Raw genomic sequence first — 114083 nt, 5'->3', positions numbered from 1 at the left:
ACCAATTGATATATATTAATAAAATTACAAAAGCAAAGGTTTGACAGTACTCGATGTGTTGAAAAATCAGACTAAAAAATGTTAAAAAAACAACACATGAATTTTTTTTAAGAATTTTCCTAGCAATTTAAAATTTCATTTCGTGACATGATGCGCAGATTCAATCATAACGATGCCCACAGGCACGCAGCTCAAGCATAAGTTAGCGTTCTAGACTGGCTATTTGTCGGTTAGCAGATTATTCTGACTTAAGCTAAACTTATAGGTTCATGCAATTAATTAGTTTAGAAAGAAAATATCGTTGAGTGCCGTCGTGTTTATTGATAGAACACTGGCTATACGTGAAATTTTGTTCCATTTTTTGCCTTTAGGCTTCAGGCTTTTTCTTTTTGTTACCGCGGTAAAACGGATTTAAGTGGGGGTGCGATATGCCAACGATCATTATGGATTCATGCAGCTATACCAGATTGGGTTTAACAGACTACCTGACAACACATGGAGTAAAAAAACGCCAAATTAATGCCATCAACGATATCGACGATCTGCATGAAAAATGTAGCAAGTTGAAACCCAGCCTGGTGTTTATTAACGAAGATTGCTTTATACACGAAGCCGACGCGACAGAACGCATAAAGCGGGTGATCTCACTGCACCCGGACACCTTATTCTTCATCTTTATGGCTATCACCAACGTACATTTTGACGATTATTTATATGTTCGTAAAAATGTCATCATCTCGTCAAAATCCATCAAGCCAGAGACTATGAATCAGCTACTTAGTCACTATCTTGAGAAAAAAGCCACTCGTACGGAAAAGACCTCATTTGACCAAACGCCCGTTACGCTGAGTCAAACAGAATCAAACATGTTGCGCATGTGGATGTCGGGTCAGGGAACCATCCAGATATCCGACCAGATGCAAATTAAAGCCAAGACCGTCTCTTCCCACAAGGGAAATATCAAAAGAAAAATTAAAACGCACAACAAGCAAATTATTTATCATGTTGTCCGTTTAACCGACACCTTAACCAGTGGGATATTTGTCAATAGCCGCTAGGTAAAGAGATTTACCGTGTATTCTGCTCAGCCTTGGTTTTAAATGTCTTACAACCAGTCATCCTGGATATAAAACATTTAAATAACCTCATACCTGCTCGCGACGACATTTTCGGCCGCGGCGGGTATTCCCGCAGCAAAAATAGCCCCTGCCCTCCGAAATAGTAACCTTGCGAAAAACTTGCTGATTAAATTAATTCGTTGGAGAGAGATTGGCTCTTTGCCGAGCGCCTACCGGGTTCCGCCCTGTCTCAGCTCGACGAAAGTGCCGTCCCGGCTGTCAATCTCGTTGAAAAACCAGACGCCGGCAGGATAGTCATCCAACGCGACCAGGTACATTATCCCTTCATTGAATTCTTCTACCGCCAGTATCACCCCTTCACGCCTCAGTTCACCGTCAGTTTTAACCGTTACCAGATCGTTAACTTTCATACTGTGCCCCATCATTTATCATTGATGTCAGTGTATTACAGAATAAGGTGCGAAAAACACTGTGCCGTGCCGGTAAACCCGCAGCTCGCCCGTTTTAGTGCTTTTCTAAAGCGTAGCAGGCCGCCGCACCAACCTGTTTTTTCACTTTCTTAACGTTTTGACCGCAGAATCTTAAGACCGTAAAGGATAGGCTGTTCACAGGTGCTTCCCCCCAGAGAGGTGCCTGCAAATGAAGAAGTAACAAGGAACTTTTGCCCGCAGACTTGCGGGCTTTTTTTTGCCTTCGGCAAATTGCAGGCACAAAAAAACCCGCCTTGGCGGGTTTTTGTTAATCAGCAGAAGCCGATTAGATAGCGGTAACGTTAGCCGCTGACGGACCTTTAGCACCGTTCTCGATAGAGAACTGTACGTTCTGGCCTTCAGCCAGGGTCTTGAAGCCTTGATCCTGGATAGCAGAGAAGTGTACGAACACATCTTTGCTGCCGTCTGCTGGAGTGATGAAACCAAAACCTTTAGACTCGTTGAACCACTTCACTTGACCTTTGATCATGTTAGACATGTCTAATTCCTTCAATATTAAATGTAAGCCACCATGGGCATATGATATAGCCGGTCATCAGTTACTTATGGAGGCACTAGAAAGGAAATTCGTCAGAGAAGAGCTATCTAGGATAACGCTTTAAATTTGAACTACTTTACTCAAAATGTCGTGCATAAATAGGTCTGTACCACAGGCCGAGAAGCATTAACTCATGACAGGACTTTAATAGCAACTCTTTTTATCAGCCCCTCTGTAGAAACGGGGTTAAACGCACAGAATTTAACCCAATTTGTTTAATTTATCAGCGTTATCTGCCGTATTTGCCCGATAATGACGGCCAGGCACAGCCAAAAATTTTTTTTAATTTCACCCAAGCCAAGTAGCCACCTTGTTGAGATTGAACACAATTTCGCCTTTCAGGCTGTCAACGAATCTGGTCCGATGCCTGATAAAGAGAAATTGTTTATGGCGCAGCCTCAAAAGAAGACTCCCGCCTCCATAAATGATAGTCATTCTCGTTGAGCTGTTTTATAGTTGCGCCGCGTAATGATGAAGGGAGATCGACCATGCTTAGAAAGCGTACGCTGGCAGCATCCTGCTGCACTGCCCTGTTGATGCTGAGCGCCTACTCAGCCCAGGCGCTCGATTTATCTTATACCGCGCCGGAGCCGAGCCTCACTCCTGCGCCCGTGCCGCAAAGCGCGCTTGGCCCGGCAGCTAAAACGGCCAAGCCACCGGTATTCTGGTCTGAGTCCGAAGACAAAACCGGTTTTCGCGTTGAAATGGAATGCGATCATCCCGGTTGCAGCCGTCCGCTGACCAAACCCTATTCGGCACTTAACGGCCCGGTGAAAAAAACCGATCGTCTCCGCCAGTCCGATCCTTACTCCACCAATCAGGATCCCGATTACAGCCTGAATATGGGCTATCAGTGGTAGCTGAGCTTTAAGAGTTATCCCTATATCTGCCGCTGCGGGGAGTTCATACAATGGCGCCGTGTTCACCACTCCTCCTGGTGCTGGGCATGACAAGCTGTGTTGTAAATTTTATGCGCCTTCCTATAGGCGCTTTTTTTATGTCTAAATATCAACACCCTGCTGTGTTACAGAATGGTCTCATTGCGCGATAACGTGATAACTGTCACAAATAGCGGCTCCTTAGCCACTCTTTATCGGAGGTTAGTCTCATGGCGACAGAATATATGTCTTTACTGGCGGTTTTGGCCGGCATTGCAGGATATGCGCTGTACAAACACTTTAAATCACAGAAGAAAAGCACGCTGATTCGTCCGCACGATCGTTGACAGAACAGAGGGGAGCATAACCCCCGTGTTATGCTCCAGGCCACACAACCGTTCACTGTCATGCTTCCATCACAAAATTGTCACAATTCAGCCATATGATGGTCCACGATTATCCGCACTGGCTTACACCAAGGATTTCGTTATGACCACCATTAAAGCAACAAACCACCAGGAAGCAGAAAAGCTGATCCGTTATGGAACAGCCAAGAAAATCGAACTGGCTTATGACATCGACAGCGACGACTTTTTCCAGCTCGCCAGTCTGTGGTGTGATAAAGGCGCCAAGATCTCCAAAGGGAAAGAGCACTTCATCGTCTCACTCAAAGGTTTCCGCATTCCGCCAAACGACTGATACCATGCCGCCCCCGCGGCGGCTCCCCTCTTCTGCCCCCCTAAAAACCGCCCTATGATCCACATTCTCCCATCGGCATTTCTGTAAGATAAAATATGAATTACAGCAGGTGCTTATCTACACTGTTCACTGTGCCTGAACGCCAATCGGAGGAGAATGACCATGTCAGTAAACCCGCCACTGCCCAACACCATGAAAGCGATCGAAATCAGCCAGCCGGGCGAACCGGAGGTGCTGGTTGTCGCCGAGCGGCCATTGCCGACGCTGCAACAAGGTGAGATTTTGGTGAAGGTCGCCGCCGCCGGGGTTAACCGGCCCGACGTTATGCAACGCCGTGGCCAATACGCGCCGCCAGCCGGTGCGTCGGATATTCCCGGCCTCGAAATAGCCGGTGAAGTGGTTGCCATCGGCGTTGGGGTGAAAAATTACGCCATCGGCGATCGCGTGTGCGCCCTGATTGCCGGCGGCGGCTACGCCGAATACTGCAAAGTGCATGAGAGTAATGCGCTGCCGGTGCCTCAGGGCATGAGCCTGACGGAGGCGGCAGCCATCCCTGAGACCTTCTTTACCGTCTGGGTCAACGTGTTCCAGCGCGGGCATCTAAAAGCCGGTGAAACCGTGTTGATCCACGGTGGTACGTCAGGCATTGGTACCGTCGCCACCCTGCTGGCGAAAGCGTTCTGCGCCCGCGTGATCACCACCGTCGGCTCCGAGGAAAAACGTCAGGCCAGCCTGGCGCTGGGCGCCGACGTAGCGATTAACTACCGTAACGAAGACTTCGTCGAGCAGACCAAACACGCGACCAACGGCAAGGGCGCAGACGTGATTGTCGATCTGATCGCCGGGGATTACGTGGCGAAGAACTACCAGGCGGCGGCGATGGATGGGCGCATTGTGCAAATCGGCACCCAGAACGGCGTGGTCAAAGAATTGAACCTGATGCCGCTGCTGCTCAAACGTCTGACTCACACCGGCTCTACCCTGCGCGCGCGCAGCGTGGAAGATAAAGCGCAAATTGCCGCCGATTTGCAGCAGAAGGTGTGGCCGCTGCTGGAGCGCGGCGCGTTAAAACCGCAGATATTCAAAACGTTCCCGCTGGAACAAGCGGCCGCAGCGCATGCATTGATGGAGTCCAGCATGCATATCGGCAAGATTATGCTGACCCTCTAAAGAGAGACACCCCGCAACCGATGCCGCGGGGTGATGTTTCAAGCGCCCGGCGTATGCACGTCCTCTGGCGAAGAACCGGTGTTGGCCAGTTTTTCTTGCGCCAACGCCTCATCTTCGCCGCCTTTCTCCAGGCTTTCCTGTTCAGCCCCCTGCTTGGGCGCGTACACCAGTTCCACCAGAATCGGGAAGTGATCCGAACCGACGTGGGTTAAACGACGCAGCGAGCCGAGCACAAAATCATCGCTGTGGAACACATGATCCAGCGGCCAGCGCAGGAACGGATAGCCGGCATGAAAGGTGCTGAACATGCCGCGACCGCGACGCGGATCCAACAGACCGCTGACTTTAAGGAACAAGCGGGTAGTGGTCGACCAAGCCACATCGTTCAGATCACCGGTCACAATCGCCGGGAACGCCGATTTGGCAACACTTTTTCCCACCATGACCAGCTCGGCGTCACGATCTTCCGACTCGTCATTCTCGGTGGGGCTTGGCGGCATCGGATGCACGCAGTGCAAGCGCACCTGCTGCCCTTGCGGCAAATGCACCATCATGTGCATCGACGGAATCTCTTTATCCACCAGGTACTGAATTTCCGCATCGCTGAGTTTCAGCCGCGAATAAACATGCATGCCGTAAAGATTATCCTGCGGGCATTTCAAACTGTAAGGATAATCTTGTTCCAGCGGCGCCAGCCGCTGCTCCCACCAACTGTCGGTTTCCACCACCACCAGCACGTCCGGCCGCTCGGTCGCCACCAGCGCCAGCAGTTTATCCGCCTGCCGATTGGGGGTTAACACATTGCACACCAGAAGGCGCAAACGCGGCTTGTACTGGTAGCCGGTAAAGTCCACTACCTGGGGCTTGCTCAGTCGGGTATAAGGGAAGATCCATACCCCCTGATACGCTACGCAGGCCAGATTCACCGCTATTATGCCCCACACCAGCGGCGAGGACAGAGGCAGAAAAAGCAGGTTAAGCAGTAACACCGATAATGACAGCGCCAGTATTTGCAGGCGTGGAAAATCCCACACCCGAATCCACCAGGCTGTATGCTTTGAGAGTGGCGCAATGGTCACCAGCGCCAGCAAAAGCGTCAGTATGGCGGTAATCCCCGTCACGTTTATTTCCTCATCATCCTCCAGGCCGGTCAGGCTGACGGCCTCTCTGGCCGCCCGACCGGGCGGCAGCCAAAGAGTGCCATAAAAAGCGCCCGCCCCGCCAGCAGGCGCTAGGGAATAATCCTTCTGCGCCGGAACTCGTCAAACAGCGTGAAGAACATCGCCTCGGTTTCGACAAATTGGGTGAAACCAAAACGCCTCGCCTTGCTGCCGTCGGCAAACATGTCGTAATCCCACGAGAAAACAAAATCGGCAAAGCGCCAGCCGGTCACCGCATGGTAATCAGTCACCGCCAAATCATGCTGCTGCGCGAGGGTCGCCCACAACGCGGTTTTATCCGCCATCATCTGTTCCAGCGACATCGGCAGCGGCGGCGCCGTATCCAGGCCAAAATAATCGGCAATTTTCGGCCACATCTCGCTCCAACGGAACAGATCGCCATTATTGATGTTAAACGCCTGATTGGCCGCTGCAGGCTCGGTCGCCGCCCACAGCGTAGCCCGCGCCAGCAGGCCGGCATCGGTCATTTCCAACAGGCTGTGGTAAGCCCCCGGTTTGCCGGGAAAACGCAGCGGCAGCCCCAGCGCCTTGCTGATTGAGGCATAAACGGCAACGGTCAGCGCCAGGTTCATTGGATTGCCGAGCGAAAACCCGCCGACCACGCTGGGGCGAATCGCGCTCCAGCGCCAGCGTTTGCCCTGCTGTCGCCGCTCAAGGTAGTGCTGCTGATCCACGTTGAACTCCGGTGGCATATGTCCGGCGTCACTTTCACGCGCCGGGGTTTTAAATGGCCCCAGATGCGCGCCATAAACCTTGTAGCCCTGCATCAGGCTGATGTGCTCCAACCCTTGCGCCACCGGCTCGACCGCGTCTACCACGTTCGTCAACATCGCCAGATTCGGTACCACCAGCCCCGCCCAGTCCGGCGCGTCCTGATAAGCGGCATAGAAAATATGGCTAACCTGCGTCAGAGGTTGCAGCGCGTCGCGCGTCGCCTGTGCATCCAGCAGATCAACCGCCAGATAACGCACTTGCGGCCGGTCCACGCCACCGCGCCGCGACAGACCGACCACTTGCCAACCCTGTACGACCAGTTCCTCAATCAGTTTATGGCCGATGACACCATTAGCGCCGACCACCAGCGCCAGTTTGCCGTTTTGCATGTTCTCTCTCCTGCCAGGTATGGATGCACCCACTGTTATCGATTAGCAAAGCTTGCGGTAGACGCCATTTTTAACTAACACTTATAAGAAAAACCTATAAATGGAGCATCGATGGACAAACTGAACGCCATGAAGACTTTTGTCCGCATAGCGGAACTGGGCAGCCTCTCAGCGGCGGCCCGCGATCTGGGGTTGACGCAACCTGCGGTCAGCCAGCAGATCGCCGGGCTGGAGCAGCAATTGGGCACGCAGTTGCTGTTTCGCAGCACCCGCGCCGTCTCCCTGACCGATGCCGGCGGTGGTTATTACCGGCAAATCAAACCGATTCTAGCGGCGGTAGACGAAGCGGAAGAGGCGCTGCACGGCCTGAACCAGCGGTTGCAAGGAAACTTACGCATTCATGCACCCACGGGGTTCGGCCAGCAGCATCTGACGCCGCTGGCGATCGCCTTTCAACAGCGCCATCCGGAGCTGAATATTGAGTTACTGCTGGACGATCGTCGAGCGGATGTCATCGGCGAGGGCATTGACATAGCGATTCGCTTTGGCGAACTGAGCGCGCCGGGCACAGTGGCGCGGCGGTTGGGGGAATTGCAGCGTATTCTCGTGGCCTCGCCGGCTTATCTGGCGGCGCATGGCATGCCGCAAACGCCGGCCGCATTGACGGCCCATGCACATATTCGTTACAGCGGCCTTAGCGACGGCGATGCGCTGACGTTAATCGGCCCTCAGGGCGCCGAGACGGTGACTGTGCGGCCGGTATTCCGCGCCAACAACACCTTCTCGCTGCTGGCCGCCATCGAGTCTGGTTTGGGCATCGGCGGTGCGCAACGGCCGCTGATTGGCCGGCAATTGGCGGCAGGTACGCTGGTACAGGTATTGCCTGCCTGGCACTATCCGCCGATGGCGCTGCATGCCGTTTACCCCGCCGCGCGGTTTATTCCTGGCAAAGTACGAGCGTGGGTAGATTATTTGCTGGGAGCGTTGGAGGGCATTGAAGGCATTAGATTAAACAAGGCCCCCGACCAGGCGCCGGGGGCCTAAGCGTTATTTGAACAGCTTACCGACCATATCGCCCAGTTCGTTGCTGTCCTGCTGCACTTCGCCATTTGGCGATGCGGCGTCAGTCACCGACGGCAGGAACTGCGCGATGGTGCTGGAAGCCTGAGCAGGATCGATCCCCAGCTTTTCGGCCAACTGGTTGATGGCATCGCTGCCCAGCGCCTGCTGAACGTGATCGCCGCTGATCGGCTGGTTTTCACCGTTGCCCAACCATGAGCCGACCACATCGCCGAATTGCCCCTGGCGGAACTTGTCCAAAATCGCCTGCAGGCCGCCTTGCTGCTCGACCCATTGCATGATAGCGACGTAATCCAGGCCTTTGCCGCCGTTAGCGCCGCCACCCAGAATACTGCCCAATACGTTATCAAACAGACCCATGCTCATCCCCTTCTGGCCGCCGGCCCAGGCCGCGCGACCGCTATGATTTAACGAAAAAGGGTCGCCGCAGCGACCCTGTTGATCAGCATCTGACTAGCTTCTGACCTTTCTGTAGACAAAAAGTACCACCAGGGCACCGATTATTGCGACAACGAAGCTGCCCAGGTTAAAGCCATCTACGCGACCCATACCGAAGAAGGTACTGATATAGCCGCCAACTACCGCACCGATGACCCCGAGGATAACAGTCACGATAAAGCCACCGCCGTCCTTGCCCGGCATGATCCATTTAGCCAGGATACCGGCGATTAAACCAAAAATGATCCAGGAAATGATGCCCATTTTTACTCTCCCTATTTACTTTTTGCCTAAAAGAAAACCTACCACCAGGCCCACAACGGCACCGGCGCCAACCCCAGCCCAGGGGTTGTCCTTAATGTAAGAACAGGAGTGACCGGCAACCTCTTTCAAACCGGCCCGCACTTCGCATGCAGCAGATTTTGCACTGCCGCACAGCTGTTCCACATTGTCTTTAACGTCATTTTTAACTGACATTTCATATCCTTAAGTTAACATAGCCGAAAAGTTCACACCTATGTTTCCCTATGCTTGCCGTCACCGGCAGCGCGATACAGGGTGATTCGCGACAAACACGCAGCTTCACACTGTTACTATAGTCAAATATCAGCAGTTTACACATTTCCGTCTGTCTGAATTTGTCTGTACAAAAAACGATCTAATTCATCTGACTGTCATTTCCGCGGGCTATACTTGAAGTGAATATTTCCGCTGGAGATAGGCAATGAACAATATGCCATTCATGCTGATACTGGCCGTCATCTATACCTTTGCCGCCCTCTGGGATGGGTCTGCCGCGCAGTTGTTGATGTAATCTCGCGCCCCGCTCAGCTTTCGCAAAAAGGTTTGATTAAACGGCCGAACCACTCAGCAAACGCCGTGAAACGCGCCGAACGCTGTCGCCGGTGGGGATAAAGCAGCGCAATGCTCATCGCCGATGGCCGGGCCTGCGGCAGTATCTCTCGCAGGCTGCCGTCATCCAGATGATGCTGGAGATCGAATCGCGGGTTCTGAATCATTCCCAGCCCTTCCAGACAGCAGCCGATATAATTCTCCGCATTGTTGACCGTCACCCGGCTACGCAGCGTTTTTTCAACCGATTGCCCTTCCTGCTCCCACTGCCAGGTCTCCGCGCCCGCCAGATTAGGCTGCGCGTACCCCACCACCCAGTGCTCGTCCAGTTGATCGGTATGCTCCGGCATCCCGTAGCGCCGCAAATAATCCGGGCTGGCGCAATTGACCATGCTCAAACGGCCAAGCGGCTGGCTGACCAGGCTACTGTCGCTGAGGCTGCCGACACGCACCACGCAGTCTACCCCCTCCTGAATCAAATCGATCGAGCGGTCGCTGGCGCTAAGGAAGAGTTGAATATCGGGGTATTGCAGGAAAAAATCAGGCAGCGCCGGCACGATGATTCGCCGGGCAATGCGGCTGGGCACATCGACCGTCAAGCGACCGCCTATCGGCCCGTTTTTCTGCTGAAACAGCGTGTCCAGCGCGTTCACGTCGAACAGCAGGCTGCGCGCTTTGTCGAGCAGCAGCTCGCCGTCGCTGGTCAACTGTACCTTGCGGGTAGTGCGATGAAACAGGCGCGCGCCCATTTCATGTTCCAACTGTTGGATCGCCGCCGACACCGTGGTTTTTGGCATCAGCAGGATGTGTGAAGCGCGGATAAAACTGCCCACCTCGGCAACCTGGATAAAAACCCGTAATCTCCCTATCTTGTCCACCGGCTGTGCATCCTGAAAAAAGCTGCGGCGGTTTGCCGCAGCAAATTGATATTAACGGGTAGTATAGCCACCGTTGGCGAACAACGTCTGCCCGGTGATCCACCAACCGTCGGTGACCAAAAACTTGACGATAGGCGCGATGTCCTCAATATCGGTCAGGCCGGTTTTCGAGAACTTGCTCAACGCGGCGGCACTGCTATGGTATTCCACCGCGTCCTTGCTTTCCTGCCCATAGAAGAACGGCGTATCCATCGGGCCGGGGCCGATGGCGTTCACGCTGATGCCACGCTCGCCAAACTCCTTGGAAGCCGCGCGGGTAAAGTGTTCCACCGGAGCCTTGCTGCCGGGGTACACCGCATAAAACGGCGTATAGGCCGCCAGCAGCGAACTGACGATGGTCACGATACGGCCATTGTCCGCCAGGTGTTTGCCTGCTTGCTGAATGAAAAAGAATGCCGCTTTGGCATTGACGTCAAAACTGGTGTCGTAATCCGCCTCAGTCACCTCGGCGATCGGCTTTTTGATCACCAGACCGGCGGTATTGATCGCAATATCCACCTTACCGAACGCCTTAATCCCTTCCTCAAACAGATGCGCCACGTTGGCCGGCCGGGTCAGATCGCCCTGCACCGCTATCGCCTGCGCCCCCGTCGCTTTCACCGCGGCCAGGGTTTCTTCCGCCGCCGCACGGGTCGCGTCGCTGTTGTAATGCACCACTATGGCCGCCGCGCCGTTGGCCGCCAAATCGCGTGCTACCAGGCCGCCCAGGTTCTTCGCGCCGCCGGCGATCAACACCACTTTTCCATTCAAAGATTGCTTACTCATGACCATGACTCCGTTAGTGAAAGTTGCAATGAGTATAGGAACCCTGACCGCTCAGATAATCTGTCCAAATCGGGATGAACCGTCCCACTTTTTCGCTCAATTCGTTTGGCCGCGTACCAAAGCGCCAGAGCGTGATCGTCCACCGGGCATTCACCGCGAATCGCACTACACTTGTAAGTCACCTGCGGCAATAGTTGCCCAGAGAAATTATTTATCCCCGCCCTCGGGCCGGTTTACAGCCTGACGGGCCATAACCGAGGTCAATGTCATGTTGATTCAACCTTATTTATTTTTTAACGGTAATTGCGAGCAAGCGGTGAATTTCTACGCCCAGCAACTGGGCGGTAAAATTGAAATGATCATGCGTTACAAGGAAATGCCCGAGGAAGCAAAACAAGGTGGCCCACAGGATGCCGATCCGGAATCCATCATGCATGCAAGGTTGCTGATTGGTGAAAGCGCGCTGATGGCCTCCGACGGCTGCCCGCAGGATGGCGCCGACGCGTCACATAAAGGATTTTCCCTGTCGCTCAACCCAAAAGACGTGGAACAAGGGCGTGAACTGTTTGAAAAGCTGTCGCAGGGCGGACAGGTAACCCTGCCTTATGGGCCCACTTTTTGGGCCAAGGGGTTTGGCATGCTGACCGACCAATTTGGCGTCAATTGGATGATTAACGTTGAATAATGCCACCTCATCGCGGTGCCCACGGCCTCTGACGGACACCGCGCCTTCGGCAATCAGCTATAGTGATGCCAGTCGTAGGCTGCCATGGCGAACAGTGCAAACAGCCCCGCCAGCAGCACCAGTCCCAAGCGCCAGTAAGGCGATTTACGTCGCCGCCAGGCAAAAAACATCATCACCGCCAGCACGCCCAACGTGACCGGGTAATACACCGCCAGCGTCAGTAAAGTAATAATGATGGTGTCAGACACACTCGCGATCCTCTGGTTTTCGGGCGGTTTTGAACGAATCGTAACATCTGCCGAGGGTAACTTGTTTAAGGGAGTAGTGGTCAGCAGAATTAACGAATAAGATGTAAGATAGTTCTTAACTTTATTTAAAAATCACACAGTAGAAAGGGTTACATGACACAGCAGCAACCGCAGGATGCCGATCTGCCGCGCAACGGTAAAAATTCCCCGTTATTATTTCAGGCTGGCGTGTTTGTCATCATCGTTGCCGCCACGCTGATTCTGTTTAACGTTTGGCAAATTTGGAATGCGCATCAGCGCGAGCTGAAAAGCGCCGAATATGAATCCGCCAATCTGGCACGCTCGCTGGCGCAACATGCCGATGACACTTTCTTGCAAGTGGACAGTACGCTGTCCGATCTGACCGAACGCATTCAAACCGACGGTCTGGGCCAGCCGCAGCAATTGAGGCTGCAAAAGTTGATGCAAGGAGAGGTCGGCAATCTGCCTCAGTTGCATGGCCTGTTTATTTATGATTCGCACGGCAGTTGGATAGTCACCTCTTCAGGCAGGTTCGTGCAGGGCGCCAACAATGCCGATCGCGAGTATTTTAAATACCACCTCGAGCACAACAGCAACGCGATTTATATCGGCAAGGTGGTGCGCAGCCGTTCAACCGGCGATTTGATCATTCCGGTGTCACGCCGTTTAAATCACCCGGACGGTAGCTTTGCCGGCGTGGTGCTGGCGACACTATACGTCGATTATTTCCGCCAATTTTACGACACCTTTGCGCTTAACAGCGACGCCGCGCTCAGCCTGCTGCTGGCGGATGGCACCATTCTCTACCGCCGCCCTTATTCCGCCGCGTCGATCGGCAAAAATATCTCTCAGGGTGTGCTGTTCCGCGAAATCCTGCCGCATTCCGAATTCGGTAATGCCACCATCACCTCGCTGTACGACAAGGTGGAAAGGATTTATGGCTATTCAAGGGTCAGCCGCTATCCGTTGGTGATCACCGCCGGGCTGTCGAAGGAAGACGCGCTGGCCGACTGGCGCAACGATTCCGGCCTGTTTGTAGCCGGAGGCGCCACACTGCTGGCCATTTTGTTGGCGTTGGGGCTGGTGTTGATGCGGCAGATAAACCACAGCGTGCGCACCGAAGCCGAACTGATGCGCACCCGCGATCAGCTCACCAGCATCAACCTGCGGCTTGAAGAGCTGGCGTTGCTGGACGGCCTGACCGGGCTGGCCAATCGCCGCCAGTTTGATATCGCCTTAAAGAACGAACTGGCGCGCGCGGCGCGAAACTACCGCAGTGTGGCGCTGCTGATGCTGGATATCGACTATTTCAAACAGTACAACGATATCTACGGCCACGTCGCCGGCGACCAATGCTTGCAGCAGATCGGACAAATGCTCAAGGGGCTGGCCAGCCGCAGCAATGACATCATGGCCCGCTACGGCGGCGAAGAAATGAGCATCATACTGCCGGACACCGACGCCCAGGGGGCGCTGATTTTCGCCGAACGCGTGATGCAGGCGGTGCGTGAACTGAAGATACCGCATCAGGGAAATCCACACGGCGTTATCACCCTCAGCATTGGCATCTGCGCCAAAGTGCCGCATATGTACAACGACACGCCAATTGGTTTTATCAATATGGCGGACAGCGCGTTGTATCAGGCCAAAAAAGAGGGTAAAAACCGCATCGTCTGCAACAGCGCGGCGGTTTAACCCAGCCCCATAGTGATACATGACCGGCAATCTGTTGCCGGTCAGCTTACCGCCCCAACGTCGCCTTCCTGGCGCGCCACCAGCGTCAAAATGCTGTACAGCGCCACCGCCTGCTGATGCTGATTCAGCACCTGAACATCCCACACCACGACCCCATGCGGGCGATCCTCTGCGGTTTTCTGCGGCTTGCGGATTTTCTTTTTGCAGGTCAGGCGCACCTGGAGCGTATCGCCGATTTTCACCGGCTCGATAAAGCGCAGGTTTTCCATGCCATAGTTGGCGATCACCGGCCCCACGCCAGGGTCGACAAACAGCCCGGCGGCGGCTGAAACCACAAAATAGCCGTGCGCCACCCGCTCGCCAAACAGCGACTCGGCGGCACCGATCTTGTCCATGTGGGCGTAGAAATGATCGCCGCTCAGGCAGGCAAAATTCACGATATCGGCTTCGGTCACGGTGCGGCGGGCGGTCAGCAGACTTTCGCCCAGTTGCAGTTGTTCAAAGTATTTACGGAACGGATGAACCGGATCCTCTATCACCGGCGCTCCGCGCACCCACTCGCGGCCAATCGCCGCCAGCATCGCCGGGCTACCCTGGAGGGCGGTGCGTTGCATATAGTGTTTCACCGCACGCAACCCGCCCAACTCCTCGCCCCCACCGGCACGCCCCGGCCCGCCGTGCATCAGCATCGGCAGCGGTGAGCCGTGGCCGGTGGATTCCACGGCCGCGTGGCGATCCAGGATCAGCATACGGCCGTGGGCACAGGCGGTGGCACGGATAAAGCGCGTTGCCAACGCCTCATCGGCAGTCACCAATGATCCCACCAGGCTACCCTGGCCCAGCAGCGCCAGCTCAATCGCCTGCTCGGTCTGTTGATACGGCATCAGCGTCGCCACCGGCCCGAAAGCTTCGGTGCCATGTACCGCCTGGTGCGAAAACGGATCGGGGCAATACAGCAGCGTGGCCGGATAAAACGCGCCGTTCTGCACGCCCTCACCGACCAAATCCAGTTTATCGAGCGCCGCACCGCACAGCGGTTCGCAGCCGTGGTGCAGCAGGAACTCCACCTTTTGCTGCACATCATTGCGCTGCTCGCGGCTGACCAGCGCCCCCATTCGCACCTGTTCCAGCTTGGGATCGCCCAACGTTACCCCGGCCAGCCGTTGCAGTAGCGCCTGTTGCACCTCAACCACCCGCTTCGCCGGCACGATAATCCGCCGGATGGCGGTGCATTTCTGCCCGGCCTTGGCGGTCATTTCACGGCACACCTCCTTGATGAACAGCGCGAACTCCGGCATTTGCGGCGTGACGTCCTCCCCCAACACGCAGCAGTTGAGCGAGTCGGCCTCCATCGTGAAAGCGATAGATTTTGCCAGCAGGCGCGGGTGCGCGCGCAGGTGTTGGCCGGTCTGCGCCGAGCCGGTGAAGGTCACAGCGTCCTGATAATCCAGGTGATCGAACATGTCGCCGATACCGCCGCACACCAGTTGCAAAGCCCCCTCCGGCACCAGCCCGCTGTCGATAATCAACCTGACCATCGCCTGCGTCAGCTGCGCGGTGGCCGTCGCCGGTTTAATGATGGCCGGCATGCCCGCCAGCCAGGTCGGCGCCAGTTTTTCCAGCATCCCCCAGCAGGGGAAGTTAAAGGCGTTGATATGCAGCGCCACGCCCGGCCGCGAGGTCAACACGTGGCGAGCGGCGAACTGCGCCTGTTTGGATAATGGAATCGGCTCGTCCTCCGGCCACAGGGTATCGTCCGGCAGTTCACGTCCCGCCATGCCGGCATAGGCGAACAGCGTCGCAATGCCGCCTTCGATGTCCACCCAGCCGTCGCTGCGCGTGGCACCGGTCTGGTATGAAATCTCATACAACGCCTCTTTGTGCGCCAGCAGGTGTTTAGCCACTGCCTTCATCATTTGCGCGCGCTGCTGGAATGTCATCTGCGCCAGCGCCCTGCCGCCTTTATGGCGCGCATAGTCCAGGCTGGCGGCCAGCGGCAGGCCGTCGGAGCAAACCTGATACAGCGGTTCGCCGGTAATGGCGTGATGGATTTCGCGGGCTTGCCCCTGGCCGAACACCCAGCCGCCAGAAAGGTAACTGTGTAACTGCTGCATGTGCATCTCCGGAATTCATAAATTTACACTAAATAGCTTAATTACGTATCACATATTGTCCAGTTTACACCCGATCAAAATTTAACAAAAATCAAACAACATGACCGCAGCTCGAGCCAAACACATCGAAAATACGCCCGAACTTATTTTATAAAAAACATATAAAACAAATAATTAAAAAACATCTTTGTGAGTGACATCGCAAAACCACATAAAGGCCCTTTGATCTTTTTGTTATCAGTTTGTAGCCTTAAGGTGAATTAAAGTGATTCACATTTTTATATTTAATGTGAAAAATACGAATCACCATGAGGCAAGCATGACCACTGACGCGCAATATCAGCAGCACTTCGACGCCAAGATTGCGGCGGATACCGCCATCGAAGCCAAAGACTGGATGCCGGACGCCTATCGCCAAAATCTGATCCGCCAGATTGGCCAACACGCCCATTCCGAAGTAGTCGGCATGCTGCCGGAAGCCAACTGGCTGACGCGGGCACCAACCCTGCGCCGCAAGGCGGTGCTGCTGGCCAAGGTGCAGGACGAAGCCGGACACGGTCTGTACCTGTACAGCGCCGCCGAAACCCTGGGCTGCTCGCGCCAGGAGATCTACCGAAAAATGCTCGACGGCAAGATGAAGTATTCCTCCATCTTCAACTACCCGACGCTCAACTGGGCGGATATCGGGGTGATTGGCTGGCTGGTCGACGGCGCAGCCATCGTCAATCAGGTGGCGCTGTGCCGTGCCTCTTACGGCCCCTATGCGCGGGCGATGGTGAAAATCTGCAAAGAAGAAAGTTTCCACCAGCGCCAGGGTTACGAAGCGGTGATGGCGATGGCTAACGGCAGCGAGCAACAAAAAGCCATGCTACAGGACGCCATTAACCGATTTTGGTGGCCAGTGCTGATGATGTTCGGCCCGAGCGACACCGACTCACCGCACAGCGCGCAAAGCATGGCGTGGAAGATCAAACGCCACAGCAATGACGAGCTGCGGCAGAAATTTGTCGACAACACCGTGCCGCAATTGGAAGCGCTGGGCATGACCGCACCCGATGCCGAGTTGGCCTGGGACGAGGCTGCCGGTCACTACCGCTTCGGCGCTATCGACTGGAGCGAGTTGCATGAGGTGATCAAGGGGCGCGGGCAATGCAACCACGAACGTCTGCAGGCCAAGCGTCGCGCTTGGGACGACGGCGCCTGGGTGCGTGAAGGCGCGCTGGCCCACGCGACGAAAAACGCCGCCACCGCCGCATAGATGAAGGAATCGAAAATGACTCACGCTGAATGGCCGCTGTATGAAGTGTTTATTCGCAGCAAACAAGGGTTGGCGCACCGCCATGTCGGCAGCCTGCACGCCGCCGATGACCAAATGGCGCTGGAAAACGCCCGCGATGCCTATACCCGGCGCAGCGAAGGTTGCTCAATCTGGGTGGTGCAATCGAGCCATCTGATCGCTTCGCAGCCGGAAGATCGCGGGGCGTTCTTCGATCCGTCCGATGACAAGATCTACCGTCATCCGACGTTCTACACCATTCCCGACGGCATCAAGAACATGTAGAGGCGGCCATGACCTTTAACGATCCGCGAATCACCTATGTACTGCGTCAGAGCGATACGCCGCTGATCCTCGCCCAGCGGCTGTGTGCCTGGTGCGGCCACGCGCCGGAGCTGGAAATCGATCTGGCGCTGGCGAATATCGGCCTGGATCTGCTCGGGCAGGCGCGTCACTTTCTCGGCTATGCCACCGAACTGGCCGGGCCGCAATACGGAGAAGATCGCCTGGCCTTTGGCCGCGACGAGCGTGAGTTCCACAACCTGCTGCTGGCGGAACAGCCGAACGGCGGTTTCAACGACACCCTGGTGCGGCAGTTTTTGCTCGACGCTTACCACGTGCAGTTGCACCAGGCGCTGAGCCGCAGCCGTGACCCACAGCTGGCCGCCATCGCCGCCAAATCGCTGAAGGAGGCGGATTATCACCTGCGCTTCAGCCGCGGCTGGATGATTCGCCTGGGCGATGGCAACGCGGTCAGTCATCAAAAAATTCAGCAGGCGCTGGATAACCTGTGGCGCTTTACCGCTGAACTGTTCCATGCCGATGACCTCGAGCTGGCGTTGGCGGAACAAGGCATCGCTGCCGATCCGCGTCAGCTTGAGGCACCCTGGCGGGCGCTGGTGGACGACACCCTGCGCCTGGCCACCCTGACGTTGCCGGAGGAACAGGCGTTCCGTCACGGCGGCAAACAGGGGCGACACAGCGAACATCTCGGCCCGCTGCTGGCAGAAATGCAGTTTCTGCAGCGCGCCTATCCCAACAGCAACTGGTAAAGAGGCCGCCATGAACATCACCCGGCTGCAAGCCGCCGAGATCCCGCAAATCTGGCACTGTCTGCAACAGATCAGCGATCCGGAACTGCCGGTACTGTCGATCACCGATCTGGGTATGGTGCGCGACGTAGAGCCGGACGGCGCAGGCTGGCGCATTACCTTTACGCCGACCTACTCCGGCTGCCCCGCTACCGAATATCTGCTCAACGCCATCGAGCAGCGGCTGGCGGAAGCCGGTTTCAGCCCGGTGAAGGTGGCAATCCGCCTCAGCCCGGCCTGGACCACCGACTGGATGAATGCGGCTGCGCGTGCGCGGTTGCGGGACTACGGCGTCGCGCCGCCGCAGGGCCACACCTGCGATAAACCCGAAGCCCACGGCCCGGTGCCCTGCCCGCGCTGCGGCAGCACCCACAGCGAAAAAATCAGCGAGTTCGGCTCCACCGCCTGCAAGGCACTTTACCGCTGCTGCGAGTGCCGGGAACCGTTCGACTATTTCAAATGTATATAGGCCGCGCCCTGCAATAGGAGAACACCATGACGCTCTTCCATCGCCTTAACGTCGCCGCCATCGAGCGCGAAACGCCGGACGCCGTGGCCATTACGCTGCGCGTGCCCGATGAGCTGAAAAGCCATTACCGCTACACCCCCGGCCAGCATCTGACGTTAAAGGCGTGGGTCAACGGCGAAGAGCTGCGCCGCTGCTATTCCATTTGCAGCGCCCCGCAGGAAGGGCTGCTGCAGATCGGCGTCAAAGCGATTCATCAGGGGCGTTTCTCCTCGTTCGTCAATCAAATGCTACAGGTCGGCGACGCGCTGGAGGTGATGGTGCCGCAGGGGCGTTTCGGCTATCAGCCGCTGGCGGAAAACTGCGGCAACTATCTGGCGATTGCCGCCGGTTCCGGCATCACGCCGATGCTGTCGATCATCAAGGCCACGCTGCAACTGGAAGCCAACAGCCGCTTCACGCTGATCTACGGCAACCGCAGCAGCCGTTCGGTGATGTTCAAAGAGGCATTGTGCGACCTGAAAAACCGCTATCCGCAGCGCTTTCAGCCGCTGTACCTGTTCAGCCAGGAGAGCCTGGACAGCCCGCTGCTCAGCGGTCGCATCGATCGCGAACGCCTGACGGCTATCGGGAGTGCGTTGCTGGATTACCGCGACTACGACCACGCCTTTATCTGCGGGCCGGAGGCGATGATGGACGACGCGCAAACCGTGCTGGAACAAGCCGGCGTACCGGCTGCCCATATCCACAGCGAACGTTTTAACACCAGCGGCATTGCCGCCCGCCCGCTCAACGACGGCAGCCGCAACGCCACCCAGGTAGAGATCCTGCTCGATGGCCGCCGCTTGAATATCGAGGTTGGCGCACAAGACGACAGCATTCTGGACGCGGCGCTGCGCCAGGGCGCGGACCTGCCCTACGCCTGCAAAGGCGGGGTATGCGCTACCTGCAAATGCCGGCTGAAGGCCGGCCAGGTGGAGATGGCCGTCAACTACAGCCTGGAGCCGGATCAACTGGCCGCCGGCTACGTATTGAGTTGCCAGTCGTGGCCGCGCGGCGACGGCGTGGTGTTGGACTTTGACGTCTAGGAGACGGTAATGGAAACCCCTTTGATCTTGCAACAACAGCAGCGACGCGTGGTCACCCTGACGCTGCATCGCCCGGAGGCGCGTAACGCCCTGAGCACCCCGTGCCTGGAACAGTTGGTGTATCAGCTGGAACAAGCCGATGCCGACGCAGGCGTGGGCGCGGTGGTGATAGCCGGTGCCGCGCGCTTCTTTGCTGCGGGTGCCGATCTGCGGGAGCTGCAACAGCAGGACCTGCCCGCGGCACTGGCAGATCGCCGACCGTTGCTGTGGCAGCGGCTGGCGCAGTTCAGTAAGCCGCTGCTGGCGGCGGTAAACGGCTACGCGCTCGGTGCCGGCTGCGAGCTGGCGCTGGCCTGCGACCTCATTATCTGCGGCGAAAGCGCCCGCTTTGGTTTGCCGGAAATCACCCTTGGCCTGATACCGGGAGCGGGTGGCACCCAGCGTTTAATTCGCTGCGTCGGGAAATCCCTGGCCGGCCAGATGGTGTTGACCGGTGAGGCCATCAACGCCACTCGCGCGCTGCAAGCCGGGCTGGTCAGTGAAGTGTGCGTCGACGCGCTGACGCTGGAACGCGCTCAGCAGATCGCCGAACGCATCAGCTTACAGGCCCCGCTGGCGCTGCGTGCCGCCAAGCAGGCGCTGAAACAGGCGGAAGAAGTCGGCCTCAGCCAGGGGCTGGCCTTTGAGCGCCAGCAGTTTGTCGCGCTGGCCGCCACCGACGATCGCCGTGAAGGCATCGCCGCCTTCTTCGAAAAACGTACGCCAAACTATCAGGGGCGCTGATTTATGGATAACGCATTGATTCTCACCCACCTCGACGCCGGGGTTCTGACCCTGACCCTCAACCGGCCGGACCGGCTGAACAGCTTTAACGACGAGATGCACCACCAGCTCAGCGAGGCGCTGACCCGCGCCGAACGTGACGACGAGGTGCGCTGCTTGCTGATCACCGGGGCCGGACGCGGTTTTTGCGCCGGGCAAGACCTGAGCGATCGTAACGTCAGCGTTGAGCAACAGGCGCCGGATCTCGGCCTGTCGGTCGAACGTTTCTATAACCCGCTGATCCGCCGCCTGACCGCCTTGCCCAAACCTGTGGTGTGCGCCGTCAACGGCGTGGCGGCGGGTGCCGGAGCCGCGTTGGCATTGGCCTGCGATATCGTGATCGCCGCCGACAACGCCAGCTTTATCCAGTCGTTTTGCCGCCTGGGGCTAGTGCCGGACTCCGGCGGCAGCTGGTTCCTGCCGCGTCTGGCGGGCCATGCCCGCGCCATGGGCATGGCGCTGCTCGGCGACAAAGTCAGCGCACAGCAGGCGTTGGAATGGGGCATGATCTGGCAGGTAGTGGCCGCAGACGAATTGACCGACCACACCCAAACGCTGGCGCGGCATCTGGCTACCCAGCCGACCTACGGGCTGGGGCTGATAAAAAAAGCCCTCTACAGTTCGGCGACCAACAGCCTCGATCAACAGCTTGAGCTGGAGCGCGATCTTCAGCGCCTCGGCGGCCGCAGCGACGATTATCGCGAAGGCGTCAGCGCCTTCTTCGCCAAACGCACGCCCCATTTCAGCGGGAAATAACCATGAACCTGCCGGACTTCAACGGAACCGTGGCGGTGATTGGCGCGGGCACCATGGGCATCGGCATTGCCCAGGTGGCGGCCCATGCCGGGCATCAGGTGAAACTGTTTGATATCGCCGCAACCGCTGCCCAAAACGCGCTGGACGCCTTAAGCCTGCGATTGCGCCGGCGTGTGGCGGCCGGCAAGGCCGATGCGAAAACCACCGAGGCATTGCTGGCGCGCATCCAGCCGGTGGATACGCTTGAACAACTGGCCGACAGCGCACTGATCATAGAGGCGGTAGCCGAAAAACTGGCGATCAAACAAAGCCTGTTTCGGGAGCTGGAAACCCTGTGCTCGCCCGCCGCGCTGTTCGCCAGCAACACCTCGTCGCTGTCGATTACCGCCATCGGGGGGGCGCTGCGGCATCCGCAACGCCTGGCCGGGCTGCACTTCTTTAACCCGGCCCCGCTAATGAAGCTGGTGGAGATCGTCAGTGGGCTGGACACCAGCGCCAACACCGTCGCCACCCTGCAAACGCTGGCCCGGCAATGGGGCAAACAGAGCGTGCTGTGCCGTTCCACGCCGGGGTTTATCGTTAACCGCGTGGCGAGGCCTTTTTACGCCGAAACCCTGCGCGCGCTCGAAGAACGGGTGGCCGACGTCGCCACGCTCGATACGGTGATGCGCGATGCCGGCGGTTTCGCCATGGGGCCGCTGCAACTGACCGATCTGATTGGCCAGGATATTAACTATGCCGTCACCGAGTCGGTATTTCAGGCCTTTTTCCAGGATCCGCGATTTACGCCGTCGCTGGTACAGCAAGAGCTGGTGGCCGCCGGGCGTCTGGGCCGCAAAAGCGGCTGCGGCTTTTATCGTTATGACGGCGAACCAGCGTCGTCGACCGCCGTCTGCCTGCCCCTCTCGCAGGCGGAGCCGCCACGCAGCATCCAACTGCACGGCAACGAAGCGGGCGTGGCGTTTTTGGCCGGATTGCTGACGGGAAATGCGGAGGCGATCATACAACCTGGCCAGACCAGCGCCTTTGCCCGGATCGACGAAGTTACATTTATGTTAACCAATGGTAAAACAGCCAGCCAGATTGCCGAGGAAACCAGAACCCCCGTGGTGCTGTTTGATCTGTCCGCCAACTATTCGCAAGCCCCCTGCGTCGCCATCAGCTGCGCAATGCAAAACGACGCACGGCACAACGATAAGGTAGTACGCCTGCTGCAATCGCTCGGTAAGCAGGTGATTTTACTGCCGGATTACCCTGGCCTGCTGGTGATGCGAACCCTCGCCATGCTGAGCAACGAGGCGCTGGACGCGGTAAATAAAGGCGTCGCCAGCGCCGAAGATATCGATAGCGCCCTGCGTTGCGGCGTCAACTACCCGCACGGCCCGCTGGAATGGGGGGCTGTGCTCGGCTGGCGGCAAATCCTCGCTACGCTGGAAAACCTGTATCGCTACTACGGCGAACCGCGCTATCGGCCAATGCCGTTGCTGCGCCACTACGCTTTCCTCTCTTCAGGAGCCGAATGATGAACGCCAATACGCCCCATGCGCTGGCGCAGCGCTGCGCCGAACGGATGTTTCAACAAGATACCTGCGCGCAGGCGATGGGTATGCAGGTAGAAGATGTCGACGCCGGTTTCGCCAGGGTCAGCATGACCGTTGGCCCGCAGATGCTTAACGGCCACCGGACCTGCCACGGCGGCCAGCTGTTCAGCCTGGCCGATACCGCTTTCGCCTATGCCTGCAACAGCCAGGGGTTGGCTGCGGTGGCATCCGGTTGCAGCATCGATTTTATCCGCCCGGCGCTGGCGGGCGATCGCCTCACCGCCAGCGCCGAGCTGCGTCATCAGGGCAAAACCACCGGGCTGTATGACGTAGAGATAGTCAACCAACGGGGCAAAACCGTCGCCTGGTTCCGCGGCCGCGCACACCGCCTCGGCTACCCTGTGTTAGGGGAGCAGCCATGAGTCAGGCATTTATTTGCGACGGCGTCCGCACGCCGATGAGCCGCGACGCGCTCTACCCCCAGCGTATCGACGCCGGTCAGGGTATTGCTATGATCATTGAACGGGCATGACACTCCGAGGCTAACTATGACAACCCTTCCACGGCCACTCGACACCATTGAGTTCGCCTCGCGCGATGAAATAGAAGCGCTGCAGCTGGAACGTCTGAAATGGACGCTGCATCACGCCTACAACAACGTGCCGATGTATAAACGCAAGTTCGATCAGGCAGGCGTACACCCCGACGATCTCAAACAGCTGAGCGATTTGGCGCGCTTCCCCTACACCACCAAGCAGGATCTGCGCGACAACTACCCGTTTGACACCTTCGCCGTTCCGATGGAACAGGTGGTGCGCATTCACGCCTCGTCGGGCACCACCGGGCGACCGACGGTGGTCGGCTATACCCAACGGGATATCGATAACTGGGCCGATATCGTCGCCCGCAGCCTGCGCGCCGCGGGCGCCACCGCCAAAGACAAGGTACATGTGGCCTACGGCTATGGCCTGTTTACCGGCGGCCTGGGCGCCCATTACGGCGCAGAGCGGCTCGGGGCGACGGTGATCCCGGTGTCCGGCGGGCAAACCGAAAGGCAGGCACAGCTGATCCTCGACTTCAAACCCGATGTCATCATGGTGACGCCGTCTTATTGCCTGACGCTGATCGACGAACTGGAACGCAAAATGGGCGGCGATGCCCGCAGCTGTTCGCTGCGCCTCGGGGTGTTCGGCGCCGAGCCCTGGACCGAGGCATTGCGCCACGAGATTGAGTCCCGTCTGGGCATCAGGGCGCTGGATATTTATGGCCTGTCCGAAGTGATGGGGCCGGGCGTTGCGATGGAGTGCGCCGAAAGCGGCGGCGGTTCGACCATCTGGGAAGACCACTTCCTGCCGGAGATCATCTGCCCGCAGAGCGGCGAAGTCCTGCCGGACGGCCAGCACGGCGAACTGGTGTTCACCACCCTGACCAAAGAGGCGCTGCCGGTGATCCGCTACCGCACCCGCGACCTCACCCGCCTGCTGCCGGGCGATGCGCGCCAGATGCGGCGCATGGGGAAAATCACCGGCCGTTCGGACGACATGCTGATCATTCGCGGCGTCAACGTGTTCCCGTCGCAGGTGGAAGAGCAAATTATGCAGTTCGAACAGCTGTCGCCGCACTACCAGTTGCAGGTCAGCCGCAGCGGGCATCTGGATACCCTGGCGGTACGCGTTGAGCTGAAAGAGTCGGCGCTCAGCCTCAGTCACCAGCAGCGCTGCGAGATCTGCCACCAGTTGCGTCACCATATCAAATCGATTATCGGCGTCAGCACCGACGTCAGCATCGCCAACTGCGGCGATATCCCGCGTTCGGAAGGCAAGGCCCAGCGCGTGGTCGATCTGCGGCCGCGCTAATTCAGCCGGCGTCACGGATGACGCCTTAATGAATTGTGTTAATGTTGTGTCTCATCGACGGCTAACCCATGGAAAAATATGGAACATAAATTGGATGAGTTTATCCGCCATGCTGTAGACGCCCAGCCGATCAGCGGCACTTCACTGATTATCTCCCTGTATGGCGATGCGCTCAGCCATCGCGGCGGCGAGGTGTGGCTCGGCAGTCTGAGCGCGCTGCTGGAGGCGTTGGGTTTCGGCGATCGCTTCGTTCGCACCTCGGTGTTCCGTCTGCAAAAAGAGGGTTGGTTGGCGGTGGAGAAAATAGGCCGACGCAGTTTTTATCGGGTGACCGATCAGGGCATGCGCCAGTTCCGCCACGCAGAGTCGAAAATTTATCTCAGCGAACCACCGGCCTGGGACGGCAAATGGGATTTATTGCTGCTGGAAAGCGCGGAAAAAAGCGAGCGGGCACGGCTGAAAAAAGAGCTGGGGTGGCTGGGTTTCGGCCAGATCGCCAATAACCTGATGGCGGCGCCCACCCATGCGCAAACCGACGTGACGGCACTGCTCGGCGAGCTTAACGCCAGCGAGCAGGTGATCTATTTCCGCGCCGACTACCCGTACAACCGCTCCGAACCTACCCTGCAACAGTTGGTGGCTACCTGCTGGTCTTTGGCAGACGTGGCTGCCGGTTATCACGAGTTTATCGTCTCCTTCCGCCCGCTGATGCAACTGCTGCGCGAAGCCGACGACGCCCTGCTGACGCCCCAGCGTTGCTTCCAGATTAAGCTATTATTGATCCACTTCTTTCGCCGCGTGGCGCTGAAAGATCCGCTGTTGCCGGACGCCCTGTTACCGGCGCAGTGGGAGGGGCAAATCGCCCGCAATTTGTGCATCAACATTTATCAGCGGGTAGACCGCGCCGCGACCGACTATGTCAGCGCGCTGGCGGAAACCACTATCGGTTCCCTGCCCGCCCCGGCGGCAAGTTATTATCGGCGCTTTGGCGGCCTGCCACGCGATACTCTCAAGGAGATTTAACTATGCCTGTGTATCAGATTGACGGCCTGACGCCGGTGGTAGATCCGAGCAGCTATGTGCATCCGACGGCGGTGCTGATTGGCGACGTGATTATCGGCAAGCAGGTCTATATTGGCCCGAACGCCAGCCTGCGCGGCGATTTTGGCCGGCTGGTTATCTGCGACGGTGCCAACATTCAGGACAATTGCGTGATGCACGGCTTTCCGCAACAAGACACCGTAGTCGAGGAAGACGGCCACATCGGCCACGGCGCAATCCTGCACGGTTGCCGCATCCGCCGCAACGCCATGGTCGGCATGAACGCGGTGATCATGGACGGCGCAGAGATTGGCGAGAACAGCATCGTCGGCGCCATGGCTTTCGTGAAGGCGGCAGCGGTGATTGAGGCCAACAAACTGGTGGTCGGCAGCCCGGCGCGAGTACTGCGCGACCTGACCCAACAGGAGCTGGCGTGGAAAGTGACCGGCACGCGTGAATATCATGATCTGGTGCTGCGCTGCAAATCCACGCTGAACGAGGTCGAACCGCTGGCCGAAATGGAGCCCGGTCGTCAGCGCCTGAGCTTTGGCGATCACCTGCTCCCGAAAAGCCAACTTTAAACGGGACGGGCTACCGCATTCCGTTCAAAAGTGGTTTACAGTTAATACCCTGTATCGCCACTGACTCCTGGACCGGAATCCATGCCAAGAACCGCCAAAACCGTTGAAATCCCCGCCATCGGCGAACTTGATCGAAACGCGGGGCAGCTCAGCCTCCAGCTTGCCCAGGCGTTGCGGGCCGCCATTCATAAAGGCGAGCTGAAAGCAGGCGATCTGCTGCCCTCGACGCGGGTGCTGTCGGGCGCCTTGCAGCTCGCCAGAGGAACGGTGCTGGCCGCCTTTGAGCAGCTAACCGCCGAAGGATTTCTGGAAGCGCTGCCCGGTTCGGGTACCCGCGTGGCCCTGTCGCTCAATCGCAAAACCCCGCCACCGGCCAAAAAACCGCAGACCTGCGACATTCCCCTGACCGCCCAGGCGCAGGCGCTGGCACAATTCTCCGCCCAACGGGCGCCCTTGCCACCGGTCCCTTTCACCGTCTCGGTACCGATCAATGATACTGCCCCCGATGACGTCTGGCGCCGGCTCGGCAACCGGATCCGCGCCCGGGGGCCTGGCGCCCCATCAGGCTACGGTGACCCTCTTGGCGAGTTGCCGCTGCGCAAAGCAGTCTGTGAATATGTGCGAAAATCGCGTTCGGTGCTCTGTACGCCAGAACAGGTGATCATCACCTCCGGCACCCAGCAGGGACTTTATCTCGCCACGCAAATCCTGCTGGACGCCGGCGACGCCGCCTGGGTTGAGGACCCCGCCTATCGCGGTATTACCGCTATCTTTGACAACCTGCTCAGGGACCGGCAGATGGCACGGGTGCCGGTCGATGACCAAGGTATAGACGTGGCGGCGGGCCGAAGAATAGCGCCACGGGCCAGGGCCGCTTTTGTCACCCCGTCTCACCAGTATCCGCTGTGCATGCCGATGAGCATGTCGCGCAGGCTTGAGCTGCTGGCCTGGGCGAAAGAGCAAAAAGCCTGGATTGTCGAAGACGATTACGACAGTGAAATGCGCTACGCCGGTCACCCTTTTCCCTCTCTGCAAGGGTTGGATCCCGCCAGAGTCATTTACCTCGGTACCTTCAGCAAAATCCTGTTCCCGTCATTGCGGCTGGGTTACGCCATCGTCCCGGAACCGCTGCTGGCTGCCTTCTGCGGTGCGAGAGTGCTGATGGACCGCCACCCGCCCACCGCCGACCAGCACGTACTGGCCAGCTTTATGGCGCAGGGGCATCTGGATCGCCATATCCGCAGAATGCGCGGCGTCTACGCGGAAAAGCGGCGCGTGCTGACTGACGCCGTCAACGCGCATATTTCGCCGCATCTAGCTGCCTTGCTCCCTAGCGACCAGGGGATGCACCGGGTATTGTGGTTGAAAGCGGGACTGGATGACCGACGGGTGGCCGCCGGTGCCGCCGAGGCCGGAGTGGCGGTCAGTGCGCTGTCGCCGATGTACGCACCTGACAGCGGAAAAAGCGGGTTGATCCTGGGGCTGGGAGGTTACGACGACAAGGCTATTCACCGCGCCGCCCAAAAACTGAATCAGGTACTGGTGTCGATAGCGGCCTCCTGAGCATCAGGTTTAAAAGGGCTGCATTGAATGCAACCCTGCCACTGACTCATTTCTCTTTTCGTGTACCGCGAAATGCCCGGCGCCATTCGCTGGGGCTAATATCGAACCGCGACCGAAAGCGCTGGCGGAAGGAAACCGGGGACTGAAAACCCGACAATTCCGCCACGGTCTCTACGCTGTGATCGGTACTTTCAAGCAGTTCCTGACTGCGCTGCAACCGTTCGGCATTTAACCACTCACCGACGGGGACACCGGTGGCTTTGATAAAATGGCGGGTAAAGGTACGCCGGCTCATATTGACAAATCCCGCCAGCGAATCGAGGTCGTGGGGTTTATCGAGATTGCGACGCAAATAATCCAGCAGTTCGTTGATTTTGTTATCGCGCGTGGTTTCCGGTACCGGACGTTCAATATATTGCGCCTGCCCCCCTTCGCGATAAGGAGGCGTTACCATGCGTCTGGCCACCCGGTTAGCCAGCGTGCTGCCGTAATGTTTACGAACAATGTACAGGCAACAGTCTATTCCCGCCGCGGTTCCGGCCGAGGTAATAAGACGATTGTCATGGGTATAAAGCGCATTGCTATCCAGATGCACTGCGGGAAAACGGCGGGTAAAGTCCCGTTCAAATTCCCAGTGGGTTGCCGCACGACGATGATCCAGCAACCCCGCGTAGGCCAGTACGTAGGTGCCCAGACACAGACCCACAACGTCTGCGCCGCGTCGCCACGCGGCTACCAGAGAGGCAAGCAAGGCTTCGGAAGGTTTGCTTTCTGGGTGGTTCCAGAACGGAACAACGACAATATCCGCCGAATCAAGCGCCTCCAGCCCTTCACCAACGTTGATTGATACCCCAATAGCAGAATGCACTACGCCAGGATGCTCCGCACAAATATGCAGATCAAACAGCCCCGGTTCCGGCATTGCCTGACCAAAAATGATGCAGGGTACCGAAAAATGGAACGGGCTAAAACCATGGGTGGCAATGACAGCGACGGAAAGTACAGACATAGATTTGGTTCTCGTTTCTCGTCGGCCTATTTTTGTTTACCGGCACACCGCGCCCCCTTTTCAGCACCAAAGGGCGTTGCGCGGTTACTGGGCCGAGAATGTTATCAGAACGTACAGGTTTCACCGTCTGCCGGGATCAGCACGCTGTCCTGAATACCTTTTTCAATGGCATACTCGCGCAGTTCATCACGGCTAAGGATACAGTGGTTAACGGCTTCCATGTGGGAGGCCACGATCATAGCCTGCGGCATAAGCTCATGCGTATGCAGCACATCGTCTTTACCCATAATAATCGCGCCGATCCCGTCAACCTGAGCAAAACCGGTATTTAACACCACCACATCAGGCTTCCAGGCGCTCAGGCTGTCCACGTAAGGCTTAACCCAGACGGTATCGCCTGCAATATATAACGTTTTTTCATCGGCGTGCTTGAATACCAGACCACAGGCATCACCCAGCCGAGCAGCGAGATCGGGATTAGCATAAGCCTCATCGCTTCCGTGCTGGCCGCCAGTTTTGATGATGGTCATGCCCGCAAACTCATTGCTGTCTTCAAGAGCGCGCACATTACTGAAACCCTGAGCGCGGATCAATTCGGCATCGCTGTCGTTTTGAGTCAGGATGAGGCTATCTTTTGCCACTTTATCCTGCGCGGCCTCATCCCAGTGATCTCTATGAGTATGGGTAACAATGATGGCATCGACATTCAGCAGTGCATCAATCGATAGCGGCAGCGCCACCAGAGGATTACGCAGATGGGAACGCGCCGTACCGGCAAAACCGTCCCAAGCCTCTTTGTCAGACAGCATAGGGTCAATCAGAAATTTAGTGCCTGCGTATTCAAGCAACAGCGTGGCATTGCGAATTTGGGTCAGTTTCATGCTTTCGGCTCCGAATAGGGGTCGTCTCAACAGGTCGAATGCAGGTTGCTCGGCAATCAAGCGCTCTGCTGTAGGTAGAGAAGCCAGTATAGGGAGCCCCTGAAAAGAAGGTGAGTAGCCCGAAGGTCAAATAGCGGTGAAATCGGGTCACCCTTCTCGTCCGACATGGGACATGACCTGGCCGGATTTAACGCGAAAAACGCTTGGCGCCGAACACGCAAATCACGACGCCGGCCATCACTGCAATCATCGTCGGTTGGACGGTTTCATGCAGTACCAGCCCCGCCAACGCCAGGCCAAAGAACGGCTGCAGCAATTGCAGTTGCCCCACCGCGGCAATACCGCCCTGCGCCAGGCCGCGATACCAGAAAATAAAACCTATCCACATGCTGAACAGCGAAATATAACCCAGCGAGAACCAGGCCCCGGCGCTCACCCCTGTCCAGGCTGCCGGGGCCGTCCAGGCCGCGACCGCCGCCGCCAGCGGCAACGCGATCACCAGCGCCCAGGAGATCACCTGCCAGCCGCCAAGCCGGCGGGACAGCACCGCCCCTTCGGCATAGCCCAATCCGCAAAGCAGCACCGCGACCACCATCAGCGCATCACCTGCCCAGGAACCACCAGACCCCTGGCTCAGTGCGAAAGCGCCAACCAACAGGCCGCCTACCAGCGAAAAGCCCCAGAAGGCCGCCCTCGGGCGCTCCCCGCCGCGCAAAACACCGAAACAGGCCGTCGCGAGCGGCAGCAGGCCGATGTAAACCATTGAATGCGCCGAGGTGGTGTGTTGCAAGGCTAATGCCGTCAGCAGCGGAAAACCGATCACCACCCCGACGGCGACAAAAATCAGCGGCGCGATATCAGCGCGCCGAGGCCAACGCTGGCGCATCAACAACAGCGCGCTCAGGGCCAGCAGCGCGGCAATCGTCGCCCTCATCGCCGTCAGGAATACCGGATCAAACTCCAGCACCGCCACCCGGGTGGCGGGCAAGGAGCCGCTGAAAATCAACATCCCCATAAAACCGTTGACCCAACCCTGCGCCGAACGCGTGGCGCCCGCATGCACCCCGCCAACGTTAACCCCGGTTTTTGCTGTCTGACTTGTCATTCCAATAAGGCTCCACTCGCTTCAAAGAGGGGTCATTCTCCGGATAAAGTGGTTTATTGCCAGAGCCACATAGACACATTTTCAGCAGACCGGTTTACTCTGCGCCCGTCGTTTCCACCCGAACAGGCACGGGCTGGTGACGGCTATAGAAGAAATAGACCGCCGCCAGCAGCAGGGTGAACGGAATGCCAAACCACAGCGTCATTTTGAAAAATTCGGTGAACGCCGTCGAGATCAGCAACGCAGCCATCAAACCGGCTCCCGCCAGCGTAGTGTAGGGGAAGCCCCACATGCGGAATTTCAGGTGGGTTTTGCGGTGCTGACGGCGGAAAAACAGATGAGTGACAAAGATCATCAACCAGGTAAAGCAGGCGCCATACACCGAGATCGACATCATGGCAGCGAACGATTTTTCCGGATAAACCAGGCTCAGCACGATCGACACCACAATGCCGATACAGGACATGGCCAACGCGCTCACCGGTATGCCGCGTTGGCTGACGCGGCCCAGCGCAGCGGGAGCCTGCCCGGCGCGGGAAAGTGAAAACATCATGCGGGTGGTGATGTACAGTTGGCTGTTCATCGCCGACAGCGCGGCCACCAGTACGATGAAGTTGAAGATACCGGCGGCGGCGGGCAGATGGATCACGTTCATCGCCACCAGGAACGGGCTTTCGCCGGTACCGGACTGCCGCCAGGGTACGATCGCCAGCATCAGCGCAATCGACAGCATGTAAAAGATAAACAACCGCAAAATGGTGCCCTTGAAGGCGGTTTTGACCGCAATCACCGGGTTTTTGGCTTCCCCGGCGGCCACCGCAATCATCTCAATGCTCAGGTAACTGAAAATGGAGACGATCACCGCGAACCACATACCTTTGACGCCAAAGGGGAAGAAGCCGCCGTTGTCGGTAAAGTTTTTAAAACCAAAGGCCGGGTTGGCGGAAAACGCCAATATACCGATGCCAATGGCGATAAAGGCCGCAATCGCCACCACCTTGATGGTCGACAGCGCGTACTCCACTTGGCCGAACGATTTGACGCCAATCACATTGATGGCGATCACCGCCGCAGAAAACAGCAGCACCCAGGGCCAAATTGGCGTGCTGGGGAACCAGAACTGCATGTACATGCCGATGGCGGTAACTTCGGTACCTACCGCCAGCACCACGCAAGACCAATAAGAGTAGCGCACCAAAAAACCGAACAGCGGGCTGATATAAAACTCGGCGTAGTCGCCAAAAGAACCGGGCGTCGGGTGTTCGGAGGTCATCTCCGCCAGGCATCCCATCAGCAATAAAGCCACCACGCCGCCGATAAAATAGCTCAGCAACACGCTGGGGCCAGCCATTTGTATGGCATAGGCGCTGCCGAGAAACAGCCCGGTGCCGATCGCGCCGCCTATCGCCAGCATCGACATCTGCCCGGCGGTGAGCTGCTTTTTCAACCCGCCCTGTCGCCGGGCTATTTCGTCAAAACCTTTCATCTCTTTCATGGCAATGTCCTACCTTTTTCACACAGCGCGGGTGACGTCCAGCATGGCGGCAGTAACGTAATCGACATTATTTTGGTTCAGGCCAGGCAGGCACATGCGGCCGGGCGCCACCAGATAAATGGCATACTCTTGCCGCAGCCGGGCAAGTTGCTGTTGGTTCAGCCCGGTATAGCTGAACATGCCTTTCTGATCGCGGATGCGACGGTGATCCAGCCGTGAACCGCCCTGCTCCAGCCCTGCGGCCAGAATTTGGCGCATCTGCTTAATGCGCTGGCGCATGCCGGCCAGTTCACTTTCCCACTGGTGTCGCAGCGCTGCGTCCGCCAACAGAGTCTCCACAATCCGGCTGCCATGGGTCGGCGGGCAGGAGTAGCTGCGGCGGATCAGCGTTTTCAAAGCGCCCTTCACGTTCACCGCGCTTTGCGGGCTGCCACAGCGCACCGACAAGCCCCCCAGCCGCTGGCCGTACAGCGCGACATTTTTAGAAAACGAGTTGGCGACCAAAAATTCCAGATCGGTTTTCAGCGCCTCATGCAACGCAAAACCATCTTCTGCCAGGCCGTCGCCAAACCCCTGATAGGCGATATCGAAGAACGGCAGCAGCCGGCGGCGTTGCAGCACCTCGATCGTGGCGCGCCACTGCGCCTGAGTGAGATCGGTGCCGGTCGGGTTGTGGCAACAAGGGTGCAGCAGCACCACGCTGCCCTCCGGCAGGCTGGCGAGCGTATCGAGCATGGCGTCAAAACGCAGACCGCCGCTGACCTCATCAAAGTACGGATAGGTGTGAACCTTCAGCCCGGCCCCCTCGAAGATGGCCCAATGGTTGGCCCAGGTCGGGTCAGACACCCAGATATCGCGGCGGGACAAATAGTGGTGGATAAAGTCCGCTGCCAGCTTCAACGCGCCGGAGCCGCCGAGGGTCTGTACCGTGGCGATAGCGGAGGTATCCTGTTCGCCAAACAGCAAGCTTTGCACCTGTTGGGTAAACAGCGGCGAACCTTCTATCGGCGGGTAACCGTGGGGAGTACGCTGTTCAAGCAAGCGCCGTTCGGCCGCTTCAACCGCCTGCATCAGCGGGATCCTGCCCTGCTGATCATAATAAAGGCCAATACCCAGATTCACTTTCTGCGTATTTTCATCCTGTATATAAGCTTCCATCAACGACATAATAGGATCGGGCACAGACGCGCCGATATGATTAAACATAGCGATTCCTTAATTCATTATTTAATGAATTGACTGGTGAAGGTAATAATTAAATGCGACTCAGGCCGTGGCGCTGACGGTTATTTCTATTTTCATTCCCGGCACTACCAATTTATCGACAATCACGGTTGAGCGATTGGGGTAAGGGTAATTAAAGTATTTTTTATAAATCTCATCGAGTAATTTAACGTCATTCACATCGGTGAGATAAACAATCACCTGCAATACGTTATCGCTGTGGCTATTGGCCGCTTTCAGCGTTTGCGCCAGATTATCGAACGTCAGGGTAATCTGGCTTTCCGGCGCACCGGTTTCAATACTGCCGTCTGGCCTGACCGGGCCGTGGGCAGTGAACAACATGCCCCCGCCTTTGGTGGCCCAGGAAAAGGGTTGCTCAATCTCCGGCAGGCCGGTATCAACGATGCTGCGCATGGTTTATTTCCCCGTGGTGATTAACTGCCGGATCAGCGCCCCGTCAGCGGCGAACAGCGCATCCAGTACGTTGTAATGATTGGCTCCCGCTACGGCAACCAGCTCAGCCGGCAGGTTTTTCTCCCGTAGCGCGGCGTAATAATGAAGCGACTGCCCTATTAGCTCCGGCAGTTCGGCTGCGCCGTAAAACAGCGTCATGGGTTTTAGCTGTTCAGGAATATGGCGCGCCGGGCTCAGCTGCGTGATTTGCCGCCGGGTCAGTTGCAATTGCCGGTTTACGTAAGTGCTTAACAGCGGTTCCAACTCAAAAATGCCGCTGATGGGCAATACCGCATCAACAACAGGATGCTGCTGCCAATAACTGGCCAAATGCCCGCCGGCGGAATGGCCGCACAAATAGACCGGGGCGTTCTTTTGCGGTGCCAGCCGCCGTTCAATGGCATCCAGCGCCGCGCCGATTTGCCGGCAAATATCGTCCAGTGTCGCCACCGGCGCCAACGTATATTCCAGCAACACCACATCAAAGCCCAGAGCCAATGGCACCTCGGCAATAAAAGCGAAGTCGTCTTTACGGCAAAATTGCCAATAACCGCCGTGAATAAATATTAATGTTCCTTTAGAGGGCGCATCAGAATATAACCAATCAAAAACTTCCCGTTCTGAATAACCATAAGAAATATTAAGCTCGCTGCGTACTTGCTGATAAACGACCTGGCTGCGGATTTGAAATGAGCTCAGGATCTCATTTTCATTATCTACCGCCGAACCGTTATCATAACTTCCCGGGACAAGTTTCATATATTAAACTTCGTTTATTATTTAAGATGTGCGTTAACTATTAGCATCGGCAAAAATATTGTCAAGAAGGGAACCGCAGCAATGCGTGCGCGGTAAAATAAATCTTATTTTTGCGCCAAATAAGTTTAACCAGTGAAACTTATCGGTATTGATTCGCCGGTTTATACCGGCTGAATTTGTGCCAACCGGCTTAATTCTTGCCAGGCGTAGTCCCAGAAGGTGCGCACCTTCAGCGGCATGCGCTGCACGTTCTGCGCCACCAGTTGCACCGGCATCGGCAAGGGTTCATACGCCGGCAGCAAACGCACCAGCGTGCCCGCCGCCAGATCGTCCGCCACCTGATACGACAATAATCGGGCGATGCCCTTGCCTGCCCGCACCGCCAGCAGTTGGGTTTCCACCTCGTTGATCAACAGCCGGGGCGTCAGACGCACCCGCTCGCCATTTTCCTGCGGGCCAAAACGCCATTCGCGCAGCGACGCGCGTTGGGTACCGACAATGGTATCATGATCGGTCAACTGCGCCGGGTGTTGCGGTTCACCGCGCCGCGCCAGATAAGCCGGGCTGGCGACCGTAACCCGCGACACCTGCCCCAACCGGCGCGCCACCCGGGAAGAATCCTGCTGATGACCAATGCGCACCGCCACATCCAGCCCTTCGTCGATCAAATCCAGGTTGCGATCGTTGAGCACCATTTCAATCTGCATCTGCGGATAGCGGTCAAGAAATGCCATCACCAGCGGCGCCACGTGTTTGCGCCCGAACTGCACCGGCGAGGTGACGCGCAACAGGCCGGAGAGCTGGCTGTCCGCCGTGTCCAGCACCGCCGAGTCATAGTCATGCAGCAGCAGGCGCGCACGCTCCGCCAGCCGCAAACCCGCCTCGGTCGGTGCCAGCCGCCGGGTGGTGCGCTCCACCAAGCGGGCGCCAAAGCGCTGCTCCAGCGAGGCAATCGCACGGGTAATCGCTGGCGCGGAACGCCGCAGCTTGCGCCCGGCCGCAGCCAGGCTGCCGTGCTGAATCACCGCCACAAAGATAGCCAGTTCGTCCAACCGATCCATAGATTCTTCCAAAATGTGAAATTATCAATTTCTACATTGCCGGATTCCGCTCGCTGCCCGCAAGAGTATGCTGATAAAAATTATTCAGGAGCCTCATTATGCAAACCCTCAAACTGTACGGTACCCCGCTTTCCGGCCACGTTCATCGCGTGGCGTTACTGCTGCGCATGCTTGACCTGCCCTACGAATTTATCGAAGCCCCCGCCAGCGTGCGCCAGAGCGAGGCTTTCCACCGCCTCAATCCGTTTGGCCAAATCCCGGTGCTGGTGGATGGCGACTTGGCGCTCGCCGACAGCAACGCCATTTTGGTGTATCTGGTCAAACGCTACGCGCCGGGCAGTCACTGGCTACCGGAAACGCCGCAGGCCTCGGCGCAGGTGCAAGTATGGTTGTCCAAAGCTGCCGGAGAGGTCCGCTATGGCCCGGCCTCCAGCAGGCTGATCGCCCAATTTTCCGCTCCGGAGGATTATCAGGCTGCGCTGGCGATCGCGGCGCGCTTCCTGCAGCAGATGGAACTGCATCTGGCGGAACGTGATTTCCTGGCGACGGAACACGCCACCATCGGTGATTTGGCCTGCTACAGTTACGTGGCAGTAGCGCCGGAAGGCGGCATCTCGCTGGCGCCCTATCCGGCGATCCTGCGTTGGGTCGCGCGCATCGCCGCTCTGCCTGGTTTCTTCGCCATGCCGGCGCTGCCGGAACCCACCGCGAGGTAACGCTGATGACACAGCCGCTGTTCCACCCCGATGAAGTGCGCGCCCAGGCATTGGCCGGTTTTGACCGCGTGGGCGCAGGTATTTATGCCGCCATGCCCGACCAGCACCGCGAATTTTTCGCCGCGCTGCCCTACCTGTTCGTCGCCACGCTGGACGATCAGGGCTGGCCGGTCGCTACGCTGTTCAGCGGCCCGCCCGGTTTTCTGCGCACGCCGGATGACACCCACCTGCGGATCAGCGCGCCGCGCCGCAACGACGATCCGGCGCAGGCCGCATTGCAAAGCGGCAAACTGGTTGGCGCGTTGGGGCTGGATTTCAGCAACCGCAGGCGCAACCGCGCCAACGGCGTGATTGGCCGCACCGACAAAAACCGCATTGAAATCGAGGTCCGGCAAAGCTTTGGCAACTGCCCGCAATATATTCAGCGGCGCGAGCTTTACCCGGTGGCCGCTGATCCTGCGCCGATTGAATATCTTCCTGCGCTGGATGCTGGTGCGCAGGCGCTGATCCGGCGGGCGGACACCTTTTTCGTCGCCAGTTGCGCTCACTCCGGGCTGGCGCAGGGCGGCATGGATATGTCGCACCGTGGCGGCAAGCCGGGGTTTATCCATCTGGCGGACAACCGCCTGTGGATCCCGGATTTTCGCGGCAACCGCTATATGAACACCCTCGGTAATCTGCTGGCCCAACCCCGGGCGGCGCTGTTGTTTGTCGATTTCGACAATGGCGATATTTTGCATCTGCAAGGGGAAACGCAGATCCTCTGGCAAACGGATATCGACCACGGGGTGGAGGGGGCAGAACGTTACTGGCGGTTTGATATGCACAGTGCGTGGCGCTTCCCGCAGGCTTTACCCTGGCGCGGCCGCAACCTGGAATACTCTCCGGCCACGCTGAACACCGGGGTGTGGCAAGGGTAAGTCATCATAAAAAACCCCGCGTTGGCGGGGTCGGGGTCGGGGTCGGGGTCGGGGTGATAAGGATTTATAGGCTGTGTTCCGCCATCGAGGTGGCCTGATAAAGCTGGCGAAAATAGCTCAGGCGCTCAAAAAACAAACGACTTTGCGCTTCCGACATATTGCCGGCCACCTTGCCGGCGTCGATTTCGCGCCCCTGCCACTCCATCAGCGCAATGCTGGAAGCGAGGAAATCCATGTTGCTGCTGTAGGCCGCAAGGTGCCGATTCACTGAATTTACCATTCTGCACACTCCTTTTTGTTATCTCGAAAAGGGACATATGCTTACTGAGTTCAGTATCGTCCCGGCGACGACTGTTTTTTGTACAGAAGGTGCGCTTTGTCGATGAAATAAACGCCGGCGATGGCTTACCGGCCTATCCTCGCAACATTGCCCAAAACATGGCGAGAACCGCCAATACCATCATTGTGGTGCATAACCACCCCAACCCGGCCAGCCAAGGGTTAATGACGAACCGTCCCATCACCTTCGTATTGCTCGCCATCAACATCATGATGACCATGATGGGAATGGATAACACGCCGTTGATTACCGCGCTCCAAAACAGCGCCTTGATCGGATCTATCGGCATAAAACAAATCGCAATGCCCAACAGCATCGACACGGCAATAACGCCATAGAAATGCCGATCCGCCATCGGTTTGGCCGCCAGGCTGTTTTTCCACTGAAACGCTCCGGACAGCGCATAGGCGGCCGACCCCGCCAGTACCGGCACCGCCAGCAGACCGGTGCCGATGATACCTGCGCTGAACAGCCAGAACGCGAACTCGCCGGCAATCGGCCGCAGCGCCGAAGCCGCCTGAGCCGAGGTTTGGATATCCGTAACATGGTGCAGATTTAACGTGACGGCGGTGGTCAGCATGATGAAGAAGGCAACGATATTGGAGAACCCCATGCCCACCAGAGTATCGAGCCTAATCCGCCGAAAATTCGCCCCGGCCTGTTCCGGTGCCTGGTTCAGCGCTTTGGCTCCCGGTTGGGCATCCATATCCTCAACCTCGAGCGAGGCCTGCCAAAAAAACAGATAAGGGCTGATGGTGGTGCCGAAGATGGCCACCACCATGGTGATGTAACCCGGTTGCCAGACAATGGCGGGTAATAGCGTCTTTTGCATCACCTGCAGCCAGGGAATTTGCACCGCAAAGATCACGCCGATATAGGTTAACAGCACCAACGTTAGCCATTTCAATACCCGCACATAACGCTGGTAAGGGATCAGCACCTGCAACAATAGCGATATCAGGCCGAATCCCAACGCATATCCCTGCGACGGGCCGCCGATCAGTAACTTCAGCGCCCCGCCCATCGCGGCAACGTCTGCGGCAATGTTGATGGTATTGGCGATCAGTAATAGCCCCACGATGCCGTAAAGTATCGAAACCGGGTAATGAAGACGGATATTGGTGGCCAGCCCGTGACCGCTGACGCGGCCTATTTTGGCGCTGATGATCTGAATGCCGACCATTAACGGGTAAGTGAAAATCAATGTCCACAGCATGCCGAAACCGAACTGCGCCCCGCCCTGCGAGTAAGTGGCGATACCGCTGGGATCGTCATCGGCGGCTCCGGTAATCAGCCCCGGCCCCAGTTTTTTCAGCCAGGATTTATTGCCGGCCTCCTCTTCTTTTTCGTTGTTGTTCATTGTCGTTTCCCTCGGCAGGAAATCGATCGTCATACCTCTATTTTAGTGCGTCACCGCCGGGCAGGCGGCAATTAACCGTGTCGCTATGTGTCCGTATCGACGCACGTTGCGAAGAAAGAACCGCCAAAGAGGGCTACAGTGGTATTGGCATACTCGTATGGGATATTCCACATCCGATTAAACGTAAAAAGGAAGATAACCGATGAGCACGACCTTCTCCGCCACCCTCAAAGATCCCGCGCTATTTCGCGAAGCAAACTACATCGACGGGCAATGGCTGCAGGCCAAAGACGGGCAAACCATCAAGATCCATAACCCGGCCACCGGCGAGTTGGTCGGCCAGGTGCCGGCCTTTGGCGCCGAAGAAACCGCGCAGGCGATAGCCGCCGCCAAAAAAGCCCAGCCGGCCTGGCGCGCGCTGACCGCCAAAGAGCGAGCCGGCAAGCTGCGCCGCCTGTTCGAACTGATGATGGAACACCAGGACGACCTTGCGCGCATCATGACCGCAGAACAGGGCAAACCTCTGGCCGAAAGCCGCGGTGAGATTGCCTATGCGGCTTCGTTTATCGAGTGGTTCGCCGAAGAGGGAAAACGCGTTTACGGCGACACCATTCCGCAAAACCTGCCCGGCCGGCGCATTATCGTGCAAAAAGAACCCATCGGGGTATTTGCCGCCATTACGCCGTGGAATTTCCCGGCGGCGATGATCACCCGCAAGGCCGGTCCCGGCTGGGCCGCGGGCTGCACCGGAGTGATCCGCCCCGCCAGCCAGACCCCGTTCTCGGCGCTGGCGATTGCCGTGCTGGCCGAACGCGCCGGTTTACCGGCGGGCGTCTGCAACGTGATTACCGGGCCCAGCAAAGCGATCGGTGGCGAACTGACCGCGAACCCGGACGTACGCAAACTCTCCTTTACCGGCAGCACAGAGGTGGGCGCTCAGTTGCTGGCGCAGTGTGCGCCCACCATCAAAAAGACCAGTATGGAACTGGGTGGCAACGCGCCCTTTATCGTGTTTGACGATGCCGATCTGGACGCCGCCGTCGCCGGGGCAGTAGCCTCAAAATACCGTAACGCCGGCCAGACCTGCGTGTGCACCAATCGCTTTCTGGTGCAGGACGGCATCTACGACGCTTTTGCGGAAAAGTTGAAAACCGCGGTGGCGAAGCTGAAAGTGGGCAATGGTATGGACGACGGCGTCACTATCGGCCCATTGATTAACCGGGAGGCGGTGGAGAAAGTCAGCGAGCATATCGCCGATGCCGTGAAGCGCGGTGCCTCGGTGCTGCTGGGTGGCCGGCCCCATGCGCTGGGCAATAACTTCTATACACCGACTATCCTGACCGACGTACCGAGGCAGGCCAAAATTTTCCATGAGGAAACCTTTGGCCCAGTGGCGCCCTTGATCCGTTTTGAGCACGAAGCCGAAGCCATCGAACTGGCAAACGACACGCCGTTCGGCCTGGCCTCGTATTTCTACAGCCGCGATATCGGCCGGGTGATGCGCGTGGCCGAAGCGCTGGAATACGGCATTGTCGGCATCAATGAAGGGCTGATCTCCACCGAGGTCGCGCCCTTTGGCGGGGTTAAAAGCTCCGGCCTGGGACGCGAAGGATCGAAGTACGGCATCGAGGATTATCTCGAGATCAAATATCTGTGCCTTGGCGGGCTGGGTATCTGAATCTGTCACCGGCCCCCGCATGGGGGCTGAACACTGGCTAATCTGCTGCCGTTTCTGCTACTTTGGATCGCCCGTCAGGAGCTTACAAGGACTCTCACATGGAATTCTCCGCCGCCATTCCCATTATCCGTATCTTCTCGGTTGAAAAAGCCAAAGAGTTTTATCTGGATTTTCTCGGTTTCACGCTGGATTGGGAGCACCGCTTTAGCGAGGACCTGCCGCTTTATGCCCAGATATCACGCTCCGGTCTGACACTGCATCTCAGCGAGCATTACGGCGACGCTACACCCGGCTCAGCGGTGTTTATTCCAACCCACGATATCGATGCCCTGCATCGGGAGTTAATAGCGAAACAGTACCGTTACGCCCGTCCGGGGGTTGAAACCCTTGATTGGGGAAAACAGGTGAACCTCACCGATCCCTTCGGCAATTGCCTGCGTTTTTGCGAGCAAACTGACAATGCGTAATCTCCGTTAAACAAGCGTTTATCACCTCGGCACGCAGGCAATCCCCCGTTCTACGCCGCCGCTCCTATTGCCGGTATTGCTCGTCGCTCACCTTCTCCATCCAGTCAACCGGGCTGCCGTTGAGGGATTCGGCAATGGCGATGTGGGTCATGGCGGTTTCGGGGGTAGCGCCGTGCCAATGCTTGACCCCTTCGGGGATCCAAACGATATCGCCCTGATTCATCTCCTGGATCGGGTCGCCCCACACCTGGATCCAGCCGCGCCCCTGGGTGACGATCAACGTCTGCCCCAGCGGATGGGTATGCCAGGCGGTGCGGGCACCGGGTTCGAAGGTCACGGTGGCGCCGCCCACGCGGGCCGGTTCAGTGCCGGCAAAAGGTGCATCAATCCGCACTTGGCCGGTAAAGTAATCTTCCGGACCTGGTCGGGATGGCAGGGAACCGCTGCGTTGAATTTTCACTTTTTCCTCCGTTTCGGCAATGGCTGCCGATGCTGACATGGACAAGATAAGGGTAGACGCTGCGAGTAATTTCACTGAGTGCTCCCGTCAAGATGGCGCGAAAGGGAAAGATAACGCCGCGCCGCCACCGGGACTAGATAGCAAAATACGCAAGGACCTATGAGTTGAATTCATGAGTGATCGCGTGTGATGCCCCCGGCAAGCGTATAGAATGCCGGTATTGATCCCGCCGGAGTTAAGGTGCCGCATGTTAAAAGAAAACTTTAACGATTTGATTTCGTTCCTTGTCGTGGCGCGTGAACGCAGTTTCACCAAAGCGGCGGCCAAGCTCGGCGTTTCCCAATCGGCATTAAGCCATGCCATCAGGGGTCTGGAAGAACGGCTAGAACTGCGGCTATTGACCCGCACCACACGCAGCGTTGCCCCTACCGAAGCCGGCGAAAGGCTGGTCAACAGCATCGGCCCGCGTTTTGCGGAAATCGAAAACGAGCTGGACGCCTTAAGCGAAATGCGTGAACGGCCGGCGGGCAACATTCGCATCACCGCCGGGGAACATGCCGTCGACTCGGTGCTCTGGCCGATGCTGAGGTCATTTCTGACCGACTATCCGGACATTAATGTCGAAATCACGGTCGATAACACCTTGACCGACATTGTCGCCGGCCGCTTTGATGCCGGAATTCGTTTGGGCGAACAGGTGGCCAAGGACATGATAGCCGTACGAATAGCGCCGGATATGCGTATGGTGCCGGTCGCTTCACCCGCTTATTTCGAGCGATACGGCATCCCGAATACACCGCAGGCGTTGCAAAACCACCGCTGCATCAATATGCGTTTACCCACTATGGGCGGGCTCTATGCCTGGGAGTTTGCAAAAGACGGGCGTGAGATAAAAGTGCGCGTAGAGGGCCAGTTGATCTTTAACAGCCTGCGCCAACGCATTGACGCGGCATTGCTCGGCTTCGGCATCGCCTTTGTGCCGGAGGATACCGTAACCGCAGAGCGGGCCAATGGCCGTTTAGTGAGTGTTCTCGATGCATGGTGCCCGCTTTTTCCCGGCTATTACCTCTATTACCCCAGCCGCAGGCAGCACACCACCGCCTTCTCCCTGTTTGTCGAAGCGTTGCGCTATCAGCGCTAATCGTTAGTAACCCGCCTGCCGACAAGCTTGGGCGGCGGGATATGATCAACGCCCGACGTTTTTTTGCAGATGCGCCGGATAACGCGCGCCCTGCACTTCAATGGCGGCAAGCGCTTCTTCGATACTGCTCAATTCACCCGCCGCCAGCACGACCTCCGCCGCTCCGAGGTTCTCGGTAAGGCGATGAAGTTTGGTGGTGCCTGGGATCGGCACAATCCAGGGTTTCTGCGCCAGCAGCCAGGCCAGTGCAATCTGCGCCGGGGTCACGCCTTTTTGCCGGGCGATCTGCCCCAACACGTCCACCAGCCTTTGGTTGGCTTTGCGCGCCTCTGCGCTGAAGCGCGGCACGACGTTACGAAAATCGCTGCTGTCGAAGGTGGTGTTTTCATTGATGGCCCCGGTGAGGAAACCTTTCCCCAGCGGGCTGAACGGCACAAAACCGATGCCCAGTTCTTCCAGCGTCGGTAAAATGTCCTGCTCCGGCTCCCGCCACCACAGCGAATACTCGCTCTGCAACGCCGCAACCGGCTGCACCGCATGGGCGCGACGGACAGTTTCCGCCCCAGCCTCCGACAGCCCGAAATGTTTTACCTTCCCTTCCCGAATCAGCGCCTTTACCGTGCCGGCGACGTCCTCAATCGGCACGTTGGGATCGACCCGATGCTGATAAAGCAGATCGATGCTCTCGATATTGAGGCGTTTGAGCGATCCTTCCACCGCCTGGCGGATATGTTCAGGCCGGCTATTAAGTACCTGCCTGCCATCCGGCTGCGGCAGTTCAAAACCAAATTTGGTGGCGATCACCACCTGATCGCGCACCGGTGCCAGGGCTTCGCCCGCCAGCGCCTCATTGGTAAACGGGCCATAGATCTCAGCCGTATCGAAAAAGGTCACGCCCTGCTCCACGGCCGAACGAATCAGGGCAATCGCCTGTTGCTTGTCGGTCGCCGGGCCGTAACCAAAACTCAGGCCCATACAACCCAGCCCTAACGCCGAGACTTCCAGGCCGCCGTTGCCCAATTTGCGTGTTTGCATTTCATTCCTCAGGGTGAATCGCACTGGCCCCCGACGTGCTTGCCGGGGGCCGATTGTCGTGTGATTACTGTAGAAGAGCGGGGTGGCGGTGACTATGGAGCAAATCCGCTTGAGTTTATGAGTTTGGTTCATAAATCAGACGATGGCGCCTACCGTCTTCCCCATTAGCGTCATTGCCCCGCGTTAAGCGCCGCCTTTATCTCCTCCCCGCATTGCAGAATGTTGTGGTGGTGGCAGGCCAGCGGGATCACCGTCAAATGTTCGCAAGCGGCGCTCAGGCCGTTGTCCGCTACCGCCAGCAGCGGCGCCATCGCGCCTTGCGGCAGTTGCGGATTCACCTGCATCGCCTTGAACAGGGTCACCTGAGTGGTTTGCAGCCTGCGGCTGAGCCTTCCCCCCGCCAGGCGCTGTTCAGCCTGCGCCACCGCCGTAGCGCGCCGGGCCGCATCGCCCTCAATGCCCAACGCCGACAGCAGTTGCTCAAGCGGCAGCTCAGCCGACGTTTGCCGATAGAAGCTGTCCAGCAGACAGAGGCGGACGGCGCAGTGCCCGCGCACCTCCAGCCTGGCGGCGATCTCCAAGGCAATGATGCCCCCCAATGACCACCCCAAAATGTGTATCGGCCCCGCCTGATTCAGCAGGCCGTTGGCGGTCATTTCATTCAGATACAGCTCGGCGATGTTACCGAGAGAATCAATGGTCGGTCTGTGGTAAAGATTATAATTATCAACACCATAACAGTTTATTTCCCCCTGTAATTCCTGAGCCAGGGAGTGAAAGGCTTCCGCGCCCACCAACGCCGGGTGAATCATCCACAACGCAGGCGCATCGCTGACCGGCCGATTGAGCGGCATCACCAAAGGCTGCTCACCCGCCGCCAGCAGGTTCTTCAACGTACGGTGCTGGAACAGCCTGACCACCGGAACCGGCGTGCCCAGCAGTTCCGCCATGCTGAGGCACAGCGAGATCGCCCGAATTGAGGTGCCGCCCAGTTGGAAGAAGTCGTCCGTCATGCCGACCCGATCGCACTGCAATGCCTGTTGCCACAGCGCGCACAGCCGTTGTTCCAGCGCATTTCCCGGCGCAACATAGTCATTGAGTTCACGCGCCGCCGGCACCGGCAGCGCTTTACGATCCAGCTTGCCGCTGGAGTTGTAGGGCAAGGCCTCCAGGCGCATCAGCGCGGTAGGGATCATGTACAACGGCAACCGCTGGCTCATAAACGCCAGCAGCGCCGGTTCCGCCAGAGCTTCATCGCTGACGTAGTACAGCGCCAGCCGATGCTGTGACGCCTCCTGCAACACAATGGCGCAACAGGATTTTATCGGGCCAAACGCCAGCGCCCGCTGTTCGACCTCTGCCAGTTCCACCCGGTACCCGTTGATTTTGACCTGAAAATCCATCCGCCCCAAAAACTCCAGATTGCCGTCCGGCAGGTAGCGGCCCGCGTCGCCGGTGCGATACAACCGCTCCCCCAGTTCAGGATGATAAATAAACTTTTCGTCGGTCAGCGACGGGTTGCGATAATAGCCGCGGGCCACACCGGCCCCGCCGATGTATTGTTCGCCCGGCAGGCAAGGCGGCAGCAGCCGCAGATGGCGATCCAGCACATAGAAGCGCTGGTGCGCCATCGCCTGTCCATAGGGCACGCTGGGCGCGGTTATCGGCGTTTCCGGGATGTCATACAGGATCGACCAAATAGAGCTTTCGGTGGCGCCACCGGCGCTGATCACCCGGCAACCCGGTCGCCACTGGCGAATGCGGGCAGGCAGTTGCCGGGAAATAACCTCGCCCACCAGCACCACGTTGCGCAGCGCTGGCCAACAGGCCTCTGCGGCCGCGGCTTCAAGCTCCTCGACCAGCAGGGTCATCACCGAAGGCGCCGAATTCCAGAAGGTCACGCCCTGGGTCATCAGCAAACGATGCCAGGCCTGTGGCTGATAGCGTTCGGCTTCGGACGGCATCACCAGGGTGCCGCCCACCGACAGCAGGCCAAAGAGGTCGAACACCGAGATATCAAAACTCAAGGCACTGAGCGCCAGCGCCCGATCTTCCGCGCCGAGATCCAGTTGGCGCAGGGTATCGATAATGCTGTTCACCGCACCGCGATGCTCTACCGCCACCCCTTTCGGCGCACCGGTGGAACCTGAGGTGAAGATCACATAGGCCAGCGCGGAAGGTGGCGGCAACAACGGTGCCCCCGGCAACGCAGGCGGCAATTCGGCCACCGCGCCCTGCGAATCGACCACCAGCACTCTGGCCCCGCCGGTCTCCCGCCACGGCCTGCTGCTGAGGATCACCCGGGTCTGCGACTGGTCGATAATGTCCAGGCAACGGCGTTCCGGCCAGGCGCCGTCCAGCGGCAGGTAGGCCTTGCCGGACATGACCACCGCCAGCACCGCGATAATTTGCGCCCGCCCTTTGTCGACCATTACCGCCAAGGTTTCGGCCGTCATATCCGCGTGTTCACGCAGTTGCAGCGACAGGGTCAGCGCCGCCCGGTACAGTTCGCCATAACTCAGTTCGCCCAGGCTGTCGACGATCGCCACTCGTTGCGGATACCGGGCGGCCTGCTGGATAAAATCATGATGGATGGCGCGTTCAAAATCATAGTGCGGCAGGCAAGACTGGCGGAGAGCCCGTTGGTGCGCCACCTCCTCTTCCGGCACCAGCGCCAGTTGGCTGACGGGCAGTTCGCCTCGTTCGACGATTTGCCGCAGGATTGCCAGATAATAGCCGGACAGCCGCTCCAGCGTGGCCGGGCTGAACAGCGCGGTGGCGTAGTTGAATACCGCTTGCCCGGCGCCCTTCGCCAATTGGATGCTCAACGTCAGGTCAAACTTCGCCGCCTGATAGTGTTCCATCAGGCTTTGCGGCTTCAGCCACTCCGGCGGCGACGGCTGCGCGCCGTCATCCTCCAGCACGAACAGCACCTGGAACAGCGGGTGACGCGAAAGATCGCGCGGCACCTGCAGCAGATCGATCAGGTGATCCAACGGCAGGTTCTGGTATTTCTGCACCTGTAGCACGCCGTCGAATACCTGATGCACATAGTTGGCCAACGGCTGGCCGTCGTCGATCTGCGAACGCAGCGGCAGCGTGTTGACGAAGAAGCCGATCGCCGAGCGCGTCTCCTCCGTCGGGCGATTGGCGACCGGCGTACCGACCAGAATATCCTGCTGACCGCTGAAACAGCCGAGCAACAGGTTGAACGCCGCCAGGTACAGCGCAAAAGGCGTTACCCCTTCACGTTGCGCAAAATTTTCCGCCTGCGCGATCAACGCCTCGGGCAGACTGAGGGCGTGATTGGCGCCCTGGTGGTCGAACTGGGCCGGGCGCACAAAATCGAGCGGCATCTCCAGCGTTTGCCACCCCGCCAGCCGTTGCCGCCAATAGGACCTCAGCCCTTCGGCCTGCGCCGATGCCAGGTACTCCTGCTGCCAGACGGCATAATCGCCATACTGCAGCGCCAGCGCCGGCAACGCCGGCGGTCGCCCCTGCCGCCGCGCCTGATACAGGCCGTCCAGCTCTTGCACAAATAGCCGCTGCGACCAGCCGTCGAACGCCAGGTGGTGCACCAGGATCAGGCTGTAACGTTCGCGGCCACCGTCGGGGTGCGTGAGCTCATAGATAGAGGCTCGGATCGGCAGTTCGGTATCCAGTGTGAACGGCCGGTCGATATCTTGCTTCAGCCGATCCCGCCAGCACTGTACGTCGATCGTCAATCGCTCCACGCACAGCGTCTGCGTGCAAGATTGAGAAACGGCGATGTGGGAGTGCGTTTGGTCAATCAGGCTGTGCAGCACCTGATGGCGGGCAACGATCGCCTGCAGGCTGTCGGCATAGGACGTCAGGCAGACATCCTCGTCGAGGCGAAACAGCATCGGCACATGATAGAGATTGCTGCCGCCGTTCAGATTTTCGATAAACCACAGCTGCATCTGCGCAGACGACAGCGGGTAAGCCTGCCGCTGCAACGCCGGTATCGATAGCGGCGCTTCGCCGCCGCCGAGCTGGCGTAGGGCCTGGCACAGGGAGCGAATGGTCGGGAACTGCCCCAGTTCGCTCAGCGTGACCTCACGCTGCAAGCGTCGGCCGATCTGATAGCAAGCCTGGATCGCCAGAATCGAATTGCCGCCCAGCGAGAAGAAGTTATCCTCCACGCCGATGTCCGGCCGTTGCAGCAGTTCGCGCCAGATGGCAACGCAGGCGCTCTCCCAGGCATTTTCCGCCGCGGCGAATTCGCGCGCTTCCACCTCCGGCCGCGGCAACGCCTGGCGGGCAATTTTACCGTTCTCGGTCAGCGGTAACCGCTCCAACTGGATAAACGCCTGCGGCATCATATACTGCGGCAGTTGGCTGCTCAGATGCTGCGCCAGCATTCGGGTCTCTGTCGCTTCGTCGGCGACAAAATAGGCGGCCAGATAGGGCTGTGGCTGGGTAATCAATGCCACGCAGCAGGCGGTGACGGCGGGATAAGACAGCGCAATATTTTCAATTTCGCCCAGTTCGATACGATAGCCGTTAAGCTTAATCTGCTGATCGAGGCGCCCCAAAAACTCAATATTGCCGTCTTCAAGCAGACGACCGGCGTCGCCGGTGCGATAGACGCGATCCTGCAACTGCTCATGCCAAAAGAAACTGTCTGCGGTTCGCTGCTGATCACCGTAGTAACCCCGCGCCAGCCCCGCACCGGCCAGATAAATCTCGCCCCTGACCCCTTCAGACGCCGGTCGCAGCCAGGCGTCCAGGATATAGCAGCGTTGGTAGGCCAGCGGTTTGCCGTAGGGGATGCTGGCTGACAGAATCGCTTGCTCGCTTTGCACCTCGTACAACATCGAGAATATCGCCGCTTCGGTGGCGCCGCCTGCGCTGAAAAAGCGGCTGCGCGGCGCCCACTCGCGACAACGCGCCGGCAGCGAAGTGGCGATCCAGTCGCCGCCCACCATCACCGCACGCAGCGCCGGCTCAGGCCCGGACATCAGCCCTGCTCCTTTGACATAGTCCAGCAACAGCTCCATTAACGCCGGGGCGCTCAGCCATACCGTAACCCGGTGATCAATCATCAATTGATACCAGGCCTGCGGGCTGACCCGGTCCCGTTCGGCCGGCATGACCACCGCACCGCCTGCGCTCAGCGGGCTGAAAATATCGTAGATCGCCAAATCAAAACTCAGTGCGCTGATCGCCAGGCTGCGATCCCGCTCATCGAGGGAAAAATAGCGCCGGGTGACGTCGAGCGTGCTCACCACGCTGCGGTGCTCGATCGCCACGCCTTTTGGCGTCCCGGTCGAACCCGACGTAAAAATGATATACGCCAGGCTGTCCGGGGCGGCGTCGATCGCCGGCAGCAGCGGCGCGGACACCGGCAGCCCCAGGGCAAGGCCGTCGGCACCCAGTTCGATAACGTTAATCTCGCGGGTCGGCCAGGGCGCGCTGCTCAACAGCGTATTGATCCCGGCCTGCGTCATCACCGCCAACCGCCGCTGCAACGGCCAGCTCGTATCCATCGGCAGAAACGCCTTGCCGCACATCAGCGCCGCCAACATGGCGACCGGTTGTCGGCGCCCTTTGTCGGCAATGATAGCGATGGCCTCGCCGACGATTGGCCCCTGCCGCCGCAGTTGGGTGGCAAGCGTCAGCGCCGCTTCGTACAATTCGCCATAGGTCATTTCGCCCAGCTCATCGATCACCGCCACCGCCTGCGGGTTGCGCCGGGCATGGCGGATGAAGTCATCGTGCAAGGTGCGCTCGAATGCGCCGGGAAATACCGGCGCCGGTTGCGCCGGCAGGCGCTGCGGCTGCAAGCTGATGTTTTCCAGTGGCCAATCGCTATGCTGCGCCATCTGCTGCAAAATGGCGACGTAGTAACCTGCCAGCCGCATTATCGACGCCTGGCTGAACAACGCCACGGCAAAGTTGAAACGGGCACGCAGCCGCTGCTCATCCGGCACCAGTGTCAGGGTAAGATCGAACTTGGCGGTCCGCTCATGGTCGCTCAGATCGACCACCGACAGCCAGTCCGGGCGCTCCGTCGCATTGGCGTCGCTTTCCAGCGCGAACATCACCTGGAACAGTGGGTGACGTGAGAAGTCGCGCGGCAGCTTCAGGCTGTCGACCAACAGTTCCAGCGACAACTCCTGGTGCTGCTGTGCTTGCAGCGTGGTGGCCGCAACCTGGCGGATAAACGCCGTTACACTGTGCTGATGATCCAACCGGTTGCGCAGCGGCAGCGTATTGACGAAGAACCCGATGACCCCCTCCAGTTCCGGCCGGCCGCGATTAGCCAGTGGCGTACCCACCATCACGTCATTCTGGCCGGTATAGCGCGACAACAACAGGGTGAATCCCGCCAGCAGCACCGCATGCAGCGTAACCCCTTCTCTGCGCGCCAGCCCGTCAAGCGAGGCCACCAGTTCCGCCGGCAGCGTCACTTCGCGGCTGTCCCCACGCACGTCGAAGGCGGTGGGTCGGACATAATCCAAGGGGATGTCGAGCTGCTGGCAACCCTCCAGCTCCCGCTGCCAAAAGGCCAGATCGTCCGTTTGGCGGCTCGCGTTCTCCGGCGCACGCTGCCAGAGCGCGTAGTCAAGATACTGCAGGCCCGGCGTCGCAGGCGGGCTTGTCGGCGTGCGCTGGAAATGGCGATAGAGCGCGTCCAGCTCTTTCAGCAGCACCTCCAGCGACCAGCCATCAAAAACGATATGGTGGAAAACCAGCAGGCAGGCGGTTACCTCGCCCCCCGTAGGCTCAGGATAGCGGTAGAGCGCAGCCCGCAGCGGCAGCTCGCAGGTGAGATCCATCGGCTGTTGCAGCGCCTGCGACAGCGCCACGGAAAACGCCTCGGCGCTCAACAGGCGTAGCGATACCGGCAATATCTCCTCGCTCACCCATTGACTGGCCTCCCCTCGCTCATCCTGGCGGATCAGACTGCGCAGCACCTGATGACGGCTCACCAGCGCCTGCAGGCTTTTAATGAAAAGCTCGCAATCAACCCCGGCGGACAGCCGCAACAACACCGGGGAAAGATAGTGCGTAGCACCGCCCGACAACTGTTGCATAAACCACAGCCGGGATTGCTGGAACGACAGCGGCGCTTCCCGCAGCTCGCTGGCGACAATCGCCGTATCCTCCGATGCCTGTTGCTGCCGGTTGATATGTTCGCTTAATGTCGCCACCGTCGGGTGCCGGTTCAGCGTCAACGCCGAGATCTTCACCCCCAGCAGCTTATTGACTTCGTGGCAAAGCCGGATGGCCATGATGGAGTTGCCGCCCAGGCGGAAGAAGTGATCGTCTACGCCCGCCTGGCAGCCCAGCAGCCGGTTGAACAACGCCAGTAGTTGGCTTTCCAACGGGGTGCCCGGCTGGCGGGACGCGCCTTGTCGTTCGAACGGGGTCGGCTCCGGCAATGCCCGGTAATCCACTTTCCGGCTTACCGTCAGTGGGATCGCCGGTAGCGCCATCAGCGCCGTCGGCAACATATAGTGCGGCAACTGTGCCGCCAGCCGTTGAAGGATCTCGTCGGCGGTCAACCGGCTGCCGGGCTGCAGCACATACCAGGCAGCCAACTGCGCCGCCGCTTCCGGACGCGCGGCCACCACCACTTCGGCCACTTCCTCGATGGCGCGCATCTGCATTTCTATTTCACCCAGTTCAATGCGATAGCCGTGGATCTTGATCTGCTGATCGTGGCGGCCAAGATACTCCAGGCTGTTATCGGCCAGGCGACGCACCCGATCGCCGGTGCGGTACAGGCGCCGGTAATCCGCCTCTTGGCTGAAAGGATTGGCAATGAAAACGGAGGCAGTGAGCTCCGGCAGGTTCAGATATCCTCGCGCCAGGCCGATGCCGGCCAGGCACAACTCGCCTTCAGCCCCCAGCGGCAGCAGATTAAAATGCTCATCCACTACGTAACAGCGCATGTTGGCGATAGCCTGGCCGATATTGCGTGCGCCGTTGCGGCGATAAAGGTTGAGGCTGACGCTGACCGAGGCTTCGGTTGGTCCATACATATTGACCACCTGCAGACCGCTCGCCAGATAATGATCGAGCACCGTCCGTGAGGCCGCCTCTCCTCCCATCGCAAGATGGCGCACCGAGGGCGGCAGCGCCGGCAGCGTGTGGAGTAATGCCGGCGGCAGGAAGCAAAAATGAATCTGCCACACCGCCATTTGCCCGCACAGCAACGCGGGATCCCGGCGTTGTTGCTCACTGGCGATAAACAGACGGTGTCCGTTGCCCAACGCCACGAACACTTCGAACACATGCGCATCGAAGGCCAGCGAGGCGAACTGCAAACAGTTGAGCACACCTGACTCCCGGTGCAGCAAGCGCCGGGTATGCCCCTCGATCATATTCACGGCCCCCTGATGTTCGCACAGCGTGCCTTTTGGCCGCCCGGTGGTGCCGGAAGTGTAAATCACATAAGCCAGCTGTTGCGCCCGCACGACAGGTAGCGCGCTCGCCCCTTCTTCCTGCAACTGCACATCCGCCAACAGACAGTGACTGGCTGGCGACAACTGCTGTGCTGCGGCTTGCAGCGCGGTTTCGGTCATGATAATCGGGCTGTTCACGTCCTGCAGAATGTAAGCCAGCCGCTGTGCCGGCGCATCAGGATCCAGCGGCACATAGGCGCCGCCCGCCTTCATGATAGCCAACATCGCCACCACCGCATCCGCACTGCGGTGCAAATACAGCGGGATCGGCGTATCCGGACGCATCTCTTCGCCGTTCAGTCTCAGGTACTCCGCGCGCAGCCGCAGCGCGAGTTGGTCGCTGCGCTGCGCCAACTGCCCGTAGCTCAGCTCAACGCGGGCGTCGGTCAGTGCGATGCGCTCAGGATAGAGACGGGCATGCCTTTCAACGCCGGCGAACAAGGTCATTGCCTGTCGCGATGGCGCATCCTGACCGCTGGCCCAGTGATCGTTCAAACGGCGGGTCTGCGGCGGCGTCATCTGCGGCAGCGAAGCGATCGGCGCATCCGGTTCGTTCAGGGCATTGCGCAACAGATGACAGAACTGTTCCGCCATTTCAGCCATCTGCGTCTCATCGAACAAATCCGACCGGTAACGCAACCTGAATTCAAAAGCGCAATTGGAAGGTTGGTACTCCAGCAACAGCTCGGAACCGGCCAGGTCAACGTTGAAACGGTGATTAACGCCAACCCTGCACCCTCCGAGACTCAACGGCGCATCCTTGAGATAAGCCTGAGTAAAGTTGACGTTCAACTGGCGGATCTGGCTTTGGCCCAACATGTCGTAAATCGGCAATTTGCTGTGCCGCAGTTTGCCCGTGGCTTTTAGCGCTTTGCTGTAACCCAGGGTCGCCCGGTATAGTTGGCTGAAGGTGGCCTCCGGCGACAGCGTCAGCGGAAAAACGGCGGTGTTGACCTGAGCGCCGTAGTACAACGCGCTCCCGCCCTCCGCAGCGATGGGATAACCGATATACACCCTGTCCTGCGGCGACAGGCGAGCAATCAGCAGCGCCCACAGCGTTTTGAATATCAGGAAAGGATTGGCGTATTTGATGCCGGACTTCAGGCTTTGCCACTCGGAAAAAGGCAGCGCGAAACGGACTTCGCCGGCGCTGCCCGCTGAAACGGACGGATCGGGGAGATAAGGCAGCTCCACGCGTGGCGGGCAGTCAGCCAGCAGATCGCGCCAGAAGGCGCGCGAATCGAATTCTTGTCTGAGCCCTGAAATATCCTCTTCATATTGTCGATACAGTCCATTGAGGCTATCGATGCTGCCGACCGGCAATTCCGCTGCGCTCGGATTATTGTAATAAGTGGAAATGGCGTTATAAAACTCTTGGCCGGCAAGACCATCGACCAATACGTGGTGGACAACACTAATGAAATTATAGCGTTGCGGCGCCAGTTCAATCAGATAAAACCGGCACAGCGGCCCTTCTCTGAGATCGAAAGGCGTATTAATCAATTTGCTGACGTCGCAATCCGCAGCGATTATTTCAAGGGTGATGTTCTTGGCCGTTTTTACCCACCGCAGTTGCGGGTGTTTATCATCCAGCACATGGTGAAAAAGAAGATAATTTCGGCTCATGCTCTCCACCGCAGCACGCAGGCGGTGGATATCCAGATCGCCCTCAATAGTTTGGTCGAGCACCAAGTTGTATTCACATGATTGTGAGTTAAGAATATATTCATTCCAAAAAGTTTGGGTGTACGGTGAGGCGAAAATTACTTTCATTAATTCAATCCCTTTTAATTATAATCCCTAGTTATATATTTTTTGGCATTGGCGCAGCACGGCAGCGCCTCCGCATGCAAAGTAGGCGACCTGTTAATGTAAACACTTAAGAAAATAGGAGATCGAATATTATTTTATTTTTTACACAAATAACACGCAAAATAAAAATAAATAAAATTCAGTAAAAACAATAAGTAAAATAAAAAACAGACATATTGACGCCAGATTTATAACGTAATAAAAAAACAACAGAAATAATAACAACTCAGAATAAATAGAATTTTAAAATAAAAAAAATAAAAGCATTGATTATTTATATTTAAATTGAAGAGTAAAAAATTCACCCTGTAATGAGAATATTACGAGGGGAAATAAAATAATTGAAAACCTTCCCTCAAGCCCAATGGTGACCGGCCAAATATCCCTTTCATCTGTACGGCAATAACTTTGGAAATAAATTGTCGGGCATTGACACCCGCTGGAAGCATCCGGATACTCTCGCACCGTTACCGGTAACAATGATCGGTTGACCAATGATAAAACCAAGACCGGGCGGCAACCAAGGCTATCACCTGTGGCAGCGCCCCCTTTGGAGAAGGCAAAGTGCCCCGAGGCAAAAACGCGTGACAGGGTTTGCGTCACCCTGGTTTTTTAAGGAGAAACCGCGTGTTTTTTTTGATTTAGCTTAATCTCTAAATCGGGGACTTTTCATTTTTGGTAAGGATAATACTATGCAAAATAAAGCGTCATTGTCGCCGCTCGTCATCATAACGGCACTGTTCGCCGTGTTGAGCGGGCTCTATCTGCTGGCCGGGGGCATCTGGTTGGCTAAGCTCGGCGGTTCGTTGTACTACATCATCGCCGGGGTAGTATTGCTGGTCACGGCCTGGCTGCTGTTCCGCCGCCGCGCCACCGCGTTGTTGTTGTACGCCCTCTTCCTGCTCGGTACCACGGTCTGGGCGCTGTGGGAAGTCGGCCCGGATTTCTGGGCACTGACGCCGCGTCTGGACGTCACCTTCTTCTTTGGCCTGTGGCTGGTGTTGCCCTTTATCTATCGTCGGCTTATCGCCAACGGCAAGCTGGCGTACGGTGCTTTGAGCATCGCGCTGGTGATCACCGTGGGCGTTCTGGCCTACGCGGTGTTTAACGATCCGCAAGAGATCCACGGCACCCTGGAACCGGCGCAGGCCAAAGCCGAAACGGATGCGTCTGCCGCCGACTGGCCGGCTTATGGCCGCACGCAGGAAGGCACGCGCTATTCCCCGCTGAGCCAGATCAATGACAAAAACGTGGGCCAACTCAAGGAAGCCTGGACCTTCCAGACCGGCGACCTGAAGACCGCCAACGATCCGGGTGAAATCACCAACGAAGTCACCCCGATTAAAATCCGCGACACGCTTTATCTGTGTACGCCTCACCAGAAGCTGTTCGCGCTGGATGCCGCCACCGGTAAAGAGAAGTGGAAGTTCGACCCTCAGTTGAAATTCAACCCGACCTTCCAGCACATCACCTGCCGCGGCGTGTCTTACCATGAAACCACCGCAGCGGCCGGCACAACGGCAGAAACCTCTCCGGCACAGTGCGCACGCCGCATTATCCTGCCGGTAAATGACGGCCGTCTGTTTGCTCTGGATGCGGAAACCGGCAAGCCTTGCGCCGATTTCGCCAATAACGGCGAGTTGAATCTGCAAAGCAATATGCCGTATGCGACTCCAGGCCACTATGAGCCGACGTCGCCGCCGGTGATCACCGATAAGGTGATTGTCGTTGCCGGTGCGGTTACCGATAACTACTCCAACCGCGAGCCTTCGGGTGTGATCCGCGGGTTTGACGTCAACAGCGGCAAGCTGCTGTGGGCCTTTGATCCGGGCGCCAAAGATCCGAACGCCATCCCGGCGGACGAACACCATTTCACGCCGAACTCACCGAACTCCTGGGCGCCTGCCGCCTATGACGCCAAACTGGACATTGTCTATCTGCCGATGGGCGTGACCACCCCGGATATCTGGGGCGGCGACCGCACGCCGGAAATGGAGCGTTATGCCAGCGGCCTGCTGGCGTTGAATGCCTCCACCGGCAAGCTGGCCTGGTTCTATCAGACCGTGCACCATGACCTGTGGGATATGGACGTGCCGGCTCAGCCTACTCTGGCGGATATCACCGACAAGAGCGGCAACAAGGTGCCGGTGATTTACGTACCGACCAAAACCGGCAATATCTTCGTGTTGAACCGCACCAACGGCGAGTTGGTGGTGCCGGCGCCAGAAAAACCGGTCCCGCAAGGCCCGGCCAAAGGCGACCGCTTGTCACCGACCCAGCCGTTCTCCGAGCTGACTTTCCGTCCGGAGAAAAAACTGACCGGCGCGGATATGTGGGGCGCGACCATCTATGACCAACTGGTCTGCCGGGTGATGTTCCACAGCCTGCGTTACGAAGGCACCTTCACTCCGCCTTCCGAGCAGGGCACGCTGGTGTTCCCTGGCAACCTCGGCATGTTCGAATGGGGCGGCCTGTCTGTCGATACCGACCGTCAAATCGCCATCGCCAACCCGATCGCCCTGCCGTTCGTTTCCAAACTGATCCCGCGCGGCCCAGGCAACCCGATTGAACCGCCAGCCGGCGACAAAGGCGGCAGCGGCACTGAAGCCGGCGTGCAGCCACAGTATGGCGTGCCGTTCGGCGTTACCCTGAACCCGTTCCTGTCGCCGTTTGGTCTGCCATGCAAACAGCCGGCATGGGGTTATATTTCCGCCGTAGACCTGAAAACCAACGACATCGTGTGGAAAAAACGCATCGGTACCGTGCGCGACAGCTCTCCGTTGCCGCTGCCGTTCAAGATGGGCATGCCGATGTTGGGCGGACCGGTCTCTACCGCCGGTAATGTGTTCTTCATTGGCGCAACCGCAGACAACTACCTGCGCGCCTTCAGCGTCACCAACGGTGACAAACTGTGGGAAGCACGTCTGCCGGCCGGTGGCCAGGCAACGCCAATGACCTATGAGGTTAACGGCAAGCAGTACGTGGTGATTTCCGCAGGCGGACATGGCTCCTTCGGCACCAAGCTGGGCGACTACATCGTCGCTTATGCTCTGCCGGACGAGAAATAATCGCCCAAGAAAGCCCTACCCTGGAGCACGCCATCCGGCGTGCTCTATCCCCCACTCGCAGCGCCCCCGAACCTCAATACGCAATAAACTCACCCCGCAGACAGCAAACGGATGAACATCCGGTGCGCCAGGCCGTGCAAACCGCTGCCGACACATCGGCACTGTGCCATAATGCGCCGCCGAAGGGAGGGCGATAAATGGACATCATTCTACTGCGTCACGGTCAGCCGAACATCGATACCGACAAGCTTCAGCGCACCCACGAGATGCGCGCCTGGATCGATCACTACAATCTTGCGGGCATCGCCGATACGCCGCCCGAAAACGCCAGGTCGCTCGCTTCGCAACCCCGGTATGTCGTCGCCAGCACCCTGCCAAGAGCCTTGGCTTCACTTGCCTTGCTGGGCCTGCAGCCCCACGAGAGTGATGCCCTGTTCTGCGAAGCCGAGCTGCCGGTTTTCTCTGTACCGCTGTTACGTTTACGCCCCTTGCATTGGGTGGTGATTTTTCGCCTTTTGTGGCTATGCGGCTACGCGAAAAATGTCGAATCCTTGTCATCAGCCAAAAAACGCGCCGCGGCCGCCAGCGGCAAACTGGCCGATCTCGCGGCGGCTCAGGGGGCAGTACTGCTGTTGGGACACGGCGTAATGAACAGCCTGATTGCCAATAAATTGAAGAAGGCCGGCTGGAAGCTGCACAGCCAGTCAGGCAACAGCTACTGGAACGCCAGGGTGTATCGGCTTGCCGACTCCTTAACGACATCCGCCTGAATGACTGCCAACAAATACATAGCCCCTTCAGTCACAGCAGCTTTGGGGGACACAGGCACAACACCTGATGCAGTTTTCGCTATCTCACCGCCAGCGGCAGCGTGCCTTCCCCCTTCAATACCCGCGCCTTGCCGGTCAAGGCAAAGGCCGAGATCAGGGTAAACAGCAACGCGATGCAGCCAAGGATCAGATAAGAGGTTTTGAAGCCGTAATTGACGTACATCATCCCCGCCGCATAGGACATGCCGATGGCCGACAGTTGTTTGAAGAAGCAAAAGCCCCACAGGTAGATCGACGCGGAAAGGTTAACGTTAAATTGGGTGGTGATGTATTTGAAGATGCCCACCAGCAGGAACGGCACCTCAAACATATGCAGGGTCTTGAGGACAATCACCGCCGTCACCGAGTCCGCCTGCGACGAACCTATGATCCGCACCGACATAATCACCCCGGCAATCAGCAACGCATTCTTGCCGCCGATGCGGTTGATGATCAACGGCGCAAAGAACATGATAAAAGCGTTAAGAAACTCGCCCAGCGTGGTGACATAGCCAAATGCCTGGGTACCGGCATGCCGATCGCGGAAAAACGAGGTGAAGAAGTTGGCGAACTGCTGATCAAACACATCGTACACGCAGGCCACCCCGACGATATACATCACCAGACACCAGAATTTGCGCATTTTCAACAGCCCCAGCGCCGCTTTGAGCTTGATGGGATTGTGGTTCAGCGCCAAGCCGTCCGCCACCGCCAACGTATTGTTCTCTTCCGGCTTGAACAGGTAAAGCAAGCCCGCCAACACCAGCGCGAAGCTCGAGGCCAGCCAAAACGCGAATTGATTGTTAATGGTAAACATGTAGCCGACGATCGAGGCGCAGATCGCCCAGCCGATACAGCCAAACAGCCGGGCGCGACCATATTCGAACTGGCTGCGGCGGCTCACTTTTTCGATATAGGCTTCAATCGCCGGTGAACCGCCGCTGCACACCAGGCCGAGATAAATGCCGCACAGCAATGCGCCCAGCAAAAAGTTGCTTTGCAGCAGCGGCGAGAACACATAGATAAACAGCGGCGCCAGAAACAGCAGCAGGAAGATGATCATCCACAGCAGGTGTTTCTTCAGGCCAAACTTGTCGGTGACGAAGCCAAAAATCGGCTGGAACACCAGGGCAAACAGCGCCATGCCGGCGAACACCAGCCCGGTTTGTCGCTGATCGAGATGATTGACGTCATGCAGCCAGATCGGAAAGAACGGCAGCACCGCGCCCATGATAAAGAAATAGAAAAAACAGAAGGCACCGAAGATCCAAAAGTTCTTGTTTTTCAAATAAAACATGGCTCACCATCCCATTTTTAACGGCGCGGGAAGCCCCGCGCCTTGTGCGTTTTGAGGAGGTATCGGGGTAATGCGGCGATTAATGGTAGGCGGGAAGCCAGTTGCCGTGCGCTTCAATCAGTTCGTCGCACAGCTTGCGGATATCATCGATAGAAAGCTCGGCTGAAGTATGCGGATCCAGCAGCGCCGCATGGTAGATCGCTTCGCGTTTGTGCGTGACCGCCGCTTCGATGGTCAACAGTTGGGTGTTGATATTGGTGCGGTTCAGCGCCGCCAGTTGCTCCGGCAAGTTGCCGACGTAGCAAGGCGTGATCCCCTGCCCATCCACCAGACAAGGCACTTCGACGCAGGCCTCCGCGGGCAGGTTGGTGATCAACCCGGTGTTGAGCACGTTGCCGCCAATCTTGTAAGGCCGATCGGTCTCCATCGCTTCGATGATGTAAGAAGCATATTCGTGGGTGCGGCTGTGGGTGAGGCTGGCGTCATGGGTCAGCGCCGCTTTCTGTTGCTGCCATTGTTCAATCTGCTCAATACAGCGGCGTGGGTATTCATCCAGCGGAATATTGAAGCGCTCAATCAGTTCCGGATAATTGCGTTTGATCCAGTAAGGCATGTATTCGGCATTGTGTTCTGAAGATTCGGTCACGTAATAGCCGAAGGTTTTCATGATTTCATGACGCACCATGTCATCATGCTTGCCCTGCAAGGCATTGGCGCGGCGCTTGATTTCCGGATACAGGTCTTCGCCGTGGCGGCGAACGTCCAGCAGCCAGGCCATATGGTTGATGCCCGCGATGTGGAATTGCACGTCGTCGGTCGGCATATCCACGCTTTTCAGCAGCGTCTCGGCGCAAACCTGAACGCTGTGGCACAGCCCCACGGTTTTCACTTCGGTATGGCGCAGCATGGCGCCGGTTATTGCCGCCATCGGGTTGGTATAGTTCAGCAGCCAGGCGTCCGGGCAGACCGCTTCGATATCCCGGGCGAAATCAAACAACACCGGAATGGTGCGCAGCGCACGAAAGATACCGCCAATGCCCAGGGTATCGGCAATGGTCTGCTGCAGGCCGTATTTTCTGGCAATGGTGAAATCGGTAATGGTGCAAGGATCGTAGCCGCCGACCTGGATGGCATTCACCACGTAATTGGCGTTTTTCAATGCCGCGCGGCGGTTTTCTACGCCGAGGTAAGGGGTAATCTTCGCCCTGCCCGCATTGGTATTGCGGTTGATATTGCTCAACATGGCGAAGGATTCGTTGAGACGGGCACTGTCGATGTCGTACAGCGCAATATCCACCTCTTTCAATGCCGGCGTCGCCATGATGTCGCCGAGTACGTTCTTGGCGAAGATGGTGCTGCCCGCGCCCATAAATGTCACTTTAATCATCGTATTTCTCCGCTGCTGCTGTTTTCGATAAGCTGAAATTACCCTGCAACGCCGATACGAGATATGGATGAATGTGACCTTGTTATGGCGAAAAATGACGCACCGCAAAAAGTGTGAACCAAGTCGGGATCTGGTCATATCCCGGCGGCTCCGCCGCAACTACGCTGATAGAGTGGGGATAAAACGGAGGCCATGACGGATGCACAAGAGTTTCACCCTCAATCGCACCGACAATATTGAGCTGAACCTGTACCAGTATGGGGAGGAGAATTGTGATAAAGGCCACAGTTTTGGCCCCGCCGTACGCCAGCACTATCTATTCCATTATGTGATAAGCGGGACCGGCGTGCTGCACAGCGAATACGGCTCTTTTCCCGTCGTGGCAGGAGAAGGTTTTCTGATCCACCCGCACGACGTGACCACCTACTGCGCCGACAAAAAGGATCCCTGGCATTATATGTGGCTGGAGGTCGACGGGCTTATCGCCGGCAAGATTTTCGAAGAATGCCATCTGAGCCGTCAATTCCCAATTTATCGGCCCAACCTACAGGACGATAACGCCAGCGCCCTGGGCTACCTGCGACAGATCGTTGCCCAGGGCGATGAGCATCGGCTGAAGGTGCTCGGGCTGAGCTACCTGTTCTTTTCCGCGTTAATCGGCAATAGGCTGCAGGGTACGGCTGCACATCCCGATGACAAGGCGCAGCATCTGCGTAAAGCGGTCAAACAGATTGAAAACCGCTACCATGAACATTTGACGATTGAGAGCCTGGCCGCCTACTGCAATATCAACCGCAGCTACCTGTGCCGGCTGTTCAAAAACGCCTACGGCATCGGCCCCAAGGAGTATTTGCTTAATTTTCGCATGAGTATCGCCGTCAGCCTGCTGAGCAATGGCCATACGGCGATCAAAGTGGTGGGTATTTCGGTCGGCTATGAAAACCAATTGCACTTTTCCAAAGCCTTCAAGCAAGTGCACGGCGTATCGCCGGCCAGATGGCGGCAGGAAAACCTTCAGGCACCGCAGCCTGGCGGGTGACGTTCAGCCCCCCGTTCGTCTGGCGCGGGGGATTGCCTGTTCCGCAACCTCTTCTTGTTTTATACGCGGGTATTTCCACAACCAACGCCCGCTGACCATGCGCCAGTAGAAGAGCGCACCGCGCACCGCCCAATCCATAAACATGCCGAGCCAAACGCCGACCACGCCCATGCCCAACACAATGCCCAGCGTGTAACCCGCCACCACGCGGCAGCCCCACATGCCCAGCATCGACACCCACATGGCAAAGCGGGCGTCGCGCGCACCTTTCAACCCGGCAGGCAGCACCCAGGAGGCGGCCCAGATCGGCATAAAGGCGGCGTTGAGCCAGATAAGCACTTTCACCACCTCTTTAACATCGTCCTGCCGGCTATAAAACGAAGCGAACACCCCGGCCAGCGGTGCCGTTCCCCAGGCGATAACCGTCAGTCCAATCGTCGCCAGCCAGAAAATGTGACGCAGTTGCCGCTCCGCCTGGGCTATCTGCCCTTTCCCCAAACGTTTTCCCACGATAATGGTCGACGCCGATCCCAGGGCGTTGCCCGGCAGGTTAATTAACGAGGCGATGGAAAAGGCGATGAAATTACCGGCAATGACGTTGGTCCCCATGCCGGCGACAAACATCTGGGTCAGCAATTTGCCGCCGTTGAACAACACCGATTCAATGCTGGCGGGGATGCCGATCCCCAGCACTTCCCAAAGGATGTTCAGTTTTAACGGCGTAAAGTAGCTTTTCAGCGTGATGTGCAGCGCCGGGTTAAACCCAATCATCAGCACGTAAATAATGGCGATGGCACCGATATAGCGGGAAATGGTCAGCCCCAGCCCAGCGCCGACAAAGCCCAGCCCATGCCAGCCCAGCATGCCGTAAATCAGAATGCTGCTGATGATGATGTTCAGGATATTCATGCCGCCGTTGATCAGCAGCGGGATCTTGGTATTGCCCGCCCCGCGCAGCGCGCCGCTGCCGATCAGCGCAATGGCGGCGGCCGGGTAGCTCCACACCGTGGTTTGCAGATAAGAAAGCGCCAATGCCTTGACCTCCGGGGTGGCGGCGCCGGCGATCACGTCAATAATCTGCTCGCCCGCAAGATGGATGCCCACCGCCAACACCAGGGCGACCAGAGTCATCAACACCAACGACTGGCGCGCCGCCGATCGCGCTCTTTTGCGATCCCGCTTGCCGAGGCTGAAGGCCACCACCACCGTGGTGCCCAGGTCCACCGCGGCAAAAAAGGCGATAATCACCATATTGAAGCTGTCCGCCAGCCCCACACCGGCCATGGCTTCCTTACCGATCCAGCTCACCAGGAAGGTGCTTAGCACCCCCATCAGCAAGACGCAGGCGTTCTCCATAAAGATCGGCACCGCCAGCGGCGTGATTTCACGCCAGAAGAGCACAGAGTAGCTTTTTCGTTTGGCATACCAGGGCGTTTTTTCCACGCGCTGACGCAGGGCGGCAAGTAAATTCAAGATGAACTCGGATAAAAGTGAAACAACATTTCAAAGGATGAATGACAGATCGTTATCCTGCAAAGAATTTTTTGTAAGAGAGGTACTGAAAAATACGCGGCGGATGAGAGAGGTTTTATCGCTGATTGAACGCCACGTCACCGCCGTACCCCGTTAACCGTTTTTTCGTAAAAATTGCCGATATCAAGACTGATGGAATTCCATCATTAATCCCATACCCCTCTCTTCAGGTGGCTGATTATAGTGACGCCATCACGACGACAAGGAGAGCAGCAATGGCGTTTTCTCACCTGAAACTGGGCGTTAGCCCGCTGTGCTGGACTAATGATGTATTAGAAGATCTCGGTGGCGATATTCCTCTGACGACATGCCTGCAGCAAGCAGCGCAGGCGGGCTATCAGGGTATAGAACTGGGCCGAAAATTTCCGCGCAACGCGCATGAATTATCCCCCCTGCTTGGCGCAGCAAGGCTGCAACTCGCCTCCGGCTGGCATAGCGGTTTTCTGGCCGATCGCAGCCTGGAGGATGAGCTCGAAGCCGTGCGCCCACATGCACAACTTTTGCAACAATTGGGAGCCAACGTCATGGTCTACGGTGAATGTGGCCAACTGCCGCATGACACGCCTCTCGATGACCCCATCTCTTTGTCCCCTGCGCTCAGCCGCATCGACCTGACGGCATATTGCAACAAACTGAATGCTTTCGCGGACGTATTACTGCGCGATTTCGGCCTGAAACTGGCCTACCACCACCATCTGATGATGCTGGTAGAACATGACGATGAAGTGCAGGCATTTCTTGCGCAGACACAAGATAACGTGGGGTTGGTATTGGATTCCGGCCATGCCTTTGCTGCGGGCGTTGACATGGCATCGGTATTGGAAAAATACGGCCATCGTATCTGCCATATTCATCTGAAAGATGTGCGCCCGCACGTGCTTCAGCGGCTCTACGGCGAAGATCTCAGCTTTAACGATGCCGTACGCGCCGGATTGTTTACCGTGCCGGGGGATGGCGGTATCGACTATGCCCCCCTGATCCGTTTCGTCGAATCAAACGGCTATCAAGGCTGGTTAATTGTAGAGGCCGAACAAGATCCCGCGACCGCACCACCGCTGGCGACGGCCAGCCGGGCATTCAAATGGGTGAGCGAACATTTTCCTGTCAATACCCCCCTCAAGGGAGACGCGCGATGAACAACCGGTTAAACATTGGTCTGATTGGCTCTGGTTTCATGGGGCAGGCGCATGCCGACGCGTATCGCCGCGCAGCGATGTTCTATCACAATCTGCCAAAACGTCCGTATCTCTATGCGCTGGCCGATCAAAACCAGGCGATGGCAGAAACCAATGCCGCCAAATTTGGCGCAGAGAAAGCCTATGGCGATTGGCGTGAGTTGGTGAACGATCCGCAAGTGGACATCGTCGACATCACCTCCCCCAACCATCTGCATTATGAAATGGCCATGGCAGCGATTGCGGCGGGTAAGCATGTTTACTGTGAAAAACCCCTGGCAGTCAGTGAGCAACAAGCGCGTGAAATGACCACTGCGGCAACGCAAGCCGGAGTGAAAACCATGGTGGCCTTTAACAACATAAAAACGCCCGCCGCGCTGTTGGCCAAACAGATTATTGAACGTGGTGACATAGGTACCCCCGTTCGTTTCCGTGGCACCTTTGACCAGGGATTTTACAACGATCCCCTCCTGCCCTGGTCCTGGCGTTGCTCGAAAACGCTGGGTGGCAGCGGCGCTCTGGGCGATCTGGGCGCGCACACTCTCTCCGTAGCGCAATTCCTGATGGGCGGTGTCCGTCAGGTGACCGCCAATGCACAAACTTTCATGACTAAACGACCGGTGCCGCAGGCTGATGCCGGCTATGCCAGTAAAGTCGACGGCAGTGCAGAATGGCGCGAAGTGGAAAATGACGATCAGATACAGTGTCTGGTGAATTTTGACAGCGGTGCCTCCGGCGTGATTGAGGCCTCGCGCATTGCTGCCGGGCGCATTTTTGGCGTCTATTGGGAAGTCTCAGGCACTGAAGGAACCCTTTACATGGACGGTGAGCGCTTCAATGAACTGCAGGTTTACCGTTTTAACGATCACAAACACGATCGTGGTTTCAAGACGTTGTATGCCGGTAGCCAAATCCCCTCCTACTCCGGTTTCTTTGGCTTCGACTTTGGCGGCGGCGGCCTGGGCTATTTCGATGTGAAAGTTATCGAAGTCCATGATTTGGTCCAGGGGATTTGCAGCGACGGCGATTGTTATCCCAACTTCGCTTTCGGTCTGGAGAACCAACGCATTCTGTCCGCCATTGAGACCTCAATGGCTAATCATTCCTGGATTGACGTGATAAAAGAGTAAGGAGCCATTATGTTTCCCTCTGTCTTACCCACACCTCGCAGCCAACCTGCCGCCTCTATTCCGTCACTACGATGGGGCATTATTGGCCCCGGTTGGATCGCCGAACGTTTCGTGAAATCGCTGAAAGAACAGAGTCGGCAACGGATACTGGCCGTCGCTTCCCGCTCCCAGGAAAAAGCGGATCGCTTCGCTGCAACCTGGGGCATCCCTTTGGCCTATGGCGATGTGAATGACATGCTCGCTCGCGATGATATCGATGCTGTCTACGTCGCTACGCCGCATAACCATCATTTCCCTGATGGCTGTCGAGTACTGAGAGCGGGCAAGCATGCCCTGATCGAAAAGCCCTTCGCGCTTAACGCCCGCGAAGGGGCTGCGCTGCAAGAGCTGGCACAGTTGCACGACAAACTGGCGATGGAGGCGATGTGGTGCGATTACCTACCCAAATATGATGTCATCCGTCAATTGCTGGAAGACGGCGTATTGGGCGATGTGCACACGTTACTGGCCGACCATGGCGAGTTTTTCACCCCCGACCACCGTATTTTTAACGCGGATTTGGCCGGTGGCCCAATGATGGACCTAGGCAGTTATCTGGTCTCATTCAGCGTCCTGATAGGCGGTGCTCCCCAAGAGATTATTGCGCGGGGTGAACCGGCCCCGGGCGGGATCAATGGCCAAGCCTCAATGCTGTTCACCCATGACCGCGGGCTGCACAGCGTACTGAATACCACACTATTCAGTAACACACCGGGCGGCGCCGTCGTGGCGGGACGAGATGCAACCCTCAACCTTGATGGGCAATTCTATGCGCCGGGTCACTTCTCGTTGACCGCCAGCCAGGGCGGAAAAACGCTGCATTGGGAAGAGCCGCTCAACCGCTACACACAGCTGTTCCATCAAGCGGAACATTTTGCCTGGTGCGTCGGTCAGGGGGTAAATGACTCGATAATTCGGCCGCTAAGCCAGGTGCTGACAACGTTAAAAGCCATGGATGAAGTGAGACGTCAGATGGGCGTGGTTTTCAACGAGGAACGTTGAGCCGGTAGCCCCACCAATGGGGGCTACCCTAAGGATTAGGCCAATTGCTCCACAGCGACAAACTGCCCGGTTCGCAATGAAGTAACGGCCGCTTCGGCGATGGCTTGCGCTTGCAGGCCATCCAGCAACCCCGGCAGATCGGGCACGGACTCGCCAGCCAGATGGCGAACAAAGGCATCCAGGTGCCTGTAATAGGTATCTTGCACCCTGCTGAACCAATCTCCCCACAGCCCCGGTTGAATGCGCTGGTTACCGCGCCAGAGTGTAGCGCCCTGTGGAGACTGACTGCCTGACTCCAGCGCGCCTCCCGGCCCCATCAGATTGATTCGCTCGTCATAGCCGTGGCCGGTACGCCGAGTGTTATCCAGTTGCGCCAAGGCTCCCGACTTCATTCTCATCATCAGGACGGAGGTATCGACATCCCCAAACTCGGCTATTTCCGGCAGTGCCAGCGCAGCGCCCATCGCAGCGACAGTGTGAACTTCTTCTGCGGTGAGAAAACGCAGCAGGTCAAAGAAGTGGATCGCCTGGTCACGCATCTGCCCGCCGGAGCTGCGCAGATAACTGACCGGCGGCATTTCAGAGGCTCGGCACACCATCTGTATCAGCTCAAGGTTACCGATGACGCCTTGTTCCACCTGGCGTCGCAACTGTTGATGGCTGTGATCGAAACGCCGGTTGAACCCCACCGTTATAGGGACGTTTAACGGCAAGACTTTTTCCACAACCTCACGGGCACGGGACAAAGACAGGTCGATGGGTTTTTCGCAGTAAACCGCTTTGCCGGCGCGGGCAGCGGCTTCCAACAATTCCGCATGCGACGGGGTAGCGCTGGCGATCAAAACGGCATCAATGGCATCGCTGTTAATCGCGTGCGCAACCGCCACCGCGCGAGCGCCGTACTGGCTTGCCAACGCCTCGGCGCGGCTGTGATCGACATCCGCCACCATCGCCAATTCCGTTCCTGGGTGCCGTACAATGCTGGCCGCATGAACCTGCCCGATAAATCCACTACCGAGTAAAGCAAAACGTTGTTTAGCCATTCTTTTCTCTCCAGAAAATGCGATTAGACGTTGTCAAAATACCTGTGATAACTACACTGACTAAACATCCATTTTGATGGATATCCATCATTCGGAGAGAGACGATGAAGAGTATCTCGCTTGAAACGCTGGCTAAGCAGATTGGCGTGGGCGTCGCCACTGTGGATCGTGTATTAAACGAGCGAGGTGGCGTATCTCCGGCGACCACGCGTAAAGTGCTTCAGGCTGCGCGTGAGGCCGGGTTGAAGCGGATTCTGCCGGAGGAGCATCGTTTCCCGTGGCAAATCGAAGTTTTCCTCAGCGCCAACGACGCCTTCTTTTTTCAGCAACTGGCGCAGGATTTTGCGCACGTTGCCGATGTACTGGGCTATCGCCGCCTGACGCTGCATCGAACCTTTGTCCCGGAGTCCCGGCCAGAAAAACTGGCGCAACTCATCGTCAACGGCAGTAAAAAAAGGCATGCGCTGATCGTCTTCGGCAATGAACATCCGGTGATATACGATGCACTGGAACAATGCCGGGAAAGAAATATTCCCGTGATTACCTTAGCTACCGATCTTCCGGGTGCCGCCCGATTGTGCCATGTCGGGATAAACCAGTTACAGGCGGGGCGCACCGCCGGGATGATGATGGGCCGTATGGTGCAACAGACTGGAGAGATCTTGGTGCTCAGCGGGCGCACCGATTACAGTGCCCACCGCTTGCGTATTCAGGGATTCCGTGAGGTGCTGGCGCAACACTTTCCACAATTGCAACTGCGTGAGCCCTTGGCTGGGCAAGAAGACCGCGCAACCATCACGCGCCTGCTGGAAAAGTCACTCAGCCAAAACGGCAACCTGGCAGGCATTTACAATACCGGTTTGGGGAATACGCAAGTCGGCGAAGCGTTGGCGCGTCATCGTCGCTACGGGGCGTGTTGCTGGATCACGCATGAACGTTATGCCACGACGCGCGAACAGTTGGCAAAAGGTGGGCTGGCGTTAACGTTGGACCAGAATACCCGCCAGCATGCCCAACTGGCGATCGACCTGATTTTACGGCACCTCGAACAGGGCATCCAACCCCATTCCTACGCAGACGGCAAGGTCGATTTTATTCTCTATACCTCAGAGAATGTCGAATGACCGCTCTTCAGAACGCCCACTTCGCAGTTCCCGACCTTAAGCTCATCCATGGCTTAACCCCGGCCATCGTTTCTCGACCGCCCCTGCTTACCAGGAAGGCGCTTAACATCCCGAGGGTTTTATCGCTTCGTATCATGATGGCCGAAAGCCTGGGAGGTTCAATGAAAGTGGTTAATCTTCTACGGGATGCGCCGCATCTGGCCTTAAACCTGAGACGGGTTGTCCTGCCGGGTAAAACTGCGGTTAGCATATCAAGAGCATCAAACCCATGCTAAGTCCCACCTTAATGCGGTACTTTCTGGCCCTGTGCTTAATCATAGCGACCCTCAATCATGTTATTGCCGACGTGAAGTTTGGTTTTCTCTGGGATTATGGCTACGGTGAGCAGGCTTTCCTGGCCAGCCGCCTTTTTTGGGGCAGCCTGACACTTTTGGATCCGCTGGTGGCCTATTTTCTGATCGTCAATTCCAGGATTGGCCTGCCGGCCACATTAGCCCTCATCACCCTCGACGTGCTCCACAACGGCTATTACGTTTATCTCAATAACCAATGGCTTGCCCCCTTTTTTCTGTTCCAGTGCACTTTCCTTGTCATCGCCTGGGTATTTTCATTCAGGATAAAAAAAGGCTGTCCGATCCAGGCAAAATGAGGTCATAACGCGCAAAGCCGCTAAGTAGCCGGAGCATGCGCCCCGTCCAGCGAGCTGTTGCCGCCGGTTGGGTTGAGATCGGCTTGAGACTCAATCGCCGTTATTTCAATGCCACGTCATTTTCTCTTGATTAATATGCGTTTAGTACCTAATTTGCCTATTGATCATTGTGTCAAACAAGACGATTGGGAAGAAAAATGCCGGATATGTCGCGTGAGGTGGCAGAACGTTTGATCTGTGAAAGAGGCTGGTTGTCTCATATGCCCGAGCCATTCAGGATCCGATTGCTGCAAAATGCAGTGCTTTTGAAATTTGAAGCTGGGCAGGTGATCTTTAGAAGAGGTGAGCCGGCCGGTGGGATCTACGGGTTGGTCACAGGCACAGTGATTGTCAATTCGGCGCCCCCTGATTCCACCCCACGCTTGATTCACATCGCTCGCCCCGGAGGCTGGACAGGCGAAGACAGTTTTATGACAGGCCAACCGCGACGGATTGAATTGGTCACGCAAAGCGATACCTGGGTCATGCACGTACCTATTAAGACAATGGAACAAATGGTGGCGTTAAACCCCAATGATATTCGCGCTTTTGGTACGATCTCTATTCTGGCATCGGATTCACTGCTCAGGATTGTGCATGACCTACAAAAAAAAGATGTCAGCGCCAGGATCGCCTCCGCATTACACCGTATGTCCTGGGCGACAGATTCCCCGGTGACTGTTTCTCAGGAAAACCTCAGTATCATCACCAATACCTCCCGCAAACAGGTTAACAGCGTTATTCAACGTTTTGTCGAAGAGGGTTGGGTGGAGACGAGTTATCGCGCCATCACGGTCACCAACCCTGCGGCTTTACGGCAATACTCGGAAAAAAGGTAACGGAATAATTTATAGCGAGCGGGACAATAGCCGAAACCTCGTTTACCGCTAGCGAACGTGAAGCAAGATAAGTTCATATGGGGCACCTTGGGGATAAATCATGGGACAGATGTCGCGAAAAAACGCAGAAAGCATAATGAGTCAACGAGGCTGGTTGTCTCACATGCCCGAATCCTTCAGGCACAGACTTTTTCAGCATGCGGTGTTGGTGAAATGCGCCCCCGGGCAAGTCATCTTCAGCCCGGGCGATCCTGCGGAGGGGATCTACGGTTTCATCAAAGGAATGGTGATCATCAAGACGGCCCCTCGCGACTCAACGCCGCGGCTGATTGACCTTGCCGTGCCAGGCGACTGGACGGGTGACGACGGCTTTATGACCGGACAGCCGCGGAGGTTTCAACTTGTTGCGCAGAGTGGGTCCTGGATGATGCACGTTCCCCTGGTTGCAATGGAACAGATGGCCGCGCAAAACCCCAATGACATGCGCGCCTTCGGCGTGATTTCTATTCTGGGGTCAGACTCACTGCTCAGAGTCGTGAATGATTTGCAGAAAAAAGATGTCAGCGCCAGGGTGGCATCGGTGCTGCACCGCATGTCCTGGGCGACAAACGCTCCGGTTACCCTTTCTCAGGAAAATATCAGCATTATTGCCAATACCTCCCGTAAACAGGTCAACAACATTATTCAACGCTTCGTGGAGGAAGGGTGGATTGGGGCGGGTTACCGTTCCATCACCGTCACCAACCCTGTGGCGTTACGGCAACATGCAGAGCAGGACATCGATAACTGAAAGGGGCTGCACGGGCGCTCGTTTGACCGATTCCATTCGCATTGCCATACGCCGGGCAAAACACCTCTCAATAGCCGCTGTCGTGGAAGAGCGGGCTGCCTGGCTATGCGCCCTCACCCGCAATGTATCACTCTGGCAAATATCGGCCACATGGCTTATAGCTGCGGAAACCTGTTGCAGAACGATCAAATCTTCGGGTTTAGTTCACAAAATGAATAACTTAATTGCAAAATACTATCCGATAGTGCTGCCGGGGTTATAATGCGAGAGGAGAGAGAGTCGTCCCGAGGTAAGCTGATTCAAACTCAAGCAAGCCTGAACATGATGGCATGTCGAATAACATGCCGGAAAAGTGAATATCATAATAATCACTTTTAAATCAAAAAATTGAAATAATTAAGTGGCGGAGAGAGGGGGATTTGAACCCCCGGTAGAGTTGCCCCTACTCCAGTTTTCGAGACTGGTCCGTTCAGCCGCTCCGGCATCTCTCCTGATAGTGCTTGTCATCATGCCCCTTTTTGCGGCATTTTTACAGAGTTAGCCTCCAGCCGAATGTTCAAGTGACTACTTTACGAGCAACGCGATGATTAAATGGCCGTGGAAAACGCATCAACCGCAGGCGGAAACGCTTGCTCAGTGGCAGGACGCGCTGGCGATCCCCCTGCTCTCTCCGCTGGACGAGCAGGAACAACAACGCCTGATCGTCGTTGCCGGGCAGATTTTGCAGCAAAAGCGCATCGTGCCGCTGCAGGGGCTTGAGCTGACGTCGCAAATGCAGGCGCGCATCGCCCTGCTGTTCGCCCTGCCGGTGCTGGAGCTGGGGGCGGAATACCTGGACGGCTTCAATGAGATCCTGCTCTACCCTTCGCCGTTCGTGGTGGAGGATGAATGGCAGGACGACATCGGCCTGGTCCACTCCGGGCCGGTGGTCCAGTCCGGGCAGAGCTGGGAACAAGGGCCGATAGTGCTCAACTGGCAGGACGTGCAGGACTCTTTCGATCTCTCCGGCTTTAACCTGGTGATCCACGAGGCGGTACACAAGCTGGATATGCGCAACGGCGGCAGCGCCACCGGGATACCGCCGATCCCGCTGCGCGATATTGCCGCCTGGGAGCATGATCTGCACGCCGCGATGGAAAACCTGCAAGACGAGATCGACATGGTCGGCGAAGAGGCCGCCAGCATGGACGCCTACGCCGCCACCGATCCGGCCGAGTGCTTTGCCGTGTTGTCGGAGTACTTTTTCAGCGCGCCCGAACTGCTGGCCCAGCGTTTTCCGCTGTTGTATCAGCATTTTTGCCGTTTCTATAAACAAGATACCTTGGCGCGTTTGCAGCGTTGGCAAGCCGAAAGCGGCGCAGAAACGCCATAAGCGACCGCGCATTGCTCGCATACTGAGCAGTCGCGCCGAATCGGCGAATTTAGCGTTGACACACTCTGGGTGGCTGGATATGATGCGCCCCGTTCACACGATTCCTCTGTAGTTCAGTCGGTAGAACGGCGGACTGTTAATCCGTATGTCACTGGTTCGAGTCCAGTCAGAGGAGCCAAATTAGAAAAGCCCGCTTAAGGAAACTTAAGCGGGCTTTTTGCTGTTGTGGCGCCAATCGCTCAGTCTGAGTGCATGAGGTACCGCACACAAGAACATCGCCCAGGGCATTGCCAGGTTCTTAACGCTTATGCCCCACCACAGACCGGCACCCTGGTTGCTAACTGAAAAAGATTACTCCTGCATCTTGACGACAACTTTTCCCTTCGCATGCCCTTGGTCAAGGTAGGCAAGCGCATCCTTTGTGTCTACAAAGGAGAAAACCTTGTCGATCACGGGTTTGATTTTTTCAGTTTCCAGCAGTTTGCCGATTTGGCTGAGTTGATCGCCCTCTGGGCGGACAAACAGAAATGAATAGCTGATACCTCGCTTTTTCGAAAGCCGCATAATCTTGCGGCTCATCAACCCAAAGACAAAAGTCAGAAAGAAGTTTAACCGTCGAACCCGTGCAAACGCGGCATCTAACGGCCCGATGAGAGAAACGATCCTTCCCCCGGGCTTAAGAATTTTGGTGGATTTCTCAATCGCATCGCCTCTGATAGTGCCGAGTACGATATCGTAGCCACTCAGCACGTCTTCGAATTCCTGCTTTTTATAGTCAACCACTTCGTCTGCGCCAAGGTGACTGACCCATTCGACGTTGCCCGTACTCGTGGTCGTTCCCACCGTTGCGCCAAGGTACTTCGCCAGTTGAATCGCAAACGTGCCAATCCCCCCCGATCCTGCAGGGATGAAAACCTTCTGGCCAGGCCGAAGCCCGGCACGCTCTTTCAGCGCTTGCCAGGACGTGAGGCTCACCATCGGCAGAGACGCCGCCTGCACGAAATCCAGGTTCGCGGGTTTCATCGCAGCAGCGTTCTCAGGCACCACGGCAAATTCGGCAAGCGAGCCCCTTCCCATATCGAAAATGCTGGCGAAGATGGCATCGCCGGGCTTGAAACGGGTCACGCGATTTCCCACCGCGGTGACTACGCCAGACAGGTCGCTGCCAAGGGTGGCAGGTAACTGAAAATTGAGAACCGGCTTAAATATTCCCGTTGGGATCATATTGTCGATAGGGTTCAGACCCACAGCGTAAACCTTTACAAGGATTTCATTAGCGTTGAGCGTAGGAAAATCCACGTCATCGAAACCTAAGTCAGGCGACTTGCCATAGCGTTTGAAAGTGAAGGCTTTCATCGTCTTATTGTTCATTTGTTGTTTACCCTATCGTGTTTGTCGATAAAACGTTCATTTAGCCGCCCTATTGGCCCGTAAAAAAGCCACGCCCAAACAACGGAAAGGGATGTTTACCCGCCAGGGAGCCACGGCGGCTTGTGCCGTAGCCCCTAAATCCTGCGGCCAACAGTTTGTTGGCCGATGCCTCGCCAATCCCTGATGAGGCACCCGTCACGAGCGCTACACGTTTATTTGTCATGCCGAAATAGGACCTTCATAAGCGGTTTGGGGTTTATCGTCAGTGTCGCGACGACAAGCGATACGGAATATATTTTAGCTTTAACGCTCTGCAGAAGGGTTCGAAAGATCGTTATCCGTGTCCTGCAGAGCGTCACTCATCGATTAAACGTTTTTATATCGCTCTGCGGCTTCGGCTTGTTTAATGTCCGAAAGCAGAGCCTGCCGCGCGGTATCCAGGGTGTCCCAGCGTGCCGCATTATGCAGGGGTGGAATGGTGACGAGTTCACGGCGATCAAAACCAACCAGTGCCGCATCGACCAGTTCGCCCACTTCCATCATTTTGGACGAGTTACTGATGTCGATACCTGCTCGCTCCCAAATTTCCGTGTAAGTTCCAGCAGGAAGTACCGCCTGGACGTAAATGCCCTTGGGCGACAGCTCCAAACTCATTCCCTGAGACAGGAAAAGGACAAAGGCTTTGGTTGCGCCATAAACCGACATGGCAAATTCAGGGGCCAGGCCAACGATGGAGCTGATGTTGACGATCGATCCTTCACCCGCTTGTACGAATCGGGGGGTCACCGCACTGGCAAGGCGCGTCAGGGCAGTGATGTTAAGCGCAATGAGTCGCTCAATCGAATCAGGCGTCTGCTCAACGAAGCTGCCCGACTGCGCGATCCCCGCGTTATTAATAAGAACGCCTATCCGCAAGTCGTCGCGAAGGCGCGCTTCGACAGTGGCCAAATCACTCGATTGCGTGAGATCCGCCGGCAGAACATCGACAGAAATAGCATTTTCTTGCCGCAGACGTTCTGCAAGGAGATCAAGTTTTGTCTTGTCGCGAGCGACCAGCACAAGATCGTGGCCCCGGCGCGCAAACCGCTCGGCGTAAACCGCGCCAATACCCGTAGAAGCGCCTGTAATGAGGACTGAAGATTTGGTCATGGGTTGATTGCCTTTATTAATGAGTCAATAGAATCCGCAATGTGCGATGTATAGAGAAGCGAGCCACCCGCAGAGCTACTTGCCGCTCGCGGAAAGCGGCGGGTAATCGGTGTACCCTTCTGCGCCGCCGCCATAAAGCGTTTCAGGAACCAGCGTGGCCAGAGGCGCTTGCGTTTTCAGTCTTTCGACCAGATCGGGGTTGGCGATGAACGGACGTCCGAAAGCGAACAGGTCCGCTTTACCTTCAGCAAGCTGGCCGGAGGCCAACGCCAGGTCATAGCCGTTGTTGCCAATATAGGTATTTTTAAAGCGCCGGCGCAGAGAGCCATAATCGAACGGCGATACGTCACGGGGGCCCCCCGTAGCGCCCTCCACAACATGGAGGTAGACGATGCCTAATGCGTCGAGTTGTTCAACGAGATAGTCATATTGCGGCTGTGGATCACTGATCGAAATCGCATTAGCGGGAGAAACCGGTGAAATGCGGACGCCAGTGCGCTCAGCCCCGATCTCATCTTTAACGGCAGCCACGACCTCTAACAGCAGCCGTGCGCGATTCTCGATAGAACCGCCGTATTCGTCGGTACGCTGATTGGCGCCATCTTTGAGGAACTGTTCCAGCAAATAGCCATTCGCGCCATGAATCTCAACACCATCAAATCCAGCGGCAATGGCGTTGGCGGATGCCTTTCTGAAATCCTCGATAATGTCCTTTATTTCGTCCAGCTCGAGCGCACGAGGCTCAGAGACGTCAGCAAAACCGTTGTTCACAAAGGTTTTCGTCTCGGCACGGATGGCCGAAGGGGCAACGGGCGCTGCGCCACCAGGCTGCAAGTCGACGTGGGATATGCGTCCTACATGCCACAACTGCACAAAGATATGCCCGCCTTTTGCATGCACTGCGTCAGTCACTTTGCGCCAGCCATCAATCTGCGCCGGAGTATAGATCCCCGGGGTATCCTGGTAGCCCTGTGCTTGCGCCGAGATCTGCGTAGCCTCGGTAATCAACAGCCCCGCAGTGGCACGCTGCGCGTAATAGGTCGCCGCCAGTTCACTGGGTACCAGACCCGCTCCGGTGCGATTACGCGTTAACGGCGCCATCACAATATGGTTGGTGAGCGAAATTGGCCCAAGGTTATAGGGTTGAAATAAAGGTTGGTTCGCCATGTTTGTACCCCTGCTAAGTGATGTGTGAAGCGACGACCACAATGATGATGATCATAATCTAAAAAGTCAAACGGTTTGATTATGATCATCATCAATGTATACTTGCGGCATGCATTTTTAAGAGAGGATCCGGAAACGATGAAAGTTTCAAAAGAGCAGGTTCGCGAAAATCGCATGCGCATTGTCGAAACTGCCTCAGTGCTGTTTCGTGAGCGGGGCTATGACGGCGTGGGGATAGCTGAGCTCATGTCAGCCGCAGGGTTAACGCATGGCGGGTTTTACAAGCACTTCGGTTCCAAGGCGGATTTGATGTCGGAGGCGATGAGCTGCGGTTTCTCGCACTCTGTAGAGAGTACCCTGGGTATGGATATGGCTGGTTTTGTAGAGCAATATCTCTCACGCAAACACCGTGATGCTATGGGAAATGGCTGTGTGATGTCGGCATTGGGTGTCGATGCCGCGCGCCAGTCGGCGTCAATTAAAGAAAGCTTTGCGGCTGGCATTGAAAGCCAACTGGCCACTTTAGAAAATGAGAAGGGATCGGGAGACGAAGCACGCGCCGAAAGAATCAGCACCATTGCACATCTTGTCGGCGCCCTGGTGCTATCGCGTGCCTGTCCAGATGACTCTGCCCTTGCCGATGAGATTCTGGAGGTTTGCCGCTCCCGTATTCTCGGTCAGGAAGTCCATGAGAATTGAATGCCCGGGTACAATCGCAATAGGATGGCGGCGGTAACCTCTGTGCAAACATGCCCGTTTTAACTTACCGCGTTTTCGGGGCAGGCCTGAGGAACCCCATGTTCCTGGGAGGATGCCCATTCGATTCGGTTCCTGCCCCAGGACTTTGCCCGATAGAGCGCGATGTCCACACGCTTGAGCAAGCTTTCCTGGCTTTCATTTTCTCTTTTATTTCCGGCACCCATGCTGACAGTGAGGCGAACCTCATCATTAACCACCAATTCTCTGGAGCGGGTTAATATTTTCTCTGCCGTTGACTGTGCCTCTTCAAATACCGACGTTTGCACTATTACGGCAAATTCTTCGCCACCGATTCTGGCGGCAATGACATTATTTTCAGACAGCTCGCCCAGCATCTGCCCAAAAGCTCTGAGGACTTCATCGCCAATATCGTGCCCGTATTTGTCATTTATCTTCTTGAACAAATCGATATCAATAAAAAACACATAATAATTCACGCTCTGCAAATCCAGCAGCACGCGTCGAAAATAACGCCGGTTGGGTAAATTCGTCAGTTCGTCACGATAAGAGTCGATGCTGGCATCGGCATATTTATCATTAACATAGTGCACGATTAAATACACGCCAACGGCGACGCAGAGCATCCCTATGAGCCTGGTGAGGTCCTCGATGTAATAGCCTAACCACTGGGGCTGGCGGATGATTTCGTCCATAAAATCACACGCCGCGGAGAGGATCCAGACAAGCAGGCCGACGTTAATCCACCGGCGCTGGCTGGCTTTTACCGTTAGCCGGTTAAAACTCCATAAGATAAAATTAAGTATTAACAACTGGAATAAATCAAATAACCAGCCTGAATTTTGTATCCAGGAATGCCCGATTTCTTTTGCCGGGAAGTACGCCAGATGAATGATCATCACCAAAATACACAGCGCCCCGGATAATACCAGCGGCATATACAGGGTTTTTCGCGATTCGTTTTTGGTAAAAAGCCCGTTCTCATTTTTCACGAATGGCATATGAGCCCCCTGACACATACTGAAATAAAAATCATTCTCATGTAGATGTATTGGTCTACCCCTCTCTTAATTTACACGCCTGTGGCGGCGCCGGAAAGAAATCCAATGCGCCTGGCTAAAAACGTTATTTCGGGTGGATGCCACGCTGCGGGCATGGCTAGAGAAAGTCCGCACGGCGTTTGTGATGGCGCAGATTCGTGGGCTGACTGACGCGGAGATCGCTACCTGACTATGAGCACGAGCAAACCGAAGATGATTTGTTTGGATGAACCGGCGACCCCGCTGGCGGATGCTCGCCGCCATTCACAAGCCGGCAATGCAGGCGCCCCCCCAGGAGCCTGCATTGCCGGACGAACAACCGCATCACGCCGACCAGCGCCTGATGCTGTGGGGAGGATTCGCGGCCTCAGAACCTGCCGTTCATCCCCAATATCGGCCCCTGCTGCACCACGTCATACACAAAGCCGTTATGCCGATAATCGACCCCCATGGCCCGGTATCCCGCCACGGCAGAAAAACCGGGGGTAAACTCCCAACTCAGCAGCGCCGCCGCATCCCAGTCCAATCGGGACTGCCCGCCACCGGCCAATCCCCAGGCCGAAAGCCTGACGGTTGGCGTCAGAGCATACTGGCCGCGCAGCCCCGCAACGCCATCCACCCAGGTGGCGCGGTCACTGCCCGACGCCCCATCGATAATCCCTCCCTGAAAATGCAAGCTGGTGCTGCTGTACCACACCCGAACGCCACCGGTGGCATCAAGGCGAGCGCCGCCTTCCTCCAGCAAGGTATATCCGCCACCGAGGAACCCGGATACTGTCCGGCTATCCACTTTCAGGCGTGATGCCGGTGCCCCATCCGGCAGGCCGTTCCGCGTCGTGGTGTCGATGAACATCAGGTCCATCAGCAGGCTGTAAGGTCCTTTACGGGCCTCCCCCATCCCCATCACCGCCACATCGAGGTCACGAGCAATGGCGGAGAAATCCGTTTTCATAAATTGCGTGCCCGTTGACCGATGGCCGACATCTCCGCGAATGCCTGCCGCCCAGAGATAAGGAGAAACGGTGAACTGCCACTCCTCCGCCGGCTGATAGACCGGTGGCGCCACTTGAGCCGCCGCAGCCGGGAGACTCAAAACGCCCGACGCTAAAAGCGCCGCAGGCAGAACCCGCCAGGCGAGCCTGTTTTGCAGATTGTCACAATTCATCATGGCCATGCTCTTCTCAGTGCATACTCAGGGAGAGAGCAACACGTTCAGCCGCGCAGTCCTCGGTGGGTTTCAGGTTCGCTTTGGTGGCGTCCTGCACTTCGCGCTTGGCGGCGGCCAAATCTGCCAGGAAAGCCGGGTTGTCATGCAGCACGGCTACCGTGGCGGCCCCCATGATGCGCCCTGCATCCACGTCGCTTTGCCAATGCGCATTGCAGACGACCCGGCTCTGACCAAACGCCAGACCGCGCGCCAGCAGCTCGGTCGCCCGTGCCGGCTGCACTTCGGCCAACACCAAGCCCCAGGCCCAACCAGCCGCCGAGTGGCCGGACGGCCAGGAACCGTCGGTACGCAGAACCGGCTCCATGTCTTTGCGACAGGTTCCCTCGTCATGCTGCACAAACGGGCGAGTACGGTTATACGCGTTCTTTCCTGCGTAGGTTGAGCCACCCGCATCCGTCAATACGTGCTGCATCATGGCGTAAAGGTGCGGCGTCTTTTTCTCGTTGATATCGGTGCCCAGCGCGCACGAGAACGATTTTGCCGGCGCCGGAAAGGTCAACTCGGCGTCCGTTGCGGCCAACTTTTCACGGGCAGACCCACGTAACGCCAATGCCGCCCGCCGTGCCTCTTCATCGCGAGCGAATGCCGCAGAGTCCGGTTTTGGCGGCCCTCCGAGCAGGGCCAAACGCACCGGCAGGCTGGCCGGTTCAAGGTAACCCGGTGCCAGCTTAAAATGCGGGTCCGTTACCGTCGGCCCGGTATCGCTCGCCGCCGCCAGGCCGGAACACAACAAGCCGGCCAACGGCGCTATCAGGTACAAAGGGACGCATGACTTTTTCATTTATGATGATCTCCAGAGTCGGTCGATGCCGCAGAGGGCAGCGCTATCAAGGCACTCAGAATTGGTACACCGCATTCAGGTAGAAGCCCGCCCCCACCGTCTTATCCGTCAGCGGGCTGCGACGCGCATCCGCCGTCAAGGCGTACAGCTTCATCCCGCCCTGCAGGGCAATATGAGGCTGTAACTGGACGGTCAGGCCGGTTTTTAACGTCACATTCCGCATACCGCCGCCGGCATGATATTCGCTGAAGCCGCTACGATCGGCCTGCTCTCTCGTCACTCCGAAACGCGCCATCATGTCGTCTCTGTCGCTCCAGGTCCCGTACAGCGCGGAATCCAGCGTCAGTGAGGAAGACAGCGGCAGCGAGTAGTCGGCACCGGCTTCAAGGTATGCGGTGTGCCCCAAATCCTCGCCGCCGTATTCGCGGCTGCGGGTAGCCTGCCAGCCACGGACGAACAGCCGGCCGGCCGGCAGACGCCAATAGGCTTCCGCACCGAGCATCGCGCTGCCGTCCAGATCGCCCATCCCCTTCAGATGACTATTGCTGCCGCCCAGGGTACGGATTTTTTCCTTGCGGCCCATGTCATATCCGGCCAGCAGCGCCAGCCCCACAGAAGAAGCCCCCGGCAAGTCCCAGCGCAAACCCTCAGGAAAACCTGCCGTGAAGGTTCCCCAGTTCTGCGTCGGCATCACCGCCTTCGCCACCAGAGAAGGAAAGGCTTCATAACGCGAGGAGCCTTCATACAACGGGCTCACCGCCACCCCGCCGCCCAGCGTTATACTCTGGTCCCCATCGGAAGCGGCCTGTACGGACAACGGCAGCGCCGTCATCAGCGCAAAGGCAGGAAGCCCGAACGATTTATAAATCCCGTTTTTCTTGCTTGTCATATCCTTGTTCCTTTCTCTATTTTCTTTTCGTTTTTATTCTGATTCATCGGCATGTTTAACCGCTATCCGGGATATATTCCCGTCATCCATTCCCTTGACCGGAAATAGGTTTTGGCTAATTACTTTTTATTTTTTCAGTCATGGCATAGCCAACCCTATGCCTGCGGATAACCCTCCTGCCCGGAAAAGGGCGCAAAAAACCCCGGTGCGCGAGGGGCTGCTTAAAAGCGCCTGCACAGCTGGAAAAAGCATTATGTCTTTGCACCGCTTGCCGAAAAGTGCAACTCGACAGGCTAAAAGGGGTGATTGAAACAAAGAGAGAGTGAAAACACGCCCTCGCTTCCCGCGCCCATCATTACCGAACGTCATGTCCAAAGACGGCGTTATCCCTGTCGTCCATCCCTGTTTCTCCCTGACATATTTTTAATACAGATTTTTCTTATCCCTAATTGTGTCAAACGGCACAATCAAGGGAGAAAAAGTAAAAAAACATGTTCAGGAAAATACCGAGCGGATCACTGCGGCTCCGGGAAATGCCATTGACCATTCAGGATTTCGTCGTCAGGCTGATAAAGCCTGACCGTGTAGTTCCAACCGGGCATGGTCGGCAGACAATTCGCAATTTTGCCGTCGCAACCACCAAATTGGATCACAATCGAACCATCATCGCTTTTTTGGGCGGTGAGGTTATTTAGCGAATAGGCGTCATACGGGTTTTTCTCGAAGTACCCCTTGGCGTTATAAACGCTCACGGACCAAAAACTCTTCACCGGTACATGCCCGACCTTGAGCCGATAAACGGTTTTCCCGTCATTCTTCGGCATCACGCCGCCGAGATAAATCGCATCCTTGCTCGGATTTCCTCCCCATCCGGACGCCGTCGCGATCAAATGCTGAATAGGATCGACCGTGCTCTTGGTGCCAAATGCCTGGTTGTAGTTGGGGAGCGTATCCCCGAGAACCAGCAGGGCATCGCGCATCTTTTTCTGACTCGCCGGATCCCATTTCGGTACCACGAACTCCCCTATTTGAGCCTGGCTAACCTTGATGGCATCTTGTAGCGCATGCACCTGCTCAACGTCTTTGCGATCGGCAGGATCGACGAGCGTACGGATAGCGACGAAAACATAGCGAGTGCCGACCTCCTCCTTCGTCAACGTATGGCGGCCGGCGCCATAAAAGACGGCGGGAACGTAGTGGTCTTCGTTGACCACCAGCATCGACATGAATCGCTTACCGGCCTCCGGCAAGGTGATCGTGACCGGGCCGGCATCGAGATCGAACACCGCACTCGAGTAGAGCGTGTCCCGATTCATGCGGATGACGCTCTGAGCGTCAATGGCAACCGGTTCGCGGCTATGCACAAACCGTCCCAATCCGCCGTCCGCCACCATATTGCCCATGTAAAGATCGGACTCGGCACGGACAAAATTATCGACACCAACCGATATCGTCTCACCGGAAGATGATTGCGCACTGGCGCACCCCAAGGTTGCCAACGTCAGTGCGACGATGCGGGCCGTAGATGAATATGACATGTAACCCCCTGATCTTATGAAAATGAATCCCGCTCCCCAGCGTCACACTTTTCTTGTGCGCATCGCTTCCTTGCACCGCCAGCGGGCTTTGGCATTGCCTTTGCAGACGGCAACCGTGATGGCAAACCAACCTGTCGACCTTACGTCCACAGACGGCTTTATCCCTGTTATCCATCGCTATTTTTCCCGAGCCACTTTTAATACAGATTTTTCTTATATGAAATTGTGTCAAATCGCACTATTGGGTGAGAAAAAGTGTCACGCATGCCCCGAGCAAACCCCGGACATAGCTTCTTTCGACTCGGCTGGCTGGTCTGATATCGGCTATCGCGCCATCACCGCCGCCGGCCATTGCGCAGAGCGACAATTTGCCGGGCAGGACCAGACGGGCTGACCGGCTTTCCATTGCCCCTGCATTTATTGACGGCCATTAATGACCGAAGCAGAATGTTGCCTGGGTGCCCGTTGGCCCCCGCCCATTGAGGTGGATATCAATGACAAGGATGAAATGTCTATGTTGAAACTACGAAATTTATTATTTCTTATCCCCTTTTCTTCCGGTGTTTTCCTTTCCATACCGCAATCCAGTCAGGCCAGAACCCCGGTCGCCATTCAGCTCTCCGCCTGCGAAAGCCAATAAGACGGTTCACCAGGTATAAGCGCCCTGTTACACCCGTATCTGTTACAGGTGTCTCATCACACACCTGTAACGGGTAACGCCTTTAACAGAAACAAAACAACTCACTGAAATAACATCACTTTTCCCTGTATCGTCACATTGGCACGTTTTTCGCTATCTCCTGCGTTGAGTCTCTGCCCCGGCCACCGACGTATTGGCCGCCGAGGCAGGTTTACGGTTAATTTCAAGGGGAAGATGATGAAAGCAGCTCGTTGGTATCAGGCGCGCGACATCCGTATTGATGATATTGAAGAACCTCAGGTTTCCGCCGGTAAGGTGAAAATCAAGGTAGCCTGGACCGGAATTTGCGGCAGCGACCTGCACGAATACCTCGCCGGCCCGATTTTTGCCCCGGTAGGCAAACCTCACAAGCTAAGCCATGACATAGCGCCTATCGTCATGGGCCATGAGTTTTCCGGTGAAGTGGTGGACGTGGGTCGCGGCGTGACGAAATTCAAAGCCGGTGACCGCGTGGTCGTAGAGCCGATCCTGGCTTGTCGGCAGTGCGAAGCCTGCCGCGAAGGCAAATATAACCTGTGCGCCGATCTGGGTTTCCACGGTCTGTCCGGCGGTGGCGGCGGCTTCTCTTCCTTTACCATGGTGGACGAGCATATGGTACACCGCATGCCCGATGCGCTGAGCTATGAGCAAGGCGCGTTGGTAGAGCCTGCGGCGGTAGCCCTTCATGCGGTGCGGATGAGCAAATTGAAAGCCGGGGATAAAGCGGCCGTCTTCGGTGCCGGCCCCATCGGCCTGCTGGTGATTGAAGCACTGCGCGCGGCCGGTGCGGCAGAAATTTATGTGGTCGAGCTGTCGCCTCAGCGGGCAGAAAAAGCGCGTGAACTGGGAGCGAAAGTGGTTATCGACCCCAGCAAAGACGATGCCGTCGCCACAATACGCGAACTGAGCTCGGGTGGCGTTGACGTGGCGTTTGAAGTGACCGGCGTGCCGGTGGTGCTAAAGCAGTGTATCGACAGCACTCGCTACGAAGGCGAGACGATTATCGTCTCCATCTGGGAAGGGGAAGCGGCATTCCATCCGAACAAAGTGGTGCTCAGCGAACGTTCAGTCAAAGGGATTATCGCTTATCGTCATATTTTCCCGGCGGTGATGGATCTGATGACCCAGGGCTACTTCCAGGCCGACAAGTTGGTGACCAAGCGTATCGAACTGGCTGACTTGGTGGAGCAGGGTTTTGAAGCGCTGGTGAAAGAAAAACAACAGGTTAAAATCCTGGTGCGTCCACCGCAGTAAAAGGTATCGCAGGTATGACGAGAGGGCGGCCCCTCGGTCCGCCCTCTAAGATCAAGACGCAATTCCGAGCACCCCGCAAGGTTACAACGGTGCCGGGGAACGCAGGATCGCCGCCCCTAGCGCATCGACTATCTCGTCGCGTAGATCGTGGGTAACGTCTGGCGCCATTTGCGCCACGCTAACGGTTTTCTCCGCTTGATAATGCCGCCCACTGCCTAATGCCGCCTCAAACTGATTGGCATAACGGTGCGCCGCTGCCAAATCACAATCCACCAACAGCACCGCATGGGCCAGCACCACGTGCCGCCGCACCTCGTCGGCAGGTTGACTCGCCACCGGCCGCCAATATTGGGCGGTACCGGCGATTTTACGCGCCGCCTCCCCGTCGCCGCAGGCAAGATTGAAGCGTCCGTCGCAGAACGATCCTTCCACCGCCTGCCAGTGGGCCACCACGCCCCGTGCGGCCAGCGCACTGCGGAGAATAGCGCACAGATGCTCATACACCTCTTCTGCCGCTTCACCCAGAGTGCGCGCTATCGGATATGCCAGGCTGACATTCACGATGCCGGGCCCCTGCGGCACCAGCCCGCCCCCGGACTTACGCAAAAACACCGGGCACCCGTCTGCGGCAAACTGTTGGCGCGCCGATTCCAGCGCGGCAAAACGCTTATAGCTGCCCGGAACCACCAGCGACAGCGGCGAGTGCCACAGCTGTGCCACCGCCTCTCCGGCGGCAGCGCGGGCAAACAGGCCGGCTTCGGCCTGCGTAGGGTCCGGAAAAAACATCAGCCGCGATGGCTGCAGTGAAAACCGGCCACCGTTAACGGCGGCGGCCTGAGAAACATCCTTCATCATCTCCCCTTGTCCACCACTCATATAGGCGGGGTTAGTCATGCACCGGCGACTGAATGCCGAAGCGCTGCATGCGGCGATAGAGCGTCATTCGGCTGATGCCCATTTGCCGTGCGACGGCGCTGTGGTTCCAGCGGGCGGCACGCAGATATTGGATCAACAACTGAGCCTCCGGCGGCAGCGCTGCATCGGCTTCGGAGTGAACCACCGGCTGCGGGCTGGCGGGGATCGCCGCCGTCAACCCTTCCGGCAGATCGGTGGCCTCGATGCGGCCGCCATCGCAGAGTGCGGCGGCGTAATCCAGCGCATTGCTCAGCTCACGCAGGTTGCCCGGCCAACGGTGCTGATGCAGACGGCGACGCGCAGCGGCGGAGAGCTGCACCTTACCGGCCAGCAATTTATCCACCAGCCAGTCGAGGTCGCTGCGCTGGCGTAACGCAGGCAGCGAGATACGCGCCCCCTGCAAACGGTAGAACAGATCGGCACGAAAACGCCCTTCCTGCACCAGTTGATCCAGCGCGTGGTGCGACGCGGAGATCACGCGGATATCCACCGATACCGGACGCGAGGCCCCCACCGGCAGCACCTCCTGCTCCGCCAACACCCGCAGCAACCGGGTCTGCATCTCCAGCGGCATGTCGCCTATCTCATCAAGGAACAGCGTGCCGCCGTCGGCTTCCTGGATCAGCCCGCGCCGCCCTTTACTGCCTGCGCCGGAGAAACTGCCGGGCAGATGGCCGAACAGTTCGCTCTCAATCAGCGCCGCCGGGATCGCCGCGCAGTTCACCGCCACAAACGCCCGATGGCGGCGGTTGCTTGCCTGGTGAAAGGCTTTGGCAAAAAACTCTTTCCCGCAGCCGGTTTCACCGTGAACCATCAGGTGCAGCGGTGCCTCCAGCAGCCGGGCGGCGCGCTGGAGCTGGAGCTGCAACGCAGCGTCGCCACCGTTCAGTGCGGCCAGCGCCGGAGGCAACGCGCCGTGGCTGACTGTGGCCTTACGTGGCGCACGCCGAACGGGCTGCACGGCGGTAACGTACAGTTTCTCCCCGCTGCGGGCGCGTGCGAGGGTACCCTGCTGCCCGCTGGCGCTGGCCAGCCAATCGGGAAGACTGTCGATGGACGTATTAAACAGTTGTTCAATCGGCCGGCCGAGCAGCGTGCTGCGGCAGTGTACCGGCGGCGCGGCGATACCCAGTTCGTTTTCCAGCATGCGCTGGGCGCGGTGGTTATGCCCCACCACTTTGCCGGCGGCATCAAAGGCGATCAGGAAATCCGGGCTGACCTCAACAAACGACGATGCCGGGCTGAGTTTCAGCACCCAATCGCCGCGATGCCGATGCTCAAACCAGGCATTTTCAATCTGATGCGCATAAATTTTAGCGAGCTGTAACGCCAATTGCTGGCTGGATTTTGGTTGCGGCGAGCTGAGCGCGGAAATATCAAGAATGGCGTTTAGCTGACCCTGCGGATCGAACAGGGGAACGGCGGTGCAGGTCAGCGGGATATGGGTGGCGTCGAAATGATCGGCCTGATGCACGGTCAGCGCCTTGCCGGTGGCCAGCGCGGTGCCCACGGCGCAGGTGCCTGCGCAGGCTTCCGTCCACTGCGCCCCGAGGAACAGCCCGGCACGACGCAGGCTGATTTCCGCATTGGCGTCCCCCAGGTAATCCACGGTGATACCGCGCGCATCGGTCAACAGCACCACGTAGCCGGCGGCGGCAATCTGCTGATACAACACCGTCAGGCCGTGATGGGCAATGTGGCGAAATTCTTCCATTTCCTGGCGGTGTTCCCGCAGTTCATGCCACGGCAAGATGCGCGCTTCCTGCATGCGGCTGGGATCAAGGCCATGATGTTCCACGCAGCGCTGCCAGGAGTCGCGAATAGTCTGTTCGTGGAAACGCGGGGCCAGCAAATGCGCCTTGTTGCTGAGGCTGGCCATTACCGTGGCAATGTGTTCGCGCTGGCTCTGATTCACGGGTCGTTCTCCTGTGGCGGCACGGTGGGAATAACCGTTGCTGATGCGGGCCCTCATCATACACTGGGTTGGCTGCCCGGTGCAGGGGCATGGCCGGCAGGTTTCAGCGCACCGGTTATCAACGGCGGGTTATATCAGACTAAATACCGGGGAGAACTTTTCACTGCGTCCAGGTGCAATTTGTGATCGGCCACACGGCGCGGCCGCATTATTTGCCGAAAAAAGAACGTGCGTGGGGAGAAGGCTGAACCGCCCCGCTCTCAGCCGCCGCGAATGGTGCTGCGCCAAATGAAGTCGGCATGGTACATCCGCGTTTCGCCCGGCATTTCCTGCCCCAGTGCCGGTGCCATGCTCTCTTCGTTCTCCTCTTCCGCCACCAGCCATGCCACTGCTTCCCGAGCGAACTGCTCCACCGGTTGAGTGAATGTGGTGAGGTTGTAGGATGACCAGCCCGCCTGAGGGATATCATCGAACCCGGCCACGCAAAGATCTTCCGGAATACGCAACGCAAAGCGATGGCGCGCCTCATCCATAAAACCGCAGGCCAACAGATCGGTGACGCAGAACACCGCATCAGGCCGCTCCCGACGGGTTAACAGCCGGTGCGCCAGAATTTGCCCGCTCTCGTACGACGTGGTGCCAAAGCGCTCGACGCTCACCGCCAGCCCCGCCGCTTCCGCCGCCTGGAGAAAACCGCGTTCACGGGCCATCAGGCTTGGCGTGCCCGCCAGCGAGTTGGCAAAGGCGATCCGTCGGCAACCGGCGCGGACAAACGCCATCATCACCGTGCCGGCCGCTTCTTCGTTATCCAGGTTGATGCTGAGCGAACCCGGTAGCGCATCATTGCGGTTAATCAACACCAGCCGCTGACCGTGCCGGTGGCACAGGCGGGCGATGGCACTGTCCGGCATGCCGGAGAGGACAAAAGACGCATCGGCGCGGAAGTTAATCGCCTGCTGCAACGCCTGGGACACGCTGTCGTCGGAACGATCGGTGTTAATCAACATGGCGATCTTACCCGCCGCCTGCAAATGCTGGGTCAGCAATCGCACCAGGCTGGCCCGGTAAGGGGTCGCCAGTTCGGAAACGATCAGGCAGACAATGCCGCTGCGATTGCGCACCAATCCCCGCGCCAAATGATTAACATGGTAGCCCAGTTGCTCCGCCGCCCACATCACCCTTTCGCGGGTTGCCGCCGAGACGCTAGCGCCGGGCGTATAGGTGCGCGACACCGCCGATCGGGACACGCCGGCCAGCTCCGCTACGTCTTTGGCACTGATCATTGCCTTGTCTACCGCCATGGTTACATCCATCCGTTACCCGTTCCGATAAAGTTTGCCGCACTTTGCAAAGCTGTGCAAATTTTTCGCAGAAAATTTGTTTCATTTTTGTGACGAATAGGTTGAATTGTTCTATATCGCAATTGACAGCACAATTTTTATCCTCTAGTTATTTGCACACACGTGCAAAAAAAATGGCGACAACGTATCGCCACCCTACACAAACCAGGAGAACACCATGCATCGAGTCACCCTGATGGCGGTCATCGCCGCCGGCTCCGCGCTCTCGGCCCTGCCGGCTCACGCCGCCGGAAAACTGAATATGATCTGCTCCGCCGATGTCGTGGTCTGCGAGCAAATGACCACGCTCTTCGAGAAACAGCACCCGGATGTCAACGTCAGCATGGTGCGTCTGTCCGCCGGAGAAGCCTATGCACGCATCCGAACCGAAGCGCGTAACCCGCGCACCGACATTTGGTGGGCGGGCACCGGCGATCCCCATATGCAGGCCGCCAACGAAGGTTTAACCCAGCCCTATAAATCGCCGCTGCTTGACCAACAGCACGACTGGGCACGCAAGCAGGCGGAGAGTGCCGACTACCGCACCGTGGGCGTCTACGCCGGCGCGCTGGGCTGGGGCTACAACACCAGGCTGCTGGCGGAGAAAAAACTCAAGGTCCCCGCCTGCTGGGCCGATCTGCTGGATCCGTCCTACAAGGGCGAGATCCAGATGGCCAACCCGAACTCCTCCGGTACCGCCTACAACACCCTCGCCACGCTGGTGCAGATCATGGGGGAAGACAAGGCCTTCGATTACCTGAAAAAACTCAACGCCAATATTTCGCAGTACACCAAATCGGGTTCCGCACCGGTTAAAGCGGCGGCCCGCGGCGAAACGACGGTAGGCATCGTCTTTATGCACGATGCGGTGGCGATGCAGGTCGATGGTTTCCCGGTGAGGGCCATCGCGCCCTGCGAGGGGACCGGGTTTGAAATTGGCTCCATGTCGATTGTCAAAGGCGCGCGTAACCTTGCCAATGCCAAGCTGTGGTACGACTGGGCGCTCGGTGCCGAAGCACAATCGCACATGAAAGACGCCAAATCCTTCCAATTGCCGTCAAACCGCGAAGCGGCGATCTCCGAGTATGCGCCGCGCTTCGAGAACATCAAACTGATCGACTACGACTTTAAAACCTACGGTGCCACGGAAAAACGCAAAGAGCTGCTCAGCCGCTGGGATAAAGAGATCGGCTCCGGCGCGCAGTAATTCCCGTCCATTCCCTCTCGCACTTTCTGCCGTTGCCGATGAACCGGGCGTGGCACGCCACGCCTGCACGGCTCGCAGAAAAGGAATAATGAACGATCGAGGTTACGATGAATGCTCAAAACCGCCGCGTAGACGTGGCTCTTGTGCTGGGCGCGCTCGCATTGCTGCTGCTGCCCTGGTACAGCCAGGAAGCCGGATTCTTCGACTTCAACTGGTTGAATACGCTGTGGCAGGATCGGGAAAGCGCCCCCGCGCTGTGGCAAATCCTGGTTTTTCAACGCCCGTGGCTGGCTATTGCGCTGCTGTTGCTGCTGGTTTGCTCGCTGGGCCGCCTGCTGCAGGTGGGCCGGTTGCGCTCGCAGTTACTGATGTCTGCCGCCGCCGCCGGCATCCTCTTCCTGCTGTTTGAAGGCCACGCCATAGGTTACAGCGGCTGGAACTGGCAATGGAGCGAGCAGCTTTTTGGTGGGCTCGGCGACGGCCAACCCGCCTTTGGCGCCGGCGCTATTGCGTTGCTCACCGCGTTTTTGCTGCTGTTCTCTTTTGGGTTGGCCGAGCGTGGTGTGCTGAAAGGGGATGCCTTTGTGGTGTCCTCGATCGTGCTGCTGGTCGCGTTGGTCAGCACCTTCGTGCTTTATCCGGTACTGAGCATGTTTGTCGCTTCGGTGCAGGACGCTGACGGCGCGTTTAAACCGGACGGCCTGATCGCCAATATGCAGGATCCGGCGATCTGGAACCTCGGTTGCCTGAACGGCGGCAGTTGCGGCACCGCCTGGCGTACCCTGTGGCTGGCACTGATGACCGCCGGCGGATCGACGCTGCTCGGCCTGGCCTTTGCGCTGGCCGCCACCCGCACGCCGCTGCCGTTCAAGAAAGGGCTGCGCCTGCTCAGCGTGCTGCCGATCATCACGCCGCCGTTCGTCATTGGCCTGGCGCTGATGCTGCTGTTTGGCCGTTCCGGCATCGTCACCGAGCTGCTTTCCACCCTGTTCGGCATCGAGCCGGGACGTTGGCTGTACGGCCTGACCGGGATCTGGATTGCCCAAGTGCTTTCTTTCACCCCGATCGCTTTTTTGGTGCTGATTGGCGTGGTGGAAGGCGTCAGCCCTTCGCTGGAAGAAGCCTCGCAAACGCTGCGCGCCAACCGCTGGCGCACCTTCCGTTACGTTTCGCTGCCGCTGATGGCACCCGGCCTGGCCAATGCTTTCCTGATCAGTTTTATCGAAAGCATGGCGGATTTCGGTAACCCTATGGTGCTGGGCGGCAGCCACGGCGTACTCTCGACCGAGATTTTCTTCTCGGTGGTAGGGGCGCAAAACGATCCGAGCCGTGCGGCGGTACTGGCGATCATCCTGCTGTGCTTTACCCTCAGCGCCTTTGTGTTGCAGCGCCTGTGGCTGGCAGGCAAAAGCTTCGCCACCGTGACCGGCAAAGGCGATTCCGGCATGCACTGCGGCCTGCCGCGCGGGCTGCGCTATGGCGTTTACGGGCTGGTGATCCCCTGGGGTCTGTTCACGCTGGTGGTGTACGGCATGATTTTAATCGGCGGTTTCGTTCAGTCGTGGGGGCTGGACAACAGCCTGACCCTGGCGCATTACACCCGTGCATTCGGCTTCCAGTGGAGCGGCGGGCAGATCCTCTGGACCGGCGTCGCCTGGAACTCGTTCTGGACCACCCTGGAAATCGCGCTGATCGCCGCGCCGCTCACGGCCATCGTCGGCCTGCTCACCGCCTGGCTTATCGTGCGGCAGAAGTTTGCCGGCCGCCAGACCTTCGAGTTTATGTTGATGCTCAGCTTTGCCATCCCCGGCACGGTGATCGGCGTCAGTTACATCATGGCTTATAACCTGCCGCCGCTGGAAATCACCGGCACCGCCCTGATCCTGGTCGCCTGCTTTGTGTTCCGCAACATGCCGGTGGGCGTGCGCGGCGGCATCGCGGCCATGAGCCAATTGGACCGCAGCCTGGATGAAGCGTCGCTGACGCTGCGCGCCGGCAGCTTCCGCACCCTGCGCAAAGTGATTTTACCGCTGTTGAAACCCGCCATCAGCGCAGCCCTGGTCTATGCCTTCGTGCGGGCGATTACCTCCATCAGCGCGGTGATTTTTCTGGTCAGCGCCCAGTACAACATGGCCACCTCCTACATCGTCGGGCTGGTCGAAAACGGGGAATACGGCGTGGCTATCGCCTACTCCTCCGTGCTTATCGTGGTGATGCTGGCGGTGATCCTCACTTTCCAGCTGCTGGTCGGCGAACGTCGCCTGCGCCGCGTATCCCGTATCGCCACACCGCCGGTGGCATCACCGCCGGCCTTACAACAGGAGACAGCCGTATGACTGCCATTCGTTCCGGCTCGGTGGTGTTTGAAAACGTCACCAAACAGTTTGCCGATTTCACCGCCCTGCCCGGCCTCTCGCTTACCGTCGAACCCGGCACGCTGGTGACGCTGCTCGGCCCCTCGGGCTGCGGCAAAACCACCACCCTGCGCCTGCTGGCCGGCCTGGAGCACCCGACTTCCGGGCGCATCCTGATTGGCGGCAAAGAGGTGACCCATCTGCCCGCCAACGAGCGCGACGTGGCGATGGTGTTTCAATCCTACGCGCTGTTCCCGCATATGAACGCGCTGGAGAACGTTATGTACGGCCTGCTCGCCAGCAAGCTGTCGCGTAAAGAGGCGCTGGATCGGGCGCACGAAGGGCTGAAGCTGGTCGGGCTGGAAAACATGGGCAAGCGCCTGCCCGCCGAGCTGTCCGGCGGCCAGCAGCAACGTATCGCCGTGGCGCGCGCGCTGGTGCTGGAGCCGCAGGTACTGCTGCTCGATGAGCCCTTATCCAATCTTGACGAGCGGCTGCGGCGCCGCGTGCGCACCGAGATCCGCGATTTGCAACAGCGCCTCGGGTTCACTGCGGTGTACGTGACCCACGATCAGGAAGAAGCGCTGGCGGTGTCCGATAAGATTATCGTCATGAAAGAAGGGCATATTGCCCAGCAGGGTGCGCCGCAGGAGCTTTATCATTCGCCCGCGTCGGTGTTTATCGCCGATTTCATGGGCGAGGCCAATATCCTGCCGTGCGACATTGAACGGGTGGATGGCGGCGAAGCGCTGATCAGCCTGGGTAGCCGTCAGTATCGGGTGCCGGGTGCCAAAGCGCGCCCCGGCGCCGCGCAACTGTCCGTACGGCCGCAGTTTATTACTCTGCATGCGGAGCAGACCGGCGCATTGAACGGCGAGGTGACCCACAGCATCTGGCTCGGAGACCATATCGAGTATGAAGTGAAAACCGACCTCGGCGCTCTGTTTATCGTCGATGTGCAGATGGAACGCCAACTGGCACCGGCCACGCGCGTGGCCATTGATTTCAAACCTCAGGGGCTGGCGCTGATTGCCCAGTGACGGCCCGCAACTTTAAGGATCTGCTATGAATGAACACATTTCCCGGCGCCTGGCGCTGGCCGAACGGGTGGCGCGCGAGGCGGGAGCCAAGGCGCTGGACTATTTCAACCGTCGCGAAAGCCTGGTGATCGAAACCAAACGCGATGCGCAGGACGTGGTGTCGATCGCCGATCGCGAGGTCGAGCTGCTGATCCGCGGCCAGATCGCCCAGGCGTTTCCGGACGACGGTTTTCTCGGTGAAGAGTTCGGCCTGCAACCCGGGAATTCAGGCTATCACTGGGTGGTCGATCCGATTGACGGCACCAGCCCCTTCGTCAACGGCATGCCGAACTGGTGCGTATCCATTGCCGTCATTTATCAGGGCGAGCCGGTGATCGGCGTGATCATGGCGCCCTGCCAGCAGGAATGCTTCGTCGCGGCGCAAGGCGCGGGCGCCACGCTCAATGGCAAACCGCTGCGTGTGGATCCGGCGCGCACCTTGCAAAACCACATCACCGGGTTTGGCGCCAACAGCTATGTGGCGCCTGAACGCGTCGGTGAAATCGCCGCCGAGATCACGGCGGTCGGCGGCAATTTCTTCCGCAACGGTTCCGGTGCCATGATGTTGGCATGGGTCGCCGCCGGGCGGCTGGTCGGTTATTACGAACCTTATATGCATGCCTGGGACTGTCTGGCGGGTTATTGCCTGGTGAACGAAGCCGGCGGCTGGACGCATCCGTTTAACGCTCAAGGGGAACAGCTGTTGCGCGGCGCGCCGGTGCTGGCGGTGGCCCCTGGGGCCAAAGACGAGTTAATGCGTATCGCGCGGTTATGATGCTGTGCTGAAAAAAATCGTCCCCTGAAGGGACGATTTCTGGCGTCTGACATGGCGGGCGCAGCATGCTGCGCCCCTGCTCGGGTAACCGACTACAATCCGCGTTTTTCCATCAGCAACGCGAGATCGACCAACCGGTTAGAGAAACCCCATTCGTTGTCGTACCAGGCGAGGATCTTGACCAGTTTGCCGCCGATGACCAAGGTAGACAGCCCGTCGATAATGGACGAACGCGGATCGCCTTTATAATCGCTCGACACCAAAGGTTCGTCGCTGTAGCCAAGGATCCCCTTGAGCGGCCCCGACGCCGCCGCCTGGCGGAAGGCGGCGTTGATCTCCTCGCTCGTCGCTTCGCGTTTCAACGTGACCGTTAAATCAACGATAGACACCACCGGGACCGGCACCCGCAGCGAGTAGCCGGTCAGGCGGCCATCCAGCTCCGGGATCACCTTGCCGAGCGCTTTGGCCGCGCCGCTGGAGTAAGGCACAATCGACTGAGCGGCGGCGCGCGCGCCGCGTAAATCTTTTTCCGGCTGATCGTGCAACGCCTGGCTATTGGTGTAGGCGTGGGTGGTGTTCATCAGGCCGTATTCAATGCCGAAGGTGTGATGCAGCACCTGCGCGGCGGGCGCCAGCCCGTTGGTGGTGCAACTGCCGTTACTGACCACCCGATGCCTGGCCGGATCGTAATCCTGGTGGTTAACGCCCATCACTATAGTGATGTCGTCGTTTTTGGCCGGCGCCGAGATGATAACGCGCTTGGCTCCGCCTTTCGTGATGTGCACTTCGGCCTGGCTTTTGTCGGTAAAAAAGCCCGTCGCTTCGATCACGATGTCGACGCCGACGCTGTTCCACGGGATTGCACCCGGATCTCTTTCAGAGAAAACATGAATCGGCCTGCCATCCAGCAGCAGCTGGTTTTCACCGGCCTCGACGCTGGCGGCCAAGGTGCCTGACAGCGAGTCGTATTTCAGCAGATGCGCCAGGGTTTTGCTGTCGGTCAAATCGTTGATCGCGACAACCTGAAAGTCACTGCGCCCTAACGCCGCGCGTAAAACATTGCGCCCGATTCTGCCGAAACCGTTAATGCCTACTTTGACCATGATCTACCCCTTCGTTATTGTCTCTGCCTGCCAATCTAGCCGGGAGAGAGGCGTGGCGTAAATGACGTTTATAGATCAATTTACGCCAAATTGCGGGAGTGAAAACGATCGCGGTACTCGGTCGGCGTCAGTTGCAGGTTTCTTTCGAACACGCGCCGCAGGTTGAGGCCATTGCCGAAGCCGGTGGTCACGGCGATATGCTCAATACCTTCCGCACTCTGCTCCAGGCGCTGCCGGGCGGTATGCAAGCGCCCTTCTTCAACGAATTTAGCGGGGGAGATGCCGGTCTCGCGGGTGAAGACGCGCGTAAAGTTTCGCGGGCTCATGGCGACCCTTTCGGCCAGTTTCTCAACGGAAAGATCGCCGTCCAGATTTTCCAGGATCCAGGACTGGAGATCGCGGATCGGGCCAGGCGTTTTGGCCTGATTCAACGGATAGCGGCTAAACTGCAACTGCCCACCGGGGCGGCGAAGAAACATCACCAGATCTTGCGCCACTTCGCGCGCCTGAATAAAACCGTAATCGTCTTCCACCAGCGCCAGAGTGAGATCGAAACCGGAGCTGACGCCACCGGAGGTCCAGACGGGACCGTCCTGAACGTAGATTGGCCCGTTTTCGACCTTCACCTTCGGGAAACGAGATTGCAGGGTATCCAGCAAGCGCCAGTGCGTCGTCGCCCGGCGCCCTTCGAGCAAACCGGCTTCGGCAAGCAGCAAGGCCCCGCCGCAAACGGAAGCGATACGGCGTGCGTTGGGGGCGGCGCGACGGAGCCAGCCTGCGACAAACGCGCCTTCTTCCTCGGTCGCCCCCTTTCCGGTGACAATGACAGTGTCACGTTTTTGTTCAGGGTCGAGATCGGCAAGACGATGATCGGCCAGCAAATTCAACCCGGATGACCCATGCACCACCCGATGAGCTTGCGTGGTGGCGACCTCAATCCGATAGAGCGGAGCGTCGTTGGGCCTCAAGCGGTTGGCTTGCATCAGGATGTCGGCGATACCCGCCGACTCAAACAGCATGCCCCCTTCGGGGACGATAATCAGGAATGTATGCATGGCTTTAAAATACAATTTGAGCAAAATAAGTCAATGACGCGCATTTCATGCCACCCTGGCCGCCACCGGTTTTCCGCTCAGGGCGTCGCCAGCGCAACGCCCGTCACGCGTTCAAGTTCCGCCAGCAGCGCATCCTGAAAAGCCGGATCGCGCGCGGCGGCATGCGGCTCCAGGCAGCGCTGGTGATGCCAATAACCGCCAGAAACGCTGGCCTGCGCCTCTGCGCTGGTGACCAACCATTCCTGCGTCAGGTGCCCCAGGCGCAGATCGTCGGGCGCGTTTTCGCCGCCCATCTTGGTCGGCACCCAGCCAGGATCGACCGCGCTACTGACCACGCCCGGCCAACGCCGGGCCACGGCGGCGGCGAGCGCCGTCACAAATAGCTTGCTCTCCGAATAAGACACGGCGGCCTGCCCGCGCCAGTCCACTTTTTCCAACGCAGCGCGACCGTCAAAATGCATGCTGCTGCTCAAATACACCAAACGCGCCGGGCGAGCGATAAGCGCCGTCAGCAGATAAGGCGCAATCACGTTGACCGCCAGCACCTGCGGCCCGGTGAAGACGCCGGCATTGTGAATGACCGCATCCGGACGCCCGATGCGGTTCACCTGTTCGGCCACCTCTCGGGTCTGCTGCAGATCGGACAAATCGCCGGTGACCGCCAGCGCACCGCGGTCCAGCAAATCGCGCACGCCGTGGAGCCTGCCTGGTTCACGCGCGTGAACGATCACCTGATGCCCTTCGCCCAGCAGGGTTTCCGCCGCCGCGCGCCCCAGCCCGTCCGCCGAGCCGGTAATGAAAATACGAGACATGGTTAACTTCCTTTTATTTTTGAGCCATCAACGCCAGCCCAGCGCCGGGGCGACATGGGTGAGGATAGACTCAATCACGTGCGCGTTGTAATCGACGCCCAACTGGTTAGGCACGGTTAACAGCAAGGTGTCCGCCTCGGCAATGGCTTCGTCCTGCGCCAGCTGTTTGATCAACTCTTCCGGCTCGGCGGCGTAGCTGCGGCCGAAAATCGCCCGGGTTTGCTGGTCGATATACCCGACCTGATCGCCTTCCTTACCGCTGCCGCCGAAGTAGCTGCGGTCCTGCTGGTTCATCAGCGCAAAGATGCTGCGGCTGACCGACACGCGCGGTTCACGCGGGTGGCCCGCTTCTTTCCATGCGGCGCGGTAAGCGCGGATCTGCTTGGCCTGCTGAATGTGGAAGGGCTCGCCGGTTTCGTCGTTTTTCAGCGTCGAGCTTTGCAGATTCATCCCCAGTTTTGCCGCCCACACCGCCGTGGCGTTGGAGCTTGCGCCCCACCAGATGCGATCGCGCAAGCCGGCGGAGAAAGGTTCGATGCGCAGCAGCCCCGGCGGATTAGGGAACATCGGCTGCGGGTTCGGCTCGGCAAAGCCCTCACCGCGCAGCGCATCGAGCAATACCTCGGTGTGGCGACGGGCCATATCGGCCTCGGTCTCGCCTTCTGCCGGCGTATAGCCAAAATAGCGCCAGCCTTCGATAACCTGCTCGGGCGAGCCGCGGCTGATGCCGAGTTGCAGCCGCCCGCCTGAAATCAGATCGGCGGCTCCGGCGTCTTCCACCATATAAAGCGGGTTTTCATAGCGCATATCGATCACGCCGGTGCCGATCTCAATGCGTTGGGTTTTGGCGCCGACGGCGGCCAACAGCGGGAACGGGGAGCTGAGCTGGCGGGCGAAGTGATGCACGCGGAAATAGGCGCCATCCGCCCCGAGTTCCTCTGCGGCGACCGCAAGATCGATGGATTGCAGCAGCGCATCCGCCGCCGAACGGGTACCGGACTGTGCCGAAGGCGTCCAGTGACCAAAAGAGAGAAAGCCGATCTTCTTCATGGGAGTATTCCTCAGAGTCAACGTTACCGGATTACAGTGCAAAAATGCCGCCGCCGGTGCCAGAGAAATCGTCGCGAACCGCACTAAACGAACCGATTGCCGCCCCGCCATTCCACCTCGCCCGAGCATTGTAATCAAAAAGCAAATATCGTATAACAGGCTCCTCCGAGGGGTGTCCTGTTACGGGCTGAGATGGCGCAAGCCGAACCCTTTGAACCTGATCTGGGTCATGCCAGCGAAGGGACGGGTCGGCAATCACTCTCTCGGTCATTGCCTGTTCATACCTCAGCGCGCCCGGATCTCCACTCACTTTTGGAGGTCCCATGTTTACTCCCCTTTTCGATAACGGTCTTTACGGACGGCTGCGCCAACAGGCAGGCGCGGACTGGCAGGACTACGTTGCTCATCCTTTTATTCGGCAACTGGCCGCCGGCACGCTGCCTGAATCCGCGTTCCGCCGCTATCTGACCCAGGATTATCTGTTCCTGATCCACTTCGCCCGCGCTTACGCCCTGCTGGTGAGCAAGCTGCGCACGCTGCCGGAGATGCGGGCGGCCACCGCTTCGCTCAATGCCATCGTCGCCGAGCTGCCTTTGCATCTGGCTTACTGCGCCGGTTGGGGTCTGGGCGAACCCGAGATTGCCGCCGAACCCGAGGCGGCGGAAACCCTGAACTACACCCGCTATGTGCTCGATATCGGCCACTCCGGCGACGCGCTGGATCTGCTGGCGGCGCTGATGCCCTGCGTCGCAGGCTATGCCGAGATTGGCCTGCGCCTGCTTGACGACCCGGCGACGGTGATGGAGGGCAATCCTTACGCCTCGTGGATCCGCAACTATGGCGATAAAAACTATCTGGCCGGCGTGCAGGCGGCCCTCGATCTGCTGGAGCGTGTGGGCCAGCAACGTGGCGCAGAAAGCCGCTTTGCCGAACTTGCAGAGATTTTCACCACCGCCACCCGGCTGGAGTCCGCCTTCTGGCAGATGGGGTTGAACGCCTCATGAGTGACCGCATCGCGCCGCCCGGTATTCAGGTGCGGGATCTCAGCCTGCGTTTTGGCCGGCAGGTGATTTTCGATCGGCTGAGTTTTGATATCGCCGGCGGCAGCGTTGTCGCCTTGCTCGGTGCCAGCGGCGCGGGCAAAACCAGCCTGCTGAAAATTATCGCCGGGCTGATGCTGCCCACCGCCGGCGAAGTGACCGGCAGCGATGGCCTGCCGATAGCCGGGCGCATCGTCTATATGGGGCAAAAAGACCTGCTCTATCCGTGGCTGACCGTCGCCGAAAATATCAGCCTCGGTGCGCGGTTGCGCGGTGAAAAAACCGACCGGGAATGGGCCGGGCATCTTCTCGAGCGCGTGGGGCTGAGCGGTTACGCCAAAGCCTTGCCCTCGGCGTTGTCCGGCGGCATGCGCCAGCGCGCCGCCATCGCGCGCACGCTGTATGAACGCCAGCCGATTGTACTGATGGACGAACCCTTCTCGGCGCTGGACGCCATTACCCGCGCCATGATCCAAACCCTGGCGGCCGAGCTGTTGGCGCAGCATACCGTGCTGCTGATTACCCATGATCCGATGGAGGCCTGCCGCCTGAGCCATCGCCTGCTGGTGCTCTCCCGCTACCCTGCCGGCATTGACGATACGCATGTCATCAGCGGCCTGCCGCCGCGCGCGCCGGACGATCCCCATCTGCTGAAAAGCCAGGGCGAGCTGTTGCAGCAACTGATGAGGGCCGCCGAATGAAGTCGCTCATTGAAAACCGCCTGTCGCGGGTACGCCGCAGCCTGACGGTGTTCGCCGGTTTACTGCTGCTGTGGTGGCTCATCACGTTGGGCGATATTCCCGCCTTTTTGCTGCCTTCGCCCTCTGCGGTGGCGCAGGCGCTGTGGAGCGGGCGCGCCTATCTCGCTTATCACACGCTGATCACCGCTTCGGAGATTGCCTGCGGGCTGGGGATTGGGGTGCTGCTCGGCGCAGCACTGGCGCTGTGCATGATCTATTCGCCCCGTCTGCAACGCTGGCTGATGCCGCTGGTGCTGACCAGCCAGGCGATACCGGTGTTTGCGCTGGCGCCGCTGCTGGTGCTGTGGTTCGGCTTCGGCATGAGCGCCAAAGTGGCGATGGCGGTACTGGTGATCTTCTTCCCGGTCACCTCCGCGTTTTTTGATGGGCTGCGCCGGGTCAATAACGATTATCTCGATCTGGCCCGCACCATGGGCGCTTCCCCCTGGGCGCAACTGCGCCATGTGCGGCTGATGGCTGCGCTGCCGGCCTTTGGTTCCGGGTTGCGCATGGCCGCCGCCGTCGCGCCCATCGGCGCGATTATCGGCGAATGGGTCGGCTCGGCGGAAGGGTTGGGCTACGTGATGCTGAACGCCAACGCGCGCATGCAGACCGACGTCTGCTTTGCCGCGCTGTTTATTCTGGTGCTGATGACCGTCTTGCTGTGGATGACGGTGGATGCGCTGCTGCTGCGCCTGATCGACTGGGCGCCGGAAAACGACTGATAACTTTTTAACGACTGGGGTAAGAAATGATCAAGCGAACCTTCTGCGGGCTGATGCTCAGCGCCGCTCTGGCCGGCAACGCTGCCGCCGCCGAAAAACTGACGCTGGTGCTCGACTGGTATATCAATCCCGACCACGCGCCCATCATGGTGGCCGAGCAAATCGGCGCCTTCAAGGCCGAAGGTCTCGAGGTCAAGATTATCCCCCCTTCCGATCCGGCGCTGCCGCCGCGCCTGGTGGCGGCAAAACAGGCCGACCTCGCCATCACCTATCAGCCGCAATTGCACTTCTTCGCCGATCAGGGCCTGCCGCTGGTGCGCGTGGGCACCCTGATTAACTCGCCGCTCAATACCCTGATGACGCTGGATAAAAGCATCACCTCGCCGGCGGCTCTCAAGGGCAAAAAAATCGGCTATTCCGTCAGCGGCATCGAGCAGGCCACGCTGGCAACCATGGCCAAACATGCGCATATCGACCCGAACGACATGAAGCTGATTAACGTCAATTTCCAACTGACCAGTGCCCTGCTGGCGGGCCAGGTCGATGCGGTGATCGGCGGCTATCGCAACATTGAAGCGCTGGAGCTGAAACTGCAGGGGAAAAATCCGGTAGTGTTCAACGTCGAGGACTACGGCGTGCCGGCCTATGACGAACTGATCATCGTCGCCAACCGCGACGCGGTAGCCGAGCCGAAGATCAGGAAATTCCTCGCCGCGCTGAAAAAAGGCAACGATTACCTGCAGGCTCACCCGCAGGAAACCTGGCTGGCCTTCGCCAAAACCCACCCGGAGCTGAACACTGAACTGAACAAGCAGGCATGGCAGGCGAGCTTGCCGCTGTTCGCCACCGATCCGGCCAGGCTGGACAGCGCGCGCTACCAGGCTTACGAACAATTCCTGTTCGACAATAAGCTGATCAAGAAAATCACCCCGGTGGAGCAATACGCCGTGGAACTGCATTAAAGGTTATCCGCGGGGGCGCTCTATGCAGCGCCCCTACCCTTGAACCACAAAAACCCGTTGCCAACCGCCTCACGCCGCAGGGGCCACCGTCACATCGCCCTGCCCGCTGCGTTTCAGCGCCTGCTGCACCAACCCGCTGGCTTTGCATCTTTCCACAAAACAGCGCACATACGCCGCCCCCTGCTCTTTACCGCGCGGCACCGCCATCGCCTGGTGAATCGCGGTAAAATGCCCATCCAGCACCCGGTAGCCCGGGTTCGCCGCAGCGGCGGCAAGCAGCGGTTGACGCACGCCCGCAGCGGCGTCCAATCCCTGTTCGAAGAATAAGGTGATCGCGGCAGGCGAGGTTTCCGCGCGCACCAGCTGCGCCTGCTTTAAGGTGCGCGACAGATACAGGTCATAGGCCGCACCCTGCCCCACCGCAATGCGTATGCCAGGCCTGTCGAGCTCGGCAACCTGTCGATAAGGCGCCTCCTGCGCCACCAGATAGGTGCCTTCAATAATGACGTAAGGCGCACTGAAGGCGATTTGCTCCGCCCGCACCGGCTCGATGGCCATAAAGGCGACATCCCAGGCGGCGGTTTCCAACGCGGCAAAAACTTTGCCCGCCGCATCATAGGTCACCAACTCCAGCGCCACGCCCAGCTCATGCGCCAGCGCGCCGGCCAGCGTGACCGACACGCCTTGCGGTTCCCCATCCGGCCCCCATTGCGCCAGCACCGGATTACCTAAATTGATCGCCGCGCGCAGCACGCCCTGCGGTGCCAAATCATCGAGTACGGTGGCGGAAATGCTCTGCATGTTTTCTCCTGAACAGGTTAATGCGCCTCGCCGGTCTGCAATCAGCGCCATTCATTAATGGTAGAGCCAAATGCCCGGTGAGCAATATTTCAGCGACCCACGCCTCTCAGTAGTGACTAGGGTCACAATATTGTCACAAAATTGTTCATTCACGCCTGGCGGCCACCCGGCTGTGCAAACGCGCATTGACCCTGGCGCGTTCAATGCGCTATACCCTTCCTCTTTCGCGCTGCGGCAGGATCGGCAGCCTTTGCCAGGACAGTTAAGATTTTCTTTTTAATCAGACAGGGTACGGTGGATGGTTTCAGCATTAGTCTCGTTTGCACTTTTTTTAGCCTCAATTTTGATCTACCGGAACAAGGCCGCCGCCAACCGCTGGTGGCTTTCCATTTTGCTGATCCTGCTGGGCAGCTATCTGATCCTCAACGTTATTCTGATCGCCAGTAACTATTTTACCGGCGACGGCATCACCGACGCGGTGATCTACACCCTCACCAGCAGCATGAAAGGGGCCGGCGTCAGCAAGTACGTGCTGCCGTTTATCGGCCTGTTGGCGGTGCTGGCGCTGATTTTCGCCGTGCTGGCCTGGAGCCTGGTGCGGCACAAAGCGAAAAGCAGCAGCGTGGTTTACAGCGTGCTCGCCGTGCTGCTGGCGCTGTTTTCCGTCGGCACCACTCCGGCTTTTCAGGATATTTCGCTGCTGCTCAGAAGCCAGATTACCGGCGACACCGCCGATTTTTACACCTACTACAAAGCGCCGAAAAAGAGCCTGCAAGGTAAAGCGCCGAACCTGGTGTACATCTATGCCGAAAGCCTTGAGCGTACCTATTTCGACCCGGAAATCTTCCCCGATCTCGCCGACGAGCTGAATCGGCACCGCGAAAACGGCATCGATTTCAGCAATACCCAGCAGTTGCCGGGCACCGGCTATACCATTGCCGGCATGGTGGCTTCGCAGTGCGGCATTCCACTGTTCGCCCCGTTCGACGGCAACGCCTCCAGCGCCGTTTCCACCTTTTACCCGGAAAACGTCTGCCTGGGCGATGTGCTGAAAGCCGCCGGCTACGACAATTATTTCTATCAGGGCGCCGAACTGGCCTTCGCCGGAAAAGACACCTTCCTGAGATCGCACGGTTTTGACCACGCCTACGGCTACAAGGAGTTGCGCGAACAGGTCCGCGATCCGGGCTACAAGAATGACTGGGGCTGGTACGACGATACCGTGCTGGACGTGGTTTTCGACAAGTTCGTCGAGCTGTCGCAGCAGAACAAAAAGTTCTCGCTGTTTGCGCTGACCGTGGACACCCACCACCCGGATGGCTTTATCTCTGCGAGCTGCAGTAAAAAATCTTATAGCCGGCAGAACAAAGAGAACCGTTCGCTGAGCGCGGTGGCCTGTAGCCAGCAGCATATCGCGGCCCTGATCGACAAAATCAAAGGGTCCGAATACTTCAAAAACACCGTGATCGTGGTGTCTTCGGATCATCTGGCGATGAACAACACCGCCTACGACATTCTGACCAAACAAAAACGCCGCAACCTGTTCTTTATTATCGACGGCAGGCAGCCGCAAAGCGCGCAGCATAACGAAAAACGCAGCACGCTGGACAACGGCGCCACTGTGCTGGACGTGATGGGCGGCGACAACTATATCGGCCTCGGCCGCAGCAGCCTGTCCAGCCCCACGCTGGCGACCGTCTTCTTGAATATCGAAGAAAAAATCAACGGCTGGAAACCGGCGGTGGTGAAGCAATGGGGCTTCCCGAACAGCATTTCCGACTATCAGCTGGATACCCAGCGCAACAGCTTCACCTTCTCCGGCATCAGCTTTAAGGTGCCGTTTATCCTCAAGGTGACGGACAATAAAATCGAACCCATGTTTAACGTCTATCTTTCCACACCGCTGAAAAAGCAGCTCGCCGGCCTGGGCGCGGGTGAAAAGTTTGTCTGGGTGGATAAATGCTATGAGATTGGCCGGGTGTGGGCGCCCGAACTGGCGCTGAGCACCGACACCTGCGTGGCCTCCGGCAATCTTGCCGCTCCACCGCATATCGTGCAGGCCAAGGGCGGCAACTACCGCGGCAAAGTCAGCTTTACCGAGCCCGCAGCAGACAGCGTTGCCGCCTACCAGAACGCCGTCAACAAACTGAAGGTGGACGACGCCGCCGTTAAATATCAGGCGGACGCCATCGCCTTTATGCTGCCGGGCATGCCGCAACAGGTGAAGGCCATCACCGGCGTATCCAGCGTCGAGGACTGGGGCCGCTGGTCGGACGCCAACCTCGCGCCGGCGGTTAACATCGACTATGTCGCCCCGCTGCCGCCGACCTTCGATCTGGTGCTGCGCGCCCGTGCCTACGGCAAAAACGTCGGTGCGCCGATCTCGGTACGCGTGGGCGACGAAGAGCAGTTCGTGTCGCTCGGCGAGCAGGACACCACCGTCACACTGCGCTTCAACAACCCCGGCGGCGCGCAAAACATCAGCATCACGCCACCTGCCCCGACCGAACCGCAGGAAGGCGCCAGCGGCGGCTTTACCCCGAAAAAACGCGGCATCGGCCTGGTCTCGTTAAAGGTGGAACAGGCCGAGCCGGCCTCCTGATCTCAACGCCGCAGCGGCAGCCCTGCCGCTGCGCTTTACTTCTTCCCCGGTTCCATTTCGGCCAAGCTTTTGCGCCCAGCTTCAGCTAACCTGTTGTGATAAATTGCTATAACCAAATGAGTTGGCGTTACCTCAAGGCAGCAAGAGCTTACTCAAGCCAGTGACTGGGATGCGTGCTCGTAACGCAAAGGTAACGTCAAAGATGAAGGGTATATCGGCATGCCTCCCGCCGCAGGGACGGGAGAACCAAGGAGAGAGAATGAGTAGTCACCAATCCGGCACCGGCCTTACCCCCGCTCAGGCGATCGACCAGTTGGAAGCGCTGTATGACGCCTCGGTTACCGCGCTGCGCCAGGCGGTAGGCGATTTTATCAGTCAGGGCAGCGTGCCCGACATACAAACCCGCGCCGCTGGGCTGTTCGTTTATCCAGAGCTGCGCGTAAGCTGGGACGGGCAAAAATCCGGCCAGAGCAAAACCCGCGCCTTCGGCCGTTTTACCCATACCGGCCGCTATACCACCACCATTACCCGCCCGCAGCTGTTTCGCAGCTATTTGGCCGAGCAACTGGCGATGCTGGCGCACGACTATGACGCCCATATCGAAGTGGCGCCTTCACAACAGGAGATCCCTTTTCCTTATGTGATTGACGGCTCGAACCTGATGCTGGATCGCTCGATGAGCGCCAGCCTCGCGCAGCATTTCCCCACCACCGAGCTGGCGCAAATCGGCGATGAAACCGCCGACGGCCTGTTCAACGCCACCAGCACCTTCCCGCTGTCGCACTTCGACGCGCTGCGGGCCGATTTCTCGCTGGCGCGGCTGCGGCACTATACCGGCACCCCGGTGGAGCATTTCCAGCCTTTCGTGCTGTTCACCAACTACACCCGCTATGTGGATGAATTTGTCCGCTGGGCCTGCGCCGAGATAGCCAACCCGGACAGCCCTTATATTGCGCTGTCCAGCGCCGGCGGCATCTACATCACGCCGGAAACCACCGCGCCGGAACAGGCGGTGTCCGATCTGGCCTGGAAAAACCACCAGATGCCGGCCTACCACCTGATTTCGCGCAACGGCCAGGGCATTACGCTGATCAACATCGGCGTCGGCCCGTCCAACGCCAAAACCATTTGCGACCATCTGGCGGTGCTGCGCCCCAGCGCCTGGCTGATGATTGGCCACTGCGGCGGGCTGCGCGAAAGCCAGTCGATCGGCGACTACGTGCTGGCCCACGCCTACCTGCGTGACGATCACGTGCTGGACGCGGTGCTGCCGCCGGATATCCCGATCCCGAGCATCGCCGAAGTGCAGCGCGCGCTGTATGATGCCACCAAAATGGTCAGCGGCATGCCGGGCGAAGAGGTAAAACAGCGCCTGCGCACCGGCACCGTGGTGACCACGGACGATCGCAACTGGGAGCTGCGCTACTCCGCCTCGGCGCTGCGCTTTAACCTCAGCCGCGCGGTGGCGGTGGATATGGAAAGCGCCACCATCGCGGCGCAGGGCTACCGCTTCCGGGTGCCTTACGGCACGCTGCTGTGCGTTTCCGACAAGCCGCTGCACGGCGAGATCAAGCTGCCGGGCCAGGCCAACCGCTTCTATGAGGGGGCGATCTCGGAACACCTTCAGATCGGCATTTGCGCCATAGATCTGTTGCGCGCCGAAGGCGACAAGCTGCATTCGCGCAAGCTGCGCACCTTCAACGAACCGCCGTTCCGCTAACCTGCCCTTCAGGCCCACCGCACGTGGGCCTTTTTAAATCCCTATTGCACCAGCGCCAGCGTGCGTTTTTCCTGGCTGCGGCTAACGGCAATCGACAACAAGATATCCTTCACCACCAATGCCGGGGCGGAAAGCGATTGCTGGCTGGAAATGCACAGCGAAAGCGGCACGCTCAGCGCCGGTGCGGCGATACGCGCCATCCACGCCTTGGCCGGGCCAATCATCGCCCGCGCAACGGATTCCGGCAGAATGGTCGCCCCCAGGCCGCTGGCGATAGCCGCGCTCAGCGTACTTGGGGATTCGATTTCGCCAATCACGTTGGCGGCCAGCGAGCGCTGCGCCATCGCTTCGTCGACCTGCGTGCGCACCACATCGCCTTCGCGCGGCAGGAACAGATTCAGCCGCGCCACGTCCAACAGATCGACGCTGTTACCGGGGCTTGGCACCGCACGCGTCGCCACCAGGTACAGATCTTCCTTCATCAACGCCGTGGCTTGCAGGCCGTCGGGCATTTTTGCGCCGTAGATCACCGCCATATCCAGGCTCTGGCTGGCTACCTGCCCGGCCAGCATCGAACCGATGTTCTCATTCAGGCTGAGTAAAATCCCCGGGTGACGATCGCGCACCGCCTGCAACAACGGCAGCGCCAGTTGCGCAGCCATGCTGCCCGGCGCCAGCCCGACGGAAACCTGCCCGCTCACCGCCTGGCCGGCGCCGATGACCGCGCTCTGCGCCTGTTCGCACTGGCGCAGAATGGTTTGGGCGTGGGCATAGAGAATATTGCCGGCTTCGGTGGGCTGCACGCCGCGCTTGGTGCGGATCAGCAATTGTTGCTTCAGCTCCCCTTCCAGCGTCGCCAACTGTTGGCTGAGTGCGGGCTGCGCGATATGCAGCACCTCCGCCGCCTGGGTCAGGCTGCCGATATCGACGATTTTCACGAAATATTTTAGACGTCTGAGATTCATATTGCCTCCGTCGAGCCGCTGAACTGCGTATGGCAAAGCCATGTTGACAACAGAGCTGCAAAATCCGGGCCAGCGTAACGGAATAAGAGAAAGCGCTAACTAATCGACGGAAAAATAAGAAAAAATGATATTTGCGCGACCAGACACCGACATGCAACCGGTGGCCAGTGACGCAGGCTTGCACCACCATAAGGCATCTCGCGGCCCGCCGTGGGCCGTTGTGCAGCGCTGCACCAATAAAAGCGATAAAAAGCAGCAGGTTGAATAATCTTGCAGCAAACGGAACGACGAGACGTTTTCACGCTTTACAAGCCCGAGCCACGCCGCTATTATTCGCCCCGTTCACACGATTCCTCTGTAGTTCAGTCGGTAGAACGGCGGACTGTTAATCCGTATGTCACTGGTTCGAGTCCAGTCAGAGGAGCCATATTAGAGAAGCCCGCTCAGGGAAACCTGAGCGGGCTTTTTGCTTTTTGGCGTTTTTGACCGACGGTTATGAGCGAAGAGCGGAAGTTCGCAATTGTTAAAGCCGTTAAGGTGGAAATCACTTGCATTTTTGTGTGTTAATTAACGGGTAGAACGTCAAAGTGAGTGAACAGAAAATGAGTGTTAATGAATTTTATTTGGATGGAGCATGCGTCCTATCTGAAAAAGAATTTCATTCTATTATTTCTTTATCTTTAAACTTTGGACCTTACTATGGCAGAAATCTTGATGCATTGTGGGATCGCCTTAGCACTGATATTGAAAGACCAGTAAAAATAATATGGTTGAATTCCGAGCTATCCAAGGTGGGTCTTGGCAATTATTTCGATAAAATTATCGAGGTTTTTGAGAGGGTAAAACTGCAAGATCTGAGTTTTAATTGGGAAGAGAAGTTCGATTATGTATTGAAATAGCCCGTACAAGCAGGGCAGTGGCCTTTTCCCCTTAGCCAATGCAAGGCGGGCTTTACAATGTCCGTTTCTTGCACCGAGCAGACCTGCAGGCTGATCAAGGTCTACTGTGAGCGAGGAACCTTCTTAACTCCCAAAGAAGTGACTACAGGAACAGTGTTTAATCGAATTTTAACAAGTAAAATATTTCAGACTCATATCAACCATTGCTGGTTATTATATTTCTACGTCGCAAGTAGAGGTAGATTAAAATCTGGTGACTGTAGTTATTAAATACTTAATTGATTTTCATTATTTCGTCCCTAATCTCTTCAACTTTTTTGCTAAAAGTGACCATATCGAAGTTTTGTGGATCATCATGGCCGTCATAATAATAATGATCGATAACGCCGTGGAAAGCAGGAATCAACCATATCCCTCGTCGCACACTTGCAGCTGTATAGATTAGTGCCAGTCTTTCATATTGTATATCTGTAAACCCTGGGATAGGTCCTTCATAGCCATTACCAAGCTTGAATTTGTTTGATGTTGTGCTATCTCTACGTGGTTGTATATTTTCAACCCCCACGAAAAGCCCTGATTTAAGTTTTGGATGTGTACAGATCTCAAATTTTGTAGTTTCCATTCCTTGAGAAAAATCTCGTACTTTCTTGGACGCCCCAACACGATTTGTATATACATGCGCGTTCTTACTATTATTATCGAAGTTTTTGTTAAATGCCCAAGAGTTGCTGTTCATCTCAGGAGGGAAGCTATTATTTGGTGGGCAGTATCTGTTTGAATTTGAGCATTTTGGATTGCTAGTGTCGTGGATGATGAAGTAATTTGCTCCAATGGTGGTATTTAAAGGCCCACCTAAGTCGTTCTCATTTATATCTCTTCTGGAGATGAACCTCATCAAGTTCATGGGTTCTGGTGCTTTTTTCCCAACTATATTCTCAATAAATGGAGTTATCGTTGATTCTTTGAGTGAACCATTTCCTTGAGAAATAAATCTCAGCAGACATCTGGCTTGTTCAGTACTGCTTCCTTTAAAGGATTGTGTTTGTGAATTAAAATTACAGTAGCCTTCAGAACCTTGTAATTGAGTAACGCCATCATTCAAACGACATTTTAATTCTAAATTTATTGGTCCTTTTGCAGTTGCAGTGAATGAAACTATTACAAGTATAAGGTTGTATTTTTTATATTTATTAATAATAGTATCCATTATGGACTCCTGAATGAATGCAGCACGTTACTCGCTACCACTGCATAACTAGTTTCGGCACATGGCAGAGATAGGTAACAAGTAAACAGTTTATTAAAGCATCATGTATCCCTTTAATACTATTGCATTTCCTCAATGAACGATGAATAAAACCGCACCCAACTTGATGTCATTTTTTTAACAATCTTTGTATCAAGGGAATTGATCTCGCTGATAATATTTAGTTCACAAATTTATATTAACAAGAGAAATCAATTGCCAGAGGAAGTTTGGAATCTATTACTGCATCCAATTTTTCAGGGGTTGTGTCATCAGGGTAGTCATAAACTGTAGTGCCTATATCTTTAAATCTATCAAGAAGATAGGCGTTTTTAAACTTCTCTGTTTCCATTCCGGGTTTGAAAAAACTCTCATCGAAGGTTGTGTCACTTGATGACGTAATTAACGCATCTACCCAAGCACCAATTCTGACGGCAACATAAAATACCCTGGCTTGATTTGGAGGGCATCCCCCTGCGAGACAGGCGTAGTAAAACATATTATCGGCTTTTTTTCGGTCCTCTTTGGTTTTTGCTTGGTCGCAGGCTACATCGTGAATAACCGATGCATTTCTATAGTTACCTGTGTAGGGAGAGCCAACTACAGTCCAAAGTGCCTGAGGAATGCTGGCACCATTAATTATACTGTCCATTGGCGCATCCCAATTATTATTGTTAGGGTCTGTATATGAATAACTATCCACTAATTGCATATTTCTATTTGGATTTTGGTCTGTTAACCAATGAGTTATTATTTTTCCGCTGAAAAAACCGTTTTTATACATTTTTTCACCTTGTCATTTTACAGGGCAAAATCCTGAATGGATTATTACTAAAACTTCTCTTAATGCTTTCAGTGCGATAACGGTTTTAACTACAACTGGGAAAGGTACTTTTTCTGAAAATATTATGGCTTTATTCAAAATCTTAACTATATCATCGTAATTCTCACAAAACTTCTCAGGTGTATCTATTTTAGTTGCCTCAATGCTCAAGTCATTCATGGCATCAGAAGCTTCATAGATTACGACAGAATCAATATCATTGATTTTTGGTTTGTTGTCATTTGACATAGATGCGTCTCCAACAAATTAGATTAATCCCGCATGTCACTTACCTGCTTCACGCAAACTAACATACTACCATGCAATAAATTTCCGCTTTTGACACTCAATAAACATACGCACAGTATCTAATTCTATAACAATCCAATTTAAGTGTGATTATGAAGGTAATTAATGGTATTTGTTTATTTTTAGCACAACTTAAATGCGTCGTGGGAAAATTACATAAAAAAAGATCTACTGCTACATTACGCATAAATTAATGATTCATTTCTACATTGACAAAATCCTGACAGCCTAAAATATCGTTAGCGTTCTAATTGAATAGAAAGTTATGGTGGATACATTAACGCCTCTTTAACAGCTTCTTATCCGCGCATCTCATGTGACGAACTACGTCTGCTTCTGGCACAGAGCGGACATTTCAGCTTTGCCCTACCCTTGGCATCTGAACTTAGCCTTGACACCAGAACACAGTAATTAACCCAGCGCACTCATACGGGTCAAACACACCTCATGGCTTCATAACGATGCGGCCAAGCGGTTTCGCTGTCTCGGCGAATTCGTGGGCCGCGGCAGCGCTGGCTAGGGGGAAGATGCGGTCAATGACAATCCTGATGCGCCCTGCTGCTAAAGCCTGCAACATGTCGTCCACACTTGCCCGAACTCCGGGCCTTTCAAAAAGGGGTCCCATGAATACCCCCATGAGTGTCTGGTTAGACTGCATTGGCGGCCACAGGTCGACAGTCAGGCCTCCACCGCCCGCATTACCGACAAAGATGAGGCGTCCTTCCGGAGCGAGTGCAGAAAGCGAAGCAGGCAACGTCGTCCCCACCGGATCGATGACGAGGTCAACACCGCTGCCATGGGTGTACTGTCTGACACTGTCCACGACGTTATTCTCTGCACGATCCACGACATGATCGGCACCAAGTTCCAGCAACCGGCTTCTTCGCTGCGTTCCGCTTGCCACGGCGATGACCGTTGCGCCTGCTTGTGAGGCAAGCTGAACGACCGCGAGCCCCACGCCACCAGCTGCTGCCTGAATAAGGACGGTTTCTCCGTGCCGGAGCATGCCTCGAGTGAAAAGGCAATGGTGCGCGGTTCCAAAAGAAATCGGCAAAACCGCCGCTTCTGCCATATCCACCCCATCGGGTATAAGCCAGGTTCGTTCCGCGGGCACAGACCAACGTTCCGCATGTGATCCCTGCATGTGAAAAGCAGCGACTCTGTCCCCAATCGTACGGCTACGGACGTTCGATCCGATTGCAACAACTGTGCCCGCGGCCGCGTAGCCGACGATCCATGAAGGAAGAGGCGGCGGAGTTAAACGGCGGTTGATCAGATCTCCACCTTCTATCGAGATAGCCTCGACAGAAATCAGAACGTCGTCAGGTCCTGCGACCGGATCGGGGATATCGACATATTTCAGGACGCCGGGAGCGCCTTCCACGTCATAAACCGCTGCTTTCATAAATTTTCCTCTGTCTCATCAGTAAATCCTGACCAGCCTGGCAAACCATCCCGATGCGGCATATAGCAATTCAGAAATCTCTCTGCTGCCTCTACAGGCAGCGCGGTCTGCCCTGTTGAATTTTCGACTGGCGGAAAGACCCGTAACGCTTAGGGCAGCCTGGCAATCACCTTAATCTCAAACTGGAATCCGTAAAGCCACGTCACGCCGATCCCGGTCAACGTAGGGTAAGGCGCCTCCCCCCAATATTCTGGCAGGATACTCCAGATAGCGTCGAGGTTTGACTCGGGATCGACGACAAAGAGGGTAACGTCAACCACATCACCGAACGTGCAGCCCGCAGCCGCGAGAACAGCATTAAGGTTATCGAATGCCAGCCTGATCTGCTCTTTAAGATCCTGTTCAGGCGAACCATCCTCCCGGCTACCAACCTGCCCCGAAACGAACAAGAAACCGTTGGATTTGATGGCCGGTGAATAGCGATTGCGCTCATAGAGCGCCTGCCGACCGAAGGGAAAAACTGCTTCGCGTGTTGTCATGTTTGTACCTTTGCAATGGGCGAAATCTGCCTGGTGAACATAAAGACACTTTACAGGTACTGGATCGGGCGGATAAACAGGCGACTTTGTCCATCATTGTTTGTAAAATCCAAACAATCGGTGAGAAAGAGAGGATAAGGAATGGATCGTTTCGATGCGATGCGCGCCTTTGCTCGCGTGGTGGAGGCAGGTAGCTTCACAAAGGCTGCCCAGACGCTTCATATGAGCAAAACCACGGTGACGCAACTTATTCAGCAGTTGGAAGCGCGCCTGCGCGTCAAGTTACTCCATCGCACCACCCGCAAGCTCGGTGTCACTCCCGACGGCGCGGTCTACTACGAGCACGTCATCCGCTTGCTGGCGGACATGGAGGATGCTGAAAACAGCCTCTCCAGTGCGGCGATTACGCCCAGAGGACGGTTACGGGTGGATGTGCCCAGTCCGCTGGCCCGCCTTGTGCTGGTGCCAGCGCTACCGGCTTTCCACGCACGCTACCCTGATATCCAATTCGACATGGGCGTGAGCGACCGGGTGGTGGATCTGATCGGCGACAATGTGGATTGCGTCTTGCGCGGTGGCGAAATCACCGACCAGTCCCTGATCGCACGCCATGTCGGCGATTTGCAAATCGGCGTCTACGCCGCCCCCAGTTATGTGGAACGCCTTGGCGCTCCTGCGCACCCGCGCGATCTGGAAAACACCGACCATCGCATAGTGGGATTCTTGTCTTCACGCACCGGTAAGATTGATCCTCTGGTGCTGCACTGTGAGAGTGAACATATTGAAATCAAAAGCAGCTATGTGCTTGCAGTGGATGATGGCAATGCTTACCTCGAAGCTGGGCTAGCCGGGTTAGGCGTGATTGCGCTGCCAGTCTATATGGCGGCAGCACATCAGGCTTGTGGCTCCTTGACTCCGCTATTTGAACACTGGCGTATTAATCCAATGCCCCTGTACCTGGCGTTTCCGCCGAACCGCCATGTCAACGCCAAACTGCGAGTTTTTATTGATTGGATCGTTGAATTGATGCAGCACCATGTCCCCAATTCTAACAATAAGTAACTACGTCCCAGCCCCCTGATTCGCTCATCAGCGTCGATTGGTGGTCATTCTGGTGGTCTTGACTGAAAGGGAATTCAGATGTCGA

General features: G+C 57.4%; 102 protein-coding genes, 3 tRNA genes, 1 pseudogene and 1 riboswitch. Of the genes and pseudogenes, 54 read left to right on the top strand and 52 right to left on the bottom strand.

The features are described from left to right. Positions 1–428 precede the first annotated feature (428 nt). Positions 429–1058, top strand: a complete 630-nt coding sequence (rcsA, locus tag ACUTSW_RS00530) for a transcriptional regulator RcsA (RefSeq protein WP_004946270.1) — start codon at positions 429–431, stop codon at positions 1056–1058. A 230-nt stretch (positions 1059–1288) separates the two neighbouring features. Here the strand turns inward: rcsA and dsrB are convergent, their stop codons facing one another. Together dsrB and cspE are read right to left on the bottom strand one after the other, a co-directional pair. Next, the gene (gene dsrB, locus ACUTSW_RS00525) at positions 1289–1489 is read right to left on the bottom strand and encodes a protein DsrB (RefSeq protein WP_004946272.1); all 201 of its coding nucleotides are present in this window, start codon (positions 1487–1489) and stop codon (positions 1289–1291) included. Positions 1490–1835: 346 nt separating this feature from the next. Then, positions 1836–2048, bottom strand: a complete 213-nt coding sequence (cspE, locus tag ACUTSW_RS00520) for a transcription antiterminator/RNA stability regulator CspE (RefSeq protein ID WP_004946278.1) — start codon at positions 2046–2048, stop codon at positions 1836–1838. Positions 2049–2596: 548 nt separating this feature from the next. On the opposite strand from cspE, the gene ACUTSW_RS00515 reads away from it, so the two are divergent. From ACUTSW_RS00515 to ACUTSW_RS00500, 4 genes are all read left to right on the top strand, one after another. Further along, positions 2597–2968 (top strand): hypothetical protein, encoded by a 372-nt coding sequence (locus ACUTSW_RS00515; protein ID WP_445583415.1) that lies wholly within the window; start codon positions 2597–2599, stop codon positions 2966–2968. Positions 2969–3216: 248 nt separating this feature from the next. Further along, positions 3217–3333: a FeoB-associated Cys-rich membrane protein gene (locus ACUTSW_RS00510; protein ID WP_006326216.1), complete on the top strand. Its 117-nt coding sequence runs from the start codon at positions 3217–3219 to the stop codon at positions 3331–3333. A gap of 142 nt (positions 3334–3475) precedes the next feature. Further along, positions 3476–3685, top strand: coding sequence for a hypothetical protein (locus tag ACUTSW_RS00505; protein WP_006319262.1), 210 nt, complete (start codon positions 3476–3478; stop codon positions 3683–3685). Between the two features lie 162 nt (positions 3686–3847). Next, on the top strand, positions 3848–4855 hold the full coding sequence (locus tag ACUTSW_RS00500; protein ID WP_434460582.1) for an NAD(P)H-quinone oxidoreductase: 1008 nt from the start codon (positions 3848–3850) through the stop codon (positions 4853–4855). A gap of 38 nt (positions 4856–4893) precedes the next feature. On the opposite strand, the gene ACUTSW_RS00495 is transcribed toward ACUTSW_RS00500, so the two are convergent. Together ACUTSW_RS00495 and ACUTSW_RS00490 are read right to left on the bottom strand one after the other, a co-directional pair. Then, positions 4894–5976 (bottom strand): endonuclease/exonuclease/phosphatase family protein, encoded by a 1083-nt coding sequence (locus ACUTSW_RS00495; protein ID WP_445583414.1) that lies wholly within the window; start codon positions 5974–5976, stop codon positions 4894–4896. Positions 5977–6086: 110 nt separating this feature from the next. Next, positions 6087–7139: an SDR family oxidoreductase gene (locus ACUTSW_RS00490; RefSeq protein WP_445583413.1), complete on the bottom strand. Its 1053-nt coding sequence runs from the start codon at positions 7137–7139 to the stop codon at positions 6087–6089. A gap of 111 nt (positions 7140–7250) precedes the next feature. Here ACUTSW_RS00490 and ACUTSW_RS00485 point away from each other — a divergent pair, with 111 nt between their 5' ends. Beyond that, on the top strand, positions 7251–8183 hold the full coding sequence (locus ACUTSW_RS00485; protein ID WP_445583412.1) for a LysR family transcriptional regulator: 933 nt from the start codon (positions 7251–7253) through the stop codon (positions 8181–8183). Between the two features lie 3 nt (positions 8184–8186). On the opposite strand, the gene ACUTSW_RS00480 is transcribed toward ACUTSW_RS00485, so the two are convergent. From ACUTSW_RS00480 to ACUTSW_RS00460, 5 genes are all read right to left on the bottom strand, one after another. Further along, on the bottom strand, positions 8187–8579 hold the full coding sequence (locus ACUTSW_RS00480) for a YidB family protein (RefSeq protein WP_062871245.1): 393 nt from the start codon (positions 8577–8579) through the stop codon (positions 8187–8189). 93 nt (positions 8580–8672) lie between these two features. Continuing rightward, positions 8673–8921, bottom strand: coding sequence for a GlsB/YeaQ/YmgE family stress response membrane protein (locus ACUTSW_RS00475; RefSeq protein ID WP_013813563.1), 249 nt, complete (start codon positions 8919–8921; stop codon positions 8673–8675). Between the two features lie 15 nt (positions 8922–8936). Then, a complete protein-coding gene (locus tag ACUTSW_RS00470; RefSeq protein ID WP_062871246.1) occupies positions 8937–9134 on the bottom strand; it encodes a glycine zipper domain-containing protein in 198 nt (65 codons plus the stop codon). A gap of 350 nt (positions 9135–9484) precedes the next feature. After that, positions 9485–10387 (bottom strand): LysR family transcriptional regulator, encoded by a 903-nt coding sequence (locus tag ACUTSW_RS00465; protein WP_445583411.1) that lies wholly within the window; start codon positions 10385–10387, stop codon positions 9485–9487. Positions 10388–10438: 51 nt separating this feature from the next. Continuing rightward, positions 10439–11212 carry an SDR family oxidoreductase gene (locus ACUTSW_RS00460; RefSeq protein ID WP_062871248.1) on the bottom strand — a complete coding sequence of 258 codons (774 nt, stop codon included), beginning with the start codon at positions 11210–11212 and terminating at the stop codon, positions 10439–10441. A gap of 268 nt (positions 11213–11480) precedes the next feature. Between ACUTSW_RS00460 and ACUTSW_RS00455 the strand changes: the two genes are divergently transcribed. Then, the gene (locus ACUTSW_RS00455; RefSeq protein WP_013813567.1) at positions 11481–11897 is read left to right on the top strand and encodes a VOC family protein; all 417 of its coding nucleotides are present in this window, start codon (positions 11481–11483) and stop codon (positions 11895–11897) included. Positions 11898–11950: 53 nt separating this feature from the next. Here the strand turns inward: ACUTSW_RS00455 and ACUTSW_RS00450 are convergent, their stop codons facing one another. Then, positions 11951–12145 (bottom strand): hypothetical protein, encoded by a 195-nt coding sequence (locus ACUTSW_RS00450; protein WP_006326225.1) that lies wholly within the window; start codon positions 12143–12145, stop codon positions 11951–11953. A 153-nt stretch (positions 12146–12298) separates the two neighbouring features. Between ACUTSW_RS00450 and ACUTSW_RS00445 the strand changes: the two genes are divergently transcribed. Further along, positions 12299–13861, top strand: a complete 1563-nt coding sequence (locus ACUTSW_RS00445; RefSeq protein WP_063197132.1) for a sensor domain-containing diguanylate cyclase — start codon at positions 12299–12301, stop codon at positions 13859–13861. Between the two features lie 41 nt (positions 13862–13902). On the opposite strand, the gene paaZ is transcribed toward ACUTSW_RS00445, so the two are convergent. Continuing rightward, positions 13903–15975 carry a phenylacetic acid degradation bifunctional protein PaaZ gene (gene paaZ, locus ACUTSW_RS00440; protein WP_445583410.1) on the bottom strand — a complete coding sequence of 691 codons (2073 nt, stop codon included), beginning with the start codon at positions 15973–15975 and terminating at the stop codon, positions 13903–13905. A gap of 319 nt (positions 15976–16294) precedes the next feature. Between paaZ and paaA the strand changes: the two genes are divergently transcribed. The 13 genes from paaA to pdxR all read left to right on the top strand — a co-directional run bounded on the left by paaA (position 16295) and on the right by pdxR (position 28056). Beyond that, positions 16295–17233 (top strand): 1,2-phenylacetyl-CoA epoxidase subunit PaaA, encoded by a 939-nt coding sequence (gene paaA / locus ACUTSW_RS00435; protein ID WP_063197239.1) that lies wholly within the window; start codon positions 16295–16297, stop codon positions 17231–17233. 15 nt (positions 17234–17248) lie between these two features. Further along, entirely contained in the window at positions 17249–17536 is a 288-nt protein-coding gene (gene paaB, locus ACUTSW_RS00430) for a 1,2-phenylacetyl-CoA epoxidase subunit PaaB (protein WP_004946321.1), read from the top strand. 8 nt (positions 17537–17544) lie between these two features. After that, a complete protein-coding gene (gene paaC, locus ACUTSW_RS00425; protein ID WP_445583409.1) occupies positions 17545–18303 on the top strand; it encodes a 1,2-phenylacetyl-CoA epoxidase subunit PaaC in 759 nt (252 codons plus the stop codon). 10 nt (positions 18304–18313) lie between these two features. Continuing rightward, complete coding sequence (paaD, locus tag ACUTSW_RS00420; protein WP_063197126.1) at positions 18314–18811, top strand: 1,2-phenylacetyl-CoA epoxidase subunit PaaD; 498 nt, start codon at positions 18314–18316, stop codon at positions 18809–18811. 26 nt (positions 18812–18837) lie between these two features. Further along, complete coding sequence (paaE, locus tag ACUTSW_RS00415) at positions 18838–19896, top strand: 1,2-phenylacetyl-CoA epoxidase subunit PaaE (RefSeq protein ID WP_445583408.1); 1059 nt, start codon at positions 18838–18840, stop codon at positions 19894–19896. A gap of 9 nt (positions 19897–19905) precedes the next feature. Further along, positions 19906–20679, top strand: coding sequence for a 2,3-dehydroadipyl-CoA hydratase PaaF (gene paaF / locus ACUTSW_RS00410; protein WP_445583407.1), 774 nt, complete (start codon positions 19906–19908; stop codon positions 20677–20679). 3 nt (positions 20680–20682) lie between these two features. Then, positions 20683–21474: a 2-(1,2-epoxy-1,2-dihydrophenyl)acetyl-CoA isomerase PaaG gene (paaG, locus tag ACUTSW_RS00405; RefSeq protein WP_445583406.1), complete on the top strand. Its 792-nt coding sequence runs from the start codon at positions 20683–20685 to the stop codon at positions 21472–21474. 2 nt (positions 21475–21476) lie between these two features. Then, on the top strand, positions 21477–22997 hold the full coding sequence (locus ACUTSW_RS00400) for a 3-hydroxyacyl-CoA dehydrogenase (protein WP_445583405.1): 1521 nt from the start codon (positions 21477–21479) through the stop codon (positions 22995–22997). After that, complete coding sequence (gene paaI / locus ACUTSW_RS00395) at positions 22997–23437, top strand: hydroxyphenylacetyl-CoA thioesterase PaaI (RefSeq protein WP_445584430.1); 441 nt, start codon at positions 22997–22999, stop codon at positions 23435–23437. The genes ACUTSW_RS00400 and paaI overlap by 1 nt, the downstream gene beginning before the upstream one ends. Before the next feature lie 126 nt (positions 23438–23563). Further along, the gene (gene paaK, locus ACUTSW_RS00390; RefSeq protein WP_445583404.1) at positions 23564–24871 is read left to right on the top strand and encodes a phenylacetate--CoA ligase PaaK; all 1308 of its coding nucleotides are present in this window, start codon (positions 23564–23566) and stop codon (positions 24869–24871) included. A gap of 78 nt (positions 24872–24949) precedes the next feature. Next, on the top strand, positions 24950–25894 hold the full coding sequence (gene paaX, locus ACUTSW_RS00385) for a phenylacetic acid degradation operon negative regulatory protein PaaX (RefSeq protein WP_006326257.1): 945 nt from the start codon (positions 24950–24952) through the stop codon (positions 25892–25894). A 2-nt stretch (positions 25895–25896) separates the two neighbouring features. After that, positions 25897–26493, top strand: a complete 597-nt coding sequence (gene paaY, locus ACUTSW_RS00380; protein WP_445583403.1) for a phenylacetic acid degradation protein PaaY — start codon at positions 25897–25899, stop codon at positions 26491–26493. Between the two features lie 81 nt (positions 26494–26574). Then, positions 26575–28056 carry a MocR-like pyridoxine biosynthesis transcription factor PdxR gene (gene pdxR / locus ACUTSW_RS00375; protein ID WP_445583402.1) on the top strand — a complete coding sequence of 494 codons (1482 nt, stop codon included), beginning with the start codon at positions 26575–26577 and terminating at the stop codon, positions 28054–28056. Positions 28057–28102: 46 nt separating this feature from the next. Here the strand turns inward: pdxR and ACUTSW_RS00370 are convergent, their stop codons facing one another. The 8 genes from ACUTSW_RS00370 to ACUTSW_RS00335 form a co-directional block, all read right to left on the bottom strand. After that, positions 28103–29065, bottom strand: a complete 963-nt coding sequence (locus tag ACUTSW_RS00370; protein ID WP_445583401.1) for a GlxA family transcriptional regulator — start codon at positions 29063–29065, stop codon at positions 28103–28105. Positions 29066–29169: 104 nt separating this feature from the next. Then, entirely contained in the window at positions 29170–29946 is a 777-nt protein-coding gene (locus ACUTSW_RS00365; protein ID WP_445584429.1) for an MBL fold metallo-hydrolase, read from the bottom strand. Between the two features lie 187 nt (positions 29947–30133). Beyond that, positions 30134–31051 carry a DMT family transporter gene (locus ACUTSW_RS00360; RefSeq protein ID WP_445583400.1) on the bottom strand — a complete coding sequence of 306 codons (918 nt, stop codon included), beginning with the start codon at positions 31049–31051 and terminating at the stop codon, positions 30134–30136. Between the two features lie 94 nt (positions 31052–31145). After that, positions 31146–32546: an amino acid permease gene (locus ACUTSW_RS00355; RefSeq protein WP_445583399.1), complete on the bottom strand. Its 1401-nt coding sequence runs from the start codon at positions 32544–32546 to the stop codon at positions 31146–31148. Between the two features lie 18 nt (positions 32547–32564). Beyond that, positions 32565–33752 carry an amino acid aminotransferase gene (locus ACUTSW_RS00350; protein ID WP_445583398.1) on the bottom strand — a complete coding sequence of 396 codons (1188 nt, stop codon included), beginning with the start codon at positions 33750–33752 and terminating at the stop codon, positions 32565–32567. A 60-nt stretch (positions 33753–33812) separates the two neighbouring features. Further along, the gene (locus ACUTSW_RS00345; protein WP_445583397.1) at positions 33813–34184 is read right to left on the bottom strand and encodes a RidA family protein; all 372 of its coding nucleotides are present in this window, start codon (positions 34182–34184) and stop codon (positions 33813–33815) included. A gap of 3 nt (positions 34185–34187) precedes the next feature. Next, on the bottom strand, positions 34188–34982 hold the full coding sequence (locus tag ACUTSW_RS00340) for an alpha/beta hydrolase (protein ID WP_445583396.1): 795 nt from the start codon (positions 34980–34982) through the stop codon (positions 34188–34190). A gap of 161 nt (positions 34983–35143) precedes the next feature. Next, positions 35144–36043: a LysR family transcriptional regulator gene (locus ACUTSW_RS00335; RefSeq protein ID WP_062871268.1), complete on the bottom strand. Its 900-nt coding sequence runs from the start codon at positions 36041–36043 to the stop codon at positions 35144–35146. A gap of 98 nt (positions 36044–36141) precedes the next feature. Between ACUTSW_RS00335 and ACUTSW_RS00330 the strand changes: the two genes are divergently transcribed. Both ACUTSW_RS00330 and ACUTSW_RS00325 read left to right on the top strand, forming a co-directional pair. Next, positions 36142–36759, top strand: coding sequence for a glutathione S-transferase (locus ACUTSW_RS00330; RefSeq protein WP_445583395.1), 618 nt, complete (start codon positions 36142–36144; stop codon positions 36757–36759). A gap of 5 nt (positions 36760–36764) precedes the next feature. After that, complete coding sequence (locus ACUTSW_RS00325) at positions 36765–37679, top strand: pyridoxamine 5'-phosphate oxidase family protein (protein WP_445583394.1); 915 nt, start codon at positions 36765–36767, stop codon at positions 37677–37679. A 64-nt stretch (positions 37680–37743) separates the two neighbouring features. On the opposite strand, the gene ACUTSW_RS00320 is transcribed toward ACUTSW_RS00325, so the two are convergent. Both ACUTSW_RS00320 and ACUTSW_RS00315 read right to left on the bottom strand, forming a co-directional pair. Then, entirely contained in the window at positions 37744–37959 is a 216-nt protein-coding gene (locus tag ACUTSW_RS00320; RefSeq protein ID WP_073440446.1) for a glycogen synthesis protein, read from the bottom strand. 133 nt (positions 37960–38092) lie between these two features. After that, positions 38093–39379 (bottom strand): NRAMP family divalent metal transporter, encoded by a 1287-nt coding sequence (locus tag ACUTSW_RS00315; RefSeq protein WP_445583393.1) that lies wholly within the window; start codon positions 39377–39379, stop codon positions 38093–38095. Between the two features lie 202 nt (positions 39380–39581). On the opposite strand from ACUTSW_RS00315, the gene gabD reads away from it, so the two are divergent. Then, positions 39582–41057, top strand: coding sequence for an NADP-dependent succinate-semialdehyde dehydrogenase (gene gabD, locus ACUTSW_RS00310; protein ID WP_445583392.1), 1476 nt, complete (start codon positions 39582–39584; stop codon positions 41055–41057). Between the two features lie 98 nt (positions 41058–41155). Further along, positions 41156–41524 carry a glyoxalase superfamily protein gene (locus ACUTSW_RS00305; RefSeq protein WP_445583391.1) on the top strand — a complete coding sequence of 123 codons (369 nt, stop codon included), beginning with the start codon at positions 41156–41158 and terminating at the stop codon, positions 41522–41524. Positions 41525–41588: 64 nt separating this feature from the next. Here ACUTSW_RS00305 and ACUTSW_RS00300 read toward each other — a convergent pair whose 3' ends face one another. Then, complete coding sequence (locus ACUTSW_RS00300) at positions 41589–41984, bottom strand: (R)-mandelonitrile lyase (protein WP_006326302.1); 396 nt, start codon at positions 41982–41984, stop codon at positions 41589–41591. Positions 41985–42231: 247 nt separating this feature from the next. Between ACUTSW_RS00300 and ACUTSW_RS00295 the strand changes: the two genes are divergently transcribed. Next, positions 42232–43125, top strand: coding sequence for a LysR family transcriptional regulator (locus tag ACUTSW_RS00295; protein WP_445583390.1), 894 nt, complete (start codon positions 42232–42234; stop codon positions 43123–43125). A gap of 45 nt (positions 43126–43170) precedes the next feature. On the opposite strand, the gene ACUTSW_RS00290 is transcribed toward ACUTSW_RS00295, so the two are convergent. After that, positions 43171–44160, bottom strand: coding sequence for an aldo/keto reductase (locus tag ACUTSW_RS00290; protein ID WP_445583389.1), 990 nt, complete (start codon positions 44158–44160; stop codon positions 43171–43173). Between the two features lie 170 nt (positions 44161–44330). Continuing rightward, entirely contained in the window at positions 44331–54368 is a 10038-nt protein-coding gene (locus ACUTSW_RS00285) for an amino acid adenylation domain-containing protein (protein ID WP_445583388.1), read from the bottom strand. Positions 54369–55099: 731 nt separating this feature from the next. Between ACUTSW_RS00285 and ACUTSW_RS00280 the strand changes: the two genes are divergently transcribed. Then, complete coding sequence (locus tag ACUTSW_RS00280) at positions 55100–57475, top strand: glucose/quinate/shikimate family membrane-bound PQQ-dependent dehydrogenase (protein ID WP_062871276.1); 2376 nt, start codon at positions 55100–55102, stop codon at positions 57473–57475. 197 nt (positions 57476–57672) lie between these two features. Beyond that, complete coding sequence (locus ACUTSW_RS00275; protein WP_445583387.1) at positions 57673–58245, top strand: phosphoglycerate mutase; 573 nt, start codon at positions 57673–57675, stop codon at positions 58243–58245. A gap of 79 nt (positions 58246–58324) precedes the next feature. On the opposite strand, the gene ACUTSW_RS00270 is transcribed toward ACUTSW_RS00275, so the two are convergent. Then, on the bottom strand, positions 58325–59581 hold the full coding sequence (locus ACUTSW_RS00270) for an MFS transporter (protein ID WP_062792453.1): 1257 nt from the start codon (positions 59579–59581) through the stop codon (positions 58325–58327). 79 nt (positions 59582–59660) lie between these two features. After that, entirely contained in the window at positions 59661–60968 is a 1308-nt protein-coding gene (locus ACUTSW_RS00265) for an alpha-glucosidase/alpha-galactosidase (RefSeq protein WP_445583386.1), read from the bottom strand. A gap of 199 nt (positions 60969–61167) precedes the next feature. Between ACUTSW_RS00265 and ACUTSW_RS00260 the strand changes: the two genes are divergently transcribed. Further along, complete coding sequence (locus ACUTSW_RS00260; RefSeq protein ID WP_445583385.1) at positions 61168–62007, top strand: AraC family transcriptional regulator; 840 nt, start codon at positions 61168–61170, stop codon at positions 62005–62007. 3 nt (positions 62008–62010) lie between these two features. Here ACUTSW_RS00260 and ACUTSW_RS00255 read toward each other — a convergent pair whose 3' ends face one another. Continuing rightward, on the bottom strand, positions 62011–63480 hold the full coding sequence (locus ACUTSW_RS00255; RefSeq protein ID WP_445583384.1) for an EmmdR/YeeO family multidrug/toxin efflux MATE transporter: 1470 nt from the start codon (positions 63478–63480) through the stop codon (positions 62011–62013). Between the two features lie 275 nt (positions 63481–63755). Here ACUTSW_RS00255 and iolE point away from each other — a divergent pair, with 275 nt between their 5' ends. Genes iolE through ACUTSW_RS00240 form a run of 3 tightly spaced genes read left to right on the top strand, consistent with a single transcriptional unit; the run spans position 63756 to position 66886 of the window. Further along, on the top strand, positions 63756–64676 hold the full coding sequence (gene iolE / locus ACUTSW_RS00250; RefSeq protein WP_445583383.1) for a myo-inosose-2 dehydratase: 921 nt from the start codon (positions 63756–63758) through the stop codon (positions 64674–64676). Then, positions 64673–65845: a Gfo/Idh/MocA family protein gene (locus ACUTSW_RS00245; RefSeq protein ID WP_004946416.1), complete on the top strand. Its 1173-nt coding sequence runs from the start codon at positions 64673–64675 to the stop codon at positions 65843–65845. The genes iolE and ACUTSW_RS00245 overlap by 4 nt, the downstream gene beginning before the upstream one ends. A 9-nt stretch (positions 65846–65854) precedes the next feature. Continuing rightward, positions 65855–66886, top strand: coding sequence for a Gfo/Idh/MocA family protein (locus tag ACUTSW_RS00240; protein WP_445583382.1), 1032 nt, complete (start codon positions 65855–65857; stop codon positions 66884–66886). 35 nt (positions 66887–66921) lie between these two features. On the opposite strand, the gene ACUTSW_RS00235 is transcribed toward ACUTSW_RS00240, so the two are convergent. Further along, positions 66922–67929, bottom strand: coding sequence for a Gfo/Idh/MocA family oxidoreductase (locus ACUTSW_RS00235; RefSeq protein ID WP_445583381.1), 1008 nt, complete (start codon positions 67927–67929; stop codon positions 66922–66924). Positions 67930–68033: 104 nt separating this feature from the next. Here ACUTSW_RS00235 and ACUTSW_RS00230 point away from each other — a divergent pair, with 104 nt between their 5' ends. The 4 genes from ACUTSW_RS00230 to ACUTSW_RS00215 all read left to right on the top strand — a co-directional run bounded on the left by ACUTSW_RS00230 (position 68034) and on the right by ACUTSW_RS00215 (position 71370). Next, positions 68034–69053 (top strand): LacI family DNA-binding transcriptional regulator, encoded by a 1020-nt coding sequence (locus tag ACUTSW_RS00230; RefSeq protein WP_445583380.1) that lies wholly within the window; start codon positions 68034–68036, stop codon positions 69051–69053. 268 nt (positions 69054–69321) lie between these two features. Then, positions 69322–69702, top strand: a complete 381-nt coding sequence (locus ACUTSW_RS00225) for a hypothetical protein (RefSeq protein ID WP_445583379.1) — start codon at positions 69322–69324, stop codon at positions 69700–69702. 197 nt (positions 69703–69899) lie between these two features. Continuing rightward, on the top strand, positions 69900–70580 hold the full coding sequence (locus ACUTSW_RS00220; RefSeq protein WP_013813607.1) for a Crp/Fnr family transcriptional regulator: 681 nt from the start codon (positions 69900–69902) through the stop codon (positions 70578–70580). Between the two features lie 100 nt (positions 70581–70680). Further along, positions 70681–71370 (top strand): Crp/Fnr family transcriptional regulator, encoded by a 690-nt coding sequence (locus tag ACUTSW_RS00215; RefSeq protein ID WP_445583378.1) that lies wholly within the window; start codon positions 70681–70683, stop codon positions 71368–71370. A 401-nt stretch (positions 71371–71771) separates the two neighbouring features. On the opposite strand, the gene ACUTSW_RS00210 is transcribed toward ACUTSW_RS00215, so the two are convergent. Next, positions 71772–71861: transfer RNA gene (locus ACUTSW_RS00210), tRNA-Ser, on the bottom strand. Between the two features lie 92 nt (positions 71862–71953). Between ACUTSW_RS00210 and mtfA the strand changes: the two genes are divergently transcribed. Together mtfA and ACUTSW_RS00200 are read left to right on the top strand one after the other, a co-directional pair. Continuing rightward, on the top strand, positions 71954–72742 hold the full coding sequence (gene mtfA, locus ACUTSW_RS00205; protein WP_006326322.1) for a DgsA anti-repressor MtfA: 789 nt from the start codon (positions 71954–71956) through the stop codon (positions 72740–72742). 102 nt (positions 72743–72844) lie between these two features. After that, positions 72845–72920: transfer RNA gene (locus tag ACUTSW_RS00200), tRNA-Asn, on the top strand. 173 nt (positions 72921–73093) lie between these two features. Here ACUTSW_RS00200 and ACUTSW_RS00195 read toward each other — a convergent pair. The 4 genes and pseudogenes from ACUTSW_RS00195 to ACUTSW_RS00180 form a co-directional block, all read right to left on the bottom strand. Then, complete coding sequence (locus tag ACUTSW_RS00195) at positions 73094–74113, bottom strand: NADP-dependent oxidoreductase (protein ID WP_445583377.1); 1020 nt, start codon at positions 74111–74113, stop codon at positions 73094–73096. Positions 74114–74192: 79 nt separating this feature from the next. Continuing rightward, positions 74193–74336, bottom strand: a pseudogene (locus ACUTSW_RS00190) (oxidoreductase); the annotation flags it as partial. Between the two features lie 143 nt (positions 74337–74479). Further along, the gene (locus tag ACUTSW_RS00185; RefSeq protein ID WP_445583376.1) at positions 74480–75262 is read right to left on the bottom strand and encodes an SDR family NAD(P)-dependent oxidoreductase; all 783 of its coding nucleotides are present in this window, start codon (positions 75260–75262) and stop codon (positions 74480–74482) included. 75 nt (positions 75263–75337) lie between these two features. Then, a complete protein-coding gene (locus tag ACUTSW_RS00180) occupies positions 75338–76429 on the bottom strand; it encodes an alkene reductase (RefSeq protein WP_445583375.1) in 1092 nt (363 codons plus the stop codon). Positions 76430–76567: 138 nt separating this feature from the next. Here ACUTSW_RS00180 and ACUTSW_RS00175 point away from each other — a divergent pair, with 138 nt between their 5' ends. Next, positions 76568–77128: a TetR/AcrR family transcriptional regulator gene (locus ACUTSW_RS00175; protein WP_445584428.1), complete on the top strand. Its 561-nt coding sequence runs from the start codon at positions 76568–76570 to the stop codon at positions 77126–77128. A gap of 59 nt (positions 77129–77187) precedes the next feature. Here ACUTSW_RS00175 and ACUTSW_RS00170 read toward each other — a convergent pair whose 3' ends face one another. The 5 genes from ACUTSW_RS00170 to ACUTSW_RS00150 all read right to left on the bottom strand — a co-directional run bounded on the left by ACUTSW_RS00170 (position 77188) and on the right by ACUTSW_RS00150 (position 82622). Beyond that, positions 77188–78147, bottom strand: coding sequence for a GGDEF domain-containing protein (locus ACUTSW_RS00170; RefSeq protein WP_445583374.1), 960 nt, complete (start codon positions 78145–78147; stop codon positions 77188–77190). Positions 78148–78553: 406 nt separating this feature from the next. Next, entirely contained in the window at positions 78554–79354 is an 801-nt protein-coding gene (locus ACUTSW_RS00165) for a hypothetical protein (RefSeq protein WP_445583373.1), read from the bottom strand. A 13-nt stretch (positions 79355–79367) separates the two neighbouring features. After that, complete coding sequence (locus tag ACUTSW_RS00160; protein ID WP_004946461.1) at positions 79368–80195, bottom strand: acid phosphatase; 828 nt, start codon at positions 80193–80195, stop codon at positions 79368–79370. Positions 80196–80250: 55 nt separating this feature from the next. Next, positions 80251–81084 carry a MipA/OmpV family protein gene (locus tag ACUTSW_RS00155; protein ID WP_445583372.1) on the bottom strand — a complete coding sequence of 278 codons (834 nt, stop codon included), beginning with the start codon at positions 81082–81084 and terminating at the stop codon, positions 80251–80253. 515 nt (positions 81085–81599) lie between these two features. Next, entirely contained in the window at positions 81600–82622 is a 1023-nt protein-coding gene (locus tag ACUTSW_RS00150; protein ID WP_434460638.1) for a DUF1254 domain-containing protein, read from the bottom strand. 16 nt (positions 82623–82638) lie between these two features. Between ACUTSW_RS00150 and ACUTSW_RS00145 the strand changes: the two genes are divergently transcribed. Both ACUTSW_RS00145 and ACUTSW_RS00140 read left to right on the top strand, forming a co-directional pair. Next, the gene (locus tag ACUTSW_RS00145; protein ID WP_445583371.1) at positions 82639–83016 is read left to right on the top strand and encodes a hypothetical protein; all 378 of its coding nucleotides are present in this window, start codon (positions 82639–82641) and stop codon (positions 83014–83016) included. Between the two features lie 483 nt (positions 83017–83499). Beyond that, positions 83500–84555, top strand: a complete 1056-nt coding sequence (locus ACUTSW_RS00140; RefSeq protein ID WP_434463168.1) for a 2,3-butanediol dehydrogenase — start codon at positions 83500–83502, stop codon at positions 84553–84555. An 81-nt stretch (positions 84556–84636) separates the two neighbouring features. On the opposite strand, the gene ACUTSW_RS00135 is transcribed toward ACUTSW_RS00140, so the two are convergent. The 3 genes from ACUTSW_RS00135 to ACUTSW_RS00125 all read right to left on the bottom strand — a co-directional run bounded on the left by ACUTSW_RS00135 (position 84637) and on the right by ACUTSW_RS00125 (position 88686). Then, entirely contained in the window at positions 84637–85410 is a 774-nt protein-coding gene (locus ACUTSW_RS00135; RefSeq protein WP_422397133.1) for a lipoyl protein ligase domain-containing protein, read from the bottom strand. Between the two features lie 31 nt (positions 85411–85441). Beyond that, entirely contained in the window at positions 85442–87385 is a 1944-nt protein-coding gene (locus tag ACUTSW_RS00130; protein ID WP_445583370.1) for a sigma-54-dependent Fis family transcriptional regulator, read from the bottom strand. A 260-nt stretch (positions 87386–87645) separates the two neighbouring features. Next, positions 87646–88686, bottom strand: a complete 1041-nt coding sequence (locus ACUTSW_RS00125; RefSeq protein ID WP_445584427.1) for a LacI family DNA-binding transcriptional regulator — start codon at positions 88684–88686, stop codon at positions 87646–87648. A 217-nt stretch (positions 88687–88903) separates the two neighbouring features. Here ACUTSW_RS00125 and ACUTSW_RS00120 point away from each other — a divergent pair, with 217 nt between their 5' ends. The 4 genes from ACUTSW_RS00120 to ACUTSW_RS00105 all read left to right on the top strand — a co-directional run bounded on the left by ACUTSW_RS00120 (position 88904) and on the right by ACUTSW_RS00105 (position 94140). After that, positions 88904–89932 carry an ABC transporter substrate-binding protein gene (locus ACUTSW_RS00120; protein ID WP_445583369.1) on the top strand — a complete coding sequence of 343 codons (1029 nt, stop codon included), beginning with the start codon at positions 88904–88906 and terminating at the stop codon, positions 89930–89932. A gap of 107 nt (positions 89933–90039) precedes the next feature. Continuing rightward, positions 90040–92268: an ABC transporter permease gene (locus ACUTSW_RS00115; RefSeq protein WP_445583368.1), complete on the top strand. Its 2229-nt coding sequence runs from the start codon at positions 90040–90042 to the stop codon at positions 92266–92268. Beyond that, on the top strand, positions 92265–93326 hold the full coding sequence (locus tag ACUTSW_RS00110) for an ABC transporter ATP-binding protein (RefSeq protein ID WP_445583367.1): 1062 nt from the start codon (positions 92265–92267) through the stop codon (positions 93324–93326). Before ACUTSW_RS00115 ends, ACUTSW_RS00110 begins: the two co-directional genes overlap by 4 nt. A gap of 25 nt (positions 93327–93351) precedes the next feature. Then, positions 93352–94140 (top strand): inositol monophosphatase family protein, encoded by a 789-nt coding sequence (locus ACUTSW_RS00105; protein ID WP_006326358.1) that lies wholly within the window; start codon positions 93352–93354, stop codon positions 94138–94140. Positions 94141–94232: 92 nt separating this feature from the next. Here the strand turns inward: ACUTSW_RS00105 and gap are convergent, their stop codons facing one another. The 4 genes from gap to ACUTSW_RS00085 form a co-directional block, all read right to left on the bottom strand. Next, positions 94233–95243 carry a type I glyceraldehyde-3-phosphate dehydrogenase gene (gene gap / locus ACUTSW_RS00100; RefSeq protein WP_445583366.1) on the bottom strand — a complete coding sequence of 337 codons (1011 nt, stop codon included), beginning with the start codon at positions 95241–95243 and terminating at the stop codon, positions 94233–94235. Between the two features lie 80 nt (positions 95244–95323). Next, entirely contained in the window at positions 95324–96298 is a 975-nt protein-coding gene (locus tag ACUTSW_RS00095) for a GlxA family transcriptional regulator (protein ID WP_434460658.1), read from the bottom strand. Positions 96299–96375: 77 nt separating this feature from the next. Continuing rightward, positions 96376–97110, bottom strand: coding sequence for an SDR family NAD(P)-dependent oxidoreductase (locus tag ACUTSW_RS00090; RefSeq protein WP_445583365.1), 735 nt, complete (start codon positions 97108–97110; stop codon positions 96376–96378). 27 nt (positions 97111–97137) lie between these two features. Further along, on the bottom strand, positions 97138–98160 hold the full coding sequence (locus ACUTSW_RS00085) for an LLM class flavin-dependent oxidoreductase (protein ID WP_004946504.1): 1023 nt from the start codon (positions 98158–98160) through the stop codon (positions 97138–97140). Between the two features lie 158 nt (positions 98161–98318). Next, a riboswitch (TPP riboswitch) is annotated at positions 98319–98421 on the top strand. 62 nt (positions 98422–98483) lie between these two features. Between ACUTSW_RS00085 and tenA the strand changes: the two genes are divergently transcribed. The 4 genes from tenA to ACUTSW_RS00065 are packed head-to-tail and all read left to right on the top strand — an operon-like array spanning position 98484 to position 101627. Next, positions 98484–99164 (top strand): thiaminase II, encoded by a 681-nt coding sequence (gene tenA / locus ACUTSW_RS00080; RefSeq protein WP_445583364.1) that lies wholly within the window; start codon positions 98484–98486, stop codon positions 99162–99164. After that, on the top strand, positions 99161–99901 hold the full coding sequence (locus ACUTSW_RS00075) for an ABC transporter ATP-binding protein (protein ID WP_445583363.1): 741 nt from the start codon (positions 99161–99163) through the stop codon (positions 99899–99901). The genes tenA and ACUTSW_RS00075 overlap by 4 nt, the downstream gene beginning before the upstream one ends. Further along, complete coding sequence (locus ACUTSW_RS00070) at positions 99898–100665, top strand: ABC transporter permease (RefSeq protein WP_445583362.1); 768 nt, start codon at positions 99898–99900, stop codon at positions 100663–100665. Before ACUTSW_RS00075 ends, ACUTSW_RS00070 begins: the two co-directional genes overlap by 4 nt. Before the next feature lie 26 nt (positions 100666–100691). Then, on the top strand, positions 100692–101627 hold the full coding sequence (locus tag ACUTSW_RS00065) for an ABC transporter substrate-binding protein (protein WP_445583361.1): 936 nt from the start codon (positions 100692–100694) through the stop codon (positions 101625–101627). Between the two features lie 69 nt (positions 101628–101696). Here ACUTSW_RS00065 and ACUTSW_RS00060 read toward each other — a convergent pair whose 3' ends face one another. After that, positions 101697–102428 carry an ABC transporter substrate-binding protein gene (locus ACUTSW_RS00060; protein WP_445583360.1) on the bottom strand — a complete coding sequence of 244 codons (732 nt, stop codon included), beginning with the start codon at positions 102426–102428 and terminating at the stop codon, positions 101697–101699. A 298-nt stretch (positions 102429–102726) separates the two neighbouring features. Here ACUTSW_RS00060 and opgB point away from each other — a divergent pair, with 298 nt between their 5' ends. Then, positions 102727–105030 carry a phosphatidylglycerol--membrane-oligosaccharide glycerophosphotransferase gene (gene opgB, locus ACUTSW_RS00055; protein ID WP_445583359.1) on the top strand — a complete coding sequence of 768 codons (2304 nt, stop codon included), beginning with the start codon at positions 102727–102729 and terminating at the stop codon, positions 105028–105030. A gap of 259 nt (positions 105031–105289) precedes the next feature. Continuing rightward, complete coding sequence (locus ACUTSW_RS00050) at positions 105290–106750, top strand: AMP nucleosidase (RefSeq protein ID WP_166728729.1); 1461 nt, start codon at positions 105290–105292, stop codon at positions 106748–106750. Between the two features lie 41 nt (positions 106751–106791). Here the strand turns inward: ACUTSW_RS00050 and nac are convergent, their stop codons facing one another. Further along, positions 106792–107715 carry a nitrogen assimilation transcriptional regulator NAC gene (nac, locus tag ACUTSW_RS00045; protein WP_062867871.1) on the bottom strand — a complete coding sequence of 308 codons (924 nt, stop codon included), beginning with the start codon at positions 107713–107715 and terminating at the stop codon, positions 106792–106794. Positions 107716–108066: 351 nt separating this feature from the next. Here nac and ACUTSW_RS00040 point away from each other — a divergent pair. Together ACUTSW_RS00040 and ACUTSW_RS00035 are read left to right on the top strand one after the other, a co-directional pair. Beyond that, positions 108067–108142: transfer RNA gene (locus ACUTSW_RS00040), tRNA-Asn, on the top strand. A 160-nt stretch (positions 108143–108302) separates the two neighbouring features. Next, on the top strand, positions 108303–108614 hold the full coding sequence (locus ACUTSW_RS00035) for a barstar family protein (RefSeq protein ID WP_240182888.1): 312 nt from the start codon (positions 108303–108305) through the stop codon (positions 108612–108614). A gap of 274 nt (positions 108615–108888) precedes the next feature. Here the strand turns inward: ACUTSW_RS00035 and ACUTSW_RS00030 are convergent, their stop codons facing one another. The 5 genes from ACUTSW_RS00030 to ACUTSW_RS00010 form a co-directional block, all read right to left on the bottom strand. After that, positions 108889–109821 carry a hypothetical protein gene (locus ACUTSW_RS00030; RefSeq protein WP_445583358.1) on the bottom strand — a complete coding sequence of 311 codons (933 nt, stop codon included), beginning with the start codon at positions 109819–109821 and terminating at the stop codon, positions 108889–108891. 238 nt (positions 109822–110059) lie between these two features. Continuing rightward, the gene (locus ACUTSW_RS00025; RefSeq protein WP_445583357.1) at positions 110060–110644 is read right to left on the bottom strand and encodes a DUF1353 domain-containing protein; all 585 of its coding nucleotides are present in this window, start codon (positions 110642–110644) and stop codon (positions 110060–110062) included. Positions 110645–110656: 12 nt separating this feature from the next. Next, entirely contained in the window at positions 110657–110932 is a 276-nt protein-coding gene (locus ACUTSW_RS00020; protein ID WP_445583356.1) for a hypothetical protein, read from the bottom strand. Positions 110933–111437: 505 nt separating this feature from the next. Then, the gene (locus ACUTSW_RS00015; protein WP_445583355.1) at positions 111438–112397 is read right to left on the bottom strand and encodes a quinone oxidoreductase family protein; all 960 of its coding nucleotides are present in this window, start codon (positions 112395–112397) and stop codon (positions 111438–111440) included. A 149-nt stretch (positions 112398–112546) separates the two neighbouring features. After that, entirely contained in the window at positions 112547–112936 is a 390-nt protein-coding gene (locus ACUTSW_RS00010) for a RidA family protein (RefSeq protein WP_445583354.1), read from the bottom strand. 141 nt (positions 112937–113077) lie between these two features. Here ACUTSW_RS00010 and ACUTSW_RS00005 point away from each other — a divergent pair, with 141 nt between their 5' ends. After that, a complete protein-coding gene (locus ACUTSW_RS00005) occupies positions 113078–113998 on the top strand; it encodes a LysR substrate-binding domain-containing protein (protein WP_445583353.1) in 921 nt (306 codons plus the stop codon). Positions 113999–114083: the final 85 nt, after the last annotated feature.

The sequence above is a fragment of the Serratia sp. TSA_198.1 genome (genome assembly GCF_052686505.1).
This window is presented reverse-complemented; position numbering and strand designations above follow the sequence as displayed.

What these genes read in the sequence shown, in the direction of transcription:
- rcsA (WP_004946270.1), top strand. Translation starts at nt 429, where the DNA reads ATGCCAACGATCATTATGGATTCATGCAGCTATACCAGATTGGGTTTA.
- dsrB (WP_004946272.1), bottom strand. Translation starts at nt 1,489, where the DNA reads ATGAAAGTTAACGATCTGGTAACGGTTAAAACTGACGGTGAACTGAGG.
- cspE (WP_004946278.1), bottom strand. Translation starts at nt 2,048, where the DNA reads ATGTCTAACATGATCAAAGGTCAAGTGAAGTGGTTCAACGAGTCTAAA.
- ACUTSW_RS00515 (WP_445583415.1), top strand. Translation starts at nt 2,597, where the DNA reads ATGCTTAGAAAGCGTACGCTGGCAGCATCCTGCTGCACTGCCCTGTTG.
- ACUTSW_RS00510 (WP_006326216.1), top strand. Translation starts at nt 3,217, where the DNA reads ATGGCGACAGAATATATGTCTTTACTGGCGGTTTTGGCCGGCATTGCA.
- ACUTSW_RS00505 (WP_006319262.1), top strand. Translation starts at nt 3,476, where the DNA reads ATGACCACCATTAAAGCAACAAACCACCAGGAAGCAGAAAAGCTGATC.
- ACUTSW_RS00500 (WP_434460582.1), top strand. Translation starts at nt 3,848, where the DNA reads ATGTCAGTAAACCCGCCACTGCCCAACACCATGAAAGCGATCGAAATC.
- ACUTSW_RS00490 (WP_445583413.1), bottom strand. Translation starts at nt 7,139, where the DNA reads ATGCAAAACGGCAAACTGGCGCTGGTGGTCGGCGCTAATGGTGTCATC.
- ACUTSW_RS00485 (WP_445583412.1), top strand. Translation starts at nt 7,251, where the DNA reads ATGGACAAACTGAACGCCATGAAGACTTTTGTCCGCATAGCGGAACTG.
- ACUTSW_RS00480 (WP_062871245.1), bottom strand. Translation starts at nt 8,579, where the DNA reads ATGGGTCTGTTTGATAACGTATTGGGCAGTATTCTGGGTGGCGGCGCT.
- ACUTSW_RS00475 (WP_013813563.1), bottom strand. Translation starts at nt 8,921, where the DNA reads ATGGGCATCATTTCCTGGATCATTTTTGGTTTAATCGCCGGTATCCTG.
- ACUTSW_RS00470 (WP_062871246.1), bottom strand. Translation starts at nt 9,134, where the DNA reads ATGTCAGTTAAAAATGACGTTAAAGACAATGTGGAACAGCTGTGCGGC.
- ACUTSW_RS00460 (WP_062871248.1), bottom strand. Translation starts at nt 11,212, where the DNA reads ATGAGTAAGCAATCTTTGAATGGAAAAGTGGTGTTGATCGCCGGCGGC.
- ACUTSW_RS00455 (WP_013813567.1), top strand. Translation starts at nt 11,481, where the DNA reads ATGTTGATTCAACCTTATTTATTTTTTAACGGTAATTGCGAGCAAGCG.
- ACUTSW_RS00445 (WP_063197132.1), top strand. Translation starts at nt 12,299, where the DNA reads ATGACACAGCAGCAACCGCAGGATGCCGATCTGCCGCGCAACGGTAAA.
- paaZ (WP_445583410.1), bottom strand. Translation starts at nt 15,975, where the DNA reads ATGCAGCAGTTACACAGTTACCTTTCTGGCGGCTGGGTGTTCGGCCAG.
- paaA (WP_063197239.1), top strand. Translation starts at nt 16,295, where the DNA reads ATGACCACTGACGCGCAATATCAGCAGCACTTCGACGCCAAGATTGCG.
- paaB (WP_004946321.1), top strand. Translation starts at nt 17,249, where the DNA reads ATGACTCACGCTGAATGGCCGCTGTATGAAGTGTTTATTCGCAGCAAA.
- paaC (WP_445583409.1), top strand. Translation starts at nt 17,545, where the DNA reads ATGACCTTTAACGATCCGCGAATCACCTATGTACTGCGTCAGAGCGAT.
- paaD (WP_063197126.1), top strand. Translation starts at nt 18,314, where the DNA reads ATGAACATCACCCGGCTGCAAGCCGCCGAGATCCCGCAAATCTGGCAC.
- paaE (WP_445583408.1), top strand. Translation starts at nt 18,838, where the DNA reads ATGACGCTCTTCCATCGCCTTAACGTCGCCGCCATCGAGCGCGAAACG.
- paaF (WP_445583407.1), top strand. Translation starts at nt 19,906, where the DNA reads ATGGAAACCCCTTTGATCTTGCAACAACAGCAGCGACGCGTGGTCACC.
- paaG (WP_445583406.1), top strand. Translation starts at nt 20,683, where the DNA reads ATGGATAACGCATTGATTCTCACCCACCTCGACGCCGGGGTTCTGACC.
- ACUTSW_RS00400 (WP_445583405.1), top strand. Translation starts at nt 21,477, where the DNA reads ATGAACCTGCCGGACTTCAACGGAACCGTGGCGGTGATTGGCGCGGGC.
- paaI (WP_445584430.1), top strand. Translation starts at nt 22,997, where the DNA reads ATGAACGCCAATACGCCCCATGCGCTGGCGCAGCGCTGCGCCGAACGG.
- paaK (WP_445583404.1), top strand. Translation starts at nt 23,564, where the DNA reads ATGACAACCCTTCCACGGCCACTCGACACCATTGAGTTCGCCTCGCGC.
- paaX (WP_006326257.1), top strand. Translation starts at nt 24,950, where the DNA reads ATGGAACATAAATTGGATGAGTTTATCCGCCATGCTGTAGACGCCCAG.
- paaY (WP_445583403.1), top strand. Translation starts at nt 25,897, where the DNA reads ATGCCTGTGTATCAGATTGACGGCCTGACGCCGGTGGTAGATCCGAGC.
- pdxR (WP_445583402.1), top strand. Translation starts at nt 26,575, where the DNA reads ATGCCAAGAACCGCCAAAACCGTTGAAATCCCCGCCATCGGCGAACTT.
- ACUTSW_RS00370 (WP_445583401.1), bottom strand. Translation starts at nt 29,065, where the DNA reads ATGTCTGTACTTTCCGTCGCTGTCATTGCCACCCATGGTTTTAGCCCG.
- ACUTSW_RS00365 (WP_445584429.1), bottom strand. Translation starts at nt 29,946, where the DNA reads ATGAAACTGACCCAAATTCGCAATGCCACGCTGTTGCTTGAATACGCA.
- ACUTSW_RS00360 (WP_445583400.1), bottom strand. Translation starts at nt 31,051, where the DNA reads ATGACAAGTCAGACAGCAAAAACCGGGGTTAACGTTGGCGGGGTGCAT.
- ACUTSW_RS00355 (WP_445583399.1), bottom strand. Translation starts at nt 32,546, where the DNA reads ATGAAAGAGATGAAAGGTTTTGACGAAATAGCCCGGCGACAGGGCGGG.
- ACUTSW_RS00350 (WP_445583398.1), bottom strand. Translation starts at nt 33,752, where the DNA reads ATGTTTAATCATATCGGCGCGTCTGTGCCCGATCCTATTATGTCGTTG.
- ACUTSW_RS00345 (WP_445583397.1), bottom strand. Translation starts at nt 34,184, where the DNA reads ATGCGCAGCATCGTTGATACCGGCCTGCCGGAGATTGAGCAACCCTTT.
- ACUTSW_RS00340 (WP_445583396.1), bottom strand. Translation starts at nt 34,982, where the DNA reads ATGAAACTTGTCCCGGGAAGTTATGATAACGGTTCGGCGGTAGATAAT.
- ACUTSW_RS00335 (WP_062871268.1), bottom strand. Translation starts at nt 36,043, where the DNA reads ATGGATCGGTTGGACGAACTGGCTATCTTTGTGGCGGTGATTCAGCAC.
- ACUTSW_RS00330 (WP_445583395.1), top strand. Translation starts at nt 36,142, where the DNA reads ATGCAAACCCTCAAACTGTACGGTACCCCGCTTTCCGGCCACGTTCAT.
- ACUTSW_RS00325 (WP_445583394.1), top strand. Translation starts at nt 36,765, where the DNA reads ATGACACAGCCGCTGTTCCACCCCGATGAAGTGCGCGCCCAGGCATTG.
- ACUTSW_RS00320 (WP_073440446.1), bottom strand. Translation starts at nt 37,959, where the DNA reads ATGGTAAATTCAGTGAATCGGCACCTTGCGGCCTACAGCAGCAACATG.
- ACUTSW_RS00315 (WP_445583393.1), bottom strand. Translation starts at nt 39,379, where the DNA reads ATGAACAACAACGAAAAAGAAGAGGAGGCCGGCAATAAATCCTGGCTG.
- gabD (WP_445583392.1), top strand. Translation starts at nt 39,582, where the DNA reads ATGAGCACGACCTTCTCCGCCACCCTCAAAGATCCCGCGCTATTTCGC.
- ACUTSW_RS00305 (WP_445583391.1), top strand. Translation starts at nt 41,156, where the DNA reads ATGGAATTCTCCGCCGCCATTCCCATTATCCGTATCTTCTCGGTTGAA.
- ACUTSW_RS00295 (WP_445583390.1), top strand. Translation starts at nt 42,232, where the DNA reads ATGTTAAAAGAAAACTTTAACGATTTGATTTCGTTCCTTGTCGTGGCG.
- ACUTSW_RS00290 (WP_445583389.1), bottom strand. Translation starts at nt 44,160, where the DNA reads ATGCAAACACGCAAATTGGGCAACGGCGGCCTGGAAGTCTCGGCGTTA.
- ACUTSW_RS00285 (WP_445583388.1), bottom strand. Translation starts at nt 54,368, where the DNA reads ATGAAAGTAATTTTCGCCTCACCGTACACCCAAACTTTTTGGAATGAA.
- ACUTSW_RS00280 (WP_062871276.1), top strand. Translation starts at nt 55,100, where the DNA reads ATGCAAAATAAAGCGTCATTGTCGCCGCTCGTCATCATAACGGCACTG.
- ACUTSW_RS00275 (WP_445583387.1), top strand. Translation starts at nt 57,673, where the DNA reads ATGGACATCATTCTACTGCGTCACGGTCAGCCGAACATCGATACCGAC.
- ACUTSW_RS00270 (WP_062792453.1), bottom strand. Translation starts at nt 59,581, where the DNA reads ATGTTTTATTTGAAAAACAAGAACTTTTGGATCTTCGGTGCCTTCTGT.
- ACUTSW_RS00265 (WP_445583386.1), bottom strand. Translation starts at nt 60,968, where the DNA reads ATGATTAAAGTGACATTTATGGGCGCGGGCAGCACCATCTTCGCCAAG.
- ACUTSW_RS00260 (WP_445583385.1), top strand. Translation starts at nt 61,168, where the DNA reads ATGCACAAGAGTTTCACCCTCAATCGCACCGACAATATTGAGCTGAAC.
- iolE (WP_445583383.1), top strand. Translation starts at nt 63,756, where the DNA reads ATGGCGTTTTCTCACCTGAAACTGGGCGTTAGCCCGCTGTGCTGGACT.
- ACUTSW_RS00245 (WP_004946416.1), top strand. Translation starts at nt 64,673, where the DNA reads ATGAACAACCGGTTAAACATTGGTCTGATTGGCTCTGGTTTCATGGGG.
- ACUTSW_RS00240 (WP_445583382.1), top strand. Translation starts at nt 65,855, where the DNA reads ATGTTTCCCTCTGTCTTACCCACACCTCGCAGCCAACCTGCCGCCTCT.
- ACUTSW_RS00235 (WP_445583381.1), bottom strand. Translation starts at nt 67,929, where the DNA reads ATGGCTAAACAACGTTTTGCTTTACTCGGTAGTGGATTTATCGGGCAG.
- ACUTSW_RS00230 (WP_445583380.1), top strand. Translation starts at nt 68,034, where the DNA reads ATGAAGAGTATCTCGCTTGAAACGCTGGCTAAGCAGATTGGCGTGGGC.
- ACUTSW_RS00225 (WP_445583379.1), top strand. Translation starts at nt 69,322, where the DNA reads ATGCTAAGTCCCACCTTAATGCGGTACTTTCTGGCCCTGTGCTTAATC.
- ACUTSW_RS00220 (WP_013813607.1), top strand. Translation starts at nt 69,900, where the DNA reads ATGCCGGATATGTCGCGTGAGGTGGCAGAACGTTTGATCTGTGAAAGA.
- ACUTSW_RS00215 (WP_445583378.1), top strand. Translation starts at nt 70,681, where the DNA reads ATGGGACAGATGTCGCGAAAAAACGCAGAAAGCATAATGAGTCAACGA.
- mtfA (WP_006326322.1), top strand. Translation starts at nt 71,954, where the DNA reads ATGATTAAATGGCCGTGGAAAACGCATCAACCGCAGGCGGAAACGCTT.
- ACUTSW_RS00195 (WP_445583377.1), bottom strand. Translation starts at nt 74,113, where the DNA reads ATGAACAATAAGACGATGAAAGCCTTCACTTTCAAACGCTATGGCAAG.
- ACUTSW_RS00185 (WP_445583376.1), bottom strand. Translation starts at nt 75,262, where the DNA reads ATGACCAAATCTTCAGTCCTCATTACAGGCGCTTCTACGGGTATTGGC.
- ACUTSW_RS00180 (WP_445583375.1), bottom strand. Translation starts at nt 76,429, where the DNA reads ATGGCGAACCAACCTTTATTTCAACCCTATAACCTTGGGCCAATTTCG.
- ACUTSW_RS00175 (WP_445584428.1), top strand. Translation starts at nt 76,568, where the DNA reads ATGAAAGTTTCAAAAGAGCAGGTTCGCGAAAATCGCATGCGCATTGTC.
- ACUTSW_RS00170 (WP_445583374.1), bottom strand. Translation starts at nt 78,147, where the DNA reads ATGCCATTCGTGAAAAATGAGAACGGGCTTTTTACCAAAAACGAATCG.
- ACUTSW_RS00165 (WP_445583373.1), bottom strand. Translation starts at nt 79,354, where the DNA reads ATGATGAATTGTGACAATCTGCAAAACAGGCTCGCCTGGCGGGTTCTG.
- ACUTSW_RS00160 (WP_004946461.1), bottom strand. Translation starts at nt 80,195, where the DNA reads ATGAAAAAGTCATGCGTCCCTTTGTACCTGATAGCGCCGTTGGCCGGC.
- ACUTSW_RS00155 (WP_445583372.1), bottom strand. Translation starts at nt 81,084, where the DNA reads ATGACAAGCAAGAAAAACGGGATTTATAAATCGTTCGGGCTTCCTGCC.
- ACUTSW_RS00150 (WP_434460638.1), bottom strand. Translation starts at nt 82,622, where the DNA reads ATGTCATATTCATCTACGGCCCGCATCGTCGCACTGACGTTGGCAACC.
- ACUTSW_RS00145 (WP_445583371.1), top strand. Translation starts at nt 82,639, where the DNA reads ATGAAAATGAATCCCGCTCCCCAGCGTCACACTTTTCTTGTGCGCATC.
- ACUTSW_RS00140 (WP_434463168.1), top strand. Translation starts at nt 83,500, where the DNA reads ATGAAAGCAGCTCGTTGGTATCAGGCGCGCGACATCCGTATTGATGAT.
- ACUTSW_RS00135 (WP_422397133.1), bottom strand. Translation starts at nt 85,410, where the DNA reads ATGATGAAGGATGTTTCTCAGGCCGCCGCCGTTAACGGTGGCCGGTTT.
- ACUTSW_RS00125 (WP_445584427.1), bottom strand. Translation starts at nt 88,686, where the DNA reads ATGGCGGTAGACAAGGCAATGATCAGTGCCAAAGACGTAGCGGAGCTG.
- ACUTSW_RS00120 (WP_445583369.1), top strand. Translation starts at nt 88,904, where the DNA reads ATGCATCGAGTCACCCTGATGGCGGTCATCGCCGCCGGCTCCGCGCTC.
- ACUTSW_RS00115 (WP_445583368.1), top strand. Translation starts at nt 90,040, where the DNA reads ATGAATGCTCAAAACCGCCGCGTAGACGTGGCTCTTGTGCTGGGCGCG.
- ACUTSW_RS00110 (WP_445583367.1), top strand. Translation starts at nt 92,265, where the DNA reads ATGACTGCCATTCGTTCCGGCTCGGTGGTGTTTGAAAACGTCACCAAA.
- ACUTSW_RS00105 (WP_006326358.1), top strand. Translation starts at nt 93,352, where the DNA reads ATGAATGAACACATTTCCCGGCGCCTGGCGCTGGCCGAACGGGTGGCG.
- gap (WP_445583366.1), bottom strand. Translation starts at nt 95,243, where the DNA reads ATGGTCAAAGTAGGCATTAACGGTTTCGGCAGAATCGGGCGCAATGTT.
- ACUTSW_RS00095 (WP_434460658.1), bottom strand. Translation starts at nt 96,298, where the DNA reads ATGCATACATTCCTGATTATCGTCCCCGAAGGGGGCATGCTGTTTGAG.
- ACUTSW_RS00090 (WP_445583365.1), bottom strand. Translation starts at nt 97,110, where the DNA reads ATGTCTCGTATTTTCATTACCGGCTCGGCGGACGGGCTGGGGCGCGCG.
- ACUTSW_RS00085 (WP_004946504.1), bottom strand. Translation starts at nt 98,160, where the DNA reads ATGAAGAAGATCGGCTTTCTCTCTTTTGGTCACTGGACGCCTTCGGCA.
- tenA (WP_445583364.1), top strand. Translation starts at nt 98,484, where the DNA reads ATGTTTACTCCCCTTTTCGATAACGGTCTTTACGGACGGCTGCGCCAA.
- ACUTSW_RS00075 (WP_445583363.1), top strand. Translation starts at nt 99,161, where the DNA reads ATGAGTGACCGCATCGCGCCGCCCGGTATTCAGGTGCGGGATCTCAGC.
- ACUTSW_RS00070 (WP_445583362.1), top strand. Translation starts at nt 99,898, where the DNA reads ATGAAGTCGCTCATTGAAAACCGCCTGTCGCGGGTACGCCGCAGCCTG.
- ACUTSW_RS00065 (WP_445583361.1), top strand. Translation starts at nt 100,692, where the DNA reads ATGATCAAGCGAACCTTCTGCGGGCTGATGCTCAGCGCCGCTCTGGCC.
- ACUTSW_RS00060 (WP_445583360.1), bottom strand. Translation starts at nt 102,428, where the DNA reads ATGCAGAGCATTTCCGCCACCGTACTCGATGATTTGGCACCGCAGGGC.
- opgB (WP_445583359.1), top strand. Translation starts at nt 102,727, where the DNA reads ATGGTTTCAGCATTAGTCTCGTTTGCACTTTTTTTAGCCTCAATTTTG.
- ACUTSW_RS00050 (WP_166728729.1), top strand. Translation starts at nt 105,290, where the DNA reads ATGAGTAGTCACCAATCCGGCACCGGCCTTACCCCCGCTCAGGCGATC.
- nac (WP_062867871.1), bottom strand. Translation starts at nt 107,715, where the DNA reads ATGAATCTCAGACGTCTAAAATATTTCGTGAAAATCGTCGATATCGGC.
- ACUTSW_RS00030 (WP_445583358.1), bottom strand. Translation starts at nt 109,821, where the DNA reads ATGGATACTATTATTAATAAATATAAAAAATACAACCTTATACTTGTA.
- ACUTSW_RS00025 (WP_445583357.1), bottom strand. Translation starts at nt 110,644, where the DNA reads ATGTATAAAAACGGTTTTTTCAGCGGAAAAATAATAACTCATTGGTTA.
- ACUTSW_RS00020 (WP_445583356.1), bottom strand. Translation starts at nt 110,932, where the DNA reads ATGTCAAATGACAACAAACCAAAAATCAATGATATTGATTCTGTCGTA.
- ACUTSW_RS00015 (WP_445583355.1), bottom strand. Translation starts at nt 112,397, where the DNA reads ATGAAAGCAGCGGTTTATGACGTGGAAGGCGCTCCCGGCGTCCTGAAA.
- ACUTSW_RS00010 (WP_445583354.1), bottom strand. Translation starts at nt 112,936, where the DNA reads ATGACAACACGCGAAGCAGTTTTTCCCTTCGGTCGGCAGGCGCTCTAT.
- ACUTSW_RS00005 (WP_445583353.1), top strand. Translation starts at nt 113,078, where the DNA reads ATGGATCGTTTCGATGCGATGCGCGCCTTTGCTCGCGTGGTGGAGGCA.